At 55.0% G+C, this 115343-nt stretch carries 103 protein-coding genes, 2 tRNA genes, 1 pseudogene and 1 riboswitch (2 of these 107 only partly in view); of the genes and pseudogenes, 66 read left to right on the forward strand and 40 right to left on the reverse strand.

Annotated features, from left to right (window positions below; genetic code table 11):
* Positions 1 to 505 carry the beginning of a substrate-binding domain-containing protein gene (locus tag MTX78_RS11085; RefSeq protein ID WP_243802631.1) on the reverse strand. It extends 2222 nt beyond the left edge of the window, so the window shows 505 of its 2727 coding nt (coding positions 1-505); its start codon is at positions 503 to 505; its stop codon lies off the left edge, out of view.
* 531 nt (positions 506 to 1036) lie between these two features.
* Here MTX78_RS11085 and MTX78_RS11090 point away from each other — a divergent pair.
* From MTX78_RS11090 to MTX78_RS11100, 3 genes are all read left to right on the forward strand, one after another.
* Positions 1037 to 1690: a hypothetical protein gene (locus MTX78_RS11090; RefSeq protein ID WP_243802633.1), complete on the forward strand. Its 654-nt coding sequence runs from the start codon at positions 1037 to 1039 to the stop codon at positions 1688 to 1690.
* A 486-nt stretch (positions 1691 to 2176) separates the two neighbouring features.
* Positions 2177 to 3640 (forward strand): DUF6056 family protein, encoded by a 1464-nt coding sequence (locus tag MTX78_RS11095; protein WP_243802639.1) that lies wholly within the window; start codon positions 2177 to 2179, stop codon positions 3638 to 3640.
* A 157-nt stretch (positions 3641 to 3797) separates the two neighbouring features.
* On the forward strand, positions 3798 to 4241 hold the full coding sequence (locus tag MTX78_RS11100; RefSeq protein WP_243802641.1) for a recombinase family protein: 444 nt from the start codon (positions 3798 to 3800) through the stop codon (positions 4239 to 4241).
* Positions 4242 to 4315: 74 nt separating this feature from the next.
* Here the strand turns inward: MTX78_RS11100 and MTX78_RS11105 are convergent, their stop codons facing one another.
* From MTX78_RS11105 to MTX78_RS11120, 4 genes are all read right to left on the reverse strand, one after another.
* Entirely contained in the window at positions 4316 to 5416 is a 1101-nt protein-coding gene (locus MTX78_RS11105; protein WP_243802643.1) for an acyltransferase family protein, read from the reverse strand.
* 99 nt (positions 5417 to 5515) lie between these two features.
* The gene (locus MTX78_RS11110) at positions 5516 to 6094 is read right to left on the reverse strand and encodes a site-specific integrase (RefSeq protein ID WP_243802645.1); all 579 of its coding nucleotides are present in this window, start codon (positions 6092 to 6094) and stop codon (positions 5516 to 5518) included.
* A gap of 109 nt (positions 6095 to 6203) precedes the next feature.
* Entirely contained in the window at positions 6204 to 6647 is a 444-nt protein-coding gene (locus tag MTX78_RS11115) for a hypothetical protein (RefSeq protein ID WP_243802647.1), read from the reverse strand.
* 81 nt (positions 6648 to 6728) lie between these two features.
* Positions 6729 to 6802, reverse strand: a tRNA-Met gene (locus tag MTX78_RS11120).
* Positions 6803 to 6938: 136 nt separating this feature from the next.
* On the opposite strand from MTX78_RS11120, the gene MTX78_RS11125 reads away from it, so the two are divergent.
* The 9 genes from MTX78_RS11125 (at position 6939) to MTX78_RS11165 (ending at position 17755) form a co-directional block, all read left to right on the forward strand.
* Positions 6939 to 7352, forward strand: a complete 414-nt coding sequence (locus MTX78_RS11125; protein ID WP_243802649.1) for an START-like domain-containing protein — start codon at positions 6939 to 6941, stop codon at positions 7350 to 7352.
* Between the two features lie 107 nt (positions 7353 to 7459).
* Positions 7460 to 8893 (forward strand): LptF/LptG family permease, encoded by a 1434-nt coding sequence (locus tag MTX78_RS11130; protein WP_243802651.1) that lies wholly within the window; start codon positions 7460 to 7462, stop codon positions 8891 to 8893.
* 212 nt (positions 8894 to 9105) lie between these two features.
* Entirely contained in the window at positions 9106 to 9381 is a 276-nt protein-coding gene (gene rpsO / locus MTX78_RS11135) for a 30S ribosomal protein S15 (RefSeq protein WP_022823754.1), read from the forward strand.
* A gap of 187 nt (positions 9382 to 9568) precedes the next feature.
* A complete protein-coding gene (pnp, locus tag MTX78_RS11140; RefSeq protein WP_243802867.1) occupies positions 9569 to 11731 on the forward strand; it encodes a polyribonucleotide nucleotidyltransferase in 2163 nt (720 codons plus the stop codon).
* A 112-nt stretch (positions 11732 to 11843) separates the two neighbouring features.
* Positions 11844 to 12707 (forward strand): sigma-70 family RNA polymerase sigma factor, encoded by an 864-nt coding sequence (locus tag MTX78_RS11145; protein WP_022823752.1) that lies wholly within the window; start codon positions 11844 to 11846, stop codon positions 12705 to 12707.
* Positions 12708 to 12940: 233 nt separating this feature from the next.
* Positions 12941 to 13888 (forward strand): thioredoxin-disulfide reductase, encoded by a 948-nt coding sequence (gene trxB, locus MTX78_RS11150; RefSeq protein ID WP_243802653.1) that lies wholly within the window; start codon positions 12941 to 12943, stop codon positions 13886 to 13888.
* 141 nt (positions 13889 to 14029) lie between these two features.
* A complete protein-coding gene (locus MTX78_RS11155) occupies positions 14030 to 15157 on the forward strand; it encodes a peptidoglycan DD-metalloendopeptidase family protein (protein WP_243802655.1) in 1128 nt (375 codons plus the stop codon).
* A 100-nt stretch (positions 15158 to 15257) separates the two neighbouring features.
* On the forward strand, positions 15258 to 15977 hold the full coding sequence (gene bshB1, locus MTX78_RS11160) for a bacillithiol biosynthesis deacetylase BshB1 (RefSeq protein ID WP_243802657.1): 720 nt from the start codon (positions 15258 to 15260) through the stop codon (positions 15975 to 15977).
* Positions 15978 to 16096: 119 nt separating this feature from the next.
* Entirely contained in the window at positions 16097 to 17755 is a 1659-nt protein-coding gene (locus MTX78_RS11165; RefSeq protein WP_243802659.1) for a T9SS type A sorting domain-containing protein, read from the forward strand.
* Positions 17756 to 17822: 67 nt separating this feature from the next.
* Here MTX78_RS11165 and accC read toward each other — a convergent pair whose 3' ends face one another.
* On the reverse strand, positions 17823 to 19331 hold the full coding sequence (gene accC, locus MTX78_RS11170) for an acetyl-CoA carboxylase biotin carboxylase subunit (RefSeq protein ID WP_243802662.1): 1509 nt from the start codon (positions 19329 to 19331) through the stop codon (positions 17823 to 17825).
* A gap of 256 nt (positions 19332 to 19587) precedes the next feature.
* On the opposite strand from accC, the gene MTX78_RS11175 reads away from it, so the two are divergent.
* Both MTX78_RS11175 and MTX78_RS11180 read left to right on the forward strand, forming a co-directional pair.
* Positions 19588 to 20832: an aminotransferase class I/II-fold pyridoxal phosphate-dependent enzyme gene (locus tag MTX78_RS11175; protein ID WP_243802664.1), complete on the forward strand. Its 1245-nt coding sequence runs from the start codon at positions 19588 to 19590 to the stop codon at positions 20830 to 20832.
* 246 nt (positions 20833 to 21078) lie between these two features.
* Positions 21079 to 21249 (forward strand): annotated as a pseudogene (locus tag MTX78_RS11180) (histone H1); the annotation flags it as partial.
* Positions 21250 to 21441: 192 nt separating this feature from the next.
* Here MTX78_RS11180 and tyrS read toward each other — a convergent pair.
* Positions 21442 to 22740, reverse strand: a complete 1299-nt coding sequence (gene tyrS, locus MTX78_RS11185; RefSeq protein WP_243802667.1) for a tyrosine--tRNA ligase — start codon at positions 22738 to 22740, stop codon at positions 21442 to 21444.
* A gap of 180 nt (positions 22741 to 22920) precedes the next feature.
* Between tyrS and holA the strand changes: the two genes are divergently transcribed.
* A complete protein-coding gene (gene holA / locus MTX78_RS11190) occupies positions 22921 to 24000 on the forward strand; it encodes a DNA polymerase III subunit delta (RefSeq protein ID WP_243802670.1) in 1080 nt (359 codons plus the stop codon).
* A 530-nt stretch (positions 24001 to 24530) separates the two neighbouring features.
* Entirely contained in the window at positions 24531 to 24767 is a 237-nt protein-coding gene (locus MTX78_RS11195) for a hypothetical protein (RefSeq protein WP_243802672.1), read from the forward strand.
* Between the two features lie 30 nt (positions 24768 to 24797).
* On the opposite strand, the gene MTX78_RS11200 is transcribed toward MTX78_RS11195, so the two are convergent.
* Positions 24798 to 25262 (reverse strand): hypothetical protein, encoded by a 465-nt coding sequence (locus MTX78_RS11200; protein ID WP_243802675.1) that lies wholly within the window; start codon positions 25260 to 25262, stop codon positions 24798 to 24800.
* Positions 25263 to 25472: 210 nt separating this feature from the next.
* Between MTX78_RS11200 and MTX78_RS11205 the strand changes: the two genes are divergently transcribed.
* Positions 25473 to 25892, forward strand: coding sequence for a BLUF domain-containing protein (locus MTX78_RS11205; protein ID WP_243802677.1), 420 nt, complete (start codon positions 25473 to 25475; stop codon positions 25890 to 25892).
* 28 nt (positions 25893 to 25920) lie between these two features.
* Here the strand turns inward: MTX78_RS11205 and MTX78_RS11210 are convergent, their stop codons facing one another.
* The gene (locus MTX78_RS11210; protein WP_243802679.1) at positions 25921 to 26562 is read right to left on the reverse strand and encodes an NUDIX hydrolase; all 642 of its coding nucleotides are present in this window, start codon (positions 26560 to 26562) and stop codon (positions 25921 to 25923) included.
* 108 nt (positions 26563 to 26670) lie between these two features.
* On the opposite strand from MTX78_RS11210, the gene MTX78_RS11215 reads away from it, so the two are divergent.
* The 10 genes from MTX78_RS11215 to MTX78_RS11260 all read left to right on the forward strand — a co-directional run bounded on the left by MTX78_RS11215 (position 26671) and on the right by MTX78_RS11260 (position 38730).
* Positions 26671 to 26934 carry a hypothetical protein gene (locus MTX78_RS11215; protein WP_243802681.1) on the forward strand — a complete coding sequence of 88 codons (264 nt, stop codon included), beginning with the start codon at positions 26671 to 26673 and terminating at the stop codon, positions 26932 to 26934.
* A 159-nt stretch (positions 26935 to 27093) separates the two neighbouring features.
* Positions 27094 to 30306 carry a tetratricopeptide repeat protein gene (locus MTX78_RS11220; protein WP_243802683.1) on the forward strand — a complete coding sequence of 1071 codons (3213 nt, stop codon included), beginning with the start codon at positions 27094 to 27096 and terminating at the stop codon, positions 30304 to 30306.
* A gap of 101 nt (positions 30307 to 30407) precedes the next feature.
* Positions 30408 to 32111, forward strand: coding sequence for a TonB-dependent receptor (locus tag MTX78_RS11225; protein ID WP_243802685.1), 1704 nt, complete (start codon positions 30408 to 30410; stop codon positions 32109 to 32111).
* Positions 32112 to 32208: 97 nt separating this feature from the next.
* Positions 32209 to 33384: an HU domain-containing protein gene (locus MTX78_RS11230; protein WP_243802688.1), complete on the forward strand. Its 1176-nt coding sequence runs from the start codon at positions 32209 to 32211 to the stop codon at positions 33382 to 33384.
* A gap of 1 nt (position 33385) precedes the next feature.
* On the forward strand, positions 33386 to 34108 hold the full coding sequence (locus MTX78_RS11235; protein ID WP_243802690.1) for a MotA/TolQ/ExbB proton channel family protein: 723 nt from the start codon (positions 33386 to 33388) through the stop codon (positions 34106 to 34108).
* 97 nt (positions 34109 to 34205) lie between these two features.
* Complete coding sequence (locus MTX78_RS11240; protein ID WP_243802693.1) at positions 34206 to 34622, forward strand: ExbD/TolR family protein; 417 nt, start codon at positions 34206 to 34208, stop codon at positions 34620 to 34622.
* A gap of 121 nt (positions 34623 to 34743) precedes the next feature.
* Positions 34744 to 35625: a hypothetical protein gene (locus MTX78_RS11245; protein ID WP_243802695.1), complete on the forward strand. Its 882-nt coding sequence runs from the start codon at positions 34744 to 34746 to the stop codon at positions 35623 to 35625.
* A gap of 127 nt (positions 35626 to 35752) precedes the next feature.
* A complete protein-coding gene (locus MTX78_RS11250; RefSeq protein WP_243802697.1) occupies positions 35753 to 37051 on the forward strand; it encodes a bifunctional folylpolyglutamate synthase/dihydrofolate synthase in 1299 nt (432 codons plus the stop codon).
* Between the two features lie 75 nt (positions 37052 to 37126).
* A complete protein-coding gene (gene trmB / locus MTX78_RS11255) occupies positions 37127 to 37789 on the forward strand; it encodes a tRNA (guanosine(46)-N7)-methyltransferase TrmB (RefSeq protein ID WP_243802699.1) in 663 nt (220 codons plus the stop codon).
* Positions 37790 to 37890: 101 nt separating this feature from the next.
* Positions 37891 to 38730, forward strand: coding sequence for a maleylpyruvate isomerase N-terminal domain-containing protein (locus MTX78_RS11260; RefSeq protein ID WP_243802702.1), 840 nt, complete (start codon positions 37891 to 37893; stop codon positions 38728 to 38730).
* Between the two features lie 121 nt (positions 38731 to 38851).
* Here the strand turns inward: MTX78_RS11260 and MTX78_RS11265 are convergent, their stop codons facing one another.
* The gene (locus MTX78_RS11265) at positions 38852 to 39481 is read right to left on the reverse strand and encodes a beta/alpha barrel domain-containing protein (protein ID WP_243802704.1); all 630 of its coding nucleotides are present in this window, start codon (positions 39479 to 39481) and stop codon (positions 38852 to 38854) included.
* Positions 39482 to 39684: 203 nt separating this feature from the next.
* Here MTX78_RS11265 and mnmA point away from each other — a divergent pair, with 203 nt between their 5' ends.
* From mnmA to MTX78_RS11305, 8 genes are all read left to right on the forward strand, one after another.
* Positions 39685 to 40854 (forward strand): tRNA 2-thiouridine(34) synthase MnmA, encoded by a 1170-nt coding sequence (gene mnmA / locus MTX78_RS11270; RefSeq protein ID WP_243802706.1) that lies wholly within the window; start codon positions 39685 to 39687, stop codon positions 40852 to 40854.
* Positions 40855 to 40864: 10 nt separating this feature from the next.
* Positions 40865 to 41620, forward strand: coding sequence for a hypothetical protein (locus tag MTX78_RS11275; RefSeq protein ID WP_243802708.1), 756 nt, complete (start codon positions 40865 to 40867; stop codon positions 41618 to 41620).
* Between the two features lie 252 nt (positions 41621 to 41872).
* Complete coding sequence (locus MTX78_RS11280) at positions 41873 to 43570, forward strand: S8 family serine peptidase (RefSeq protein ID WP_243802711.1); 1698 nt, start codon at positions 41873 to 41875, stop codon at positions 43568 to 43570.
* Between the two features lie 163 nt (positions 43571 to 43733).
* Positions 43734 to 44054, forward strand: a complete 321-nt coding sequence (locus MTX78_RS11285; protein WP_243802713.1) for a hypothetical protein — start codon at positions 43734 to 43736, stop codon at positions 44052 to 44054.
* Between the two features lie 243 nt (positions 44055 to 44297).
* Positions 44298 to 45122 (forward strand): alpha/beta fold hydrolase, encoded by an 825-nt coding sequence (locus MTX78_RS11290; RefSeq protein WP_243802716.1) that lies wholly within the window; start codon positions 44298 to 44300, stop codon positions 45120 to 45122.
* A 284-nt stretch (positions 45123 to 45406) separates the two neighbouring features.
* Positions 45407 to 46114, forward strand: coding sequence for a ribulose-phosphate 3-epimerase (gene rpe, locus MTX78_RS11295; RefSeq protein ID WP_243802718.1), 708 nt, complete (start codon positions 45407 to 45409; stop codon positions 46112 to 46114).
* A complete protein-coding gene (locus MTX78_RS11300) occupies positions 46114 to 48684 on the forward strand; it encodes a TonB-dependent receptor (RefSeq protein WP_243802720.1) in 2571 nt (856 codons plus the stop codon). Before rpe ends, MTX78_RS11300 begins: the two co-directional genes overlap by 1 nt.
* A gap of 141 nt (positions 48685 to 48825) precedes the next feature.
* A complete protein-coding gene (locus tag MTX78_RS11305) occupies positions 48826 to 49398 on the forward strand; it encodes a GNAT family N-acetyltransferase (RefSeq protein WP_243802722.1) in 573 nt (190 codons plus the stop codon).
* Positions 49399 to 49417: 19 nt separating this feature from the next.
* Here MTX78_RS11305 and MTX78_RS11310 read toward each other — a convergent pair whose 3' ends face one another.
* The gene (locus MTX78_RS11310; protein WP_243802724.1) at positions 49418 to 49972 is read right to left on the reverse strand and encodes an NUDIX hydrolase; all 555 of its coding nucleotides are present in this window, start codon (positions 49970 to 49972) and stop codon (positions 49418 to 49420) included.
* Positions 49973 to 50227: 255 nt separating this feature from the next.
* Here MTX78_RS11310 and MTX78_RS11315 point away from each other — a divergent pair, with 255 nt between their 5' ends.
* Positions 50228 to 50797, forward strand: a complete 570-nt coding sequence (locus MTX78_RS11315) for an FKBP-type peptidyl-prolyl cis-trans isomerase (protein WP_243802726.1) — start codon at positions 50228 to 50230, stop codon at positions 50795 to 50797.
* 161 nt (positions 50798 to 50958) lie between these two features.
* Here the strand turns inward: MTX78_RS11315 and MTX78_RS11320 are convergent, their stop codons facing one another.
* A complete protein-coding gene (locus tag MTX78_RS11320; RefSeq protein WP_243802729.1) occupies positions 50959 to 52431 on the reverse strand; it encodes a phytoene desaturase family protein in 1473 nt (490 codons plus the stop codon).
* Positions 52432 to 52792: 361 nt separating this feature from the next.
* On the opposite strand from MTX78_RS11320, the gene MTX78_RS11325 reads away from it, so the two are divergent.
* Positions 52793 to 53779: an aldo/keto reductase gene (locus MTX78_RS11325; RefSeq protein ID WP_243802731.1), complete on the forward strand. Its 987-nt coding sequence runs from the start codon at positions 52793 to 52795 to the stop codon at positions 53777 to 53779.
* A gap of 81 nt (positions 53780 to 53860) precedes the next feature.
* Here the strand turns inward: MTX78_RS11325 and MTX78_RS11330 are convergent, their stop codons facing one another.
* Complete coding sequence (locus tag MTX78_RS11330; protein WP_243802733.1) at positions 53861 to 56428, reverse strand: ABC transporter permease; 2568 nt, start codon at positions 56426 to 56428, stop codon at positions 53861 to 53863.
* Positions 56425 to 57132, reverse strand: coding sequence for an ABC transporter ATP-binding protein (locus MTX78_RS11335; RefSeq protein ID WP_243802735.1), 708 nt, complete (start codon positions 57130 to 57132; stop codon positions 56425 to 56427). The genes MTX78_RS11330 and MTX78_RS11335 overlap by 4 nt, the downstream gene beginning before the upstream one ends.
* Positions 57133 to 57410: 278 nt before the next feature.
* Between MTX78_RS11335 and MTX78_RS11340 the strand changes: the two genes are divergently transcribed.
* Entirely contained in the window at positions 57411 to 58118 is a 708-nt protein-coding gene (locus MTX78_RS11340; RefSeq protein WP_243802738.1) for an arylesterase, read from the forward strand.
* 97 nt (positions 58119 to 58215) lie between these two features.
* On the opposite strand, the gene MTX78_RS11345 is transcribed toward MTX78_RS11340, so the two are convergent.
* Positions 58216 to 58683, reverse strand: coding sequence for a MaoC family dehydratase (locus MTX78_RS11345; protein WP_243802740.1), 468 nt, complete (start codon positions 58681 to 58683; stop codon positions 58216 to 58218).
* A gap of 351 nt (positions 58684 to 59034) precedes the next feature.
* Positions 59035 to 59946: a DUF2911 domain-containing protein gene (locus MTX78_RS11350; protein WP_243802742.1), complete on the reverse strand. Its 912-nt coding sequence runs from the start codon at positions 59944 to 59946 to the stop codon at positions 59035 to 59037.
* Between the two features lie 210 nt (positions 59947 to 60156).
* On the opposite strand from MTX78_RS11350, the gene MTX78_RS25265 reads away from it, so the two are divergent.
* The 11 genes from MTX78_RS25265 to hisIE all read left to right on the forward strand — a co-directional run bounded on the left by MTX78_RS25265 (position 60157) and on the right by hisIE (position 69492).
* The gene (locus MTX78_RS25265; protein WP_262924451.1) at positions 60157 to 60279 is read left to right on the forward strand and encodes a hypothetical protein; all 123 of its coding nucleotides are present in this window, start codon (positions 60157 to 60159) and stop codon (positions 60277 to 60279) included.
* A 186-nt stretch (positions 60280 to 60465) separates the two neighbouring features.
* Positions 60466 to 61317 carry an ATP phosphoribosyltransferase gene (gene hisG, locus MTX78_RS11355; RefSeq protein WP_243802745.1) on the forward strand — a complete coding sequence of 284 codons (852 nt, stop codon included), beginning with the start codon at positions 60466 to 60468 and terminating at the stop codon, positions 61315 to 61317.
* 114 nt (positions 61318 to 61431) lie between these two features.
* Complete coding sequence (gene hisD, locus MTX78_RS11360; RefSeq protein ID WP_243802747.1) at positions 61432 to 62757, forward strand: histidinol dehydrogenase; 1326 nt, start codon at positions 61432 to 61434, stop codon at positions 62755 to 62757.
* A 156-nt stretch (positions 62758 to 62913) separates the two neighbouring features.
* A complete protein-coding gene (gene hisC / locus MTX78_RS11365) occupies positions 62914 to 63924 on the forward strand; it encodes a histidinol-phosphate transaminase (RefSeq protein ID WP_317258944.1) in 1011 nt (336 codons plus the stop codon).
* 25 nt (positions 63925 to 63949) lie between these two features.
* Positions 63950 to 64402, forward strand: a complete 453-nt coding sequence (locus tag MTX78_RS11370) for an AAA family ATPase (RefSeq protein ID WP_243802752.1) — start codon at positions 63950 to 63952, stop codon at positions 64400 to 64402.
* Entirely contained in the window at positions 64389 to 65153 is a 765-nt protein-coding gene (locus tag MTX78_RS11375; RefSeq protein WP_243802754.1) for a tRNA(His) guanylyltransferase Thg1 family protein, read from the forward strand. Before MTX78_RS11370 ends, MTX78_RS11375 begins: the two co-directional genes overlap by 14 nt.
* 84 nt (positions 65154 to 65237) lie before the next feature.
* Positions 65238 to 66344: a bifunctional histidinol-phosphatase/imidazoleglycerol-phosphate dehydratase HisB gene (gene hisB / locus MTX78_RS11380; protein ID WP_243802756.1), complete on the forward strand. Its 1107-nt coding sequence runs from the start codon at positions 65238 to 65240 to the stop codon at positions 66342 to 66344.
* A 178-nt stretch (positions 66345 to 66522) separates the two neighbouring features.
* Positions 66523 to 67110, forward strand: a complete 588-nt coding sequence (hisH, locus tag MTX78_RS11385) for an imidazole glycerol phosphate synthase subunit HisH (RefSeq protein WP_243802869.1) — start codon at positions 66523 to 66525, stop codon at positions 67108 to 67110.
* Positions 67111 to 67203: 93 nt separating this feature from the next.
* The gene (gene hisA / locus MTX78_RS11390) at positions 67204 to 67920 is read left to right on the forward strand and encodes a 1-(5-phosphoribosyl)-5-[(5-phosphoribosylamino)methylideneamino]imidazole-4-carboxamide isomerase (protein ID WP_243802758.1); all 717 of its coding nucleotides are present in this window, start codon (positions 67204 to 67206) and stop codon (positions 67918 to 67920) included.
* Positions 67921 to 68031: 111 nt separating this feature from the next.
* The gene (gene hisF / locus MTX78_RS11395; protein ID WP_243802759.1) at positions 68032 to 68790 is read left to right on the forward strand and encodes an imidazole glycerol phosphate synthase subunit HisF; all 759 of its coding nucleotides are present in this window, start codon (positions 68032 to 68034) and stop codon (positions 68788 to 68790) included.
* Between the two features lie 54 nt (positions 68791 to 68844).
* The gene (gene hisIE, locus MTX78_RS11400; protein WP_243802761.1) at positions 68845 to 69492 is read left to right on the forward strand and encodes a bifunctional phosphoribosyl-AMP cyclohydrolase/phosphoribosyl-ATP diphosphatase HisIE; all 648 of its coding nucleotides are present in this window, start codon (positions 68845 to 68847) and stop codon (positions 69490 to 69492) included.
* Between the two features lie 78 nt (positions 69493 to 69570).
* Here the strand turns inward: hisIE and MTX78_RS11405 are convergent, their stop codons facing one another.
* The 4 genes from MTX78_RS11405 to MTX78_RS11420 form a co-directional block, all read right to left on the reverse strand.
* The gene (locus tag MTX78_RS11405) at positions 69571 to 70455 is read right to left on the reverse strand and encodes a hypothetical protein (protein WP_243802763.1); all 885 of its coding nucleotides are present in this window, start codon (positions 70453 to 70455) and stop codon (positions 69571 to 69573) included.
* Positions 70456 to 71692: 1237 nt separating this feature from the next.
* The gene (locus MTX78_RS11410; protein WP_243802765.1) at positions 71693 to 72835 is read right to left on the reverse strand and encodes a tetratricopeptide repeat protein; all 1143 of its coding nucleotides are present in this window, start codon (positions 72833 to 72835) and stop codon (positions 71693 to 71695) included.
* 170 nt (positions 72836 to 73005) lie between these two features.
* Complete coding sequence (gene gyrA, locus MTX78_RS11415; protein ID WP_243802767.1) at positions 73006 to 75591, reverse strand: DNA gyrase subunit A; 2586 nt, start codon at positions 75589 to 75591, stop codon at positions 73006 to 73008.
* 149 nt (positions 75592 to 75740) lie between these two features.
* Positions 75741 to 75983: a hypothetical protein gene (locus tag MTX78_RS11420; protein WP_243802769.1), complete on the reverse strand. Its 243-nt coding sequence runs from the start codon at positions 75981 to 75983 to the stop codon at positions 75741 to 75743.
* A 324-nt stretch (positions 75984 to 76307) separates the two neighbouring features.
* On the opposite strand from MTX78_RS11420, the gene MTX78_RS11425 reads away from it, so the two are divergent.
* A complete protein-coding gene (locus MTX78_RS11425; protein ID WP_243802771.1) occupies positions 76308 to 77864 on the forward strand; it encodes an OmpA family protein in 1557 nt (518 codons plus the stop codon).
* 2 nt (positions 77865 to 77866) lie between these two features.
* Here MTX78_RS11425 and MTX78_RS11430 read toward each other — a convergent pair whose 3' ends face one another.
* On the reverse strand, positions 77867 to 78520 hold the full coding sequence (locus MTX78_RS11430) for an HD domain-containing protein (protein WP_243802773.1): 654 nt from the start codon (positions 78518 to 78520) through the stop codon (positions 77867 to 77869).
* Positions 78521 to 78633: 113 nt separating this feature from the next.
* Positions 78634 to 79179 carry an RNA 2'-phosphotransferase gene (locus MTX78_RS11435; protein ID WP_243802775.1) on the reverse strand — a complete coding sequence of 182 codons (546 nt, stop codon included), beginning with the start codon at positions 79177 to 79179 and terminating at the stop codon, positions 78634 to 78636.
* Between the two features lie 146 nt (positions 79180 to 79325).
* Here MTX78_RS11435 and MTX78_RS11440 point away from each other — a divergent pair.
* Positions 79326 to 79398, forward strand: a tRNA-Thr gene (locus MTX78_RS11440).
* A gap of 88 nt (positions 79399 to 79486) precedes the next feature.
* On the opposite strand, the gene MTX78_RS11445 is transcribed toward MTX78_RS11440, so the two are convergent.
* The 7 genes from MTX78_RS11445 to MTX78_RS11470 all read right to left on the reverse strand — a co-directional run bounded on the left by MTX78_RS11445 (position 79487) and on the right by MTX78_RS11470 (position 87401).
* A complete protein-coding gene (locus MTX78_RS11445) occupies positions 79487 to 80086 on the reverse strand; it encodes a DUF1579 family protein (protein ID WP_243802776.1) in 600 nt (199 codons plus the stop codon).
* A 603-nt stretch (positions 80087 to 80689) separates the two neighbouring features.
* Positions 80690 to 81778: a DUF695 domain-containing protein gene (locus MTX78_RS11450; protein WP_243802778.1), complete on the reverse strand. Its 1089-nt coding sequence runs from the start codon at positions 81776 to 81778 to the stop codon at positions 80690 to 80692.
* 233 nt (positions 81779 to 82011) lie between these two features.
* A complete protein-coding gene (locus MTX78_RS25535) occupies positions 82012 to 82110 on the reverse strand; it encodes a barstar family protein (protein WP_449555803.1) in 99 nt (32 codons plus the stop codon).
* A gap of 490 nt (positions 82111 to 82600) precedes the next feature.
* Positions 82601 to 83530, reverse strand: coding sequence for a DUF6565 domain-containing protein (locus MTX78_RS11455; RefSeq protein WP_243793967.1), 930 nt, complete (start codon positions 83528 to 83530; stop codon positions 82601 to 82603).
* 119 nt (positions 83531 to 83649) lie between these two features.
* On the reverse strand, positions 83650 to 84054 hold the full coding sequence (locus MTX78_RS11460; protein ID WP_243793972.1) for a hypothetical protein: 405 nt from the start codon (positions 84052 to 84054) through the stop codon (positions 83650 to 83652).
* A gap of 239 nt (positions 84055 to 84293) precedes the next feature.
* Positions 84294 to 86759, reverse strand: coding sequence for a DUF349 domain-containing protein (locus MTX78_RS11465; protein WP_243793975.1), 2466 nt, complete (start codon positions 86757 to 86759; stop codon positions 84294 to 84296).
* 75 nt (positions 86760 to 86834) lie between these two features.
* Entirely contained in the window at positions 86835 to 87401 is a 567-nt protein-coding gene (locus MTX78_RS11470) for a YqgE/AlgH family protein (protein ID WP_243793977.1), read from the reverse strand.
* Between the two features lie 228 nt (positions 87402 to 87629).
* On the opposite strand from MTX78_RS11470, the gene pdxH reads away from it, so the two are divergent.
* The 5 genes from pdxH to MTX78_RS11495 all read left to right on the forward strand — a co-directional run bounded on the left by pdxH (position 87630) and on the right by MTX78_RS11495 (position 93910).
* Positions 87630 to 88280: a pyridoxamine 5'-phosphate oxidase gene (gene pdxH, locus MTX78_RS11475; protein ID WP_243793978.1), complete on the forward strand. Its 651-nt coding sequence runs from the start codon at positions 87630 to 87632 to the stop codon at positions 88278 to 88280.
* Positions 88281 to 88420: 140 nt separating this feature from the next.
* Positions 88421 to 89740, forward strand: coding sequence for a DUF1015 domain-containing protein (locus MTX78_RS11480; protein ID WP_243793980.1), 1320 nt, complete (start codon positions 88421 to 88423; stop codon positions 89738 to 89740).
* 70 nt (positions 89741 to 89810) lie between these two features.
* On the forward strand, positions 89811 to 90398 hold the full coding sequence (locus MTX78_RS11485; RefSeq protein WP_243793981.1) for a Maf family nucleotide pyrophosphatase: 588 nt from the start codon (positions 89811 to 89813) through the stop codon (positions 90396 to 90398).
* Positions 90395 to 92143 carry a hypothetical protein gene (locus tag MTX78_RS11490; RefSeq protein ID WP_243793982.1) on the forward strand — a complete coding sequence of 583 codons (1749 nt, stop codon included), beginning with the start codon at positions 90395 to 90397 and terminating at the stop codon, positions 92141 to 92143. Before MTX78_RS11485 ends, MTX78_RS11490 begins: the two co-directional genes overlap by 4 nt.
* A 57-nt stretch (positions 92144 to 92200) precedes the next feature.
* Positions 92201 to 93910: a hypothetical protein gene (locus MTX78_RS11495; RefSeq protein WP_243793983.1), complete on the forward strand. Its 1710-nt coding sequence runs from the start codon at positions 92201 to 92203 to the stop codon at positions 93908 to 93910.
* A 28-nt stretch (positions 93911 to 93938) separates the two neighbouring features.
* On the opposite strand, the gene MTX78_RS11500 is transcribed toward MTX78_RS11495, so the two are convergent.
* From MTX78_RS11500 to sdaAB, 7 genes are all read right to left on the reverse strand, one after another.
* Positions 93939 to 94373: an EamA family transporter gene (locus MTX78_RS11500; protein WP_243793984.1), complete on the reverse strand. Its 435-nt coding sequence runs from the start codon at positions 94371 to 94373 to the stop codon at positions 93939 to 93941.
* Complete coding sequence (locus tag MTX78_RS11505; RefSeq protein ID WP_243793985.1) at positions 94370 to 94777, reverse strand: DUF4259 domain-containing protein; 408 nt, start codon at positions 94775 to 94777, stop codon at positions 94370 to 94372. Before MTX78_RS11505 ends, MTX78_RS11500 begins: the two co-directional genes overlap by 4 nt.
* A 37-nt stretch (positions 94778 to 94814) precedes the next feature.
* Positions 94815 to 95267, reverse strand: a complete 453-nt coding sequence (locus MTX78_RS11510) for a hypothetical protein (protein WP_243793987.1) — start codon at positions 95265 to 95267, stop codon at positions 94815 to 94817.
* Positions 95268 to 95287: 20 nt separating this feature from the next.
* Positions 95288 to 96277 carry an NAD(P)H-dependent glycerol-3-phosphate dehydrogenase gene (locus MTX78_RS11515; RefSeq protein WP_243793988.1) on the reverse strand — a complete coding sequence of 330 codons (990 nt, stop codon included), beginning with the start codon at positions 96275 to 96277 and terminating at the stop codon, positions 95288 to 95290.
* A 202-nt stretch (positions 96278 to 96479) separates the two neighbouring features.
* A complete protein-coding gene (locus tag MTX78_RS11520; protein ID WP_243793989.1) occupies positions 96480 to 97886 on the reverse strand; it encodes an efflux RND transporter periplasmic adaptor subunit in 1407 nt (468 codons plus the stop codon).
* Between the two features lie 90 nt (positions 97887 to 97976).
* The gene (locus MTX78_RS11525; protein WP_243793991.1) at positions 97977 to 99512 is read right to left on the reverse strand and encodes a TolC family protein; all 1536 of its coding nucleotides are present in this window, start codon (positions 99510 to 99512) and stop codon (positions 97977 to 97979) included.
* Positions 99513 to 99590: 78 nt separating this feature from the next.
* On the reverse strand, positions 99591 to 100271 hold the full coding sequence (sdaAB, locus tag MTX78_RS11530; RefSeq protein WP_243793993.1) for an L-serine ammonia-lyase, iron-sulfur-dependent subunit beta: 681 nt from the start codon (positions 100269 to 100271) through the stop codon (positions 99591 to 99593).
* 200 nt (positions 100272 to 100471) lie between these two features.
* On the opposite strand from sdaAB, the gene MTX78_RS11535 reads away from it, so the two are divergent.
* Entirely contained in the window at positions 100472 to 101452 is a 981-nt protein-coding gene (locus MTX78_RS11535; RefSeq protein WP_243793995.1) for a tryptophan 2,3-dioxygenase family protein, read from the forward strand.
* A gap of 319 nt (positions 101453 to 101771) precedes the next feature.
* Here MTX78_RS11535 and MTX78_RS11540 read toward each other — a convergent pair whose 3' ends face one another.
* Positions 101772 to 102299: a DUF2911 domain-containing protein gene (locus MTX78_RS11540; RefSeq protein WP_243793996.1), complete on the reverse strand. Its 528-nt coding sequence runs from the start codon at positions 102297 to 102299 to the stop codon at positions 101772 to 101774.
* A gap of 258 nt (positions 102300 to 102557) precedes the next feature.
* Positions 102558 to 102750, forward strand: a riboswitch (cobalamin riboswitch).
* A gap of 171 nt (positions 102751 to 102921) precedes the next feature.
* Between MTX78_RS11540 and MTX78_RS11545 the strand changes: the two genes are divergently transcribed.
* The 5 genes from MTX78_RS11545 to MTX78_RS11565 all read left to right on the forward strand — a co-directional run bounded on the left by MTX78_RS11545 (position 102922) and on the right by MTX78_RS11565 (position 107294).
* Entirely contained in the window at positions 102922 to 103317 is a 396-nt protein-coding gene (locus MTX78_RS11545) for an acyl-CoA thioesterase (protein ID WP_243793997.1), read from the forward strand.
* A 171-nt stretch (positions 103318 to 103488) separates the two neighbouring features.
* The gene (locus tag MTX78_RS11550) at positions 103489 to 103806 is read left to right on the forward strand and encodes a hypothetical protein (protein WP_243793998.1); all 318 of its coding nucleotides are present in this window, start codon (positions 103489 to 103491) and stop codon (positions 103804 to 103806) included.
* 235 nt (positions 103807 to 104041) lie between these two features.
* Entirely contained in the window at positions 104042 to 105619 is a 1578-nt protein-coding gene (locus MTX78_RS11555) for an NAD(P)/FAD-dependent oxidoreductase (protein ID WP_243793999.1), read from the forward strand.
* Positions 105620 to 105691: 72 nt separating this feature from the next.
* A complete protein-coding gene (locus MTX78_RS11560) occupies positions 105692 to 106051 on the forward strand; it encodes a CoA-binding protein (protein WP_243794000.1) in 360 nt (119 codons plus the stop codon).
* Between the two features lie 610 nt (positions 106052 to 106661).
* A complete protein-coding gene (locus tag MTX78_RS11565) occupies positions 106662 to 107294 on the forward strand; it encodes an exopolysaccharide biosynthesis polyprenyl glycosylphosphotransferase (RefSeq protein WP_243794006.1) in 633 nt (210 codons plus the stop codon).
* Between the two features lie 27 nt (positions 107295 to 107321).
* On the opposite strand, the gene MTX78_RS11570 is transcribed toward MTX78_RS11565, so the two are convergent.
* Positions 107322 to 107513 (reverse strand): hypothetical protein, encoded by a 192-nt coding sequence (locus MTX78_RS11570; protein ID WP_243794008.1) that lies wholly within the window; start codon positions 107511 to 107513, stop codon positions 107322 to 107324.
* A gap of 466 nt (positions 107514 to 107979) precedes the next feature.
* Between MTX78_RS11570 and MTX78_RS11575 the strand changes: the two genes are divergently transcribed.
* From MTX78_RS11575 to MTX78_RS11585, 3 genes are read left to right on the forward strand one after another with little or no spacing between them, the layout of a single operon-like run.
* Positions 107980 to 108564, forward strand: a complete 585-nt coding sequence (locus MTX78_RS11575; RefSeq protein WP_243794010.1) for an RNA polymerase sigma factor — start codon at positions 107980 to 107982, stop codon at positions 108562 to 108564.
* A complete protein-coding gene (locus tag MTX78_RS11580) occupies positions 108545 to 109387 on the forward strand; it encodes a hypothetical protein (RefSeq protein ID WP_243794012.1) in 843 nt (280 codons plus the stop codon). Before MTX78_RS11575 ends, MTX78_RS11580 begins: the two co-directional genes overlap by 20 nt.
* 12 nt (positions 109388 to 109399) lie before the next feature.
* Positions 109400 to 110548, forward strand: a complete 1149-nt coding sequence (locus MTX78_RS11585; RefSeq protein ID WP_243794014.1) for an outer membrane beta-barrel protein — start codon at positions 109400 to 109402, stop codon at positions 110546 to 110548.
* A 104-nt stretch (positions 110549 to 110652) separates the two neighbouring features.
* Here the strand turns inward: MTX78_RS11585 and MTX78_RS11590 are convergent, their stop codons facing one another.
* Entirely contained in the window at positions 110653 to 111396 is a 744-nt protein-coding gene (locus tag MTX78_RS11590) for a TrmH family RNA methyltransferase (protein WP_243794016.1), read from the reverse strand.
* Between the two features lie 35 nt (positions 111397 to 111431).
* Here MTX78_RS11590 and tamL point away from each other — a divergent pair, with 35 nt between their 5' ends.
* Positions 111432 to 113912, forward strand: coding sequence for a translocation and assembly module lipoprotein TamL (gene tamL, locus MTX78_RS11595; RefSeq protein WP_243794018.1), 2481 nt, complete (start codon positions 111432 to 111434; stop codon positions 113910 to 113912).
* Between the two features lie 87 nt (positions 113913 to 113999).
* Here tamL and MTX78_RS11600 read toward each other — a convergent pair whose 3' ends face one another.
* Positions 114000 to 115343, reverse strand: partial view of an alpha-ketoacid dehydrogenase subunit alpha/beta gene (locus MTX78_RS11600; protein ID WP_243794019.1) — the 3' portion only. Its footprint extends 795 nt past the window's final position; only the last 1344 of its 2139 coding nucleotides appear in the window; the start codon falls outside the window, past its right edge; the stop codon is at positions 114000 to 114002.

Genomic DNA, 115343 nt, shown 5'->3' on the forward strand with positions numbered 1-115343 from the left:
CCTGCCAGTTGCCGGTCACTTGCCCAACCACTTGTAGCCCTGGGTATGCTCGTAGCCCCTCCGTGAATCCCTGATGTCGGTCGGATGTGGCAGACGACCCCGGGGTTCCCAGAATCTCGATGATGCGGCCTTGGTGGCCAAGTAAGCGGTCCGCGTAGCTGGCCGCCATTTCCCCCACGGCCTTGTTGCTGCCGCCAACATAAGCCGTGTACTCCGGGGAGCCGGTCCGGCGGTCAACCAACACGACCGGAATGCCTTGCCGCATCGCCTGCTCGACTGCCGGTGTTACGGGCTCCGACTCGTAGGGCGAGACAATCAACAAATCGACACCCTCCCGTAGCAACTCCCGAATCTGTTGTTGCTGGCGCTGGCTGTTATCGTGGGCATCCGTCACCCGCAGCTCCACTTCCGAGTGAAAGCTCAGTTCTCGTTGCATCCCGGCCAGCATGGCCTTGCGCCACGGGCCGTCCATGCTGCACTGCGAGAAGCCTATACGGTATGCCACGGGCTTTTTCTTCTCATTGCAGCCAGCTAGCAGCAGGAAGGAGAGTACTACTAGCAGAATCCGTCTACCACGGAAGGCGAGTATTCTATTCAAATGATTTTCAGTCTTTTAATGACTGTCTTAGTTGTTAAATTACACCCAAATATACCTGATTCCTGCGTTGCGTAGTCGGGCCGAGCATATAGGCATAGAGCCCTCTGATTCACCTACTACTCAGGCGCTATTTTAGCCTCGGTGCGGGTGCCAGGGGCTTTCAAATCTCAGGCAGTGGAAGCAGCTATGGTGCTTCCGTAGGCTCTTCAACACGGAAGCAAGCAGACAAAGCAACGACGGAACGGCTGTTGGCTGACTGCTGCCCGCAAACCATTTGGCAGCACCCTTTTTCCACCGCACTGCACCGCGTATGCATGTGAGTGGCATCATAAAGGGCTCTTATGGGCCGGGCCGGCCGGTTTTCTGCCAGTCTGCAAACGCATTGTATTGAATACAGCTTCGACAATATTTTTTCGAAACCTGTTCGTAGGTTTGTGAATGGTTAGTAAGCTGCATTTTCCTACGGTCGAGGAATACTCCAAGGAGTTGCAAATATTCTTGGTTCATGGATGGCAAGTTGACATCCAGAACAACTATGAGGAAGGCAGTTCCATGCTCTATGGCGAGCGGGAAGAGGTAGATGTAAAATTCACTTCCTTGATCCAGGAAGAGGCATTGCTTAGCCCATCTTTAATGCCGGAGGCAATCAATACTATTTGGCAGCAGGTGCAGCAGACAGTAAAACCAGCGCTGACATTGCCTGCCCTGATGGTTTGGCGGTATGAGTCTGATGGCACCAAAGCCAAAACGTGGGACCAACTAAAAACCCTAGTTGGGTACGCAGGTTCTTCTGTACGCCTCTCTGCGCAGGATATAGCAGACCCTGTTTGGCGCCATCAGCACCATGTTAGCCTGGTTGCTCCCACAAGGTGGAAAGGAGTAGACCTGTATGAAGGCGACGTTTTTATGTTCGAGGGGTATTTAGGCAAGCCAACTGAAGGGATGGTGGTAGTGGACGAGAGAGGATGGCAACTGCAGCTGCAAAACGGGCTGTTCATTCACCTCAGTACCATTGACCAAGGGCAGCGGGTTGGCAACATCCATCATGGCGAGAGCGGCAAAGCCATGTACTTGCGGCTCACAAGCAAATAGGAATTGCTGGCTATATAATATCTCCTAGTCTGCCGAATGACCTGTTTTGTGTGAGCTGAGCGAGTGGTTGCTACCGCATGATGCCTGCGTACGGAGCCAGTAGAAACAGCCTGTGTGTTGGCCCACAGCCCCTCATTTGCTGGACTTCGCATAGTAAGAAAGTAAAAAGACCTAGTTGATGCTTAATGGCTAGTTAATTCCACGATATGAGCGCTAGATCTAGCAAGTAAATGCAAACTACTAGAGGTCAGAACAGAGAGTGGCTATCTTGATAAATCAGTCTGATAAGTCGTTTTTATGTTTAGTAAAACAAGGTAAAAGGAGGTGTTCGGATTACCTATCAAAAAATGCCCCTGAAAAACCGCGTTTTCGGGGGCATTAGCGTGGGGTGCAAAAGTGTTCGAAATAGAACTCAAATCTGAACAGCTACTTCCCATACCTTTACTCTTGGCTTATTCTTCTTGCTACTTCACAATTTAGAATCGAATGCTGATTGATTCACCAGTAAAAGAATCGCAAAGGGGGGCCTTCGTGATACTGGTTTTCGCGGGGCTTTGCTTATTGCCCTTTCTATGTCTGACTCTCTATGCGCATTCCTTTCTGGACGATTTTTTGTTGCCGCAGTTAATGCGTGAGCGGGGATTGTGGACTCAGCTCCGCGATATCTATTTTAGTTATTCCGGTAAGTATTCCGCCCATTTGAGTATGGGGCTACATCCCCTCGCGTGGGGTGGCGTAGAGGCAGTGAAGCCTTTTGTCTTGGGCTTCCTGGTGTTTTTTGCCGGCTGTTTCCTGTTTGCCGGCCATGCGCTCCTGCAAGGGGGGGCGCTGCCATGGCCTACCCGCTTTGCTTCGGGCAGCCTCGTGCTAGCGTTGTTTTTATTGTTGTTAGGCAGCCCCAGTGAGGCCTTCTATTGGGTTACCAGTGCCTTGATGTACATGGGTGGGGCAGCCTGTAGTCTGCTCTTATTAGGAGTTGTAGCTCATTTGCAACGGCCTCATGCGCTCCTGAAGCAACGCATCTGGTGGAGTACGGCGTTCGTCTTGGCTTTCGTAATGCCCGGGTTTTCGGAAGTAATCAGTTGCTTCGTGCTGGCTCTAGGTATCGTTCTCTTGCCTGCAATCAGACGGCGGGAAGTGAATAGAAAGTGGCTGCTGCTGCTCGGGATAGCAGTAGTAGGCGCTGCCATTGCGACACTGGCCCCTGGTAATTTTCTCCGGCAACAAGAAAAGGGGGTGGAACATTTATCTCTGGTGCGGACCCTAGGAATGGCAAGTGTTGCTCTGGTCTATACAGTGTTGAATTGGGCAGGAAACGGGTTACTGTTGCTGCTCACGCTGTTGGTGTTGCCTGCCTTACAGCGCTTCGTACAGGTGCCCACACTGCCTCTAACGATGCTCGTAAAACGGCCCTGGCGTTGGCCTCTGTGGCTGTTGCTCGGCCTGTTCATCTGTTACATATTCGGCTTTTTAGCCATTGATTCGCCCATGCCGTCGCGAGCCCGAAACTTGATGCTGGTGTTCTTTGTAAGCAGCTGGTTTATGTCGGTGCTGGGGTACTTGGCCTACCGTCAACAGACTAGCCAGCCCCCCTTACCATCGGTGCCTGGGTATGCTCGCACGGTCCTCGTGGCCCTCGTGTTGCTGCTCAGTACCTCCGACCACAATACCAAGCTGCTACATGACCACATTGGTACGCCAACGAACAGCGTGTTGCAGGCCTATCGCGATTGGTTGAGCGGGGATGCCAGCCAATACGACCGAGAAGAAGAAGCCCGCTATACGCTGTTACGCCAAGGCGGCTCCAGTGTAGAGTTACCCCCATTAAGCGTCAAACCCAGTACGATCTTCTGGTGGGATATCTCCTCGAATCCAACGCTATGGGGGAACCAAGCCTATGCGACCTTTTTTAAAAAGAAGGCCGTTTGGGTGAAACAATCAGCGAATTAAAGGAACGCTTAGAAGAAGGTACTTCTGCTGGTCCACGCTTTGATCGAGTAGGAAGGAGGTGCACGTAAAACGCTGGTTTCACGCGCACCTTATAGTGTCCAATAAAGGGTGTGAAAAAAGGCCCCGAAAAACAGGGTTTTCGGGGCCTTCTGCGTGAGTGCTGAAACTGTCCAATAACCGACTCTTTCTGGATGCCCACCAGGGTCGCTTTGATGTAGTGATCTTATGGGCACTCGACCGCTTCAGTCGCGAGGGAGTAGCTAAAACACTTAATTACTTGCAAAAGCTTTCCGCTTCTGGCGTACAATTCCTGTCCTTCACTGAGCAGTACTTAGATAGCACTGGTATTTTCAAAGATGCCATCATTGGCATCTTGGCCGCTATTGCCAAGCAGGAACGGGTACGATTAGGAGAAAGAACCAAAGCGGGTTTAGCGAAAGCTAAACTGAAGGGATCAAAGATTGGTCGACCGACCGTCGATGCTGAGAAGGTAACTCACGTTAAGCGGTTGAAGGCAACCGGTATTTCAGATCGTGCCATTGCTACGGCGCTAAATATTTCACCGAGCACTGTGTCAAAGTATCTAATGACTATAAGCTAGTGCTGCCACCGGTGTGCCGGTTGGTATTGTGCACAAGTATCTGATGAGAGGTAGATCAACCTGTTTAATTGTAGCTAGGCTACTGAAATAGGTGCTTGCGCTTTCACATATTTGGTCCCAAAAGTAAGGAGCCACTTATGGCTGCGCTTTTCAACCATTTCATAAAAGAAGGTCGCAAGCAGAAGGTTCAGGAGCAACATGCCTGCTAGCACCACATAGCTTGTTGGCAGGCCAGTCAGTTGCTCCAGCGTAAACATCAGGCAGAACTGAGTAATGTAGAAACTGTAGCTGATGCGCCCCAAGTACACCAATACCGAACTTCCTAGCCACCGCCATATGCCAGCGGGTTCGGGCTGTGAAAGATTGGCTAGCAACAGCGCCAAGCCAGGAACTACCACGATGTTATGAATGACGGCTCCTTTTAAATAAGGTCCAAGCACAACCAGCCAGACTGCCAGCGCTGTAACTGCAGCTGCTCCCATCCAGGAAGGCACACTTACCTTGAACCGGAAAACAAGAATGGCGGTCAGCATACCCGCGACAAACTCAGCCAGGCGCAATGGTGGGAAGGCGTACTGCAGGTTCATGGGTGCCCAACTCGGTGAAATGTTGTGTGCCAAGCCAGGCAAGGCGCTGAGCAGGCACACACCAAGTAGTACTACCCATACTATTCGCGCGGAACGAATGCTCAGCAGCACCGGCAACAGCAGCGGAAAGAGCAGGTAGAAGAAAAACTCAGCGGAAACCGACCAGGCCATGGTACCATACCACCAGAAGGCAATCCACCAGGTGTAAGCCTCCAGCATCAAGGTATTTAGTAGAATGATGTAGGCTGGGGGACGCTGCCCGAAGAGCATGCTAACACCTAAGCTCAGGAGGAGGCCCGCAAAATAGACCGGATAAATCCGGCTGAAGCGCTTGAACAGAAACCAGCGGTAATAGCCCGCTTTCATCTTTCCTCCATCCGTAAAATCTTGCAAGTGGCTGTAAGCAAGTAAAAAACCAGACAGTACGAAGAAAAAATTCACCCCCAAAGAGCCTTGCTGAACAACCGTTCGTACCCAATCGGGCAGAAATGTAAGGGGAGTGTGTAGGTCTATGTGGAATATGAAGACATAGAAAGCGGCAATAAAGCGTACTCCGGTTAGAGCTTTTAATTCTGATTTTGCAGCCATTTATAGTATTGGTAAATAGGGATAAGGTGGCAAAAGTAGTGAAATCAGGTTTTCAGCTAAAACACCTCTTTGCCACAGGTTGATGAAGGGGCATTGTAGTTAGAAGTCGGGCATCTTGTCTAGTTGAGCCTCGTCATCAAATAGGCCCAGCTTGCGCAGATACGTGGCCGTAATGCCGGCGTGCGCGTGGCGGCAATGGCGACGCACTAGCTCAATATCCTTAGTAGCGAGGTACAAGTTAATGGCACCTGTGTGCTTGTAGCCGTACACCGTATGCTCGCCGTCGTTAAGGCCCACGGCTTCCAAAACCTTGCGGTGGCGCTTGGCAAACCAGTTCTTGCCTACAGGTACTGGTCCGAGTTGGCGCTCTTTAGTGAATACGTAGTAGTCCGGTGGGTAGCTGCACAACCGGTGTTGTTCAATCAAAGCCGCCAGCTGCTTAACGATGGCCACGTGCTCAGCCTTGCCATTTTTGGCTCGGGCAGCCGGCACCAGTACCGTACGCTCTTTTAATTCTTTGACGCGCAGTAGGCGTAGCTCCGAGCCGCTGCGGATAAAGCCGTAATAGATGAAACCGATGTAGAGCAGGAACTGCTCGTCGCCCCGCTCCAGGATTTCAGCGGTAATACGTTGGCGCTCGGCCTCGGTGTAAGGAACGTAAATAGGGGAGGCCGCCACCTTACGCAGCTCGGCGGGCTTGCAGGGATTCTTGGGCAGAATCTCCTGCTTGACCAGATAATTGAAGGAGGCGTTGAGGCTGTTGCGGTAGTTGTTGTAGGTTTTCGCCTCAATGCCGCGCTTGCTCTGCTCGTCCAGGAAAGCCGTGATGTGCGCCAGCGTAAGATATTTCAGCTGCAGGGTGGCAATTACCCCCGCGGATTCGGCGCAGGGCCACGTTGTAGAAGGCGACGCTCCCGCCGGCCGCGGCCTTGCGCTCCACTACGCACTCCACCGCCTCGCGCACGGTGGCCGTCCTAGCGTCTAAGCCTAGGTTGACCGCGGGGGTGACGCCAGCCGTGTAGCCTTCATCAAGCAGCTGCCGAATTTCGGTTAGTTTTTCCTTGCACACCCAGCGTCGCTCGCGCAGGGTGCTGTAATTATTGATGCCCGTGTACTGCTTGCGCACGAACGCCTGCTTATCCGTATCCCAGATCCGATAGTCGATGTACCAGCGCTTGGAGAGGTCACCGTCCGCATCGAAAAGCCGGGGCTCATACTCAGGCGAAAACATGGCGTTGTGACAAAACTGTGATAAAAAAATCACGGACAACAAAAAACGGCCTCTCCGCACTGGAAAGGCCGTTTTTACAAGTAGCGGGGACGAGAGTTGAACTCGTGACCTCAGGGTTATGAATCCTGTGCTCTAACCAACTGAGCTACCCCGCCGGGTTTTTGGTGCCGCAAAGGTAGAAACTATATTTGTTTCTGTGCAAGTATCTCCTTGAAAAAAAACACGTGTATATTGGCTCTTGTCCGACATTCTCTGAGTTGTCGGGAGAGTACATTCTTATTAGTTCCGCTTATGCCTCTTTCCGCTACTCGTCGCAAACACCGCTTCACAGTCGAGTTTCCAATCAATGCGTCACCCAAAATTCTGTACCCATACTTGGCGTCAGCTTCTGGCCTTTCGCAATGGTTTTGTCAAGACGTGAAAATCGACGAAGACCACCGTTTCAACTTTATCTGGGACAATCAGCCCCACTACGCCGAAATGAATTCTCACCGCACCAACCGGTCGGTTCGGTTTGTTTTTCTCGATGCCAATAAGCGTCTTACTCCCGATGCCAATTTTCTGGATTTTAGTTTGGAAGAATCGCAGTTAACGCAGGAAGTATATGTGCGCGTGATGGACTATTCCGAAGAAACTGATGAAGAAGAACTACAGGAAATGTGGGAGGGCCTAGCCCAAAAATTGCGGGAACAGGTAGGAGGGTAATTTTCGTTTCTGCCTACGAATGTAGAGCGCGCACGAAACGAACAGTACCTTCGTTACCGAAACGCTCTTTCATGGTAGTTCCGTTGGGAGCAGCCCGTAGCGCAAGCATGAAAAAACTCGATAAACTAATCTTACGGGCCTTTGCTGGTCCTTTTCTTCTCACGTTTGCGGTGGTGCAATTCATTTTGCTCACCCAATACATGCTCAAATACCTGGATGACTTGGTTGGAAAAGACCTTGGCATCGACATTATTGGGCAGTTGCTATTCTTTTTTAGTGTTTTGATGGTGCCCGTGTCGTTGCCACTGGCTGTGCTACTCTCGTCACTTATGACGTTTGGTACACTTGGCGAACACCACGAACTAACGGCCATCAAGACCTCCGGTATTTCGCTTACGCGTATCCTGCGGCCGGTGTTGATAACTAGCGCATTGCTGGCTGTGTTTGCTTTTTGGTTCAACAATACCATAGTGCCCAAGGCCAATCTAAAGGCATACAGCTTGCTTTGGGATTTGCGCCAACAGAAGCTAGCTCTTGATATTCGACCGGGTGTCTTTTACAACGGTATTCCCGGCTACACCATTAAGGTGGACGATAAACAGGGAGAAGACGGGGAAATCCTGATGGGCGTTATGATTTACGACCATACGCAGGGCTCCGGTAGTATGCGCGTAATTCTAGCCGATTCAGGCCGGATGTTTACGCGCTTTGGAGGGCAGTATCTAGGGCTGGAACTCTTTCGAGGCCAAAGCTACGTAGAGCAGCCCGATGCTAACAGCCGCACAGGGGCTACCTTCATTCGGCAGGCGTTTGCTCGAAACATGATTACGTTCTCCCTCGCTTCTTTTGACCTCGACCGGACCAAAGAGGAATTGTTTTCCGACAACAAGATGATGAAGAACGTGGGGCAGTTGGAGCACTTCATCGACTCCCTGCAAAACCGCCTCCGTACCGAGAAGCGACAGGTGCCGCGCATGGTGTCGCCCTACTACACGTACCTGCGCTTTGATACCACCGGGCGCGCGGCCAACCGTCGGGTGGCGGAGTGGCAGGTGCCAGCCACGCGGCTGCCCGTTGTGAATGCCAGCACGCTGGAGCAGGCGAGCAACCGAGCGCGCAATGTGCGAGCTTTCGCTGGAAGCACCGGTGAGCGGTTGGCAGGCTTGGTAAAAGAATCCAGCAATTACCGCATCGAGGTGTTCCGCAAATACGTGCAGTCAACGGCTATTTTGCTGATGTTTCTGATTGGTGCGCCCCTGGGTGCAATCATCAAAAAGGGGGGCTTGGGTGTGCCCATCCTGGTATCTATTCTGTTTTTTATAGTTTACTACATCTTCTCTATTATTGGGGAGAAGTACGGGCGGGAAGGGGTGATGCCCGTTGAATTCGGGATGTGGATGTCCACACTTATCTTGTTGCCCTTTGGCTTGTTCTTTCTGTATCAAGCACGTAACGACTCGGGGCTGCTTGATTGGAATCTGTGGGGAAAAGTGCCAGCCAAAATCCGGTGGCCTTTCCGCGGTTACAAACGCACAGTGTAGCAGGGGTGCGAGGAGTATAGCACTCATTCTGGCAGCGTTTCTACTACGCTAGCTAGTTGCTAGCCGGCGGCTTATTCCAGAGTAGATTGCCTAGTATCAGCGTGAAACAACCAAATCGAAGCTAATTTTTCGTACCTTTGCGGCCACCTCGAGGTGCGGGGTGACATTTTCTTTTCATTTTTATATCCAAGACGGGGAATACCTATCTGCCGATGAAACTCACAACCGAAGCAAAACAGGCCATTTTCGAGAAAAACAGCCTGCAGAAAGTAGCCACCGACACCGGTTCGGCTGAAGCACAAATTGCGTTGTTCACGCACCGCATCACGCACCTCACGGAGCACTTGAAAGTGAACAAGAAGGACTTCTCGACCCGTTTGGGTTTGTTGAAGCTTGTTGGTAAGCGCCGTCGGATGCTGGACTATCTCCAGCACCGCGAAATCAACCGCTACCGTGCCATCATCAAGGAGCTAGGTATTCGTAAGTAACCTAGCCCCGTGCAAGCAGGGAGCCTTTCGGCAACGAAAGGTTCCCTGCTCTTTTTTTGTCGGGTTTGGTACATTTCCGACCACTCCGCTGTTATCTTCCAAAGAGTAATACTCAGAGCAAAGTAGGGCCATTGCAGGCCCTGTTTTTTCGGCTGCTCGCCCGCTGTCGCTTCCAAGCAAATAGATGATGCCCAACTACAACGCGGTTACCAAACACATTACCCTGCCGGATGGCCGGCAGATTTCTATCGAAACCGGCAAACTGGCCAAATTTGCTGATGGCGCTGTCGTGGTGCGCCTCGGCGATGCTATGTTACTGGCTACGGTGGTGTCGCAACCAAGTGCCCGTGGCGACGTGGACTTCCTGCCGCTTTCCGTGGATTATCAGGAGAAATTTGGCGGTGCCGGTAAAATTCCAGGCTCCTTCCAGCGTCGTGAAGGTCGTCTTTCCGATCAGGAAATTCTGATATGCCGCATCGTGGACCGCATTTTGCGTCCCATGTTCCCGAAGGACTACCACTACGAAGTACAAGTTCTAATTTCGCTGATTTCAGCCGACAAAGAAGTGCAACCCGACGCGCTGGCCGCCTTGGCTGCTTCGGCTGCTATTACTATATCTGATATTCCGTTTGCTGGCCCAATCTCGGAAGTGCGGGTTGCTCGCATCGATGGAAAGCTGCAAATCAACCCGAAGACGGCCGACATTGCCCGCGCCGACATCGATCTGATTGTAGGCGCCACGGCCGATTCGGTGGCCATGGTAGAAGGGGAAATGGACGAAGTGAGTGAAGAGGAAATGGTGGAAGCCATTGCCTACGCGCACGAAGCTATCAAGGAGCAGTGCCGCGTGCAAAACGAGTTGGCCACTGCCGTGGAAAAGGCGCAAATCAAGCGCGAATACCCCAAGTACGAGGAAAACGAGGACCTCAAATCCCGCGTTACGCAGGGCATCTACGACTTAGCCTATAAAGTGGCCCAGTTGGGTGACACCAGCAAAGCTGGCCGCAAAAAAGGCTTCGGTGGCGTGAAAGAGCAGTTTTTGCAGCAGCTGATTGCCGAGCAGCCCGAACTGGATATGAAGCAGTTTGGCCGCTACTATTCATCGGCAGAGAAAAAAGCCATCCGCGACATGATGATCAAAGAGCGTACGCGCCTCGATGGTCGTAAGCTCACTGAAATTCGTCCGATTTGGAGCGAGGTAAACTACCTGCCCGGTGCGCACGGTTCGGCCTTGTTCACGCGCGGCGAAACCCAGTCGTTGACCACGGTGGCTTTGGGTACTAAACTCGACGAGCAAATCATTGATTCGGCTATGCAGTCGGGGTACAGCAAGTTCATGCTGCACTACAATTTCCCAGCTTTCTCGACCGGTGAAGTAAAGCCAAATCGTGGCCCCGGCCGCCGCGAAATTGGGCATGGCAACCTAGCTCAGCGTTCCTTGAAGCGGGTGCTTCCCGCCGACGAAGAAAACCCCTACACCATCCGTATTGTGTCGGACATTCTGGAGTCGAACGGCTCTAGCTCGATGGCCACGGTATGTGCTGGTTCGCTGGCGTTGATGGATGCCGGCGTGAAAGTGCGGGCAGCAGTGGCAGGTATTGCCATGGGCTTGGTACAAGACAAAGAAACCGGTGAATACGCCGTGTTGAGCGACATCCTCGGTGACGAAGACCACCTCGGCGACATGGACTTTAAAGTAACCGGCACCGAAAAGGGTATTGTGGCTTGCCAGATGGATATTAAAATCCAAGGCTTGAGCAACGAAATTCTGACGGCGGCATTGCACCAGGCACGTGAGGGCCGGCTGCATATCCTGCGCGAGATGGCCAAAACCATCAACGCTCCGGCTGCCGACCTTAAGCCGCATACGCCTCGTTCGCACAAGATGCTCATCGACAAAGAGTATATCGGTGCCGTTATCGGGCCAGGCGGCAAGGTGATTCAGCAGATCCAGAAGGATACCAACGCCACGGTTATCATCGAGGAGAAGGACGAGAAAGGCCACGTGAGCATCTACGCTTCCAACAAGGAAGATATGCAAGCCGCCATCAGCCGGATCCAGGCTATTGCCGCTACGCCGGAAGTGGGCGAAACCTACAAAGGCAAAGTGCGCAGCATTCAGCCCTACGGTGCGTTTGTGGAGATTATGCCAGGCAAAGATGGCCTGCTGCACATTTCGGAAGTGTCGCATGAGCGGCTTTCGGCACTGGAAGGCGTACTCGAGGTAGGGCAGGAAATTGATGTGAAACTGCTCGATATTGACAAGAAAACCGGCAAGTATCGTTTGTCTCGCAAGGTGCTTTTGCCGAAGCCAGAGCGGGCAGCCGAACAGAACGGTGCGGCTCAGTAGCAAACCGTAGAACTTTCGCGGGTACCACTGCGTTGCTAACAACTAATTGGTACCCGTAGGAAGGGTTTTAGATGCTCAACAATTTCAGAAATACATACTTCTCGCGCCCGCAATGAGACAGTTAAAAATCAGCAAGCAGATTACCAACCGCGAAAGCCAGTCGCTGGACAAATATCTCCAGGAGATTGGTAAGGTAGATCTGCTCACACCCGATGAGGAGGTGACGCTGGCGCAACGCATTAAGGAAGGTGACCAGCAAGCGCTGGAAAAGCTGACCAAAGCTAACCTGCGTTTCGTAGTGTCGGTAGCTAAGCAGTACCAAAATCAAGGCCTTTCGCTGGGTGATTTGATCAATGAGGGCAACCTTGGTTTGATTAAAGCAGCCAAGCGCTTCGATGAAACCCGCGGCTTCAAGTTCATTTCTTACGCCGTTTGGTGGATTCGCCAGTCTATCTTGCAAGCCTTAGCTGAGCAGTCGCGCATTGTGCGCTTGCCGCTGAACCGCGTGGGCTCGCTCAACAAAATCAGTAAATCCTTTTCTGAGCTAGAGCAAAAATTCGAGCGTGAACCGTCGCCCGAGGAAATTGCCGAAGTATTGGAACTGACCACTTCTGAAGTGGTTGATACCCTGAAAATTTCGGGTCGTCACGTATCGGTTGATGCTCCGTTTGTGCAGGGCGAAGAAAACCGTTTGCTTGACGTACTTGAAAACGAGGACGAAGAGTCTCCGGACACCGGCTTGATGAACGACTCGCTTCGCAAAGAAGTACAGCGCGCACTAAGCACGCTTACCAAGCGCGAAGCCGACGTTATTACGTTGTACTTCGGCTTAAACGGGGAGCATTCGCTGACACTGGAAGAAATCGGGGAGAAGTTCAACCTTACCCGTGAGCGTGTGCGTCAAATCAAAGAAAAGGCAATCCGTCGTTTACGTCATACTTCGCGCTCCAAAGCGTTGAAGCCGTATTTGGGGTAATTTTCTACCCCGCTAACAAAAGACCCCGGCCTTCCAGTTGGGGTTTTTTGTTGCGAAAAGTGAGGAAGTGGAGCTCTTTTCAGTGTACGAAATTTACTGTTGGCTTCGCGTGTTATAGAGCTAGAGGGTAGTTGCTCGACAGAGCAGCATGCCACTCCGTTCTACTCGCTTACCTTTGCCATCCAAACTCATCATTTCACGGCGCAAGCGCAAGCGTGCGCTACCTGACTCTAATGGAGAATAACACCCCAGAACACATAAAGTGTCTGATTATCGGCTCCGGCCCGGCTGGCTATACAGCTGCTATTTATGCTGCCCGCGCCAACCTAGCGCCCGTGATGTATCAGGGCTTGCAGCCCGGTGGCCAGCTTACCATTACCAACGATGTAGAGAATTTCCCGGGCTATCCTGATGGTGTAATGGGCCCGGAAATGATGGAGGACCTGAAAAAGCAGGCTACCCGTTTTGGCACCGATATCCGTTACGGCATTGCCACTGCCGTTGACTTTTCGGGTCATCCGCACAAAATTACTATCGACGAAAAGCTGGAACTAACCGCCGATACCGTCATTATTGCTACCGGCGCTTCGGCCAAATGGCTTGGGCTAGATTCCGAAATGCGTCTGAATGGTTCAGGCGTATCGGCCTGCGCCGTTTGTGATGGATTTTTCTACCGTGGCAAAGACGTAGCTATTGTAGGTGCCGGCGACACAGCGGCCGAAGAGGCTACCTATCTGGCCAACTTGTGCAGTAAGGTGTATATGATCGTGCGGAAAGGAGAGATGCGCGCTTCTAAAATCATGCAAAAGCGTGTGGTCGACAATCCAAAGATTGAGGTGTTGTGGAACACCGTAACCGAGGAAATTTTAGGTGAGCATGCCGTGGAAGGGGCCCGCGTTAAGAACGCACTAACCCACGAAACGCGTGACCTGAATGTGGACGGATTCTTCGTAGCTATCGGCCACGAGCCTAACTCCAAGATATTTCAGCCATATCTGCACCATGACGAGCAAGGTTATCTGAAAACGCTGCCTGGTACTGCCAAAACCAACGTAGACGGCGTTTTTGCCTGCGGCGACGTGCAAGACTACACCTATCGGCAAGCTATTACAGCGGCGGGTTCGGGCTGCATGGCAGCGCTGGATGCCGAGCGGTACCTGGCTGGTCTCGGCGACCATTAGTGAGCTGGTGAAATAGTGAGATGGTAAGTGACGTTCTAGGCCGTATCCCTGCGGGCTGCAACCAGGACGAACACTTGCCATCTTATTGTTTCTTCACCTCGCCATTTCAACTTTTCATCTTTCTTGCTCTTGCTGAATTTTTTGAAACACTGGCTGCTGCCATTGCTACTGATCGGGCTGTTTCTTGGCTTGCCCGGCCAGCTGCAAGCTCAGCGTCGTCCGGTGCCCGCTCCGAAGGCTAAAGCCGGTTCTGCCAACAAGCGCAGCGACTTTTTTCGCCTCAAGTCGCCTACTATTCGCTACGTACGCCCCGACACTACCATTCTAATTGAAACCGAGGAGCTGCCAGACGACGGTTCCGATGCAGCAAAATCCATCTTTTTCAATCCGGCAAAGAAGCTTTCCATCGTGAGCGAGGATACTTCTTCGTTGAATGAAGGCGGCCAGCACATTGTAGAGGTAAAGGAAGAAGTAAGGATCGATTCTTCCTGGATTCAAGTAGCAGGCTATTATGCTATTTGGGATACGCACAACATCAACCCATACCGGGTGGACGGTCGGCGCATTCGGGATACGCTGAACCTCAAACTCACCGAACCCGAGCGGCAGCGCTACGCCAAGATGCCCCTGGTAAAAACGCCCCTTACGTCGGACTTTGGGTTTCGTGGTTCCCGTTGGCACTATGGAGTCGACTTGGACCTGGAAACCGGCGACTCCGTGAAGGCCGCTTTCGACGGGGTAGTGCGCATCAGCAAATGGGACGGCTCTGGCTACGGCAACTATCTGCTGGTACGGCATTACAACGGCATTGAAACACTGTATGGCCACCTGCAGAAGGCGCTTGTAACGCCGGGTACCTTTGTAAAAGCTGGTCAACTGATTGGTTACGGCGGCAGTACAGGGCGTAGTACGGGTTCCCACCTGCACTACGAAGTGCGGTACGAAGGCAACCCGATTGATCCGGAAAGGATGTATGACTTTCCCGACTACAAGCTGATTAAAGACAATTTCCAGATTACCTCCGCACTGTTCAACTACTACAGTAGGTCCTTGAAATATAGAGGGGGGAGCGTACCAGGAGCTGCTACGCGCAGTAGCAGCAGCCGGGGCAAACCCTCCGCCGCCCGGCGAGTTGTGACGCACAAGGTCAGAAGCGGCGATACGCTGTCAGAAATTGCAGACAAATATGGGGTTTCGCAGGCGCAACTGCGGCGCCTGAATGGTGGAACAGCCGTTCTGCGGATTGGTCGTTCACTGAGAGTTAAATAGAGCGCTTCATGGTGGAAGTGGTAGCAGATTGGTGGTTCCCTAGCTCACGCAGTTGAACAACCAACCCGCTACCACTTCTGCTATTTATTAACCACACCACATGAAACTAGATATCCTGGCCTTTGGGGCGCATCCCGACGATGTTGAAATGTCGGCTTCCGGTACGTTGCTTGCAGCCGCGACGGCAGGTAAAACGATTGGTATCGTGGACCTGACGCGCGGAGAATTAGGCACCCGGGGCACGCCAGCTATTCGGGCGCAGGAAGCGGCGGCGGCCAGCCAGATACTAGGCCTGAGCACCCGCGAAAACCTTGGCTTGGCAGATGGCTTCTTCCGCAACGACCAAGAGCACCAACTGCCCGTTATTGCCGCAATCCGCCGCTACCAGCCCGAAGTAGTGCTCTGTAACGCCATCCACGACCGGCACCCCGACCATGGGCGCGGCTCACAGTTGGTATCGGAGGCCTGTTTTTTGGCGGGTTTGCGCATGATAGAAACACTAGACCACGATGGCCAGCCTCAGCAGCCCTGGCGCCCCAAGCACGTGTACCATTACATCCAGGACCGCCAGATTCCTGCTGACTTTGTGGTGGATATTACCGCGCATTGGTCTGGGAAATGGGAGTCGCTCAAGGCGTATCAAACGCAGTTCTTTGACCCGAATAGCAAAGAGCCGGCTACCTACCTGTCAAGTGAAGAGTTCAGTAAGTTCATGGAAGCCCGCGCCCGCGAATTTGGCCACCTGATAGGAGTGGAGTTCGGAGAAGGCTTCACGCGGGAGCGCACCTTGGGCGTGCGGCAGGTTACAGATTTAATTTGATGCAACGCAAAGCAGAATATACCCACCCGCGTTTTCGAAGAGTGCTCTAACCTAACGTAGAGAAAATAGCAACGTAGTGTTTAGCTTGTGACGTCTTTTTTGACTTCACTTTCGATCTTATGCTACAACCACTACGTTGGATTTACTCTTCATTGGTATCCTGTGTGCTATTGCCCGCTTACACAGCTTCTGCGCAAGCGCCTACTGTGCAGTGGGAACGTTCATTCGGCGGTAGTCAAGCCGATGTGCTAAATACTGCCCAACCTACCTTGGATGGTGGCTTTATACTGGGCGGAGCGTCGAGTTCGGGTGTTTCAGGGGATAGAAGCCAGCCGAACCAAGGTGTTGCCAGTGACTATTGGATAGTTAAACTTGGAGCCGCCGGTATAAAGGAGTGGGACCGTAGGTTTGGCGGCGCGCAAAACGACGAGCTATGGAGTGTGTTGCAAACAGCCGATGGTGGGTACCTTTTGGGAGGCACTTCCTTCTCAGGCATCGGGGGTGACAAAACCCAAGCTGGTCAAGGAAATTTTGATTACTGGGTCGTAAAGCTAGACGCGCAAGGTAATAAGCAATGGGACCGTGCTTACGGAGGAAGTGAAGGTGAAACACTTCGGAGCCTGAAACAAACCTCCGATGGTGGGTATATACTAGGTGGTTATTCGAGTTCTGGTATCACTGGTGATAAAACGCAGCCTAACCGAGCTGATCCAGTCTTTCCTAACAGCACTGACTATTGGATTATCAAAATTGATGTCCAAGGTAACAAGCAGTGGGACCGTACTTTTGGTGGTAATGCAACAGAGTTCTTTTCTGAGATACAGCAGACTACCGATGGGGGGTACATTTTAGGAGGATCGTCTCTGTCTGATGCTTCAGAAGACCGAACAGATGTACTAAGAGGAGTCCGAGACTATTGGATGGTAAAAATAGATGCGCAGGGAAACAAACAGTGGGATCGTGCCTTCGGGGGAAGTGGTACTAATGCTATGCGCAGAGTACAGCAAACTGCCGATGGCGGTTATATAGTATGCGGAGAGTCAACATCGGGAATCTCGGGCGACAAGACTGAACCTAGCAAGGGCGAGAGTGATATCTGGTTGGTGAAACTGGACGCTGCTGGAGCAAAGCAATGGGACCGTACCATCGGCGGAACATCTGGTGATGTAGGCTATGCCATTCAGCAGACGCGAGATGGTGGTTATGCTATTGGAGGATCTTCAGTATCCAATATATCAGGAGATAAAACTGAGTCACCCCGAGGAGGAGGAGATTATTGGGTCGTCAAGTTAAACGCACAAGGCGCCAAACTTTGGGACCGTACTCTGGGGGGCAGTCAGGCAGATCAAGTATATAGCTTACAACAGCTTGCCGACGGCAGTTATATAATTGGTGGTACTTCAGTCTCTGGCGCTACTGGAGACAAAAGCCAGCCCAGCCAAGGAAGCAGCGACTATTGGGTTATAAAGCTCGACAGCGAGTCCCTGCCAATGTCTGCTGCTGCTGTCAACGGTTCTGACTTCCATCAATTGGCCTTATATCCTAATCCTGCCCACGATGTAGTGCAGGTTCAATGGCCTTCTTCGGCAACAACACGGACTGGCTGGCATCTGCACTTGGTGGATGCGTTGGGCCGCACTGTGCTTCGGAAAGCAATAACTGGATTAGCCATTGAGCCGATAGAAATAGCAGTTAAGAATTATCCGTCGGGTCTATACATTCTGCGTATAGAGGGGCCTGAAGGTTCTGTATACAGCCAACGTCTGGCTATCAACTGATTCTCCTACTACTGAAAAAGCCCAGCCAAGTTGGCTGGGCTTTTCTTTTTTATCGTTGGTGCGTTTGCTACCGAACGCCCAATCGGTTTCTTTTCCACGCCGAGCCGGCGGCCGTCGGTGCATCCGAGGAAGCTACTACGGCAGGTTTCTTGTCGGTCATGAGCATTGCCCCTAGTACGGCGGCAAGTTTGGCGGTGCTTTCATCTAGCGGTGCGGGCTTGAGAGCATCGGCCGGGAAATGGTCACGAATGAAATTGGTGTCGAAATTGCCACTCACGAAAGCGGGGTGTTCGAGCACGTAGCGGCCGAAGGCCAGGGTGGTTTCGATGCCAGTAATCTGGTACTCAGCTATGGCGCGCAGCATGCGTGCTATGGCTTCCGTACGGTCTTTGCCAAAAGTCACCAGTTTGGCAATCATGGGGTCGTAGTAAATAGGAATTTCCATGCCTTGCTCGAAGCCGTCGTCGACACGCACGCCCGGGCCTTGGGGGCGCACGTAGGTGGTGAGGGTTCCGATATCAGGCAGGAAGTTGTTCTGCGGGTCCTCGGCGTACACGCGCAGTTCCAAGGCGTGGCCGGTGATAGTGAGGTCTTCCTGCGCAAAGCGCAATGGCACGCCCTGGGCTACTTGTATTTGCTCTTTTACCAGATCGAGGCCGGTAATCTGTTCGGTTACGGGGTGCTCCACCTGCAGACGCGTATTCATCTCCAGGAAGTAGAAGTTCTTGTTTTCGTCGAGCAGAAATTCCACGGTACCAGCTCCGGTATAAGCACAAGCGCGTGCTACATCCACGGCGCATTTACCCATAGCAGCACGCAGTTCAGGCGTGAGCACCGAAGAAGGCGCTTCCTCGATTACCTTCTGATGACGCCGTTGGATGCTACATTCCCGCTCAAATAAGTGCACAATGTTGCCATGCTCGTCGCCAAGAACTTGAATCTCGATGTGCCGGGGCGACCCAATGTACTTCTCTATGAACACCGAACCATCACCAAATGCCGAGGTGGCTTCAGACACAGCTAGCTGCATTTGTTCCTCGAACTCATCGACCGAGTTGACAATGCGCATGCCCTTGCCGCCGCCACCAGCCGAAGCCTTGATCAGAATAGGGAAGCCTACTTCCCGGGCTATGGATTTGGCTGCCTCCACGTTGGTGATGGCCTCTTCTGTGCCGGGCACCATTGGAATACCGTAGTGCGAGACAGCCGCTTTGGCTGCCAGTTTAGAGCCCATCAGCTCCATTGCTTCCGGCGAAGGCCCTACGAAAATCAATCCGGCCTCTTTTACCATACGAGCAAAGCCCGCGTTTTCGCTTAGAAAGCCGTAGCCCGGGTGAATAGCGTCAACCCCTAGTTGCTGGCAGACCTCTATAATCTTGTCGCCTCGTAGGTAGCTTTGGGCGGAGGCCGGTGGGCCTACACAGACGGCTTCATCCGCGTAGCGTACGTGCAACGCATTGCGGTCGGCCTCCGAATAGATAGCTACTGTTTGAATGCCCATTTCCTTGGCGGAGCGTAATACTCGCAGGGCAATTTCGCCGCGGTTGGCAACGAGCAGCTTGGTTATTCTTTTCATATAGGGGTGGGAGAGGACGAGAGAAAGTAAAGAGCGTGCGGCGTTAAGATGGTTATTTAACCAATCAGCAAGTAAAGAAACGCCTTTCCGGCGTCTCCGTAAAGCCCTTTACCTGATTCTGTGCGGAGGGATAGAGACTAGGAAGCCAGCTAGTAGGCTGTTACTTTTACAGATTGCCATAACTTTGTACATTATCGGAGGGTTAAGTGCAATCTTAACTACTCATTTTTCTTTTTCACATTTAACTTGTTCCCTCGTGGATCTTTTCGAAAAGATTGCCGCTAACCGCGGCCCGCTGGGTATTCACTCGCACTATGCGCACGGCTATTTTGCATTCCCTAAGCTGGAAGGCGAAATCAAGCCCCGTATGATTTTTCGCGGCAAAGAAGTACTTACCTGGAGCTTAAACAACTATTTGGGTTTGGCCAACCACCCGGAAGTGCGCAAAGCTGATGCCGATGGGGCAGCCGAATTCGGCATGGCCCTGCCGATGGGAGCGCGCATGATGTCGGGCAATTCCAACCTACACGAGCAACTGGAAAGTGAGCTAGCCGATTTCGTACAGAAGCCGGACTGCATGCTGCTCAACTTCGGCTATCAGGGCGTAGTAAGCATCATTGATGCGCTAGTGAACCGGCACGATGTTATTGTGTATGATGCCGAATCGCACGCTTGCATCATTGATGGGGTGCGCTTACACCAAGGCAAGCGGTTCGTGTATCCGCACAATGACATGACCAGCCTGGAAAAGCAGCTCCAACGGGCCAAGCGCATTACCGACGAAACAGGCGGCGGCATCCTCGTTATTACGGAGGGCGTTTTCGGTATGTCGGGCAACATGGGCGACCTCCGCGGGGTGCTGGCATTGAAAGAGAAATACGAGTTCCGTTTGTTTGTTGACGATGCCCACGGCTTCGGTACAATGGGCACTACAGGGGCTGGAACGGGCGAAGAACAAGGCGTGCAAGATGGCATAGACCTATATTTTTCAACGTTTGCGAAGTCTATGGCGAGCATCGGTGCCTTCGTTGCGGGCCCCGAAAACGTAATTGAATATTTGCGCTACAACATGCGGAGCCAGATTTTCGCCAAAAGCTTGCCAATGCCGCTCGTAGTGGGCGCCATCAAGCGGTTGGAGTTGCTGCGGACCAAGCCAGAGCTGAAAGACAACCTGTGGACCGTAGTACGGGCGCTGCAAAGTGGTTTGCGCGAAAAAGGCTTCAATATTGGTACCACGCAGTCGCCGGTAACGCCTGTGATGCTGCAGGGCCAGATTTCGGACGCAACTCAGATAACCTTCGATTTACGCGAGAATTACGGCATTTTCTGCTCTATTGTCGTATATCCGGTGGTGCCAAAAGGCGTGATTATGCTGCGTCTTATTCCTACGGCGTCTCATACGCTCGACGACGTGACGCAGACCATCAGGGCCTTCGAAATGGTAGCCGAGAAGCTCAACAAAGGGCTGTATTCCAAGGCAGAGGTGCCAGCAGGGCTTTAGGTAGCTTAATTGCTAAAATGAATGGAGGCCGGAAATCCGAGAGGGTTCCGGCCTCTGCTTTTTGTACTATGGCAACAAAACCAGATGGGGTTGCTACGGCGAAAGTGCATGAACAAAGGCCAAAATGTGCCTCTCGGGCTGACTAGGCGGCTTTGAAAAAAAATATGAGCTGTTGCTTGTATTTGAAATCCCTGTATATTAGGCCCCAACAAACCCATTGTTTCATTCCTCTCAACCCCATCAAACATGAGCAATTTTAGCGACCTCAAGGACCTCGTGCTAGGCCTGGAAAGCGACTTCGAGAAATTCTACGACAAGAAAAACTCGGCTGCCGGTACCCGCGTTCGTAAAGGCATGCAGGAACTGAAGAACATGGCACAGAGCATCCGTACGGAAGTACAGAACGCGAAAAACAGCGCTACTGCTGCTCCTGCTGCCGCTCCGGCTGCCAAGAAAGCCGCAGCTCCTGCTGCTGCCAAGAAGGCTGCTCCAGCAAAGAAGAAGTAAGTTAAAAGCAACAGAGCTGCGTTTCTCGCAGTTTTGATGTTACTGAAAAGGCCCTACCGAATAGCGGTAGGGCCTTTTTATGTTAGCGCACTTTTCGGTGTGCTATACTAACTTGATTAGAAAGTAATTCTTCCTGCCTTTTTGCGCTACAAAGTATTTATCCAGCAAGAGAGGAATGTCAAGGGCCATTTGGTCGCCGGTTACTTTAATACGGTTCAGGCTCACACCACCGCCCTTAATCATGTTCTTGGCCTCGCCTTTCGAAGAAAAGATAACGGCATTAGTAGAGTCGCTGAGCAATGTCACCACATTCACCTCGGAAAGCGAAGCGTGTGGTACTTCCACGTGCGGTACGCCGGCAAATACATCCAGCAGCGTACCCTCATCTAAACTGCTCAACTCACCACCTCCGAACAATACTTGCGAGGCCGCCAGCGCCGCTTCGTAGGCCGCTTCAGAGTGTACCCGAATGGTCACGTCCTTGGCCAAGGCCTTCTGCAACACGCGTAGGTGCGGGGCCTGGGCATGTTCAGCTTCTAGGGCTTCAATTTCAGGCTGGGGTAGCAGGGTGAACACACGGATAAGGCGTGGTACGTCGGCGTCGGCAGCGTTAAGGAAGAACTGGTAGAACTGGTACGGCGAGGTCATGGTCGGATCCAGCCACACAGTGCCGGTTTCGCTCTTGCCGTACTTGGTGCCGTCAGCTTTCGTGATAAGCTGGCCGGTAAGCGCGTACGCTTTGCCCTCGCCGCCGCTCATGCGCCGGATCAACTCCGTGCCGGTAGTGATGTTGCCCCATTGGTCGCTGGCGCCCATTTGCAGGGTGGTGCCCAACTCCTTATAAAGGTGGAAGAAGTCGTAGCCCTGGAGCAGCTGATAGCTGAATTCAGTGTAGCTCAGGCCTTCAGCACCTGACTCTTCGTTGCCACTGATGCGGCGTTTCACCGAATCTTTGGCCATCATATAGTTCACGGTAAGGTGCTTGCCTACTTCACGCAGGAATTGCAGGAAGCCAAACTCCTTGAACCAATCATAATTGTTGACTACCCGAGCGCCGGTTGGACTGTCGTTGAAGTCAAGAAACTTCTCTAGTTGAGTTTGAATACCGGCTTGGTTGCGCCGTAGGGCCTCCTCATCCAGCAGATTGCGCTCCGCCGACTTTCCCGACGGGTCACCAATCATGCCGGTGGCACCACCTACCAGCGCCAGCGGGCGGTGCCCAGCCCGTTGCAGATGCACCAGCAGCATGATGGTGGCCAGGTTGCCGATGTGCAGCGAAGAAGCCGTGGGGTCGAAGCCAATGTATCCGGTGATGGGTGCGTTCTGACGCAGATGCTCGTCGGTGCCAGGCATCATGTCGTGAAACATCCCACGCCAGCGCAGTTCTTCAATTAAATCCATCTAGTAGTTGTTGGTTAGTAAGTGTCAGGTGGTGGGTCCAGCGAGTTGCAGAACTGCAGGAAAACCGGGTAAGAGGCCGCAAAGGTAACGTGCCTGCGGTACCTTTGCCATGCACTTTCCACCTGTTACGCTACTTGCCGCCTAAACTCCGCAATTGGCTGCTTCCAACTGATCTTCCCCATGCCTGTTCTCTCCGCCGACGAACTACTCAAGCAACTCCAGCAGCGGCAGTATCAACCTGTTTATTTTCTGCAGGGTGAGGAACCGTACTATATCGACCACATAGCCGATATTCTAGAGAAAAACGTGCTGCAAGAGCATGAGAAGGGGTTCAACCAAGTGGTGCTCTACGGCAAGGATGCCGACGTAGCAACCATTCTCGGGCAAGCCAAGCGCTTCCCAATGATGGCGGAACGTTCGGTGGTAATTGTGAAGGAAGCACAAACTATTGCTGACTTGGAAGCCGAGAAGTCATGGCCCTTTCTGGAAGCCTACTTGAAGAACCCGTTGCAAAGCACCGTACTGGTTTTTTGCTACAAACACAAAACTCTAGATGCACGTAAGAAGCTAGGCAAGCTACTGACCGGCGACAAAAAGGAGCCTAGCCCGCCGGGTACCGTGCTTATGACCAGCAAAAAGCTCTATGACAACCAAGTGGCTGCTTGGCTGACGGGCTACGTGCGCAGCAAGCAACGCAACATCACGCCCCAAGCCACTGCCATGCTCTCCGAGTACATTGGGGCGGAGCTAGGACGCCTCACCAACGAGGTAGACAAAATGCTTCTCAACCTGGCACCTAGCCAGCCTATTGACGAGGATTTGGTGCAGCGGATGGTGGGCATCAGCAAAGAGTACAACATTTTCGAGTTGCAGAGCGCCCTGATTCGGCGCGACGTGCTGAAGGCCAACCGCATTCTGCTGTATTTCGAGGCCAACCCGAAAGCCAACCCGCTCATTCCAAACTTAACGCTGCTGTTCAACTACTTCTCCCGGCTGCTAGCGTTGCACCAGTTGCCCAACCCAACCGAGGCCGATTGGAACCGGCTTAATCTGCGGAGTACTTTCGCCCGCAAAGACTACCAAACCGGTTTAAAGGTGTTTCCTTTCGAGCGTACTCGCAGTATTGTGCACCTAATTAGGCGCGCCGATGCACAGAGCAAAGGCATAGAAAGTGGCTCGATGACGGATGGCGAGATACTGCGGGAGCTGGTATGGCTGGTGCTACATCCGGTGCCTTTACACGCCGTAACAGGGGGATAGAAGTCTTGGTAAAGACGAAAATACATACTATTCAAAATACGCAAGTATTAGATGCAAAGGCATTAAGGCTCTAGGTGGCTTGAAACAGGCAAGATAAGCTCTACCTGATAGCCTAAAAATTATGTGAATTGTACTAGTCACTGAGCCGTTGAACTTTTCCTTTTTCACGGAGGAGGTACGTGGTAGTTTTGTATCCACCTAGGATATTATTATGCTACCGATCCAACGCCTCGTACCTGCCGCAGTAGCCGCACCCCAGCCGGTATCATTGCCTCTCGTAGCCTTTGCTTTTTTAATCACTCAAGTCGGCGTTCCTTCCATTGTATCGTCGCCGCTACCGGAGTTGAGTGTTGCAGCCTAAGCGAAGTTGGCTGTAGAATAGCCTCTTACCTTAACAATTCGTTCTGGCAATACCAGGGCACGGAAGTGTAATTTGATGAAGTTGCACTATAAAAGGTAAATAGGGGAAAAGGGTGTTATTATTTGGCGGTTGGTATGTTTATTGCAAAAGTCATGGAAAAACACCTGCCATGACTGAGACAGAAGTTGCTTTCCGAGCTGCATTGCACGACGAGAATTTCAGTACCGCTGCCGTTCTGCTATCTCAGGTAGTGGAAGCGCGCAACGAGCCTATCCGCCACATTACCCCGGTGCAGTTGCTGCGCTTGCAAATTGGGTGTCAGCAGTTGTTGGTGCAGCGCCCCGATATCGGCGCCGCCGCCTTAATTCAGGCGGCTAATAGCTACTTGCCCTATAGCCAGTCGTAACGGGCTAGGAGTGTGGCGTAGCGTCAGAAGCTACTCTTTAGGCTCTGCTTTCGTAGAAAAGTGTCTTTTGCGCTTGGGCAACGGGTTGGTTTTTTCAGCATCAAGCAACCACGCAATGGCATCAGCCTCTTGCTCGAAGTATTGATACACTGGTAGTGGACTTCGCTTGCTGTAGTCGTTGCCGGCGGCTGTCGTATCCAGGCGGGTAACCATGTTGCGGGAAAGTACGAAGGCCCCATAGAGGTAACCCGCTCGGACCGCCCGCGGCAACCAATCCAGGGCAACCCACGCAGATACCGGAATGCTGAGCGTCCCACGATTGTGTTGGTGAAATAGAACCTTATGCCACTGCTCTTGCTGTAGCTTTAAAAGAACTTGTTCTAGCAACTCGTAAATACTGTCGTCGGGTAGTTGATTGTTCGACCAATCCACGTGCAGATAAAAGCTGGCCGCGTTCACGCGTATACGACCGGCTGCGTTTTCATAGAAAGTCATTAAGTAAGAATAAGCTTGGTGCTGGTCCCAACAACAAGCGTTTTCTCGCATGGTTGGTAGGGCTTGGCAAAAAGTTGAAATTTTGTTCTCCTCTCGAGGGGCTTAATCGTATCAGAAAGAATGTTATTCGTTGTCTTGCCAGCTTAGTTACCGTTGTGCGCTGTGAGCACAGGTCAACTACTGACAGCAACTGTCTGTCTTCTCCGATTTATGCACCTTCTTATTTACAGCAGCTCAGCCACGCATCCTTTCTCCGATGACGAGCTACAAGAGTTGCTCACCAAAGCGCGGCTGCGCAACGCAAGAGAAAATGTCACAGGCTTATTGCTATATCACGATGGGCAGTTTATGCAGCTGTTGGAAGGAGATGCCGATGTTGTACACCGCCTTTACAGCTACATCGAGCAGGACCCCCGTCATACCAGTGTTCTTAAGCTAGCCGACAAGCACGTGGAGGCCCGGAGCTTTCCTGATTGGGCCATGGCATTTCGTCCTGTGCAAGCTGCGGATTTCGAGCGGCTCGAGGGGTTTCGCTCTCCTAGTAGCCTCGACCCGGCTTTTGAAGGCTTGAGTGGTGCCGACTCACTGCTGCTGAACTTGCTGCGCCAGTACATGCTAGTTGGGGAATAGCCTTCTGGTCTGTACTTGCGGGTACGCGCTAATCACACAGGGTGGGTATTTGCGGCTGACGTGCAAACGCAAACAGTGTGGTGAGCTGCGAGGCTGTAACCCGGTCCGTAGACAACGACAAGGCGCTGATTTCTTCTTCTCGAAACCAGCGCGCCCCAGTGGTTTCGGGAGTATCGGAAAGCAACATACCGCCGGTGATTTCGCAGAGCACAAACGCCTTGTACACGTACCACGGCTGGGGTGGGTGGGGGTGGTTTTTCTTATCGAAGAGGGCAAGCAAACGGCGGGCTTCTACGTGGTAACCGGTTTCTTCATGAGCTTCTTTCACGGCTACTTCGAAGGGGGTATAGCCGACATCGGCCCAGCCACCGGGTAGCGTCCAGTTGTTGGCATCCATCTTTTCCTGCACCAGCAAGAGTTCCTCGGAGCCTCGAAATATAACGGCCCGTACATCTACCTTGGGGGTTTGGTAGCCGGTTTCAGAAGCAAATAGCCTAGTTATTTTGTCTAATGGCTCGTTGTTGGCACTCAATTCCTGTAGCAGCTGCACACTAATGGCACGAATTTCCTCGTAGCGTTCTACATCATAGTTGTTTTGCGTATAGGCCAAGCCAGCTTGTGCTAAGGCTTGTAGGCGCTGGGCATGATAAAGCAACGAGGCAGCAGTCATTGGAAAGCGGGTAATGATGAGGAGGCAAGTTAGATTCTATCTTGTAGCCTTGAAAAATTGAGCGTTACTGTAACGACCTTCGGCACGTATTTTTTGGCACTCTATCCCATGCAGATCTTAGATATCATCTCCATCTCACTCACGGAAACCTTCTTGGTAGGGCATCTGGAAGGCGTTGTGAAACCAGGGGCGTGGGAGCTGCGGCAAAACGGACAGGTAATAGCAACGCTAGACGTAACCGGAGAAGCCCAGATTGAAGCAGGCCGCAAGGGGAAGCTGGCGCCTCCGCGTGTGGTAGTTTGCCGCGGTCCGGTTGATAAAAGCGCCATTGATTTCACCCGCGACGAGGTGACGCTGGAGCGGCAGGCATGAGCGCTGCAAATGGCTAGGCCGTCTAGCTGAACAGCACACCAAACGGGCGTGGTATGGCGTTACGATAGTGGAAAAGTCGTTTTGGGGGCAACCCGCGCGAACTTTTCGCTACTTTTGGCTATCCCGGTCCTTTAGGGCCGCTTCCCGTAACGCCGAGCAATGAAGTTTATACCCCGGATTGCGCTGGCCGCCTCTCTCAGCGCTGCTTCCCCGCTAGTCGCCCAGGCACAGCAAACACAGGTGTTCGCCAACGACGAGCGCCACTTTCAAGAAGGCCTCGAACTCTTTGATCGGGGTAAATACGGTGCCGCTCAGCAAGCTTTCCAACGCTACCTGGAGCTAACTCAACGCCGAGCGGGCGAGCTGGCCGCCAACCGCATTATTGATGCTGACTACTACTACGCCGTGTCGGGGCTGTATCTGCAGCACCCCGACGCCGAGAACCGGATTTTAGCGTTTGCAACTCAAAACCCCGCTCATCCGAAAGCTGCGGTTGCCTTTTTCGAGCTAGGGAAGTTTTATTTCGACAAGAAAGACTACGCCAAAGCCACCGACTATCTGCAACGGGTTGGGGCCGACAACCTCTCGGGCGAGCAACGGGCGGAAGCCGAGTTCAAGCTAGGGTATAGCTATTTTGCCCAGAAAGACTTCGATAAGGCCAAGCTGCAATTTGACCGCAACAAGCAGGGACAGCACGAGTACCGGTATGCTAGTTCGTATTACGCGGGCTACCTAGCGTACCGCGCCGGCGATTTTGCAGGGGCTCGAAAAGACTTGGCCGTGGCCGAGCAGAACGATGCGTACCGCCCGGTGGTGCCGGCCGTGATGAGCCAGATATACTATAAGGAAGGAGACTTCGACGGCTTAATCGATTACGGTAGCAAAGCCCTAGCCCAGACGCCCCCGCCCCAAGGAGCCGATGAAATTCAACTCTTAGTGGGCGATGCATATTATCAAAAGAGTGATTTCAAGACGGCAGCCACGTATTTCAACAAGTATGCCGCGGGCCGTAAGAAGATAGAGCCAGCCGTACAGTACAAGATTGGCTACGCCAATTTCAAGCAAGGCGACTTCAAAGGGGCCATTGGGAGTTTGAAAAACGTAGCTGCGCGCCGCGATTCGCTGGGACAGAACGCCGCCTACCATCTGGGACTGAGCTACCTGCAAACCAACCAAAAACAACTTGCCCTCAATTCTTTCGACGCCGCCCGCAAACTCGGCTTCGACAAGAACATCAGTGAGAATGCGGCGCTTAAGTACGCGCAGATAAACTATGAGCTAGGAAACACCCCAGAGGCAATTGCGGCGCTGAAAGATTTCAACAAGCGCTTTCCCCGCTCGAAAAACCGCGCTGTTGCCGACGATTTGCTGAGTGAGGGTTTCCTAAACTCATCAGACTACGCGCAGGCTCTCAACTACCTCGACAACCTCGATGACCGGAGTACTAAGCTGAACGCCACCTACCAGCGCGTGGCGTACTTGCAAGCGGCTACGCTCTACAACAACGCCCGCTACTCTGATGCGCTGCCACTGCTGGATAAAAGCCTGAAGTACCCGCAGGATGATGCGTTGCGAGCGGCGGCACAGGTGCTTAAAGGTGAAATCTACAGCGTGGGGCAGCAATACCAGCCCGCCATCACGGCGTACACGGCGGCGGCTCGTACGGCCCGGCAAGGTGGCGTGGATGCCGATGAGAAAGACTTCGAACAAAAAGCCCGCTACGGGTTGGGCTATGCCTACTACAATACGCAGCAGTACGACCGGGCCAGGCCCCAGTTTCAGGCTTGGCTGCAAGATCCGGTAGCTAAGCCCGCCGACCCGAACTACTACGATGTAACGCTGCGCCTTGCCGATACCTACTACGTAGCCAAAAACTACCAACAGGCTCTGGACCTGTACAACAAGGTAATTACGGCCAACGCGACCGATAAGGATTACGCCTACTATCAAAAAAGCATAGTGCTGGGGTTGATGGGCCGCCGCGACGAAGCGGCCAGTACCTTGAGCACCTTGCTGCGTACCACACCCAACTCGCGCTACGCCGCCGACGCAGTATATCAGCAAGCCCAACTCGACTACGAGGCCGGTAGCTACCAGCAGGCTGTTGATGGCTTCACCAAGCTGATCAACAATCGTCCGAATTCCACTCTGATTCCGCAGGCACTACAAAAGCGGGGCGTAGCCTACGCCAACCTGCAGCAGCATGAGAAAGCAGTGGCCGACTTCAAGCAAGTGCTCACCGCTTATCCTCGTACCAAGTCAGCTAGCAGCGCCATCTATAGCCTGCAGGAAAGCTTGTCGGCACTAGGCCGTACCGAGGAATTCGATCAGTATCTGGCGCAGTTCAAGCAGCAAAACCCGGATAGTAAAGCATCCGAAAGCGTGGAATTTGAAGCTGCGAAAGCGCTGTATCTCGCTGAGAAATACGCGCAAGCTATTCCTCGCTTGGAGTCCTACTTGAAGCAGTACCCCGGCACAACGCTGGCAGCTGACGGCCGTTATTTTCTGGCGGACGCCCAGCTGAGAACCGACAAAAAAGTTGAGGCGTTAGCTGGTCTGAAAGCCGTGGTGGAGGAAGGGAAATCGGAGTACCTGAACCGGGCGGTAGGCCGGGTAGCAGAGCTGGAGTTTGAAAACAAGAACTACCCCGAGGCCATCAAATACTACACGCGGTTGCGTGAGGTTGCCCAAAACAAGCGCGAAGCCGCCAACGCTGGACTTGGGCTGATGAAAAGCTACTATGAAAGTGCCGATTACGAAGGCACCCGCCGGGTAGCTACCGAGCTAGGTACCCAAGCCGCCTCGCCAGCCGCTACCAATGCGGCCTTGCTCTACCTGGGCAAAGCCAGCATGAAGGCCGGCAACCTCGACCAAGCCCTACCCGAGTTGAATACGGCCGCCACCACGGCCGCGGCCGATGAGAACGGGGCCGAAGCGTCGTACTTGGTGGCTGACATTCTGTTTCAGCAGAAGAAGTACCCCGAAGCCTTGGATGCCGCCTACAAGACCAACTCCTCCAATTATGAGTTGTGGCAGGGCCGAGGCTTCTTACTGATTGCCGACATCTACGCTGCCCAGGGGGAAACGTTCCAGGCGCGCGCCACGCTCAACTCCATCATCGACAACAAATTTCCGGTGGCCGAAATCATCACCGGAGCCAAGCAACGCCTAGCCGCGTTGCCCGCCGATGCGCCGGCTGGTGGTGCTACCACCACACCACCCAAGCCCACGACCACCAAGCCGGGAACCACCAAAACCACTCCGGCGCCGAAAGGCAAAACCGCTGGGCGCAGTTCCTTGCTGCCCTCAACGGCACAGCCTACGGACACTACCACCAACCGGACCGATGGACCGATTGGGCAGGAGGAATAGATGGAGTGCTGTTAGCTGTTGCCGAAAATAAAAATCTGAATTCTAGTTACTTGCTGCAGACTATTTAAACCATAGCCTGCAAAGAATCTAACCCTCGAACTATGACGTTTCATCCGTCGAAATTGCTGGCGTTGGCCGGTCTACTAGCTGCAGCACCTGCGGCAGTTCAGGCACAAACCACGCGCCCTAACACCCGCGGTAAGATTGAGGAGGCCGAAATTGAGATTGTAAAGGAGCGAGTGAATCAACTGCCAGAGGCCGCTCGCAACTTCGAGAAAATCAAGATTGACCCGCCGGCCAAAACGGCATCCAAAGTCGGCTATACCTACCCGGATTTTCGCTTGCCGGCCGATCTGCTTAACCCCTCGGTGCGGGTGCTTACTATTCGGCAGGAAGAACCAGCTCCGCAGACCGGTAACTACCTGAAAGCAGGGGTCGGCAACTACGGCACTTTTTTAGGCCGGGCACACCTGCACAACACGCGCAGCAACTCCGCCTCTTATGGCCTCGATCTGAACCATCTTGCTTCGGCCCGTGGCCCCATCGACAAGAAAAACTCCGGTCAGAGCCGCACTAGCTTGGACCTGCATGGCGAAACCTACAGTGGCGCTACGGCGCTCGGAGCCAAAGTGGAACTAGGCCGGGAACGGTACAACTTCTACGGGTACAACCGCGACGTAGCTATGCTGCCCGAAGCCGATAATCTCAAACAAACTTTCACCCGAGCTGGCGTAAAAGTATATGCTCGTAATCAGGCTCCGGAAACCACTTTTCAGTATGATTTGGGAGTAGGTTTTCGCCACTGGAACGACCGTTTCGAGGCCAAGGAAAACAATCTATATGCTACGCTGCGCTCGGCGTATGTGCTTGGGGAGAAGGGCCGGGTGAGTATCAATGGCGACTTGTCGTTCATTTCATTCGAGGACTCGTTGAAATACAACCGGCCTTATTTCCAAATCACACCGGCCTATGAAGCGACGCTGAACAGGCTGGCGGTGACTGTGGGTGCCACTATTGGCTATACCGGCGACACCATCCGGCAGGCTCAGCAGTTCAACGTGTACCCGGCGGTGCGGGTGGGCTATACCGTAACAGAAGACAAGTTTGTGGTCTATGGAGGCCTTGGCGGTGGCGTGGAACGAGTTACGATGTACGACCTTACCACCGAGAATCCGTGGTTGGCACCCAACCAACGCGTTGCGGATACGCGTCGTGGGCCAACGGTATACTTTGGCTTCAACGCGGCACCAGCCCGCGCGCTGGAGGTGAATGCCCGCCTGACCCTAAGCAACGACCGGAACCTGTACTTCTATAACAACTCGCGCCGTGACTCCACCAAGTTCGACTTGGTGTATGACAAGAAGGCGACGCAATTAGTGAACATTCACGGTGAAATCATCTACAACGCGGCGGAAAAAACACGCATTGGGTTGAAAGCTGACTACAACGGCTACAATGTGAAAACTCTGGCCGAAGCGTTTCACCGGCCGGCATTTCAGTCGGTGTTGTTTGCCACGCACAACGTGTATGACAAGCTTTTGCTGGGCGCTGAACTCTACACCTACAGCTCTAGTTTTGGCTCTTCATTCCGGCGGCCGGTGGGTGGTCCGTTCCAGCCGCAGCGCGAAGTTGTCCGTCCCACTGACTCTGTGGTGGACCTGAACCTGCGCGGTGATTACCGCATTAAGGAAAATCTGTCCATCTTTGCCATGGGCAATAACCTCCTTGGTCGCAAGTACGAACGGTTTCTGAACTATCCGGTGAAAGGCATTAACGTGCTAGCCGGCGTGACCTACGACTTCTGAGAAGAACACCCGCTATTGGGATATCAGTGCTTTGATGATGCAGCTGTAATCATCAAGTACTGAGCACCAAGCACTACCCACTTAATCCGACTACGCCTTGCCGCTATCCACCCATATTCGCACCCTGCTTCGGGACCATGACTGCGTTATCATCCCTGATTTTGGCGGCCTGATTGCCGACTATGCGCCCGCTCGGGTTCACCCGGTGCGGCATACGCTGGCCCCTCCAGCCAAGCGCATTGCCTTCAATCAGTCGCTGACTCGCAACGATGGATTGTTGGTGGATGCGTTGAGTGTGCAACTGAATCTGAGCCCGGCCCAAGCCCGCCAGATGGTACGCGAAGCCGTAGCCCGGATGCAACAAGAGTTGGAAGCGAACCAACGGACCGAGCTTCCCGGTATTGGCATCTTCCGCCGGGCTGCTGGCCGCGGGCTGGAGTTTGAATACAGTGGGAGTGATAACCTGCTCAACGCCAGCTTTGGGTTGCCTGAGTTGGTAGCCCGCCCTGTGCGTGCCACCGATGCCTTGCTTTCGCGGGAACGGCAGCCTGCCGTGCCGCAGCTTGCTTCAGGACGTGCCACACGCGGCATAAAATTCCTGCGTGGAGCAGTGGCTGCGGTTTTAGTTGGGTTGGTGTTCTCAGCTAATTACATGTTTGCCGATCAGCAGGGCTATTTGCCTGATGCATTGCGAATAAAAGAGTCTTCGGTAGAGAAGCAAGCCCCCCACGTTCGGGTGGAGCCAGTAGCGCAAACTGCTCCAGCCGTCAGCCAGCAGGAAGCGGCTTTAGCTACTACCAACAACTTTAAGGCCACCCGCCCCGTGGAAACGCCGCCAGCTCCCAAGCCCGCGGTAGTTGCCAAAGCCACTCCAACGGCAGCAGCTAAGCCGGCTGCGGCATTGCCCGCACACGATGGCCAAGGCCAGAAAAGCAAGCCCGCCAAAGCTGTTGCCAAGCCTGCTACGAAAGCGCCCGGTTGGGAAAAAGCTGCCGCCACCAATGCAACCGCCGCTACCTCCGCCACGACAGTTAAAAGCCGCACCGGCCGTTACTACGTCATTGCGGGTTCGTATACCACGATGGTTAATGCCGAAAAAGGCCGCCAGGCGCTCGTGCGCTTAGGGCATCCGGCGCGCGTTATCACCCCGCCTGCTGGTAGCCGCCAGTACAAGCTTTCCGTGGCCGACTTCTCCGACCGCACTTCCGCTGACCGCCAAGCCACTATTCTGCGCAAGCGGATGGGCAATACTCTCTGGGTTCTCAACTACTAGCATGACGCTTTTGCTTTCCCTGCTGCTTCAAATGCAAGTTGGCAGTGCTCCCGCTGCTGCCGCTGATTCTTCTGCTACTGCCGCCAATGCCGCCGCCAACGCCGCGGCTGCCGACCTTTCCCTGATTGATTTGATAGTGAAAGGCGGCGGCATCATGATTCCGCTGTTTTTGCTGTCGTTCATCTCGCTCTACATCATCTTCGAGCGCTACATCACCATTCGCAAAGCCGCGGCAGTACCTGAGTCGTTCATGCCCGGCATTCGCAACCTGATGGTGAAAGGCGACTTGCAAGGTGCAAAAATGCTGTGCGCTCAAACGGCTACGCCGCTGGCCCGCATGATCGAGAAAGGCATCCGCCGTATCGGTTTGCCGCTCAAAGACATTGAAACCAGCGTAGAGAACGTTGGGAAAGTGGAAATTGCCCGCCTCGAAAAAAACATCAGCATCCTGGGCATCATTGCTGGTATTGCGCCGATGCTGGGCTTCGTGGGTACTATCATCGGGGTAATCAAGATTTTCTACGCCATCAGTGCCACCGGTGACTTTGGCATTGCCCAGATTTCGGGTGGTTTGTACACCAAAATGGTAACCTCCGCCACGGGCCTCATTGTGGGCATCATTGCGCACATCGGCTACCACTGGCTCAGCATCATGGTCGAGCGCCTTGTATTCCGGATGGAAAACTCGGCCATCGAGTTCATGGACATTCTTCAGGACAACTAATCAGTTGCTAGTTGCCAGTTATCTGTTGCTAGGTTATTCCCCAACCTCTTGCTGACTGATTTTACTGGCACTTGCTCACTGATAACTGGTAACTCACATGAATTTAAGCCGGCGCCGAAAACTCTCCTCGCACGTCGAGACCAGCTCGATGAACGACATCATGTTCTTTCTGATGCTGTTCTTCCTGATTGTGTCGACGATGGTGAACCCCAACGTTATCAAGCTGCTGCTACCCAATGCCAAGAGCAGCAAGCAAGTTATGAAGCAGCCTATTACCGTGTCAGTGGACGCAGCTGGGGCGGTTTTCGTTAATAAGAAGCCGACCACGGCGCAGGGCTTGGAGGCCGAGCTAACCAGCCTGATTCAAAACCAGCAGCTCGATTTGCCGACCGTTGTGTTGCGCGTAGATGCTTCGCAGAATGTGCAGAAGCTGGTAGATATTCTTGAAATTGGTAACCGTCTGAAGATAAAGATGGTGATGGCCACGCAGGCCCAGCAGGCCGCCGGAAAGTAAGTTTGGCTGGTTTTCGTTTGTAAATACTGGTTTCTCGTTTGCTAAGTAGAAAGGGAAGCCGAGGTGCTTCCGCCAAGCGAAGAGCAGGTTGAAAACGAAAAGCAAGCAACGAAAAACGCCCATGGAATATCGCGAAGAACACCAGAAAGAAGCCATTATCGGGACGGTGCTTATTCATGCGCTGTTGGCAGCGGTATTTTTCTTCACCGTCTTCAAAGGTCCTGATCCGCCGCTCGATGCCATGGGTGGTGACGGAGTGGAGCTGAATTACGGCATGGACGAGGCTGGTTCCGGCGACGTGCAGAGTATGGCCGTTGCCAACAATTCTCGCAATCGGGAAGACAGCCGGCCACCGGCTTCCAACCCAGCGCCGCAGCCTACACCCCAACAGCAAACTGCCCCGCCCGTGCCTCAGCAGGCCACGCAGGAACGCATCATCACCAGCGACGCCGAGGAAAGCCCCGTAACGGCTCCTCCCGTAGAAAAGCCCGCCCCGGTGAAAGAAGAGGTGCGTGAGGTTCCGAAGCCTGTGGAGCGCCCCCGCACTCTTTACACCCCCAAAGGCAGCGCCAATGGTGGTGGCAACGGAGTGAACGGCACCAGCAATGCACCTACTGGCAACAACAACGGCGACCGGCCCGGCTCTGTGGGCGACCAAGGCGACCCAAATGGCAGCCTCGATGCAAAGGCCCTGTACGGACAGCCAGGTAGTGGAGGCAGCGGCAGCAGTCCCGGCTCCGGCGGCCTCGAGATGAGCGGCTGGACGTTGGCCACCCGGGAGCGTCCGCCCATGGTAAGCAACGAAAGCGGCTATGTGCGCTTCAAGATTCAGATCGACGAAAACGGCGACATTGTCTCCGTAGATAAAGTAGGCGGCAATGTGCCCCCCAGCCAGGTGCAGGTCTGCCGGGATTTCCTATTGAAATCCGCTTCTTTTCGTCGGACGCAGGCCGGCAACAGTGGCGCAACCGGTTTTATCACTTATCGCTTCAAAGTAGATTAGCCTGCGAGATGCGGGACTAGCGTAAAGGCCGCCGGTCGGATTCTTCCGGTCGGCGGTTTTGTTTAAAGCGCATGGCCGAATAGTACCTCACTTCACACACCGTCGCACTCAATACCTGTAACCTACCATGACCTACGCTGAAACCCTTGAGTATCTCTACAGCCAACTGCCCGTTTTCCAGCGAGTAGGGGCGGCAGGCTACAAACCAGGGTTGGGAAACACCGAAAAGCTTGCCGCGGCTATGGGCAACCCGGAGCGGCGGCTACGGTGCGTGCACGTAGCCGGAACGAATGGCAAAGGCAGCAGCTCCAACTTGCTGGCGGCGGTGCTGCAAGCGGCCGGCTATAAGGTGGGGCTGTACACCTCGCCGCATCTGCGGGAGTTTACGGAGCGAATCAAAGTGAACGACCAAGATCTTACGCCCGAGTACCTGGTGGCGTGGGTGGCCCAATGGAAGCCTCTGTTTGAGTTGGTGCAGCCCTCATTTTTCGAGATGTGCGTGGCGCTGGCGTTTTCCTATTTCGCCGAACAGCAGATAGACGTAGCGGTGATTGAGGTAGGGCTAGGGGGGCGGCTTGATTCCACCAACATCATTACCCCGCTCGTTTCCCTGATTACAAACATCAGCTTCGACCACCAAAACCTGCTGGGTGAGACGCTGCCCCTGATTGCCGCCGAAAAAGCGGGCATCATCAAGCCGGGCATCCCTGCTATTATCAGCCAAACGCAGCCAGAAGTACAAACTGTGTTCGAGCAGAAAGCCGCTGCCGAGCACGCACCTCTGCTTTTCGCCGACCAGCACTATCGCACTATTCTGGAAGTCCAGCCCGCCCCTGATCAGGAAGTTCAGGTGCTATCCGTAACGTACGACGGAAACCCACTGCTTACGCATCTAGAGCTAGGGTTGGTGGGGGAATATCAGCAATTGAATCTGCCGGGCGTGTTGGCGGTGCTGGACGAACTGCGCCGCCAGGGATTTGAGGTGCCGGAGGCTGCCGTGCGTGAAGGTCTGCGGAACGTCCGCCAACTCACGGGTTTCCGGGGACGCTGGACTATTCTGGGCCGCCAGCCGCTCGTGGTCTGCGACACTGGGCACAATGAAGCAGGCCTGCAGCTGGTGATGAGCCAACTGGCCCGGCTGCCCCGCCGGCAACTACATTTTGTGTTAGGCGTGGTCAACGACAAAGACGTGTCGAAGATGCTGGCGTTGCTGCCAACAGAAGCAACGTACTATTTCTGTCAGGCTACTATCCCGCGCGCGTTGCCGGCTGCCACCCTCGCTGAGGCGGCGGCGGCAGTGGGCTTGCAGGGCCGGGCCTGCGGGCCGGTGTCAGTGGCCGTAGCCGCGGCTCAGGCTGCGGCCGGGCCCGATGATGTGGTCTTCATTGGGGGCAGTACCTTTGTGGTAGCGGAGCTTACATTCTGAATCAAGAACACTGAATTCAGGATGTGCAGTCGTTGAGTAACTTTATAAGTTGGCATTCATAATCCAGCATTTCAATTGAGCAGAATCAAGCTAAAGCGTTTCGCTGAAAACGCGGAGCGGGCCGATATTATAGAGCCCGGCAAACCTACCTACGAACAGCTGCGCGGCCGTTGGCACGAAGAGTTCTTCAAGAACCCGCACGGCATTACGCTGGAAGTAGGATGCGGAAAAGGAGAATACACCGTGGGCTTGGCCACCCGCTACCCCGAGCGTAATTTCCTGGGCCTTGATATTAAAGGTGACCGGATATGGCGAGGTAGCACCCGTGCCGAAGCACTGGGCCTGACCAACGTAGGCTTCATCCGCACCCGGGCCCTGGACTTGCCGAAGCACTTCGCACCTGGCGAACTGAGTGAAATCTGGATAACCTTTCCCGACCCCCGGCCGCGTGACCGGGATATCAAGCGCCGTCTTACCGCGCCGCGCTACCTCGACTTGTACCAGCAACTACTACAACCCGGTGGGTTGGTGCATCTGAAAACCGACAATGAAGCGTTGTTTGATTACTCACTGGAAACGCTCCAGCAACGGCCCGGTGTGACGCTGCTAGTCTTCACCAAAGACCTGTACGCCACGCCAGAGCTACTGCCACACGCCGAGGATATCGAAACCAACTTTGAAAGCAAGTACCGGACGCAGGGGGTTCCCATCAAGTACTTGCAGTTCCAGCTTTCCTGATGACAGATTCTATATTCAAGAGCACAAGTTAGTTTGCGGTGCCCTTGAACTCAGCCTACTGTGTGCTAGGTCACCGAGCTTGTTAACCTATTGACGCTCCCATGCAGCCACTACCTATTCTAGATATTGCACATTTGTTGCCGGTGCTGGATGCGCACTTGGTTTCCTTGTTGCGCGCACTGCCGGCTTCGGATTGGGAGAAAGCGACGGTGGTGCCTACATGGCGCGTGCGGGATGTGGCGTTGCACTTGCTCGATGGCTCTCTTCGCACCTTGTCGATGCTGCGAGACGGGCACTTCGGTGGGCCTGGGCCAACCAGTGGCGCACACGCCGACGTAGTACGCTACCTCAACCAGCTCAACGCAGAATGGGTAGCAGTTGGTCAGCGGCTGAGCCCGCAGGTAATCACATGGTTGCTAGAGGTCAGTGGCCCTGCCTACAATGCCTATATGGCGTCATTGCCACTGCATGAGCCTGCGGTGTTTGCCGTAGGCTGGGCCGGGGAAGAACAATCGTGGAACTGGTTTCACGTGGCCCGCGACTACACTGAAAAATGGCACCACCAGCAGCAAATCCGGCAAGCAGTAGGACAGGAAAAGCCCCTGTTGACGCCCGAGTTCTACCAGCCGTTTCTGGCTACTTGCATACGGGCGCTGCCGCACCATTACCGGACCGTAGATGCCGCCCCCGACACAGTGGTGCAGTTCACCGTAACCGGTGCAGCTGGCGACACGTGGTACTTGCAGCGCCACGTTGCGGGGTGGGAGCTAGGTACTTACTACAGCGGACCAATAGCGGCTACTATTACGCTGGACGGCGCTGTGGCGTGGCGGCTGTTCACGAAGAGCCTCCCCAGGCCCTTAGCTGAGGCGCACGTCGTGGTCGAGGGGGAGCCGCATCTGACGCAGCCAGTGTATAGCCTGCTCACGGTTATGGCCTGATGGGTAAGCCTTGATGTGCTAGCCCTCCTTGCTCAAGATGCCTCTCCGCTACAACAGCGAGGCCAGCTACCCGTTAGGGCGCTGGCCTCGCTGTTGTAGCGGCAATACAGCCACGAGAAACTTAGTCTTCCAACTCCTCGAACACCGCTTCCATTTCCGAGAAGTCACGCAGGCCGGGCTTGAGTTCGTCGCCGCCTTCGAGGACGATACCCGTAGGGCGGATGGTCTCGACAAGCTGGCGGACGGAGCCTTTGGTACTGGCAGCGAAGTTGGCGCCTAGCCAGATAGGGAAGGAGCCAGCTTGCTGCATGAGATGGGAAAGCTGTTTGGGAGTGAGCGGCTGGTCGGGCGCCTGCGCCAGCACGAAGCCTGCCACGTGTGCTTGCTGGTCGCGAAAGCGAGTATCTACGTCTTCGGGTAGCATATCGGGTATCCAGCTCACGAGCTTAAGCACGGGTAGGGCCAGCTTAGCCAGCTCCTCGGGAGTGCGGCGGCGGTGCAGCAGAATGCCCTGCAGATTGCAGCGCTGGGCGAGGTCGTTGATTTCGGCCGCGGGCAACGTATCAAATTCGCCAATCAACTCCACGCCGGCTATCCAGCCGCTGATTTCTTTAACGGCTTCTGGGGTAAGGTGCCCGGGCAAGGAAGGATCCAACTGAAACGTGAGCCGGTCGGCTCCCATGCCGGCGCAATAGCGAGCATCAGAGAGGTTGTTGATGCCGCGCACCAGCACGGACGTAAGCAAGGACATAGCAGATAAATTAGGTGGTCCACAACGAATGCGGCCTTTGTGCGAAGCGCAAAAGTAAACATTCCGGGGGAGCCGCTGCGCGTTAGTGGCTGCCGTTGTGCAAGTCAGCAGAAACCATCGGAAACCAAAGGAAACCACGACCGGCCGGCATGTGTTATCTTTGCCACGTGGCCGCGGACCTTGACTCCACGGGCATTTCACTTATGACGCAATTTACAGCTTCCGCGCCGCCAGTTACCAAGGGGCGCGTCCTCGTCGCTATGAGCGGCGGTATTGATTCATCCGTAGCGGCCTTGCTGCTGCACGAGCAGGGTTACGAAGTGGTTGGAATGACCATGAAAACCTGGGACTACGCCTCGGCCGGCGGCTCGAAAAAAGAAACCGGCTGCTGTTCGCTTGACAGCATCAACGATGCCCGGCAGATAGCAGTAGACCTAGGCTTCCCGCACTACATCATTGATATTCGCGACGAGTTCGGTGATTTCGTTATCTCCAACTTCACCGACGAGTACTTGGCTGGCCGCACGCCTAACCCGTGCGTGCTGTGCAACACCCACATCAAATGGGATGCTTTGCTGCGCCGTGCCGATCAGCTGGGCTGCGAGTTCATTGCCACCGGACATTACGCCAACGTACGTTTCGAAGACGGCCGCTACATCGTTAGCAAAGGCCTCGACGAAAACAAAGACCAAAGCTATGCCCTCTGGGGCGTGAGCCAGGAGAGCCTAAGCCGCACGTTGTTTCCGTTGGGCCACATGCGCAAAACAGAAATTTATGACGAGGCTCGTCGGCGGGGCTTTACGGAACTTGTAAACAAGCCGGAGAGCTACGAAATCTGCTTTATTCCTGACAACGACTACCGTGGCTTCTTGCGGCGCCGGGTGCCGGGCTTGGAAGAGCGGGTAGCGGGTGGCCGGTTTGTCTTGCGCGACGGTACGTTTGTTGGCAACCACGAAGGGTATCCTTTTTACACCATTGGGCAGCGCAAAGGCCTGGGGGTGGCGTTAGGGTTCCCGGTATACGTGACGGAAATCCGGCCCGATACCAATGAAGTGGTGCTTGGCAATTTCGATGACTTAGCCAGCAGCCGCACGGTAGTAAGCAAGCTCAACATGGGCAAGTTCGCTTCGTTGGAAGGACGTGGGTTGGTGCCCAGCACCACCAAAATCCGCTACAACCACGATGGAGCCCCGGCTTTTCTAGAGCAAATCGGCGACAAAATTCACGTGTATTTCGAGGAGCCTGTACACGCCGTGACGCCTGGCCAAGCCGCTGTGTTCTATGATGGGCAAGATGTGCTCGGCGGCGGCTGGATTGAACGCCATACTATTGGCGAAAGTCCCGTATCTTCGGCTGCTACTGCCACGTTATAATTCAACTTTTATGTCTTGCTATTCGTCGCTACTCACCTATTTTTCATCTCATCGGTGGGCGGCTGCCGGGCTGTTGGCGCTGGCCGTGGCGAGTTGCAAGAACGAATCCGAGAAGGTCGTCCCGATCGACACCAATTATTACCCGTTGGCCGTGGGCGACTTTCGGATCTATAACGTAGTTGATACCACCTGGACCCGCAACGTGAAATCATACAGCCGGTTTCAGTTTCGGGAGCGGGTGGCCGAGCAGTACGTAGACGACACCGGTCGGCAGAATTTTCGCGTGATACGGTCTCGGCGCGCAACTGCCGCTGATTCTTGGGTGGATGACAGTGTGCTGGTAGTGAGCCCGGCCGCGGGCAACGTGTTGGTTACGCGCAACAACGAACGTCGGGTAGAGTTGATATTTCCGGTGCGCGAGGGCTATTGGAATGCCAATGCTTTCAACAACCAGAACGATATCAAAGAGCAAAACCTGCGCTATATCCGCGTAGGTGAGCCTTTCACTACCACATCTGGCACCACTACCGTCACCTATCCTCAAACTTTGACCACCACCACGCCGGATGAGAAGGAGGAAACGACCTACATCAACCGTTTCTATTATTTCCGGGTGCAGCAAGTGTATGCGTTAGGAGAAGGGATAGTGTATCGAAACCGGCGCCGGTTCATTTACACCGAGCCCGGTACCAGCGACATTCCTTCCCCAAACGTTATTTTTAGAGGCACGTCGCGTACGGAGGTGCTAATCGAAAAAGGCCGTTAATACCCAAGACAACTGCTACAAAAACCGCCGCCCTGCCTACTGGGTGGCGGTTTCTTTTTGCCCAAAGGGCATGTGTCAGGTAGTTGTGGTAGGCGGCTAGGAGTTGATTACCTGCGTAGCAAAAGGATCGTAGAGAACCGAAAGCAAAGGAGTGTGTTGCCATAAGGGAAGGGCCGGAGATAGGTGAGTGGCACAAACCCGGCTTTAGTGCTAAAATCGTATCTTTCAGCAAGTGTTAACTGATCTTTGCTTATGCGTGTTTTTTCCTTTGCATTGCTCACCGGGCTAACTGTTGCTACGGCCCTCTCACCAGGGGTGGCGCAGAGCAACGCCGGTACTGCTGCGGCCACCGTACGGAAGCATCTGGTGTATTTCCGAGACAAAGCAGGTACGCCTTTTACCGTGAGCCAGCCCCAGGCGTTTCTCTCGGCGCGGGCTATTACGCGCCGGACGCGCCAGAATATTGCCGTACAGCCCCGCGACCTGCCCGTGACCCCCGACTACGTAGCGCAGGTGCGTGCAGTGCCCGGCGCAACCGTGTGGTACAGTTCGCGCTGGTTCAACGCGGTTGTGGTCAACTGTGACTCAGCCACGCTGGCTACAGTGCAGGCGCTGCCCTTCGTGCGCAGCACCCAGACGTTGAATCGAAACGCCACTGCTGCTACGCCCCGTAAGCAGGAGGCTGCTCCCGTAGATAACAATCAGCAGCGGGTGCAAGCCAACCCTATTTATGGTACGGCATACCAGCAGGCGTTTATGATTGGGGCCGTGGCCATGCATACTGCTGGCTTCCGGGGCGAGGGCATGCAGATTGCTGTGTTTGATGATGGCTTTCCGGGCGTGAATCAATCGGCGCCGTTTGCTTCGTTGCGCACTGAAAACCGCATTGCGGATGCCTACAACTTCGTGGAGCGCAGCGCCGATGTGTACCGGCTAGATAGCCATGGTACTAATACCCTTTCCACACTGGCCGCCAACCAAACGGGCGTATTCGTGGGCACAGCTCCCAAGGCGACGTACCGGCTGTACGTGACCGAGGACTATTACGCAGAAAACCCCATCGAGGAAGTGAACTGGCTGGTGGCAGCCGAGCGAGCCGATTCTGCGGGCGTCGATATCATCAGTTCCTCGTTGGGCTATCGGGATTTTGATGTGCCCTATATCAACTACTCCTATGCCGACCTAAACGGACGCACCGCTATTTCAACCCGCGCCGCAACGGTAGCCGCTCGGGTAGGCATGCTGGTGGTAAATTCGGCGGGCAACGAAGGCAACCGGTCGTGGCAGAAGATTTTGGCGCCGGCCGATGCCGATTCCATCCTGACAGTGGGAGCAGTCGATTCGTTGCGTAATTACGCACCGTTCAGTTCTCAGGGGCCAAGCGCCGACAACCGCGTTAAGCCCAACCTAGCTGCTCAGGGGGCCCTGGCAGCAGTGGTCAACGTGGCGGGGCAGCCAACGCGCAGCAATGGCACGTCGTTTTCTTGTCCGGTGCTGGCGGGTATGGTCGCTGGTTTTTGGCAAGCTAACCCTACGCTAACTGCCCAGCAAGTCATTGGCTTTTTGCAGCGTTCCGGCTCGCAGTACGCCAGTCCCAACAATTTATTGGGGTACGGTATTCCCAATTTTGTGCTGGCCTACAATCTTGCTAATCCTGGCATGCCCCTGGCCGCTGCTAATCCGGCTTCAGCTAATAACCAATTGGTGGTGTATCCCAACCCGGTGAAAGACGGGGAGCTATATGTGCAGCTGACGCCTGCTTTTCGGTCGTTGCCTTTGCAGGTCCGGGTTTATGATGCCCGTGGTACTATGGTAGTTGAACGCCTACTGCCGGCCACCACTGCTGCTGAGGTTCGGTTACCTACTTCTTCGCTAGCGAGTGGAGTATATAGCTGTGCTGTACAAGCTGGCGGTAAAGTGCAACGCAGTGTGCGGTTTGTGAAGCAGTAGGCGGATTGAGGCTTCACATAAGAATGAATTTAACAGATGTTGAAGCGTATATTTTTAGTATTAAGCAAAAAATATTAGTATCTTGTCGGGGGATTCAACGAGGTGAATTCCACTTTCTTTTAACTCGGGTCTTCAAACCCAAAACACCAGTAGCATGCTACAAATGATGATTTCGAAGCGCCTGGGGCGTCGCCAGTTTCACTTCACCGTTCAGGGCGCCAACCTCCACGAGGTAGTGACCGAGTACGAGCGGCTGAGCTTCCCTGATGTAGCCAAGTGCGGCATCTGTGGTTCCGATAACCTCGACCTGACTGCCCGCGTGGCGCAGGATAAATTCAAATACACGTCGCTCCGTTGTTTGGACTGCCGTGCTGACGTGACGTTCGGCAAGCGCCAGGAAGATGATCAGACCTATTTTCTGCGCAAAACCGAAGACGGCAAACTAGACTGGAAAGCCTGGACCAAAGAAGAAGTAAGCAAATAAGGCGGCCGTTCGGTCCCAACAAGTAAGAGGCAGGTGCTAGCGGAAACGTCTGGTGCCTGCTTTTTTCTTTACTGACAGATGCACAGTGCACTACACCTAAACATTAGGTGATTGAAGGCAAACAGCAGAGGCTGCTCACTGCCACTCGGCTACTAGCACTAATCACCAGCGGGGCTAGATTTGATGGGTTTGGTAAGAGCACCGGTAGTCTAAATAATCAACTTTATGTAGCTTGCTGTGGTCATGGATATCTATCGTCGCCACAATATTTCCACGTATGGATCAGGGCCACAGACCCTGGTATTTGCTCATGGGTTTGGTACCGACCAACAGGCGTGGCGCTACGTTGCACCCGCTTTTGCAGCACAGTACCGTGTCGTACTCTTCGACTTAGTAGGGGCGGGCAATTCCGATCCAGCGGCGTATGATTACACCCGCTACCAGACCCTGGATGGCTACGTAACCGACCTGCTCAACCTGCTGCGGGAACTGCAACTGTCTAAGGTGCTATATGTCGGGCACTCGGTCAGTGGCATGATTGGCGTGTTGGCCGCTATTCAGGAACCAGCGTTGTTCGAGAGGCTTGTCTTGCTGGCTGCTTCTCCGTGTTATGTTAATGACGAAAGCTACGCAGGTGGTTTCGACCCTGTTGATTTAGAGGAGATGCTTCGCTTCCTCGGGCAAGACTACCTTAGCTGGTCGCACATGATGGTGCCGGCGTTAGTTGGTGGGGATATGCGCCCTGAACTATTAGATGACCTGTTGACTAGCTTTTTGCGGGTGGAGCCAGCCATTGCCCGCCAATTTGCTCGGGCCACTTTCCTCTCCGACTATCGGAACGAGCTACACAAGCTGCGTATTCCAACCTTAGTTGTGCAGTGTGCCGATGACTCGGTTGCGCCCCTGCCGGTAGGGCACTACCTACACGCGCATCTACCTGATAGTACCCTGGCCATTGTGGACGCTGAGGGGCATTACCCGCACCTAAACGCGCCCGTGGCAACTATCGATGTACTAAAGCGCTATCTGGGGCCAGCTCCCCTAGCCCCCGAAAGCTCGGTTCGCTGACGTCTCTGCCTGGTTCGCTTTAAAGGTGCTACGGTAGCTAAGCAGTAGAGCAGAGTCCTCGCTAGCCTTGGGCGAAGTGGCGGGCACGCGAAGTCTTCGATGACCAGGACTAAGCCGCGCCAAGACCGCCGTCATTATAGGGGTGGATTTTCATTTAGAGCAAACAATAAATATTCCGGCGTCAACCGTTAAGGCTGAGCCGTTCCTTACGGGTTGCTGACAGTGGCTGCTGATAGTTCTGTTGGCACCTACTCAGTTACTCACTTACTCTGTACCTTCGCGGTATGACACTTACTCGCCGCCGGGCGCCGATGCTGGCGCCTTCTCTGCTTGCTGCCGACTTTGGTAATCTTCAATCCGAAACCGAGCGCCTGGCCGGTAGTGCGGCCGATTGGCTGCACTGCGACATCATGGATGGGCGTTTTGTGCCCAACATCTCTTTTGGTATTCCGGTGCTCCAAGCCATTCACCGCCACGCGCAACAGCCGCTGGATGTGCACTTGATGATTGAGGAGCCGCAGAATTATCTCTCGGCCGTACGCGACGCCGGGGCCCGCAACATATCAGTGCATTACGAGGCCTGTACGCATTTGCACCGCGTAATAGAGCAAATCAAGGCGCTGGGTTGCGGCGCGGGAGTTGCTCTCAATCCCCACACCCCCGTGTGGGTGCTCGAAGACATTGCGGCCGACCTCGACCTCGTAGTGGTAATGTCGGTTAATCCGGGCTTTGGAGGACAGTCGTTTATTCCAAACACGCTACGCAAAGTAACTGCCTTGAAAGAGCTGCTCGTAGATAGTGGCTCGTCGGCGCTTATCGAGATTGATGGCGGGGTCAACCAGGACAATGCTTTGGCGTTGGTGGAAGCCGGGGCTGATGTATTGGTGGCAGGGTCGTTCGTGTTCAACTCACCCGACCCGGTGGCCACGCTGGCCGCGTTACGGGCGCAGCTCGCAGCAGGAATGGACTTAGAAGAACAGGAGCTGAGCTAATGCCCCACTTTTCCTCTGTTGTTGGCTGGTTGGTGCGGCCGTTGCATGTATTGAGCGTGGTGCCGTTGGCAGTTGGGGGGGCCTTAACGCTCCCTCTGCTGCTGCCGGCTACGGCCGTGGCGCAGCAAACTACCCGCATCACTATCAGTGGAACGGTGCGCGATGCCGACGGGCAGCCGGTGGAACTGGTAGGAGTGGGCGTGGAAGGGCAAGCCGGGGGCACGTCTACGGACAGCGACGGACGGTTCACGCTGAACGCAACCCGTACCACTCAACCGGCAGTGTTGGTTGTGCGGGCGTTGCGCTTTAAAGTGCTCCGGGTGCCCCTGACCTTAACCGAGGATCGGCGCGGTTTGGCGTTGACGCTGCAAAGTGACTCGCGCGCTTTGGGCAACGTAACCGTACGGGGCCGCAACAACGACGACGCCAACACCCGCGAGCAGGTCAGCATGATCAAGCTCGACCCCCGCACTGCCAAAGTGCTGCCTTCGCCCTTCGGCGACTTTAACGCCATTCTGAAAACGCTGCCCGGCGTATCGTCGACCAACGAGCTAACCAGCACCTATTCGGTGCGCGGCGGCAACTACGACGAAAACCTGGTGTACGTCAACGGTATTGAAATATACCGGCCATTTCTGGTGACGGCTGCCCAGCAAGAGGGATTGAGCTTCATCAACCCTGATTTGGTGAATAGAGTGGAGTTTTCCACTGGGGGCTGGCAGCCGCAGTTCGGCGACAAGCTTTCGTCGGTGTTGAACATTCAGTACAAGCAGCCCACCACGTTTGCAGCTTCCGGTACGGCTAGCCTGGTGGGCGGCGCGGCCCACGTGGAAGCTACTTCGCCCAACAAACGCGTAAGCTATTTGGCGGGCGTGCGCTACAAGAATGCCACGTATGTGCTTCGCTCCCTCCAGCAGCAGCAGGGCGGCTACAACCCCACGTTCTACGACGGCCAACTGTACCTCAACGCCAACCTGGGCCCCAAAGACTATCCAGAACGCACGTCGTTGGGGTTGCTGACCACTTTCGCCCACAACGACTATCGGTTCACGCCCGAAACCGGACAGAGTACCTTCAGCACGGCCACCAACCAGTTTACGCGGCTCTTTATCGTGTACAACGGGCGGGAACGGATGCAGTACGACATGTACCAGGGGGGGCTCAACCTGAAGCACAATTTCAGCGACAAGTTTCAAACCGAATTGCTAGGCGGCTTGGTGTACTCACGCGAACTGGAATACCGCGACGTGGAAGCCAGCTACAGCCTAGCTGACATCAACCGCGACCCGAACTCGCCGGATTTCAACCGGGCCGTCCGGCAGCGCGACGTGGGCTCCCGGTTCGACCACTCGCGCAATACGCTCACCGCGCGCATCGCAACAGCGGAGGCGCGCGCCCGCTGGACGCCGGGCAACGGCCACACGGTGCGCTTTGGGGTGAAGTCGGGGCAGGAGCGGATTGAGGATGTGCTTAACGAGTACAGCTTCGCCGATTCGGCCGATTATGTGCCCGATGGCCGCCGCACCCGGCAGGTTTCCAACTTAGACTTGAGCAGTACCCGGACACAAGGCTATGCCCAGCACACCATCGAACTGGATTCGTTGCGCACGCTCACGTACGGGGTGCGAGCCCATTATTGGTCGGTGAATCAGCAGGTGGTGGTAAGCCCACGGGTGCAGTTTGCTTTCGTGCCCCGCAAGCACGCCAACCATTCCTACAAAGTAGCGGCCGGCCTGTACTACCAGCCTCCTTTCTATCGGGAACTGCGCGACCAGCAAGGCACCCGGGCCACGCCGGGTAGTCCGCTCATCATTCAGGCCAACCTGAACCCGGAGCTGCGTGCGCAACGGTCGATGCACTTTATTGTGGGCAACGAAATCCGGTTCGAGCAATGGGGCCGGCCGTTTCGCTTCACGGGAGAAGCCTACGTGAAATACCTCACCGATGTGGTGCCCTACGACATAGACAATGTTCGGCTGCGCTACTTCGCCAAAAACAACGCCACCGCCTACGTGGCCGGCTTCGATGCCCGGGTGGGCGGTGAGTTCGTTAACGGGGCCGAGTCGTGGTTCAGTTTGGGTGTCCTGACCACCCGCGAAAACATCGAAGGCGACTTTGTGACGCGCTATGACACGCTCAACAATGTAATTGGGCGGGATGCGAAAGGGTACATTCGGCGGCCCCAAGACCAGCGGGTCAACCTGGGGGTTTTCTTTCAGGACCATTTGCCTGATAATCCTTCGGTGCGCGGCTACGTGAACATTGTATTTGGTACGGGGCTGCCGTTTAGTCCACCCGGCTTGCCTGAGCTACGCGGCACTAGCGCCCAGACACGTTCCTACAAGCGCGTTGACCTGGGTTTCTCGAAGGTGGTGGCGCTAAATAATCAGCCAGACCGGCCTGCGGGCAAGCTGGAAAGCCTTTGGATAGGGTTAGAAGTGCTGAACGTGCTGGGCGCTAACAATGTGGGAGGCTATAGCTACATTCAAGACCTGAACGGCCGCACGTACTCCGTGCCCAACTACCTTTCGCAGCGCGTTGTGAACCTGCGCGTGGTGGCGCGGTTTTAACGGGTCCCTAGCCAGTTTTTCTTGCACCACGCACCGCCCGCCAGCGGCATGTTGCGCGCAGTTCTTACTTACGGACGCTAGCTAGAGAGCTTTTTAAGGCAAGGAGGAACGGCATTCGCTTCTCTTTTCTATCTTCAATCCATGTCTATCGTCCTGCCTTTTATTGCCTCCCAACTGTCTGAAATACCAGTTCTGGAAACCGAGCGTTTGCTTTTACGTGGCTACCGGCCCGATGATTTAGTGGAATCGGCGGCCATGTCTGCTAGTCCTGAGTTCTACCGCTACTTAGGCGGTGAGCCGATATCGAAGGAGGAAGCGTGGCGGCGCATACTCATCCAACAAGGGCATTGGTCGCTGATGGGCTATGGATTTTGGGCGGTGGAAGAAAAAAGCACGGGCTTGTATAGTGGGTCCATCGGCTTCGGCGACTTCAACCGCGACATCACACCTTCCATCAGCGGAATGCCCGAAATGGGCTGGGTGCTGGCGCCGCGCGTACACGGCCGCGGCTACGCCACCGAGGCTGTTCGGGCGGCGCTGGCCTGGGGCGAACAGCACTTTCACACCCCGCAGACGGTTTGCATCATCGACCCAGACAATGTGGCCTCGTTGCGGGTTGCGCACAAATTTGGGTATCAGCAAACAGCCCACACCACTTATAAGCAACATCCCATCCTAATCCTGACCCGGCCGCAAGGCATAAGTGTCACCTAACCAAGGAACTGCTGGCCGGCTAGGGCAAAAGTTTGCGCAGGGCCAGCAGGCACAGCGCTACCGAACCCGCTACTTGGATGTGGCCGTTGAGGATTAGACTTTCAATTTCCGTGATAGGCGTGGTCAGGACTTCGATATTCTCGGTTTCATCGAGGTCCTGCGTGGCTACTCGGCGCGCATTGCGGGCCAGAAAGTAATAGATGCGGTTGGTGTCTTTGGTTGGGTTGTCGCAGACGGCGAGCAACTGCTCCATGTCGTCGGAAACATAGCCGGTTTCTTCCAGCAACTCGCGCTTGGCAGCGGCTAACGGGCTGGTTTCGTCTTCATCCACTACCCCGCCAGGCAACTCAATCAGGATTTCGCCGATGCCGTGCTTGTACTGGCGCACAAGTACTACGTGCTGGTCTTCCGTAACGGCGAACACCAAGGCTACGTCGGCTCGTACGCTTACAAAATAATCGTCGAGTTCCTGGCCGGTGGGGAGTTGCACATGGTCGCGGCGAAGCTTATACCAGTGGTGGTCGAAGACCAGTTCCGACTTCAGCGTGGTCCAGGGCTTTATTTCTTTGGACATGGGGAGTTTAAAAGGAAGAGGCAGCAAAATAGGGAGAGAATCTGCTTTCCTTGCCTTGAATGAGGTAGGACAAGGAAACTGCCAGGACTTAAGCTGGAAATAAATTGACTGCTCCTGCTCCGCTACAGGTGCCGCAGTGTGCTGCAATCAATTCAGGTGCTTACTTTTATACCTGCTGGGCTCCGGCCGAGCAACCCAGACCAAACCCGCTCTGCTGGCCTACTAAGCTGGCTGAGCATTTTCCTTCTTGCTTGTATGCACTACCCGCAACTTTCCTTTTCCCGTCTCCACCGGCTTCTGGCCAGCGGCGTAGCGCTGCTGTTGGCGCCCATGCTCCTTGTTTCCTGCGGCGGAGACGATTTAGATATTGATGCTTTAAACGCAGAAGCCCTGGCCCGCCAAAAGGCCGTGCGCGCAGCCGATTCCGTAACCATCACCAAGTACATTGCCGATAGCAGCTTCACCAACGTGCAGCGGCGGCCTTCCGGCTTGTACGTAGTGACCAAGGTGGCGGGCACGGGCGCTACGCCACAACCCGGCCAGAACGTGTCGGTTCTCTACAAAGGCTTGTTCCTTACGCAGCCCACCCGCATATTCGATCAGTCGAAGCCAGGGCCAGATGGTAAGCTAGATCCCATCAAGTTTTCGTTGGGTAGAGGCCAAGTCATTCCGGGTTGGGACGAAGGCATTGGCTTGCTGCGCAAAGGCGAAAAAGCAATTCTGCTGATTCCCTCGGGGCAAGCATATGGGCCAAGCGGAGCCGGCAACGTCATTCCTGGCAACACGCCTCTGCGCTTCGATGTGGAATTAACGGATTTCAACTAGGCTTGAAAGAACACTGAGAACCTAGTTGGTGTATGCAGCCGGAGCCTGCGTCCGGTCAAACGAGTTTTCGTTTGACCGGACGCAGGCTCCGGCTTTTCTTATGGTTTCAGCCAGTAAGCAGCAGTGGTAGTGATAGTGGCAAACTCACTGCAAGGACAGCGTTAGCGCAGCGCCGATGCGGAGGCTTCGCGGTAGAGAGAAGAAGGCGACAAGTGAAATATGTCGCGCAGGGCGCGGCTGGCGGCGTGGTAGCCACACATACCGTGCACGCCGCCGCCGGGCGGGGTGGCTGAGGAGCAGAGGTACATGCCGGACCGGGAAGTACGATACGGTGATACGCGCAGGGCCGGGCGGGTAAAGAGCTGCGTGACATCCAGCAAGCCGCCGTTGATGTCGCCCCCTACATAGTTGGGGTTGTAAGCTTCCATTTGAGCGGTGTCGAAGGTATGCCGCCCGATAATTCGGTCCCGGAAGCCGGGGGCAAAGCGCTCCACTTGTTGCTCGATGGCCGTCGTCATATCCACGCGGGAGCCGTTGGGCACGTGGCAGTAGGCCCAGGCCGTGTGCTTGCCAGCCGGGGCGCGGGTGGCATCAAAAAGGCTTTGCTGTGCCAGCAGCACAAATGGCCGTTCGGGATGGTGGCCGCGAGTGGCAGCCTTTTCGGTGGCGGCAATTTCCTCTAGCGTGCCGCCGAGGTGCACGGTGCCGGCCTGCGCGCAGCCCTCGGCCGTGAACGGAATAGGAGCATCAAGCGCCCAATCTATTTTGAACACGCCCATGCCGTATTGGTAGCGCCGCAACTGCCACTGGTAGATGCTGGAAAGGCTGTGCCCGGCAATCTGGAGGAGTTGCGCGGGCGTTATGTCGAAAAGAACGGCTTTGGCCAGCGGTATGTCGGCCAAGTGCCGCACATACGTGCCGGTCTGGATGGACCCGCCCAGCGCAACGAAGTGGGCGGCCAGCGCATCGGCAATGGCCTGGGAACCCCCTTTGGGCAGGGGCCAGCCTTGGCGGTGCGCCGCAATGAGGAGCACCAAGCCAATAGCCGAGGTGGTGAGGTTGGAAAGGGGCTGAATGGCGTGGGCTGCCATACCGGCGAACAGGCCTCGGGCCTGCTTGGTTTGGAAGCGGCTGGTTAGCGCGGTAGCCGGTAGCAGTGCGGGTAGCCCGAACTGCGCCATAGCCAACGGGTCGGAAGGGAAGTGCAGGGGCGCTAGCACATCCTGGGCAATGTGGGGCCAACTGGCAACCAGCGGCTCCAGCAAGGTGCGGTAGGCACGTTCATCGGCACCCAATGCGCGGGCCGTATCAGCTAAGGAAGTAACTACCGTGGCCGCCGTACCATCGTCGAAGGGGTGCGCAGCAGATACAGGGGGCGTGATGTACTCTAGGCCGTACTGGGCCAGGGGCAGGGTTTGAAAGAAGGGCGAGGCCGCCGCCAGAGGATGAATAGCCGAGCAGATGTCGTGTTGGAAGCCAGGTAGCGTTAGTTCGGCGGTGCGCAAGCCGCCCCCAATCTGGTCTTTGCCTTCGAGCAGCAGCACCGACAAGCCCGCCTGTTGCAGCTCGATGGCCGCGGCCAACCCATTTGGGCCGGAGCCTACTACCACCGCGTCGTAATCTGTAGTGTTCATGCGAAAAGAAAAAAAGCGCTTCGTGCGTTTGTGCGCGGAAGAGGTTACGTGAAGAAACGAGGTTGCTGGGGCAGTGACTTAAGGCCGCAACGTGGTCTGTAACCCTGCGGGCCAAGCCCTAACCTACTGCCAGTACCCTAGCATTACGTACGGCCCCGACTAGGAAGTGCCATGCGCAGCAAGATGTTTTTTTCGCGGCTCCAATGCAAAGAGCAGCACATGTTCGGGCCGGAGGCTGGACGCCTGGCTTTTTCAGGCCGCTGGGCATAGCTTAATTTCGGTTGGCCCGTATACATTCGCTCCGCCGAAAGGGCCCGCTAGGGCGCTGCGGCTTTCGTTGTTCATCTACTTCTTCTTTTTCATGCAGTATCGTAAACTTGGCAAAACCGGCTTTTCGGTTTCTGAAATTAGCTTGGGCACCTGGCAGGTCGGCGGCAAATGGGGCGACCCATTCAGCCACTCCAACGCCGACAATATCCTGAATGCGGCCGTTGATGGGGGTATCAATTTCATTGATACGGCCGACGTATACGGCGACGGTGAAAGCGAAAAAGCTGTCGGCCGGCTCGTGCGCAGCCGTTCCGAGCAAATTTATGTGGCCACCAAGTGCGGCCGCCAGCTCCAGCCCCACGTCAACGACGCTTACACGCCGGAGGCCATGCGCATGTTTGTGGAAGCCAGCTTGCGCAATATGCAGCTGGAAACGCTGGATTTGATTCAGTTGCATTGCCCACCCACCGAGGTGTACTACCGGCCCGAGATTTTCGAAGTGTTTGACCGTCTCAAAGAAGAAGGTAAAATTCAGAATCTGGGCGTGAGCGTGGAGAAGGTGGAAGAAGGCCTCAAGGCCATCGAGTATGCCAACGTCACCACGTTGCAGCTTATCTTCAACATGTTTCGGCAGCGCCCCACGGAACTGCTGTTCAAAGAAGCCCAGCGCCGCGACGTGGGCCTGATTGTGCGGGTGCCGCTGGCGAGCGGGCTGCTCACGGGCAAGTTTTCGGCTGATACCAGCTTCGCGCCCGAAGACCACCGCAATTTCAACCGGCAGGGCGAAGCCTTCGATAAAGGAGAAACCTTTTCTGGTGTCGACTACAACACCGGGCTGGAAGCCGTGGAAGAAATCAAGCAGCTTTTCCCCGGTCAGCCCAACCTGGCACCCATTGCCCTACGTTGGGTGTTGATGTTCAACGAAGTAAGCTGCGTAATCCCTGGCGCGTCCAAGCCGGAGCAGCTTAACTCCAACCTGCAAGCGGCAGACCTACCTGCGCTTTCTAGCGAGCAACTACAGCAAGTGCAAGCCATTTACGACCGTAAAATCAAGCCCCAAGTTCACCAGATTTGGTAGACAAACAGTAGGCCCAGACAACCAGAAGCCCCGCACGGACCGGTCCGTGCGGGGCTTCTGGTTGTCTGGGCCTACCATACGCTACGCTTCGCCGCGTAGCACTTCCAGTGGCGGGCGCGTCAGCACATCACGGCTATTGAAAAGGCCGATTAAGGCAGTGAGGGTAGTGGTGACGGCGGCCAGGACGAGGAGCGGACCTATAGCTGGCAAGAACGGTACTTCAAATAGGAAATACGCCAAGGCCCAGGCCGCGCCCACGGCCAGCACCAAACCAGCCACGGCCGCCAGCAGGCCCAGCAGGGCGTATTCCACCAAGGTGATACGCAGAATCTGCCGGCGGCTTGCGCCCAACGTGCGGAGCAGTACGCTCTCCTGCACCCGCTGGTAGCGGCTCACCACCACCGAGCTGACCACCACTACCAGCCCCGTGGCAATGCTGAAGAAGGCCATAAACTGGATAACGAAGGAGATTTTGCCGAGAATATCGTCCAGGGTTTGCAGTACCAGCCCCAAGTCGATGGCCGAGACGTTGGGGAAACCCTGCACCAGTTCCCGCTGCACGTCGGCCAGCACGTTGTTGTCGGGCACGCGTGTCATCAAGACCAGGAACTGCGGGGCCGGTTCCAGCACGCCAGCCGGAAACACTATCTGGAAGTTGGTTTGCACGCGGGTCCAGTCCACGGTGCGGGTGCCGCCGATAATGGTGGCAAGTGGGGCACCCTGCACGTTAAAGGTAAGCGTGTCGCCGAGCTTGACTTGCAGACGGCGCAGGAAATCGGAATCAACGGAAATGCGGGGCGTACCGTCGGGGGGTAGGTAGGGCGCCAGGCCCTGGTCCAGGGTTTCCGAGCTGATCAGCTTGTTGCGGTACGTCACGCGGTATTCGCGGGTGAGGCCACCCCGGCTGCGGCCGTTAAGGGTGTCCTTTTTGAGTTCGATGGTGGATTGACCGTTGATGGCGGCCAGCCGCATGGTCACGACAGGAACTTGCTGCAAAAGGGGGAGGCGGCGGCTGGTAAGCAGCTGCGTAACGCCGGCTCGTTGCCCAGGCTGAATATCGAAGAGCACCATGTTGGGTTGCCCATCGGCGGCCGACACTTGCACCCGGCTCAGCAGCAAGCCTTGCAGCAAGGAGAGCGTAGCCATTAGAAACACCCCCAGCCCAATGGAGACGGTAAGCAGCAGGGTTTGGTTGTTGGGCCGATAGAGGTTGGCTAGTCCTTGGCGCCACACGTAGCTCCAGGACGTAGGGTAGAAGCGCCGTACCGCTTGGCGCAGACCCTGACCCAGCCCGGCCAGCACGAAAAACGTAACCAACAGCCCGCCCGCAAAGCCAAGGGCCTGCTTCCAGTCGCGGGTTTGGAGGTACGCAAACCCCGTTATGAAGACGACCACCAAGCCATATACCAGCACCCGGAGCGGATCAGGCTGCTTGGTGTCTTCTTCGTACGCGGCCCGCAATGTCCGCAACGGCGATACGCGTCGGATACCAAGCAGCGGCAGCAACGCAAACAGCACCGATACCAGCACACCCGTCAGAATACCTTGGGCCACCGCCGACCACGACACGGCCACATGCACCGTGACCGGCAAAAAGCCTTCAAACAGCCGCGGCAGCAAGAGTTGCACGGCGGTACCCAGTGCAGCGCCCACCGTAGCGCCCACTAAGCCCATTGCCGCAATTTGCAGCAGATAGATGAGCATGGCTTGGCTGCCACTGGCCCCCAAGCACCGCAGCACTGCCACCGACGCCACTTTCTCGCGCACATACAAGCTCACGGCGCTGGCTACTCCTACGCAACCCAACAGGAGCGCCACAAAGGCCACTAGGTTCAGGAACCGGGTAAGGTCGGTGAACGAGCGGCCGGTCTGCCGCTTACGTTCCGTCACGGTGTCGGAGCTGATGTTCACTTTATCGAGGCGGGCTTCCAGCGTCTTAACGATGGCATCAACATCGGTGCCTGGCGCAAACTGGTAGTAGGTGCGGTACTGCACCCGGCTGCCGCGCTGCATCAACCCGGTTTCAGGCAGATATTGGCTGGGAATAAACACAGTAGGGGCCACGGCTGCACTAAACCCCGACTGGCCCGGCGTTTTGCGTACCCGCCCCGCAATACGAAAGGTGAGCTTACCCACCCGAATAGAGTCGCCGGGCTTGGCGGCAAACTGCACCAGCAGGGCGTCATCTACCAAGGCCACCCGTTCGCGCGAAGTCATGGATTGCCGAAACGCTGCCACGGCCGCTACAGGCTCCGTGAGCCATTCACCGTAATACGGAAACGCGCCGCTCAGGGCCTTTATTTGCGCCAGACGTACGCCTTGGCCCTTCGGAAACTGAACCAGGGAGGCAAAGGCCACCTCCTCGCTCCGGTCGCGGCCGAGCTTGCGCAGTGTTGGGGCCAGCGTCGAGTCAAAGGGCTGACTGCCCGAAAGCACCAGATCGGCGCCCACCAGTTCGCGCGCCTGCTCGTCGATGCTACGGGCCAGGTTGTCGCCAAAGCCCCGAATACCCACTAGCGCGGCAATACCAAGTACAATGGCCGACACGAACAGCAAGAGCCGGGAGCGGCTGCGGCGGCTGTCGCGCCAGGCCATGCGCCACAGCCAGGAGAGTGCAGGCTTGGTGGCAGGAAGCGGGCTGGTACTCATACAGTGGTAGAAGCAACAGTAGCGGGAGCGGTGCGCGTGTCAGAGAGCATGGCGCCCCCCTTGATGCGCACAATGCGTTGGGTACGAGCGGCCAACTCCAGGTCGTGCGTGACGAGGACAAGCGTAGTACCGGCTTCCCGGTTGAGTTCAAACAACAGCTCGACCACCCGGGCGCTGGTGTCGGCATCGAGGTTGCCGGTGGGCTCATCGGCGAACAGAATCTTAGGGCGGTTCACAAACGCTCTAGCCAAGGATATACGCTGCTGCTCACCCCCCGACAACTGCGTGGGGTAGTGGTGCCCGCGCCCGGCCAGGCCAACCCGCTCCAGGAGTTCCTGCGCCGTTTTGGTACCGTTGCGGACGCCGCGCAGCTCGAGCGGTACCAGCACGTTTTCAAGGGCCGTAAGGGTGGGCAGCAGCTGGAAGTTCTGGAAGATGAAGCCCACGTGCTCGTTGCGCACCGCGGCCCGCTGGTCTTCGTTTAGGTGGTCGAGCTGAATGCCATTGAGCCACACACTGCCTGAGCTGGCCCGGTCCAGGCCGGCACACAAGCCTAACAAGGTGGTTTTGCCGCTGCCCGAAGGCCCTACGATGGCAAAAGTGTCCTGGGCCTGCAACTCGAAACTGACGGATTCCAACACCGTTAACGACCGGCCGCCGCTGGAATAAGATTTGGTGAGATTTTCTACTTTAAGCACAAACAAGCTGGTTGCGTCCGCTACGGTAGCGGAAATGAAGAATCAGGAAATAAATATCAACTCTAAGGCCTCTGCTGCATAAAACATCACGCCGCGCAGCCAGGGTGTGTTAACGGCTACGTTGGGCCTGGTACTACCACATTATGTTTCAAGCAGCGGAAGTCAGGGTGGAGTACGTTGCAGTAGCCGGCTGGTGAGCTTATTGTTTGGAATAAGCAGACGAAATAACCCATGCAATACTTTGGGCTGTTACGTAAACACCAAACAAAGTAGCTTCGTCCCTCATGAAACCTGTCCTGTCCCTGTTTAGTTGCTGCCTGCTGATGCTGGCTAGTTGCAACTCCGAGCCGAAAACCGCCGAAGCTCCCGCCACCGGGGCTACGCCGCCAACTACCACTGCTGCGCCCACACCCGCCGGTAAGCAAACCATCTTGTTCTTCGGCAACAGCCTTACCGCCGGCTACGGCGTGGAGCCTGAAGAAGCTTTTCCGGCTTTAATTGGCCAGAAAATAGATTCTGCCGGCTTAGGCTACACCGTTGTCAACGCCGGCCTGAGCGGCGAAACCACCGCTGGGGGCCGTAGCCGGGTGGGCTGGGTGCTGCGCCAACCCGTATCTATCTTCGTGCTGGAATTAGGCGGCAATGATGGCCTGCGGGGCTTACCCCTCACCGATACTCGCAAGAACCTGCAAGCTATTATTGATACGGTGCGCCGCCGCAGTCCTCAAACCCGGATTGTGCTGGCGGGCATGCAAATCCCACCCAACCTCGGAGTGGACTATGCCACCCAGTTCAAGGCGCTCTACGGAGAGCTGGCCCGCCAGAATCAGCTGGTTTTGATTCCGTTTCTGTTGGAGGGAGTAGGAGGTGTTACCAAACTCAACCAGCAGGATGGCATTCATCCCACACCCGCGGGCCACCGCCTCGTAGCCCGCACCATCTGGCCGATTCTGCAACCGTTGTTGCAGCAGCCCGCGCCAGCCAGCAAGTAGCGCTACGTGCCAACGCCGAGGCCGCCGGAGGTCAAGTGAGCTATGAAACGCTTTACTTTACCTCCGGCGGCCTCTATGCTTGTATAGGTTCTGCTAGTTACCCCTCAAAATGATAGAGGAAGGTGATGATACCGGTGTAGGCAGGTTTCAACTGGTCCTTGATTTCCAGCGTTACTTCCAGACGAGCCTTGGCAATGCCCCGAAGATTTTTCACCGACAACAACGTGGCCCGCAGCCGCACTGAACTATCCACCGTTACGGCCTGGTTGAAGCGTAAGCTTTCAATTTCATAATTCACCTGCATTTTCAGGTTCTCGATGGAAAGAATCTGGTGCCACAAGTAGGGCAGCAACGAAACCGTGAGGTAACCGTGCGCGATGGTGGATTTGAATGGTGATTCGGTAGCGGCTCGTTCCGCATCCACATGGATCCACTGGTAATCGAGAGTGGCCGCGGCAAAGCTGTTGATTTGCTGCTGGGTGATGGTGTGGTAATCGGACACGCCCAGTTCCTGCCCAACATAGTGTTCAAGTTCGGGCAGGCTGCGAATCGTTAGTTTGTTCATGCAAGTGTGGTTGGGTGAATGGGGCGGTATACCTAAGGCGCAACGGCAGGTTCGAGAAAACGTCCGCCAAAAGGCAATTGAAGACAAGGTGCCTGGCGTAAAGGCACTGAAAAATAGCGGTAAAATCGTGAAGTAAGGGCCGCTTACGTCTCGCGGCGAAATGTATACGTGCTGGTAGCAAAGGGTAGGTACAAGCCGGCACTGGTCGTGACTCGTAATTCTGCGCTTTCTCAGCCCAATACGTGCGCGTACTAGGTTGCTTCCTGGTTTTGTAGAAAGGTAGTAGTGGCGTGCAAATAAAAAGCCCTCCAGTTGCTTCCAGAGGGCTTTATTCAGTTAAATCGACCGTTTTTAGTACGCTTTAGACTGCCATTCTATTAAGGCCACGCGCATGGTAGGCAACTGGGTGCGAAAAGAAGCATCGTCTTTGTCGCCCATCTTAATGGCCTTGCGGCCATACACGATGGCCGTGTCATAATCAAGTTTGGAAGCCAACAACCGAGCTTTGATCCAATTGTTGGTATATACATCACGCAGGCGAATGGACTCATTGATGTAAGAAAGAGCTTTTTCGCCGCTGAGGTTATTGCGCACTAGATATTCGGCGGCTTGTGCCAGCAGCTGCCAATCGTTGGGACGAGCGGCTACGGCCTGTTCGATGCCCGCTAGCACGCGCGCCTGCGCGTTGGTGTTGAGGTAGAGGCTAACGGTTTTCTTTTCCCAGCTTAGGTTGAGATGGGCGCTAGTGGTGGTAAGGTCGGAAAACCAGTAAAGCAGCGTTTCGTGATGAGTAGAGGTTTCCGGAACTACGGGAAGACGCAGCACATCGTCCTGCTCGTTGTAGCCTTCCGCGCCCCAGTGCGTGGTTACCTTATTGAAAATAAGCTCCCAGTCTTGGTCGGAGCGGGGCATCACATAGAACGAGTACTTGCCAGCGGGCAGCAGTTTGCCATTGACCCGCACCGAGTCGGAGAAGGTGATGATGGTGTTTTCATTGGCTCCTGCCCGCCACACTTGGTTGTAGGGAACCAGGCCTTCCCAAATAACACGGTTTTTAACACTTGGAGCGTGGTAATCAACTGTTACATCCGTAAGTCCGATGGCGTGCTGCAGCACCACATGGGGGCTGGGCTGGGGCAGCGGAAACAAGGATTCGGTTGGAGCCGAGGGGGGCGAAGTGGTTTGGGCCACGGCGGCGGGCAGTGGGAGCAGCCCCAGCAACAAGCCTGCAACAGGTAGGATTCGGCAAAGAGAACAACGCATACTAGCTATTCAGTAGCAACAGGTGAGTAGGAGAGCGGAGCAAACGATGCCCTGGCTGGAGACAGAGCGAAACCAACCCCAGAAACAATAGTGCCAGAAGTAGGTTGCAACGGAGTACTTCGATAAAAGTCCAGCTTCTTACGAAGATTTTCTGAAAAAAATTTCGTTTCGTCAGCTGAGCTTGTACTTTTGCGCCATTCCTTGTTGTATATGCCTGCTTTTGCCGCGCCTACTTTCTGCTTTATCAGCCCCGTGGCTGCTTCCGCCCTTGGCGAAGCAGCGGGGTTGCGCGCGGCACTCCATCATGAGCACGGCCACCATTCCTCTTTTTAGAGGAATAACGCACCATATTGCCCCGTTGGGTTCACCAGATCTGGTGGCCCGGTCACCCCAAAAAGGTGGCCCCACTCGTCGTTGCTTGTCTTGCCGCGGCCACTTCCCCTCTTTTTCTCGCCTGGAAGCACGTGTGCGGTTATCAACCTCTCACCAACCACTTCCCCACCTGTCACCCCAACCTTTATGATTCGTCTTGCCATCCAGAAGTCAGGCCGCCTGAGCGAAGACTCGCTGAACCTGATTCGGGAGTGCGGTATCAGCTTTATTGCTAGCTCGTACAAGCTCAAAACCGAAGCCACTAACTTCCCGCTCGAAATCCTGTACCTGCGCGACGATGATATTCCGGGCTACGTACAGGATGGGGTGGCCGACCTGGGCATTGTGGGTCAGAACGTGTTGGTGGAAGCGGGGTACCCGGAGTTGGAGTTGGAGCCGCTGGGTTTCAGTAAGTGCCGCCTAAGTCTGGCCGTAGCGCGGGCCGCCCACTACGATTCCGTAGCTGACCTGCAAAACAAGAACATTGCCACCTCGTACCCGGCCATCCTCGGCAAATACCTGGCCGAGCACGGCGTACAGGCCAACCTGCATACCATCAGCGGGTCAGTGGAAATTGCGCCCAGCATCGGGTTGGCCGAGGCCATCTGCGACATTGTCAGCAGCGGCTCTACGTTGCTTGGCAACGGCCTGCGGGAGGTGGAAACCGTATTTCGTTCGGAAGCAGTATTAATTGCCAATCAACACCTGAACGAGGAAAAGCGGGAGCTACTCGAGCAACTACAGTTCCGGATGCAGGCTGTCCGCCGGGCTCGCCGCAACAAGTATATTCTGCTGAATGCGCCCACGGCTTCTTTGGCCGCGGTGAAAGCATTGCTGCCCGGTATCAAATCCCCCACGGTCACGGCGTTGGCTGAGGAAGGCTGGGTGTCGGTGCAGTCGGTGGTGAATGAGGATGATTTCTGGCACATCACGGGCCAGCTGAAAGCAGTTGGGGCCGAGGGCATCCTGGTGCTGCCTATCGAGAAAATGATTAGTTGATTGCTGGTTGTTGGGCTGTTGATTGTTACTCCCTTATAGTGAGTGAGTATGCAACTTTCATCAATCAGCACCTTAGCAAGCACCAATCAACCTTCACCAATCAACAACTACCTCATGCAAATCTTTCAATACCCGGCCCAACAGGAGTGGGCAGCCCTGCAAGAGCGAGCTGCCGCCCAACAAGCCCAGGATATCGAGTTGCGGGTGCAGCAAATTTTCGAGGACGTACGCCAGCGGGGCGACGCGGCTTTGGTGGACTACACTCAGCGCTTCGACGGGGCCGACGTACGTGCGGGGTTGCGCGTAACGGCCGAGGAAATTCAGGCGGCCGTGGCGCAGGTGCCGTCAGAGCTACAAACCGCTATTCGGCAGGCCCACGCCAACATCTGGAAATTTCACGCCACCCAACGCGAGGAAGAAAAGCGGGTGGAAACCATGCCGGGCGTAACATGCTGGCGGCGGGCAGTGCCCGTACAGCGGGTGGGCCTCTACATTCCGGGCGGTACGGCGCCGTTGTTCAGTACCTTATTAATGCTAGGTGTGCCGGCGCGGTTGGCGGCCTGTCCGGAGGTAGTGCTGTGCACTCCGCCGCAGAAAGATGGTACGGTGAATCCGGTGATACTCTTCACGGCGCAGTTGCTCAACATCAGCACCATCATCAAGGCGGGCGGCGCCCAAGCTATAGCCGCGCTGAGTGGGGGCACGGAAAGCGTACCGGGCGTAGATAAGATCTTCGGTCCCGGCAACCGCTACGTAACGGCCGCCAAGCAGTTGGCTACGCGCTATGGCCTCGCCATTGACATGCCTGCCGGTCCTTCGGAAGTGCTCGTTATTGCCGATGAAACTGCTAATCCGGCCTTTGTGGCCGCTGACCTGCTGAGCCAAGCCGAGCACGGCCCTGATTCGCAGGTGATACTTTTGTCGGACTCGATGACGATTATCGAGCAAACGCAAGTGGAAGTTGCCCGCCAGTTGGCTGATCTGCCGCGGGCCGCGGTAGCCGCGCAGGCTTTAGAGGAAAGCCGTGCTATCCTGCTGCGTACTCCCGAGGAAATGCTGTTCTTCTCCAACCAGTACGCGCCCGAACACTTGATTTTGGCCGTACGCAACCCCGAGCAATTGGGGGAGGGCGTTACCAGCGCCGGGTCGGTGTTCCTCGGCCACCTAACGCCTGAGGCGGCCGGCGACTACGCGTCGGGTACCAACCACACGCTGCCGACCAACGGCTATGCCCGCAACTACAGCGGCGTCTCGCTGGATTCGTTCCTGAAGAAAATCACCTTCCAGCGTATCAACACCGAAGGTCTGCTGCACGTGGGCCCGGTAGTGGAAACAATGGCTGAAGCCGAAGGCTTGCAGGCCCACGCCCGCGCCGTCACGTTGCGCCTAGATTCCATCCACGCCGAGCAAACAGCAATTAGCAACCCGGTGCACAGCTAGGACAAACCAGCCCGAATCCGCTTGCCGCCCCTGTAGCTGCGTTCTTGTTTTCGGGCTGGTTTGTCCACCGCTGCGTTGCCTTACTTCTTCGTTGTTGCTTGACAGTTGAAAACCATGTTTGATTTAGATAGCCTTGTGCGCCCCAACATTCGGGTAATGAAACCATATTCTTCGGCCCGCGACGAGTTTCAGGGCGAAGCCCGGGTGATGCTCGATGCCAACGAAAACAGCCTCGGTAGCACGGGTCCCGCCCAGTTCAACCGCTACCCTGATCCGCAGCAGCACGCCGTGAAACGCGTGTTGGCGGAATTAAAAGGAGTGGAGCCCACCCACATCTTCCTCGGCAATGGTTCCGACGAAGCCATTGACTTGTTGGTACGGCTCACTTGTACACCCGGCCAAGACAGCATTCTGCTCTTGCCCCCGACCTACGGCATGTACGAAGTTGCCGCCAACCTCAACGACGTTGGCATTGAGCGGGTGCCACTCACGGCTGACTTCCAACTCTCGCCGGATATTGTAGCCCAGGTGCTGGCCTCGAAAGCGAAGCTCGTGTTCCTCTGCTCGCCGAACAACCCGACCGGCAACTTGCTGCACGCCGCGGCCATCGAGGAAATTCTGGTAGGTTTCTCCGGGCTAGTAGTGGTAGATGAAGCCTACGCCGATTTTGCCGCCGCGCCTAGCTGGACCACCCGCCTAGCTGAATTCCCCAACCTAGTGGTGTTGCAGACCTTCTCGAAAGCGTGGGGGTTGGCGGGCTTGCGTCTAGGCATGGCTTTCGCCGCACCCGATATTGTGCGCTACCTCAACAAGATCAAGCCTCCTTATAATATATCGGAAGCCACCCAGCAGCACGCCCTCACGGCGTTGCACAATGCCCCGCACTTCGAGCAGCTCCGCGAGCAACTCCTCCAGGGCCGCCACTGGCTGGCTGCGCGGTTGCCGTCGCTGGCTATTGTGGAAGAAGTGTTCCCGTCGGATGCCAACTTTCTGCTGGTACGGTTCCGCCCCGATGCCACGGCCGTCTATGACTATCTGCTTGGACAAGGCATTGTTGTTCGCAACCGCACCACCCAGCCGGGCTGCGTGGGTACGCTGCGCCTGACCGTGGGCACGCCCGCCGAGAACGAACACCTGCTGGCTGCGCTGGCCGCATACCAAGATTAGCCGTCGGCCTCCTAAAACCAGCAACATGCAGCTTGTTCTGTTCTGCGGGATTCAAGCCACGGGTAAGTCCACTTTCTACCAGCAGCAGTTTTTCCATTCGCACGTGCGCATCAGCCTGGACCTGCTGCGCACGCGCAACCGGGAGTGGCGTCTGTTGCAGTTGTGCCTGGAAACCCAGATGCGCTGCGTGATTGACAACACCAATCCTACCCGGGCCGAACGAGCCATCTACATAGAGCCTGCCCGCGCCGCGGGGTTCACGATAGTCGGCTACTTTTTTCAGTCTGCTACTGCCGAGGCCTTGGTTCGCAATCAGCAACGTCCGTTGGAGCGCCAGGTTCCTGAGCGTGGTATCCGGGGCACCCGCAACCGGCTGGAGTTGCCTAACCGCGCCGAAGGCTTCGATCAACTCTATTACATACAGCCGCTCGGCAACCAGAAATTCGCAATCAACGATTGGCAGGATGAAGTTCACTGACCTTAACGCGCGGCTGCGCGTATTCGAAACTGCCCACGACCACTGTGCTTTGCCAGGCCTCTACCTAGTGGCCCGGCTTGACGGCCGCGGCTTCACGCGCCTCACCAAAGAAACCCATCCGTTTGAAGCTCCCTTTGACAACCAGATGCGGGACTACATGGTGGAAACCACGCGTCAGTTGCTGGACTGCGGCTTTCGCATGGTGTACGGCTATACGCAGAGCGACGAAATTTCCTTGCTGCTGCACCCGCAGGAAGATTCCTTTGGTCGGAAGCTGCGTAAGTACACCTCTATACTAGCGGGGGAAGCCTCCGCTCGTTTTTCCTTGCTCTTAGGATCAGTGGGCGTGTTCGACTGTCGGATTTCCCAACTACCCCGCCAACAGGATGTGGTTGACTATTTCCGATGGCGGCAGGAAGATGCGGGCCGTAACTCGCTTAGCGCGCACTGTTACTGGCTGCTGCGCAAGCAAGGCTGCTCGGTAGCGGAGGCCACGGCTCAGGTGAAAGGACGTAGTGTAGCCGCCAAGCACGATTTACTTTTCGGGCAGGGAATCAACTACAACGAGTTGCCGGCTTGGCAGAAGAGGGGAGTGGGCCTCCACTGGGAAGCATACGCCAAGTCTGGAGTGAATCCGTTCAGCCAGGAGGTGGTGGAAAGCACCCGCCGCCGATTGGCCATCAATCACGAGTTGCCCGTGGGTGATGCCTACACCGACTACGTTTGTTCCTTGCTGCCCGCACTCCAGTAAAGCCTTGCCTTCAGTTTTATACCTTTCTCGTTCATCAACTCACCTGCGGGGCTTGCTATGCAGCCCAGCGGTATCTTGCACTCCATGAAAAAAGTTCTCTTCATCGACCGCGACGGCACCATTCTGATTGAGCCCCCCATCGACTTTCAGATTGACGCCCTGACCCGGGAGAAGTTTCAGTTTGTACCAGGCGCCATTACCGGCCTCGCGCGCATTGCCCGGGAACTCGACTACGAACTAGTACTGGTTAGCAACCAAGATGGGCTGGGTACGGAAAGCTTTCCGGAAGATACCTTCTGGCCAGCCCATACCATGATGCTCGATATTCTGCGCTCGGAAGGGGTGGAGTTCGTGCATGAGCACATTGACCGTAGTTTCCCCCACGAAAACTTGGCTACGCGTAAGCCCGGTGTTGGCATGTTACAACATTATATGGGAGAGGCTAGCGGTTACGATTTGGCTAATTCTTTTGTCATTGGGGATCGGCTCACAGATGTAGAGTTGGCACAAAACATAGGATGCCAGTCTATTCTTATTAGGAATGACCCTGACGAACGGGCTAGTTTGACGACAACCAGCTGGGAAACTATATACCAATTCCTGCGGCTGCCTGTTCGCACCGCTGTAGTACAACGCGACACCAACGAAACCAAGATTCACATCGAGTTGAATCTGGACGGTAATGGCCGGCCGCAGATGCACACGGGACTAGGCTTTTTTGATCATATGCTTGATCAGCTTAGCAAGCATTCGGGGGTCGACATGAAGATTCAAGTGCAGGGCGACCTTCACATTGACGAGCACCATACAATAGAGGACACAGCCATTGCCTTGGGGGAAGCCTTCACCCAGGCGCTCGGCGACAAGCGAGGGTTGGCTCGTTATGGATTTCTACTACCCATGGATGATGTGCTGGCCCAAGCAGCAATCGATTTCTCGGGCCGGCCGTGGCTGATGTGGGAAGCAGATTTCAAGCGGGAGAGAATAGGGGATATGCCCACCGAAATGTTTTACCATTTCTTTAAAAGCTTCTCTGATGCGGCGCGTTGCAATCTGAACATCAAAGCCGAGGGCACCAATGAGCACCATAAGATTGAAGCCATTTTTAAAGCGGTAGCTAAAGCCATGAAGATGGCACTGGTGCGGGATGCCGGGAAGATGGAAATTCCCAGCACCAAAGGCATTTTGTAGACGTTACCCAAATGTATATACAAATGAGTAATCCATTGTGCCGCTCGTTTGTGTATTCAATACAAGGTTCCAACCCGAAGACACGAAAGGAGAAACGGGCAGGAAAAGAAGTTTTTTCGAGTTTACCCATATACTTATACATATGGGTAAACTTCGATCTGATTCATTTACGTACAGTATGGAAATAGCAGTAATTGATTACAAAGGCGGTAATGTGCAGTCAGTACTTTTCGCCCTCGACCGGTTAGGGGTGCAGGCTACTCTAACGGCCAACCACGACGCCATTCGGCGCGCCGATAAGATCTTGTTCCCAGGTGAAGGGGAAGCGGCTTCCGCAATGGAAGAACTGCGGGCCCAAGGCCTCGATCAGTTACTACCTACGCTCACGCAGCCCTTCTTGGGTATCTGTTTAGGTATGCAGCTACTGGGGCAGCACAGCGAGGAGAATAACGCCGATCTGCTTGGGATCTTACCTTTCGATGTGGTGCGCTTTCCTGCTAGCCCAGACCACAAGGTTCCGCACATGGGGTGGAACACGTTGCAACAGCTACGGTCGCCGCTCTTTGCTGGCTTGCAGGAACAAGATTACGTGTACTTCGTGCACAGCTATTATGCGCCCGTTGGAAACTACACGATTGCGGAAGCCACATATCCCGCGCCCTTCAGTGCTGCCGTTCAGCACAAGAATTTCTACGCCGTGCAGTTCCATACTGAAAAGAGCGGCCCAGTGGGTACCCGTATCCTAGAAAACTTTTTGAAGATGTGAGGGGGTGCTGGCTGATAGGGCCAAGCGCAGAAGTAGCAAGGCAGCATCAGCAGGTAAGTACCCCTTCAACAACCAACAATCGATTAGCATCACATGGAAATAATTCCCGCCATCGACCTCATCAACGGGCAGTGCGTCCGTCTGACGGAAGGCGACTTCGCCCAGCAAACCACTTACGATTCCGATCCGGTTACGGTGGCCCAGCGTTTCGAGCAGCAGGGAGTGAAGCGGCTGCATCTGGTGGATCTAGATGGGGCCCGGGCCAAGCAGCCGGTGAATCTGCCGGTTCTGGAGCGTATTGCCCGTAGTACGTCGCTGGTTATTGACTACGGCGGGGGCCTACAGAGCGAAGAGGCTATTCGACTAGCGTTTGATGCCGGCGCCGCGCAGGTAACGGCTGGCAGCATTGCCGTGCGGGAGCCCGAACTAGTAGGAGGGTGGCTCCAGTCGTTTGGAGCCGATAAGATCATTGTCGGGGCAGACTTCCGCGACAATCATATTTCCATTAATGCGTGGGCCGAGCAAAGCGAACGGACGCTACAGGAGTTTCTGGAAGGGTACCTGGGTGCGGGTGCTACCACTTTCATCTGTACCGATGTGAGCAAGGATGGTAAGCTGCAAGGCCCGGCCCTGGCTACCTACCGTACGCTGCGCGAGGTGCTGCCAGCTGCCCAACTCATTGCTAGTGGCGGTGTCACGACCATTGCGGATGTGGCCGCGCTAGCAGAAATCGGGATGCACGGTGCCATTATTGGTAAGGCTATCTACGAAGGAACTATCACGCTGGCCGAACTGCAGCCGTGGCTGTAAAAAACAAGTTTTTCGGGGCTGATGAGTGGGGTGTCCCATAGGGGAGTTTCCTCATCGGATACTGCGCTAGGCAAACCGAAAGCAATCAATCAACAACGACAACCAAGCAACATGCTGACCAAACGTATTATTCCCTGCCTCGACGTCAAAGATGGCCGCACCGTGAAAGGGGTCCGCTTTGAAGGCTTGCGTGACGCCGGCGACCCGGTGGCCCTGGCTTCCCGCTATGCCCGCGAAGGAGCCGATGAACTGGTATTTCTCGACATTACGGCCACCAATCAGAAGCGGGCTACGCTGGTGGCGCTGGTGCGGGATGTGGCCCGGGAACTGGATATTCCTTTCACGGTGGGTGGGGGTATCGGGACGGTGAAAGACGTGGAGGCCTTGCTGCTGAACGGGGCCGATAAGGTCAGCATCAATTCGGCCGCTATAGCCCGGCCCGAGCTTATTGATGAGCTGGCGCGCCGGTTCGGGTCCCAATGCATTGTGGTAGCCGCTGATGCCCGGTACCATGAGCCCGAAGGCTGGCAGATTTATACCCGGGCTGGCACCCACAATACGGGCCTCGATGCGGTGCAATGGTGCCGGGAAGCCGCTGACCGCGGCGCGGGGGAAATTTTGCTGACCAGCATGAGCAACGACGGCTGCAAAGAAGGCTTCGCGCTTGATATTACGGGGGCCGTCAGCCGGGCTGTTTCTGTACCCGTAGTGGCGTCGGGAGGAGCGGGGTCCAAGCAGGACTTCACCAATGTGTTTCAGCAAGCCCACGCCGATGCGGGGTTGGCGGCCAGTATCTTTCACTTCGGCGAAATCGGTATCCGCGAACTAAAAGAGCACCTTCGCCAGGACGGTATCCCTGTCCGTCTTTAGGGGCTTTCTTGTTGCTGCTTGGATGCAGGCGTTGATTTCAGACAATTACGACTAATGAATATGGATTTCGCCAAAATGCCCGACGGTCTCGTGCCGGTTATTGTTCAGGATGCGCAAACCGGACAAGTGCTGATGCTAGGTTATCAGAATGAGGAAGCACTTAACAAAACCAAGCAGGAGGGGCGGGTCACGTTCTTTTCTCGCTCCAAGCAACGGCTCTGGACCAAAGGCGAAACCAGCGGCAACTACCTCACAGTAGTCAGCATGCACCCCGACTGCGACCAGGATGCCCTGCTGATCTTGGCCACCCCCGACGGCCCTACCTGCCACCGGGGCACGACTAGCTGCTTCGAGCAGCCCAAGCAGTCGGCATATCCGGCGCCGGCCGTGAGCTTCGTGGCGGAGCTGGAGCGGCTGGTGCAACGGCGGTATCACTTCCCTGATGAAGAACCGAAGTCGTATACGGCCTCCTTGTTTCGGAAGGGCATGCCCAAAATGGCCCAAAAAGTAGGAGAGGAGGCGGTGGAAACTGTTATTGACGCGGTAGCTGGCAATCGAGAAGGCCTTAAGGGCGAAGCAGCAGATTTATTGTACCATTTGTTGGTGTTGCTCACCGCGTCGGGTTTGTCTCTGGAAGATATTGTCGAGGTGTTGCGTCAGCGACACAGCACCATTTCGCAAGGCGTGCGCCGCGAAGAGTAGCTTTTTGGCATACAATAACATAGAAAGGTCCGTCTATAACTACAGACGGACCTTTCTATGTTATTGTATGCCAACTAATTAACTAAGCTGCTTACGGATTTTGTCTAACAGGATACGGACAATATCGAGGTCGTCGGTGTCCTGGATGTGCAATTGAGTGTCCAGCCCCGGGCCGCTGATATGAATCATGAAGCTGGGAGGGCCCGCCGAAGTGGGGGGAGTAATCGGCACAGGTGCAGCCGCCTTGCGAGGAGCCGGGGTAGCTGGAGCAGCTCCGGTTGGTGTCGGGGAGGGTTCTGGCGCGGGAGTATTAGATGCTGTTTTATTATATACTTCAGGGGAGGGCGTTATGGGCTGGTGGCGGGTTTGGTTGGATGTGGTACCAGACGAAGAGCTATGAAGTCCAAATAACGCCGATATAGGGTCTGTGTCGGAATCTTCGGGGGGAGTAGACCTCCCAACAGGGGCTGAAGGCACAAACTGCCTAGTTAGCGGTGTACTAGATGCTGGGGTGTCATCTAAGTCAGAGTCCAAATCCGCTAAATTGGGCTGTGCTGCTATCGAGGGTTCGGAGCCCGAGTCTGAATTAGTAGCTGCCTTGGATGCGGCCGAACCTTTAAACAGGTTGAGGGGCATCTCACCACTAGCTAGCTCACGGCGCGGACCTTGTTGGGCAGCCAGCTGGTCTATGTCCGCAATGACATTCCGCTCATCGATAACGCCCGTCATGCGGGCGCCTTCCACGAATGACTTGGCCACGTTTTGAGCATTTATCTCTTCTACACCAAACTCTCTGATGAGCATGATGTCGAACATGTGCACGGGAAGCTCGCGGTTGCGAAACTTGCGGCATATCTGCGTAAACAGCGGTGGGTGGAGAAATGCTTCCCGATGGTACAGCGTTTCTTCCTGTTTGTCATACGCATGCTTGATACGCCGAAACAAGTTGGTTGTAGTAAGCAACTCACGTTTGCTAGTAAGCAGACCAAACTTAACTGCAGAGCCAAGGATGGCTTTGAAAGAGCCACTCACTTTACGATTGAGCTTACGAGCACAAGTCTCTAAAGAACATTTGCCTCCCGTATCATCGACAACTTCTGAAACCTCCCAAGCGCTTTGATAACTCGTCCGGGGGTAGTCTATGGTTTTAGGCATAAAAGGATATAGTTACAAGTGGAGGGCAAGTATAAGAATAATAAGTATGTGAAAGTAGTATGAAGTATAAAAAAGTCAATAAAAGTTATACTTTAATATACTTTTTGTGCTTTTTTGTGCTTAAATAGGCAATCTATAATATTTTTTTCTACACCTTAGATGTCATCAGTCCATATATCAATTATATACCACACTAATTAAGGCCCGGGACCGGGCGGGAGGGACGATTATCAGGCTCACACGTTCCCATATCTAATTCAAGTAACAAGTTCTCATCTATGACAAGTGATTAACACTTTACACTCAGCATCAGCCTACGGCCTTAAAACCATGCTTCCTTAGGAGCTTCAAGCAAGCTGAAAAGTAGGAGAGAGGCGCAGCTCAATTATGGGCCCTGTCCAATAGCCAGAGAAAGGCCAATGTTGAGGCAAGCTTGTCTTACACAAAGCAACGCGTTAAGGCTAGCTAGGTCTATCCACGGGTATTGAACGTTACAGCATACTACTGGGGCAAATGGAGTATGAACAGCTTAACATAATTATCCTTTAATATGAACGGTCTTTAAGTGGGTACAGCTTATAGAGTTGTTTTTTTTAACCAAGAACTACATGCTTTAGCTAAACCAGTATCCATGCAAGTCCAGCTTTCATGTAGCCATCAAAGGCATTCTGAAGCTCGGAATTATCGAACTGCTTCAGCGAGAAATTACGTGAGCACCTGCAAAAGCTAAATAGCTCTTCGCGGCGCGGATATTCAGTATACCGCTGAGCCCGTTAAGCTATTCAACTCAGTAGATACCGCATGCACCTTAGGTAAGGCAACCATGCAAGTCCATATCTACCTTCAGATCTTATTGGAGTCTCTATTTGAGTATATGTATGGTAGACCATATCATAGCCATATAACAAGCGCACTTAGGCTCCCAAGTTTCAACTTACTTTTTGTCTTATAATTTATATTATGTTAAGTAGACCTTTTAAAAACTAACCCGAAGCTATTAGACTGCTTCGGGTTAGTTGCTCTATCCCCTCCTAATGAGGAGAACTTACTTCTTCAAACCGTCGAGCTTAGCATTCATCTTCTCGGCATCTGATGTGCGACCGAGTTTGGCGTATACTTTGCCAAGTGACGAAATGGTTGCGCGGTCATCAGGCTGAATAGTCAGTGCTTTCTCGAAGTATGGCACAGAATCAGTGAAGAACTTTTTCCCCTCCGTTTCAAACTTCTTACCGCTCTTCTGATACGTTGCCAAATCCATCTTACTGGCTCTAGTATACAGTTCAGCCGCCTTGTTGTAATTGTATACACCAAGGTTGAAGTTGGCGTCGAAATTGTTCGGGTCGTTTTCTACGGCCTTGCGGTATGCTGCCAATGCTTTTTCGGGCTGCTTGTCTTGGTCGTAGATCGAACCGAGCACAGCATACAGGTTGGAGTTCTTGGGGTCAGCAGCAATAGCATTTTCAATCTTGGCAATAGCTTCTTTACCACGGCCAGCGCTCAGATACATATTCAACTCCTCCAGCATAAAGCTTTTGTTGTTGGGATATGCTTTCAATGCTTGCTCGACCACTTTCATGGCTTCCTGCTCGTTTTTCTCTTGGCGCGCTATCTGCAACATCCGCCCGTACATCTGGGGCGACTTGTAGTTCATGCCCTGCAACTGAGCATACGTCTGCTTGGCAGCAGCAAAATCCTCTTTGGCTTCCGCCGCATATGCCGCGTACAGGTAGGCCGTCGTATCTTGCGGACGGATTTGCTGCGCCATTTTGTAAGCATTCAGCGCTTCGTCGTACTTTTTGCCGTTGTAGTTTTCTACACCTGCATTAAGGGCCAACCCATACAAGTTGTCGAGCTTGGCAGTGGCTTGCTTACCGAACTCACCATCTTTCCCGTCAAGCTCGATGGCTTTCTTATAGGAATCGTACGCTACCTTGGTGCCTTCCCCGGGCTGCAATGACTTGCCATAAATCGGGTTGCTAGTCATGGCATCGTAGATTTCGCCCCGCGTATACCAAGTTTTGGCTTTCGTGGAGGTCTTCTCGTTGGTAATGGCTTTGTCAATCTCGGTGCGAGCTTTGTCGAGCAAGCCTTGCTTTTGGTTCAAAATGGCGTTGGTGACCGCCGAATTCTGAGCTGAAGCGGAAGTTAAAGCTGCTGCTGCAACAAGGGTCAGGATAATCTTCTTCATGGGGGTTTTGCGTGAAGAATGAGGTGGAAAGGAAATGCTGAACAAACAGGAAGTGCCGGCGCGAAGTTCAGCTTGCCGGCGGTGTAGCTTTTGGTACTGGCAGGAGCAACGCTGTGCTCCGTGAGAAGAGGTGCAACGCCTCGCTCCTGCCGTTACCTTAAAAACAACGCTTAATTGTCGCTAAGCGTGTCCGGATCAGTGAGAGAATCTAAGTCCGCAGCGTCTGGCAACGCCTCGACAGCGGAGCTACCTTCGCCGTTAGCAACGATAGTGCCATCCACGGCTAGCTCGTCCGCTAGTTCTTTTTCGTCTTCGGCAGCTACCTTGGCTACCGACGAAATAGCATCACCATTACTCAAGCGAATCAAGCGGACACCTTGGGTGGCCCGACCAATGGAACGCAGCTCTTTCGCCACGCTCATCCGCAGCGTAATGCCCGACTTGTTGATAATCATCAAATCATCGGTGTCAGAAACTGCCTTGATGGTCACCAAGGCGCCGGTTTTGTCGGTGATCTTCATAGCCCGAACACCTTTACCCCCGCGGTTGGTAATGCGGTATTCTTCGAGCGGACTACGCTTACCATAACCGTTCTCGGAAACCACTAGCAGTTCTTCCTGGCTATCGTTGGCAATGCAAACCATCCCTACTACCCGGTCGTTTTCATCGGAGAGCGTGATGCCCCGTACCCCGGCGGCCGTGCGGCCCATGGAGCGCACTTTCTCTTCGGGGAAACGAACAGCCCGACCGGAGCGGAGCGCTACCACTACCTCCGACTTACCGCTGGTCAACTGCACGTCAAGCAGACGGTCGCCTTCGTTGATGGTAATAGCGTTGATACCGGCCGTCCGGGGACGCGAATACGCTTCAAGCGGCGTTTTCTTGACGGTGCCCTGCTCGGTGCAGAACATCAGGTAGGTGTTCTCCAGGTAATCTGGGTCGCGCAGGCCCCGCACGTTGAGCACGGAACGCACACTGTCTTCACGTGGAATCTCGATGAGGTTTTGAATCGGACGGCCTTTAGCGGCTTTCCCGGCTTCCGGTACTTCGTACACTTTCAACCAAAACACCCGCCCAAGTTCGGTGAAGAACAACAAGTACTCGTGGGTGGTGGCTACAAACAGGTGCTCCGTAAAGTCGTCCTGCTTGGAACCGGCGCCCCGGGCCCCTACTCCTCCCCGACCCTGCGTGCGGTATTCCGCCAGCGCCGTACGCTTGATATAGCCGTCATTGGAGATGGTTATCACCATGCTCTCGTCGGCTATCATGTCTTCCATGGAGAAGTCGCCACCGGCGTACTCAATCATGGTCCGACGCTTGTCGCCATACCGCTCCCGGATGTCGAGCATCTCGTCGCGGATGATCTTGCGCTGCAACTCATCCGAGGCCAATACCGACTTCAGATAATCAACAAGCTTCATAAGCTCGTCGTACTCCTGCACAATCTTGTCGCGCTCCAGGCCCGTGAGGCGCTGCAGACGCATATCCAGGATAGCACGGGCCTGTATCTCACTTAGCGAGAACCGCTCGATGAGTTGGGCACGGGCTACTTCGCCGTCGCGGGACCCGCGGATCAGCGCAATTACCTCGTCTAGGTGGTCAAGCGCGATAAGCAGACCCTCCAAGATGTGGGCCCGCTTCTGGGCTTCGGCCAGTTCGTAACGGGTACGGCGTACTACTACGTCGGCACGGTGCTCAACGAAGTAATGGATCAGCTCCTTGAGGTTAAGCGTCATCGGACGCCCTTTCACCAAACACACGTTGTTTACCCCGAACGAGGATTGCAACTGCGTGTAGCGATAGAGCTGGTTGAGCACCACGTTAGGCATAGCGTCGCGCTTAAGCACGTACACAATGCGCATCCCGTCTCGGTCCGACTCGTCGCGCAGGTCAGCAATGCCTTCGATGCGCTTCTCGTTGATCAGGGCGGCCGTCTTCTCGATCATCGACGCCTTATTCACCATGTAGGGAATTTCGGTGACTACAATCTGCTCTTTGCCGCTGTCCATGGTTTCTACGTGCGCTTTTGCTCGCACTACCACCCGGCCGCGGCCGGTTTCAAAGGCTTGCTTTACGCCTTCGTAGCCGTAGATGGTGCCACCTGTCGGGAAGTCCGGCGCGGTGATATGCTCCATCAGCTCGGCCACGGTAACCTCGGAATTGTCGAGGTAGGCTACAATGCCATTCACGACTTCCGTCATGTTGTGGGGTGGCATGTTGGTAGCCATACCCACGGCAATACCCGTCGTACCGTTGACCAGCAGGTTAGGAAACTTCGAGGGCATTACGCTGGGCTCTTCCAGCGAGTCATCGAAGTTGGGTTGAAAATCAACCGTCTCCTTGTCTAAGTCACCGAGCATTTCGTCGGCCAGGCGCTTGAGGCGGGCCTCGGTGTAACGCATAGCTGCCGGCGAATCGCCGTCGACGGAGCCGAAGTTACCCTGGCCGTCCACGAGCGGGTAGCGCAGGCTCCAATCTTGGGCCATGCGCACCATGGTGTCGTACACGGAGGAGTCACCGTGGGGGTGATACTTACCGAGTACCTCGCCCACGATACGGGCGCTTTTCTTATAGGATTTGTTGTAGGATACGCCCAGCTCGCTCATACCATAGAGCACACGCCGGTGCACTGGTTTGAGGCCGTCGCGTACGTCGGGCAATGCCCGGGAGATGATAACCGACATCGAGTAATCGATGTAGGCGCCGCGCATCTCGTCTTCGATGTTGATCGGAATGATCTTTTCGCCTTCCGCCATAGGGAGAACTTAGTCGGCCGGAGGGCTGCTTGTGAGGGAGTTCCGGCACCGTGAAATGATGGTTGCGTTAAGCCTGCAAGATAGGTAAAAAACCCTGTTTTTCCTAGATTCTACCCGGATTTAGATAGCCTGAAAGCTCCGCTACTACCTCAGCGGATGGACCTGCTTTTATCGGCCTTATGCTTGCCTGCTTTGGGGTTGTAAGTCTTGATTTTTTCGCCGATGGCAGGGTTCTGCTTCTTGAAAATAGGCTGCCCTCGGTACTTCACCCCATCATGGAAATGCACCTTACGCGTGTGACAGGATACAATGGGACAAGATCGGCAGGAGGCTACGGCGAGGAGCACAAGCAGTGGCCACCACCGCTGCAGGAAGAGGAAACGGAATTTCATGGGGTAAAGATATTCAGTTACCGGTTGCCAGCCAGACCAGCCGCTTAATCTGCACTCCAGCTCTTCACGACCTCAACCCAACCTATTCAGAAGGCAACACCTACCCGACGCTAGACAAACACTCTACCTGTTATTACGTATTGTCCTACGTTAACCCTTTTCCTACTACTACCATTGAAGTCATGGGTTCAACACAACGTATAACGCCCGTTATAAGTAGCACGGGAATGGGCTCAAGCTAGCTGGTATGGTTTATGGTATTCGTGCTAGTGCTTATGCGCAAGATGCTATAAAAACTACATTTAATTGAAAACAGGCACTGCCATGAAGCCGGATAAGACAGTAGTTGAAGCGGTCAATGACTGCCTGAAACCAGAGCATATCAGCCAATTGGCCACCCTGGTAAGCAAAGACCGCACGCTAGTGGAGAAGGGAATGGCTACCCTAGTTCCCTTGGTGGTGCGTGCCCTCGCTGACCGAGCCGCCCGGCACAACGGCCTGGAAGCCGTATGGAACCTGGTGCAACAAGCGCAAACTACAAAGCCCCTAACGCAGCTTGACACCCTGGCTAGCACTGAGTGGAACGGACGCGGGGTACTGCTCTTGCAGAACCTACTCCACGACGCGTACGAATCAACCACCTTTCGCCTGGCCGTGCAGTCTGGGGTCCCTACAGCCTCGTATGCCCAGTTGATAGAAGTGGCAGTGGCCGCTGTATTGGGGACTCTCGGCCACTATGCAACCACTCACACGCTTGACGCTGCCTCTCTCAGTGGTTGGTTGCAAACCCACAATCAGCCGACCCCACCCGTAGCAACACCCGCGCAGCCCAGCCCGGTACCCCCTCCCCCTTCTTCACGCCGGTCTCTCCCACCACCCGTTATGGCAAACGCCCCCAAGTTTGAAGCGGGCGCCGGCAACTGGGACACAGTAGGAGGCGGCAGCATCTTTGTACCCCAGCAGCGCACTAAAGCAGGCCTGGCCCGACTAGGCAGGTGGAAATGGGCATTGCTGGTTTTACCTGTGCTGCTTCTGGCCTATGGCTTCTTCACCTGGGGCGTACCCAATTACTCCACTCCCTCTCTGGCAGAAGACACTCCGGTGACCTACACTGCTAACGCCGCTGCGAGCCAGCCAAACGGCGCCACCGACACGGGCGCTCCAGTTCCTTCCGGTCATTATGATGCGGCTACAGATACGTACATCTATCACACGGGCCAGCCGCTCATCATCACGCTGGCGGACGGTAGCACCCAGCGCGTAGGCATGAATTCCACCGAATACCAACTCTACCGATTTCTGGCTGATGCCCGGCAGCAAGTTGATTCGCTGGACCCGGCCGTTGGTTGGATCAATGTGGACCGGGTGTACTTTAAATCAGGGGAAGCCACGCTTACCCCTGAGTCTGAGCAACAGCTGCGCAACCTAGCCGCTATTCTGAAAACATTCCCACGGGCGCACATTCTATTCGGCGGCTACAGCGACAGTAGTGGCGACAGGTTGAAAAACCTCCACTTAAGTGACGCCCGTGCCCAAGCGGCCATGCGCGCATTGGCGGCACAGGGCATTTCCTTGGGTCGTCTGCAAGCCATCGGATACGGTGAAGCCTACGCGGTGGCTTCCAACGCTGCTCCCGTTGGCCGGGCGCTCAATCGTCGGCTAAGCATCAAGGTCATGACCAAATCCGCCGCGCCGCTTCCAGAACCCCCGAAGGCGGTTTCGCCAAAGCCAACAGCAACGGGTTTGGCGGCTCAATCGTCTAGTGCCAGGCGAGCTAGTAGTGCCCGCCAAGGGCGTAAACCACGGCAGCGTACCAAAGTAGGTCGTTGGATCAACAATCTACGCCAGAACTTGCGCGCCAAAAATAAAAGAAACCAATAAGGCTATTTCACGTCTTGGCCTTCCCACTCCCGTAGAAACTGAGCGAGGAACACTTCCATAAACGCATGACGCTCCTCCGCTACCCGGCGGGCAGCAGGCGTATGTAGCCGTTCGCGCAGGTGCAGCAGTTTCTCGTAGAAATGATTGATGGTTGGCGCTGTATTTTTCTTGTAGCTCTCAAACGACTCATGCACCATCGGCGGAATAGATGCATCGTGGAGGGGCCGGCCTTTGTGGCCACCGTACGCAAAAGCCCGCGCCACCCCAATAGCGCCAATAGCGTCGAGCCGGTCGGCATCCTGCACCAGTTCGCCTTCCACTGTACTCATGGGCGTAGCTACACCAAGCCCTTTAAAACTGATTTCACGAATAATAGCTTCCACAGATTGGATAACGCTTTCCTCGGCGTGCTGGCTCTCCAACCAAGTACGGGACGCCCGAGGACCTGCCTCCTCGTCTCCATCGTGAAATTTCCAATCGGCAACATCGTGGAGCAGGGCACCAAGTTCGGTGATAAGCGGGTCGGCGTGGGGCGTATCGCGGGCAAGAGCGCGTGCTACCTGCCACACCCGACGGATGTGTTCCCAATCGTGGCCAGAGCCCTCATGCAAGAATTTTTCACGAACAAAATCAGCAGTACGGGTAACTAGATCCACAGTATTTGATAGCAAGATGAACGAAAACTCGGCTTAACCAGAAGCCAGCCGCACAAAGCAACAACTTCCGAACGAGAAACTGGCGCCTTCTCTCCTTTTCCTGCCTGCAAACCTTACAACTCACGCAAGTATTCTGGCGGAACATGATCGGTGAGCCACACCCCGTTGCCTGATACATAAAACACAAACCCAGCCTCTGCCAATGCGGCCGCATCTACCACCAGTACCACAGCTGGCCCGCGTCTGTTTCCTACTCGGCGCGCCGTATCTACGTTCGGCGATAAGTGCACGTGGTGGCGTTTCATGCTGCGAAGACCTTCGCGCCAGATAGCAGTCAAGGCGGTGGGCACGGTGCCATGGTAGAGTTCAGCGGGTGGCAAAGCAGGCATTAAGCCCAAATCGACGGGTACACTGTGGCCTTGTTGCGCCCGGATACGAGTACCCGCGGCATCAAAAGCAAACCGCTGCTTGTCGCTCGTAGCAACTAGTTCTTCTAACTCAGCACGCGTAAGTGGCTGCCCATGGCGTGTTAATGCGGTTAACAACTCCTCTACTCCTACCCATCCGCCTTCGGCTAACGATAAGCCCAACGCCTCGGGCTTGTGGCGTAGGTGCAAGCTGAGAAATTTACTGAGGCGGGTAGCAGACGCGGCGTCCATAAGACAAGAGTAGTAAGTAGAAAGAAAAGAGAAGGCAACTGCTTTTTCAAGTCCTGAATTATAGGCACTTGCCTCTTTTTAGCGAGAAAAGTTTGAAAATAGGTTTGAAAAACTGGTTTACTGACTTAGTTTTGCACCACCAGAACGCCTCCTTAGCTCAGCTGGTAGAGCAACTGACTTGTAATCAGTAGGTCGCTGGTTCGATCCCGGCAGGAGGCTCTCTATAGCTAAAACCCCTTGTAAATCAGCGATTTGCAAGGGGTTTTCGTTTTGGTGCCTCAATGGGTCGGCCACTGGATAAGCATGGTTAGTTGCTGCGCGTATACTCAAGTGTTCGAACCGGCGTAGCCTTGCCATTCTGAACATCGTAGTACACTTCCGTATAGCGGTTGCTGTCTATCATTTTTAGCACTCGACGGTTATGCTTTGGCTGACCTTGAATTAATTCACTGTCCCACTCGTACGTCAAGGCTTTCGCTGCTACATCGTACGTGCCCGTCTGCAGTTCAGTATTGCTACCGATGTGGTTGTTGATGGCGGTCGTCACAAATTTGAGTTGTGCATTATCATAGCCTTCAAGTTGTAGTCCCTGGTAGCTTTCGTCTTGCATCCTTCCCCCACCAACAGGAACCTGTAAACGACCGCCTATAATCTCAACCATGTAAAAGCGCCCATTATAGATCGGTTTTCGGCTAAGTGTACCTTGCACGAAAGCGAGCTTCATATCTTGAAAGTGCCAAGTGCCAGCTAAAGTACCAAGCAACGCATGGTTTGGGCCGGGATGGGACAAGTCTAGCATTTGCTGCATGGGGGACGTCTGGTTGGCTTTTGCAGCTGGCACAGCAGGTTTGACTTGCGCCAAGCCAACGGCAGGAGCCAACGCCCATATGGCCACCAGCAATACCATACCGCCCCTGATTAGCGTGCTAGTAAAGCCAGGAATTCTATAAAAGCTCTTAGCATGTGTGTTTACTAGCATATCGATGTATCATGACTTTCCCCAACACAGTTTGGAGATAAGCTACTAAGATAAGAGGCTTGTTACCAACCCTATAGCATTAGGATACTTAATTACTATATTTCTGTGTTAAGCCAAGAATAAGTTGAACGAAAATAACTCGGCTTTAAGGTTACCTAGAATGCATTATCTATATTGCTGTAAGACACCCTTATATCACCTTGTCAAGCAAGCCCCTCGCTATGAAGGTTAACCCAGCTCCTATAACCGTAGATTACAGCATGTTAAGCACTTTACGACGAGACAGATGGCTGCGCTCTATATGGTCGAAAGGGCCGGGTAAGTTACTGAAGGCCGTCGTCATTGCAGGCGTATTTGGGACGGTAGTAGCATGGCTGATTCTGGGTAAATGAGCCGTAGTACGTTGTGCTTATGTGTCCTAGAAAAAATAGCCTGAAGTAGGATGCCTCTGACAAGCTCAAGTTTAAGGTGATCCTATCTCCCTTGTAGACCTACGATTTACAAGGGGTTTTCCTGCTAGATCCGTCAATATTAGTAGCTGTTAAAGCGCCTAAACGACTGCCAATATTTGTCTTTGTAAATCTCATACGTTACCTCCAGAATTTGAGCATAGTGAGTTTGGACTTGATAAAGCACCTGTGACGGCTTTCGAAAGTCTTGACAGGCAAAATAGATTTCTCGCCGGCTATCGGCGGTCTGTCTGCCAAGATTCAAGTAGCCCTCACCCTCTGGCAACTCCGAGACGATGGCATCTTCCAGCTCATCCAGTGTGGCATACGTCTCGTCGTCAGGCATGCCATTACTGTATTCTCCATCGTAAGGAATACCCACAACCATCACCCAGGGGTGCGACGCTTTGGCATCCCAGGCCAACAAGTCTGTGTTCATGATGGCCACTAGCCGATTGCCACTCTCTAGTTCAGCATCGAAGGTAGCGTAGGTATCTTCCTCGGTTTGGTGGCGTAGCCCTTCATACTTTTCAACAAATTCTTTCTGCCGCCAGATCAGGAAGTCGTGTAGCTTTTCAAGCGGAATAAGCTCCTGTTCAGCTTCTTGTGGCCCAATAACAGTTATTCGATCAATCGTCGTGGCAAATGCGAGTTCACCTAGGTAGTTATCTAAAAAATTAAGGGTCCCGTTCCAAATCGTTGATTCGTTCTCCTCAGTATAGTCTTGATGCACAACCACGAGATTAATTTCGTCGGGGTACTCTGGCTCATCATTAGTGTAGAACGTGAGGGTACTTGTGTTAAACTCAAACCCACTCATCTTAATACTTATGTGCTTGCTCTGGGTCGCCGTCTTGAAGGCGGTAAACTTCCAGCCTGGCAAGCTGGGAGCAGCTTGGATGAGTTCCTCTACAAACGTGATATTCTCAATAGCACCCTCCACAGAAATCTCCAGCTCTGCGGTATCATCATCCATCATTCCCGTCTGGAAATAAAACCCGTCTTTGATGCGGTCAAGCGCCAGAGATAGTGGGTTAAAGAAGTCTTCCTTAATACGGTGGCGTTCTTTTACCGTGTGAAAGAAGGCGTGGGCATGTTGGGAAAACCAGTCCCAAAATTCAACATAGCGAAAAGCGAGTGGAGTGGAAGAAGAGTTGTCAAGTAACTTCATGGATATACGGGAATCAGTAATTTCGTTTGTTGATGCACAGACAGTAAGCTGTGGTCAGGCATAGTGGCTCAGGCTGCTGCGCAAGCGGAAACAAGCACTGCTTATCAGTCTTGACTACCCAAAACGATGCGCTTACTCGGCATCTCCTGCGCATAGTCTTGGATCACTTGACGCAGAATACCCATATCCTTCGGACAAGTTTGAGCAAATTCCTGCCACTTGTCTAACGTCAGTTATTCTGGCATTTCTACAATGGCGATGATGCAGTCCCAAAAAGCATCCCAACTGGCACCACACCAATCAGGGAAACCCGAGCAGAACCTTGAATAGATCGTGTAGAGCTTGTTTACTGGTAATACCTCTTAGATCGAGAATCATAAGTAAGTCGTCAGAGAAAAAACTGTAAAAGTGATGCACAACACTATATTGAACTATTCAATGTGTGTTTGTACATTTGTCGGATGGAAAAAGACTTTACCCCCTACAGTTTAAGAGATGAATTATACTTATCCGCACTCTTTTGTGTGGTATTTGCCTTGGCCTTGCTAGCCGAGTTGGCAGTGAAGTGAAAAAGACACCCGCCCAAATTCGCCACGATCTACGGTTGGCGCAGGCCTTCCTCTTTTGTCTAGTATTAGCCGGCTGTATAGTGGTTGAATGGTGGCTCGACAAGTAGCCTCAGAAAGAAACGAGGCGGTGAGCTAACGGCCTACTTATAGCGTATTCATTTAGCGCAAAAGGCACGAGACACTTTATCTAAAGACAACAAAAAGCCGGCTTCCTTTGCAGGAAACCGGCTTTTTAATTTACAATAAGATCCGGCTACTCAGCTGGCTTGTTATCCTTGCCATCGAAGACATCTTTCACCGCGCCTCCGACTTTCTTACCAGCTTTTACGGCACCTTGACCGACGTCTTTGCCAACTTCGGCAGCGCCTTTACCAACTTTCACGGCTCCTTGGCCTATTTCTTTACCGGCGTTTTTCACGTCGCTACCCGTGTTTTTGGCGGCGCGCTCCACTTGCACGCCTTCGCCTTTCGCTTTGGCTTCGGCTTTATCACCAGTGGCTAGGTCACCGACCTGCGATGCGCGCGACTCGGTTTTGTCGAAAGATTTGAAAGCGGCGTACTTCAGCTTCTCCTTGGCAATTTCGGCTTTGTCGCTGCCGCTTACGTCGCCTTTGATCTGGTCGTATTTCTGATCAAGAGCCCGCCATTCGGCATTGATGACGCGCCAGTCACCTATTTCATACTTGTCCTCGTTGGCTTTTACGCGTTGCACAAAGGCCTCGTAGGTGGCACGTGCGTTGGTCGCCGTCAAGGCCGCCGCCGGGCTGGTCGGCTTATATAGTTTGGCAGGCGCTTCGCCTGCAGGGGCGGGCGCGACAGGCGCACTTGCAGCGGCGGTGGCCATCATGCTACCCGTGGTATCCACGCTGGCTGTTGCGGTAGCACCGCTCTGCGCTTGGTTATACCGCTCCTGCAAACGCTGAATTTCTGCCTGCCGTGCTGTATCAAACTCGGCGGCGTAGCGCTGCACAGTAGCTAAACGAGCGGCAAAGGTATCAGGCACTGTGGTGGCGGGCGTAGTTTCGGCTTCCGTCACGTACGCCTGTAAGTTGTCGTAGGCGCGTTGGCCTTCTTGCGACACTTCTTTCTTGTCGTTGGAAGAGCAGCTAGACAAAGCCAGTGTGCTCCCCCCGGCTAACAGAGAGGTGGCAAGCAATAGGGTGTTGATGCGGAATTGGATCATGATGCAAGAGGAAATAGCGCTAATAAAACCTTTACAGGAAAATACTGTCTGCCGTTTAAACGCAGTAGTGAGTCCCAGGGTTGGAAATAGAGCCATTCACGAGCATACGGAATGTGTTCCTACGGTTTTTTGGTTGCGGTACTTAGCAGCCAGGAGTAAGCTGATTCTGTTTCGCTGAAGGTGTCAACCAGTGGACGAGTGGTATAGAGCAGCACCCGTTCAATATCGGTGCGAGCGGGCCAGTCTTTGGCTGTTACCCACGCAATAGCCACTACTCCACTGTCGGCTAGGGCATGGAAAAACTCCAGTGCAATCCAGCGCACTATCTCACTCCAGCCATCCAGTACCTGGCTACTATCGTTCAAAATTGCGGTGCAGTGCGTGAGGCGTACTTTATTCAGAATCATAGCACACCCTGCCATCGACGAAGTTTCGTCGTGTTCCCCACGCCACGTAGCAAACAGCCATTTGTTGGCAGGGTCGTGTATGATAGTTAGCCCTGGAGTATCGAACAGAGTGCGCATAGGTAGATTAAAAATTCTTACTGAGAAGAGGCAGCAGGTGAAAGCAACACGTTCCTACCGTGGGTACCGCCTTTCTAAATACTGCACCACTTCGTTTGTTGGATTTAAATATGTATTAATTTATATTTTTTAATTGATCTATTGATAACAGGTTAGCGCCCACTTACGTGTATAAAAGCAATGACGCATCTAGCCATCGGCTAAATGCGTCATTGCTTATACGTTGTGGCTCTGTAAAGCTAGCTGCGAATTACGCGCAATTGCTTTTTCAGGGCTGCAATACGGTTGTTGGCTTCATCGATACGGCCTTGGTACTCCTGCCGAAGCTGCGCTGCATTCTTCGAGCGGGCGAAAAACTCCAGATTGGTTTGCAAGGTGGAAATATCGTTTTCCAACTCGTTGATTTCCCGACGCAAGGCTTGCTCTTTCTTGTAAAGTTGCTGTTGCGAATCGGGGCTGGACTTCAGGCGTTCCACTTGCAGGTTGAACAGCAGTTCGGACCGGTCTTCGTACGATAGGTTCGGCACCGTATCAAGGTACTTGCCCATCAAAGACTGGAACCGCTCGTCGGCTCGCTCGTTGTTGCCGCGTGGGTTGCTTTCGGCGCTGCCGAAATCGCGCCACTCCTGCACGTGCTGGCGGAAACCTTCCAAACTACCGGGCTCGTCAACGGATAAGCCGGCAACGCTGGCGGCCAGTTGGTCGAGGTAGCCAGTCTGGGCTTGGCTGGCTTGCTGTACTTTCTCCTGGCGCTGCTTTACCTCCTGGTTTTTACGGTCGAAAAAGGCGTCGCAGGCAGTCCGGAAACGGTTCCACACTTTGTCGGACTGCTTCTCGGGCACCCGGCCAATCGTTTTCCAGTCTTTCTGTAAACGGATAACTACTTCGCGCCCTTGCTCCCAATCTGGGTTGGCCAAGGCGGCCTCCGCCTGGTCAATCAGTTCCAGCTTGCGTTTGAGGTTGGTGTTCTTCTCTTCGTCGAGGGCCTTGAAAAACTGGTTTTTGTGCTGGAAGAAGCCTTTGTAGGCGCCCCAGAACTGCTTGTTCATAGTGTCGGCTTTGTCGCGCGGCACTAGGCCGGCGGCATCCCACTCCTCTTTCAGCTTCTGCAGCTCATCAGTTTTGGCGCGCCACTCGTTCACGCGCTCCGTGTGGAAGTCGCCGAAAGGTAGCAGTTGCTCCAGCAAAGCCGTTTTACGGGTTAGGTTGGCGTTTTCCTGGGTGGAACGCACATCCAAGAATTCCTTTTTGCGGTTGTGTACTTGCTCAGACGCCTGCAAGAACCGCTGCCATAGTGCCTCCCGTTGCTCGTTCGGCACGGGTCCAATGTGCTTCCATTCTTCGTGCAACTGGCGCAGATCGTTAAGCGCCTTGTTGATGCTTGACTGCTGGGCCAACCCTTCCGCCCGGGTAATCAGCGCCTCTTTGGCTTCCAGGTTGCGGCGGCGGTCCAGTTCTTTCATCTCAAAGAACAGTCCACGGTTGTTGTAGAAAATATCAAGCAGGGCATGATAGCTGTTCCACAGTTCCTGGGTGTCTTTCTGCGGCACGGGGCCAGTGGCCTTCCAATCGTTTTGCAGTGCCTTGATGCGAGCCGAACTGTCCTTGGTTTCCGCAGATTCCACGAGTCCGCGTAACTGCGAAAGCAAATGCTGCTTGTGCAGGAGGTTGCGGGCCCGCTGATCGTCTTCGGCTTTGGCATCCCGCACGCGGCTTTCGCGGAACTCCTGCATCAACTTGCTTACTTCCGCGTGCCCTTCAGGGCCGGCATACGTAAAGTCTTCCCCTTCGCTACCGCCTTCAGTGAAACGCTGGCGAGCCGTAGCACGGTCCGCATTGATGCCCGTTTCATACTGGCGGTAGAGGTCCGTGATTTGCTTCCGATTCTGGCGGGCATCAGGACGCTGGAGCAGCGTGAGCAAGTGAGTGGCCTGGGCCGGCAGGTCGAGGCTAGGAAAGTCAACCGTTGGCGTTTCGGACACAAACTCTTCTTCCTCCGCTCCTGCTTCTGTTTCCGAGGCACTATTTTCGGGGGTAGCTGGCGTAGGGGTGGAAGTGGTCAAGTGCGCAATACCTTCGGGGAAATCATCGATTTCCAGCGCATCGTGCAGCTCTTCCACCGGCAGCTCGGTGTCGGGTGTGTCAGCGGTGGCGAATTCTTCGCTCTTCGCTGCCACTTCGCTGTTGTCACCACCCGTTTGATCGGGCGCAGCGGTCAGGGCGTCGGCCTCAGCAGCCACACCTGATGGTGATGTTTGCGCAGGCTCTACACCACTGTTCGAGGTAGAGGCGGCAGGCACTTCGGTTTCAGCGGCTACTATTGAATCAGGCCCACTTTCTGGCGTGGGGGCAACTTGGTGTGCACTAGCTACACCAGGGTTGTCGGGGCCATAGTGGTCTTCGGCCCGCGCTTGCGGGTTGGAAACCGATGGGTCATGCGGTGGCACCTGCGTTTCGGCAGTGCTTGGCGTTACATCGGGCGGCGTCTCGGCGGTACCCGCACCGCTGGGCTCTCCTGCTGGCGGGTGCACTTCCGTTCCGGGACGCTCCGTGATGTCGGTGGTAGGCAGCGACGCTGGGGGGGTAGCAGCGGCGGGATCCTGCTGGGAACGGATTTCAGCCAGACGACGCTCTAAGATGCTCATCGGCGTTTCCGAGTTATCGTTAGAGTTGGCGGGGGTGGCGTTGTCGTTTTCAGGTAGCATGGGTTCAGCGGAAATGGCCCGGCGCAACCCCGGGTGGGGGGCGGTCGGCGGGCGACAGAGGGAGGAAGGAAGAAACTAGTTCAGGCGCGGATCAACGGGATAATTGGACAGGGCGCGGTAACGGCCCCCTTTTTCTCGCAAAATAGCTTGCCAGAAAGCATCATTGTCCAAAGTAAAGACTTTCCCGGCAGCATCCGGATGCACTATCCAAACATTCTCCCCGATTTCATCGGCTAGTTGTCCGGCAGTCCATCCCGAGTATCCGGCGTAAAAGCGGACCGATTCGGGAGCCAGGTCGCCACTAAGCAGCAAGCCGAGCAACACGGCGAAGTCGCCACCCCAATATACGTCCTGGCCGAGGGCAATAGCCTCGGGCACGTCCGGACGCTGATGCAGGTAGTGCAGGGTATCGGGCTGCACGGGGCCGCCAAGAAACAAGGGCATTTGGGCCACTGCCGAATCGACGGGGATAGGAAGTTGTAGCACGTCGGCTAGCTGTAGGTTGGAAGCGCGATTGAGCACGAGCCCAAAGGAGCCGTCTTCTTCGTCGTGGCGGCATAGCAACACCACCGAACGCTCAAAGTTAGGATCACCAAGGAAAGGCTGCGAAATCAGCAGACTGCTAGAACGGAGGCGAGGCATAGCATTGAAGTTAGTCGTAAGCAATGAGTGACGGCCGGCAAGCAACTTGCGTTTGTCTTGGGCAGGCCATCACGCGTATTCAGTACGTGAGACGGGCGGCCGGGGGTTCCCAGCCTGCCCGCATTGTGCTACCTTGCGGCCAGTTGCTAGGGCAGCTGGCCGCCAGATACAGTACCAAACGGCCTGGTGGCAAGTTCCGTGTAACAACCAACCTTACGTAATTGATTCATGCTCGACCCGCACTTGGCCGACTTGCGCAAAACTTACGCGCAACGTACCCTTTCCGAAGCCGACGTACTACCCACCGCTATTCCCCAGTTTCGGGTGTGGCTGGAAGAAGCTATTCAGGCCCAGCTCGATGAACCCACGGCCATGACGGTTTCCACCGTGGATGCCACCGGGCAGCCGTCGGCACGCGTGGTACTGCTGAAGGGGTTGCCCGACGACGCGGCTTTTCTGTTCTACACCAACTACGATTCCCGCAAGGGCCGCGACCTGGCGGAGCGGCCCCTGGCGGCACTTACTTTTTTCTGGCCGGGGCTGGAACGGCAGGTGCGGGTGGAAGGCCGGGTGGAAAAAGCGCCCGATGCGTTGTCAACAGAGTATTTCCAAAGCCGCCCGCGGGGCAGCCAAATTGGGGCCTGGGCCTCCCCCCAGAGCCAGATAATCGGCAACCGGGACGAACTGGAGGCACGGGAGCATGCCGTAGCGGCCGACTTTGCCGACCAAAATCCACTGCCACGCCCACCGCATTGGGGCGGCTACCTCGTACGCCCCCACCGCCTGGAACTGTGGCAAGGCCGCCCCAGCCGGTTGCACGACCGAATCGTGTACGAGCTGGAAGGCGACGTTTGGCGGCTGAGCCGTCTGGCTCCTTAATATATATCCAAGCTTGGTGTGCTTGTTGGTGGCCTCCGCTAACTGGTGGGGCAAGCCTAGCTGTGCTGGCTGATTAGGAACGGGGCACCACCGAGCACTACGTCAACTGAAAAGCAACAACCCGAAACCTTTCTTACGATTTGGCTGAAATTCAACCCTTGCGTGGCTGGCGGTACAATCCGGTTCTGAGCCAGCACATCGACGAGTACGTTTCGCCCCTGTTCGACGTGGTGTCGCAGAAGCAGCGCGAGGCGCTGTACCGCAATCCACTCAACAGCATCCACCTCTCCGTACCACGCGGCGACGACCCCGCCGGTGAGGCTTTGCGGCGCTTGCAGGAATGGCAAGAAACCGGCATTCTGCGCCAAGACGAGTTGCCGGGCATCTACGTGTATTACCAGTATTTCCGGCTGCCCGGCAGCAGCCGCGAGTTTTGCCGCAAGGGCTTCATGTGCCACATTCGGGCCTACGCCTGGACCGATAACGTGGTGTTGCGCCATGAAAACACGTTGCCCTCTTCCGTCAATGACCGGGCAGAACTGCTGGCGCGCACCGAGTTTCAAAGCAGTGCCACCCACGGCCTCTACCGCGACGATGCCTTCGAGTTGGAGCGGTGGATGGACGAGGCCATGCTCGACCCGCTCTACGAAACGGCCGAAGACTACCAGGGAGCCCGTGATGTGCTGGCCGTAATTCAGGATAGCCGCATTATCGAGCAGTTCCAAGCGGCGCTGGCCCAGCGGCAGGTGATTCTGGCGGATGGGCACCACCGCTACGAAGGCTCTTTGGCCTACCGCCAAGCCCAGCTGGCTGCCAACCCAAACTCCACCGGCCAGGAAGGGTGGAACTACCACCTGATGTACCTCACCAACTCGGCCGCCGACGACCTGCGCATCCTCCCAACCCACCGTCTCCTGCTCGAGTTGCCCGGCGACCTGACCGATGCGGAATTGCTGGCCCGCCTGGAAGCGTACTTTCTGATTCTACCCAAAGAAGACGCCTACGACCTGCCGGAGCTAATTGCTGGCAAGCAATGGGCGTTCGGGTTGTATTTGCGCAGTGGACAGGCTTACAAGATTCGGCTCCGGCCCGAGGTGCACACGCAACTCAGCTGGGACACCACCACCGAAGTGAAAGCGCTGGACCTCACGGTGCTGCATTTTTTCGTTCTTGAAAAGGTGCTGGGTATTGTGGGGCCGGATGCCCAACGGCAGTGGCCGGGCGTGGCGTACGTGCGCAGCTTCTCGGAGTGTTTGAAGCGCGTAGACGACGGCGAAGCCCGGGCCGCCCTCATCACCAATGAGGTAACGATGGACGAGGTGGAGCGGGTCTGCCACTCTGGCGCCGTGATGCCGCCCAAATCCACGTTCTTCTACCCCAAAACCATTGGCGGCTTCCTGTTCAGCAGCATCCGCGCCGAAGAAACGGCGCATCCGTTTTTAGCGGGCGCTGGCAAGTGAGGTACCCTACCAGTTTTCGGGAGTGCTTTGTAACGAACACGGGCAGTCGACACCAAAACAATTCGTAGCAATGAAGTTAATTCTGGCCTCTAATTCGCCACGGCGGCGCCAACTCCTCACTGATTTAGGAGTGCCCTACACCGTGCGCTTGCAGGAAGTGGACGAATCATTTCCGGCGCATTTGCAACGAGCCGAAGTAGCCGAATACCTGGCGGCCCACAAAGCCAGCGCCTACCGCGCCGACTTGGCCCCTGAGGAAGTGGTGCTCACAGCCGATACCATTGTTTGTCTCGACAACGATGTCCTCAACAAGCCAGCCGATGCAACTGAGGCCATCCAGATGCTCACTCGCCTGCAAGGCCGGGCCCACGACGTATTCACGGGCGTTTGCCTGCTTCGCGGCGACGGCCAGCAAGTAGTTTTCTCCGACCAAACCCGGGTTTATTTCCGTTCTTTATCCCGCTCAGAAATAGAACACTACGTACACAAATATACACCACTGGATAAAGCAGGAGCCTACGGCGCGCAAGACTGGATTGGCATGGTAGCCGTGACCCGCCTGGAGGGGTCGTACTTCAACGTCATGGGCTTGCCCGTGCACCGCGTTTGGGACGAATTGGTGAAGCTGGGCGGCAACGAGTGGCTACCCGTAGCATGAACTTAAGCTCCGCAGGTGCTTCCGTGTCCTACCGCTTTTTTGTGGCAGTAGGCGTGGTGCTGCTCCTGCTACTTACGCTAGGGCTAGGCCTAGTTTTCGGTTTCAGCAGCTACGCCGATATTGAGCACCTGCGCCACGCTCGTTACCACGACAGTACGTTCCGATACCTCGTTATTCCGCTTGAACCTGCTGGCTACGCCCTAGCCAAAAACCTGTTGCTGGCATTGCTCGGGGGCCTGGTTGGTATAGTGGCGTGGCAGTTACAAACGAAAGGCACGCTCTATCAAGAACTAGCTGCCTTGCGCCAGGAATGGCGGACCGGACCATCGGTGCTAGCGCCGTGGCACGCGTTGACACTTGCAGAGCGCCGAACGGGGCTGCTTCTATTGGCCGTGCTATTCGTAGTGCGCGGCTATTACGTGCTGCGTTTCCCACTCTACGGCGACGAGCTAGTGACGTATTTCTCTTTCGTTCGGGAAGGGGCAGTGGCTGCTACCAGCTTCTACCCTATTCCCAACAATCATATTCTGTACAGTGCTGTTTGCTGGGTGTTTAGCTTGCTTAGCACCAATTTTTACTGGGTGATGCGCGGGCCCGCCTTCCTCATCAGTATGGTCGGCACCATGGTGGTGGGCTTGCTGCTGCTCCGGCGTTGGCCGTTTCAGGTGGTGGCGTTGAGCATGGGGCTGTTTGCTTTTTTTCCGTATGCGCTGTTTCAGGCAGTGGTTGGGCGGGGCTACTTTCTGCTGGCTGTATGCAGTCAGCTAGCTTTCTTGGCCGGACTAGCTTTGGTGTATGGCTCTGCGCGCCCCCGGTTGGCCTGGGCTAGCCTAGTAGGAGCCAGTGTAGTAGGCTTTTACACTATCCCTACGTTTCTACTGGTTTTTGTGGGTTTGGGCGTGGGTTTGGCAGCCAGTATGTGGCGCCAGCCGCACCAACTGGTGCGGCTAGGTATGGCGGGGCTGCTGGTGGCGCTGGCTACTTTGCTCCTCTACACCCCGGTGTTGCTGGTATCGGGGCCCGCCGCTTTGCTTGGCAACGCATATGTAGCGCCCGGAGCCGGGCACACTGCCGAGTTGAATGCGCTACCCTACCCAGCACTCATTGACGGCCAACTGACCGGCCTCGGTAGTATCGGGCTGCCGGTTGTACTAGCGGTTAGCCTCGCAGGCTATGGAGCAACCCGCTCGAAATACACCAACCACTTCAGCCTGCCGCTGATTAAACTGCTGCTTGGCTTGCTTTGGCTGCCTTATGTGGTGCTGGCTTTCCGGGGGGTGTACCCGCCGGCCCGGGTGCTTTCGTTCCGTATGTTTTTCGTGTTCTTGCTCGGAGCCTTGCTACTTGATGCGTTGCTTTCTTTGCCGGCGCTCCAACGATGGCGGCAGCAACCGGCCCTGACCGTTGTGCTACCCGTGCTGCTGTGGGCTGCCGTGGTACTTGTGCCGTTTCAGCACCGCGCCACCCTCGAAGCTGGCCGTAATGCCCGCGTAACTCAAGTCTATAGCTGGCTACGCCTGCAACGGGCCCACGCGGTGCTTACCACCCACACCCACTACCAACTGTACCTGCTGTTCTACAGCCAAGCCGACCATTGGCCTCTGGCTATTGATGCCGCGCCCCAACCAGAGAGTTACTATGACTTCCAGCTTCTCGACAAGGAGGCCGGGGAAGTAGCTGATAGCGCACTCCCCGTTCTATTTGAAAACATCGACGTCCGCATTCATCGAGTGCCAGGCTCCTGAGGTATGACTTTACGCGGGTTTCTAGTTCTGCTTTTTTGGTGTCTGTTGCTTGGCAGTTTGTTTCTGCTTTTGATTTTGGGGCCATCTTCCTACCAGCAAGTACTGGCTCTGGGCCGCCAAACCTACCACGAAGGGGGCTACAAGCACTTACCCCTGGCGATTACACCCGCCGCTTACCAACTCCTAAAGGGCGGACTTCTCGCAACGGCCGCGGCCTGCGGCGTGCTATTGGCTCTACTGTACATCCGGATAGCGGCGGTGCGCCAAGACACTCACCTGCTTGGGCAGGAACTACACCGAGCGGTAAAAACGCTGCTTGGCACGGCGCGGCACTTGTCGAGGCTGCAGCAGTTGGTGGGCGGGGGCTTGCTAGTTGTGCTCCTGTCGGTGCGAGTTTGGTACCTGACGGATTACGTGCTCAACACCGATGAAGTAGCCTCCTACGATTATTTTGTGCGGCCCGGCCTTTTGACTATCAGCAGCTTCTATCCTATTCCCAACAACCACCTGCTGTTCAACTTCCTCTGCTGGCCCCTCTCCTTGTTCTCCCACGACGTGCGACTGGTGATGCGCCTACCCACGTTTGTAGCCTCAGCGGTAGGCACTCTGCTAGGCTACTTGCTACTGATTCGCTGGAGTGGTTTTCGGGTGGCTACTTTAGCCACGGGGCTGTTCAGTTTTCTGCCGTTGGGACTATACTACGCCGTAGCGGGCCGTGGGTACTTTCTTCAGCTTGCCCTGCTAATACTGGCTTTTTTTGCTGTGCTAGCAGTATGGCAGGTTGCTTCCTACCGCCGGCTGGGCTGGGTGCTATTCGTGACCAGTAGCATCCTGGGGTTCTACACTATTCCCACATTTCTTTATCCCTTCTTAGCCTTGAGTAGTGGGCTATTAGTGGGGTTGGTGTGGCAGCGGCGTTGGTTGGAAATTGGGCATTTAGTGCTAGCAGGCAGCATTGTTGGCCTGACTACGCTCCTGTTATATCTGCCGGTGCTGTGCGTGTCGGGGGTGCAGCAACTGGTAGGCAACCATTATGTTGCCACGATGGCAGATACCGTATTTTGGAACCAATACCTGCGGTATTTACGCTCTCTGGCCGATATGCTAGCCGGCAACGGACGCATTGGCATGGTGGCGGGTGGCGCCCTGATGGCTCTGGGCCCCGCACTGGTATGGTTGCTACCACGGCCGAACAAAGCTCTGGCAATAGTAGCCTGGCTGCTTGTACTGCTGCCCATCCCCCTAATGGCCGTGCAGCAAGTACTTGTTCCGCCGCGGGCCCTGCTTTGTATGAGCTATTTCGGCTGCGTACTGGGCAGCTTGGTGGCCATTGCGCTTTTGACTCGCCTTCGTGTTGCTGCCAAGTACCAACTAGCACTCAGCTTGCTGTTAGTGGGAGCCTATGGGGCGTACCAGTTTCGGCGGCAACTGGCCCCGCATCAAGACGAAGTGCGCGAAGAACAGCAGATGCAAGCCGCCTATGCGTGGCTCACTAACCAAGGCAAAACACGCGTTTTACTGGCTGCCCCTACGTATGAGCTGTTTTTCAGGCATTATGCTCAGCAGGAAAACCGCTCCCTGCTTCTGCATTCCTCTCCTGCTCCTGGTCAGCAGTATGATTACACCGTTCAGGGCCGCGACGGCGACTCTTTACCCACTTGGGCGCAGCCTCCTTTCTACACCCCAGTATATGAAAACAAGTTTGTTGTAATTTATAGCCGCAAGGAGCAAGAAAGCAGCGAAATAATGCTTCCACCGAAGCGGTAGCGCCTCCTAGCTTCACTGCCGCCCTAATTCAATGCCCACGCGACAATAACGCAATACCGCCCACAACCAGCAGCAGCCCCAACGCCTGCGGCCAAGCCAACGCCTCGCGCAGTACCAATACGCCTAATAGAGCTGTCAGCAGCACCGAGCCGCCTACAATAAGTGGCGTACCAACAGCAGCTGGCGCTCCTTTCGCGTACACGGCAAACGTCAGAATTTCGGCCACGCCGATGCTCACACCCGCCAAGGCTGCCAGCGTGATGCCTCGGGAAGTAACTAAAGTAGCAGGTAGTGTCCCACGCAGGTAGAGCAGCAGCAAGAGTCCCACACCGATCAGGGCAGCTACCACTTGCAGCACCACTGCTCCCACCATTTGGTGGATTTGACCGGATGCCGCTTTGATAAACAGGTTGTAGAGCGCCATACCCAGCGCGGCGCAGGCAGCTAGCTGGAGCCAGTTCATTCTTCGTCGGCGTCTTGGAGGCGGGTTAGCAGGTTTTGTTGCAGGCCTTGCCAGTTGCTATACTCGTCGCCGGCTGCGCGCTGTTCCTGTAGCACCGACTTCTCCAGCACTACTTTCACTGCCTGCTCGGCCAGTTCGCGCAAATCCTCGCCATCGGCATCAAGGTGCACAATGGCCGGAATCAGGCCGGGTGGCAAGTCTTGGGCCGGCTTGCCTAGGATAGCAGCCACTATTTCGGCGGCGGCCAAGGCCACGCTAGCGTCATCTGCTTCTAGTTGGCCTTCTTCTTCGGCGGCCGTAGCCAGCGCCTCATATAGCACGGCCTCGTTGGGATTTTCCAGGAAGCTCTCGGCGAAATCAGCCGCCGCGTCGTTGTCGAAAGTGTAATAGCTCCAAGTGCTCATAGGGCGTGGTGAGATTGTTTCAAGCGGATATACGCCTTTACAAGTCGGCAGGCTGAAAAAGTATTGTGTCAGAACCTAAAGCAGCTTCTAGAATGCGCCAGTGGCATAGCTTAGCAGCAATCCACCGGTAATCGTTTTTATTAGATGAATCTATTTGCCACTCCATATTTTCAGCCCAATACAGTGTATCATTCTCCCAAAGGCAGACTGCTTCGAAAATCAGGCTAGCTGTGACATCAGAACTCTTTTCATCCTGCACCCAATTAAAATCTACTACATCTTCAAATAGCATTTCTAGAACAGAATTCTCCTTAAACTGACTCTGAAACAATACTTTGACAAAGGTTTTATTGTCAAAATGCATAGCTAGATGCTCGTCCACAAATTCACGGTTTTGTATCGCTAGCTCCTTGATACAGCTATCGTGAAAGCCCCTGAATGTCTGCATCAAGAAATCGGCATCTCCTTGATTTTTTATCGAAATCCACATAGCATGTAAAGCTGAGCACTTTACCTGAACTTCTCTTTCAGCAGTTCCAACTCTACGGCTGGCGAAATCTTCTCGTACAGAATATGATAGGCTGCCGACGTGATGGGCATGGGCACCATCAGCTTGCGGTTCAACTCGTAAATGCTTTTCACGGCATAGTATCCTTCGGCAATCATGTTCATTTCCAACTGTGCCGACTTCACCGAGTAGCCACGGCCCACCATATTGCCGAAAGCTCGGTTACGCGAAAACTGCGAATAGGCCGTTACAAGCAAGTCGCCGAGGTAGGCGGAGCCGGATAGGTCGCGGGGTTGGGGGTTGAGGGCGTGCACGAAACGGCGCATTTCCTGGATGGCATTGCTCACCAGCACCGCCTGAAAATTGTCGCCGTAGCCAAGGCCGTGCGCTATGCCAGCAGTCAACGCTATAATGTTCTTCATCACCGAGAAATACTCGATGCCGTCGAGGTCCTGGGCGGGATTGGCTTTCACGTAGCGGTTGCGCAGCAGGCGGCAGAAATCCTCGGCCAGCACCGAATCAGGCGAGCCGATAGTGAGGTAGCTCTGCTTTTCAAAAGCCACTTCCTCGGCATGGCACGGCCCTGCTACCACCCCAATCTGCGTGTGCGGCACCCGAAACCGCTCAGCGACGTAGTCGGTTACCAGCACGTTTTTGCCTGGTATCATGCCCTTGATGGCCGAAATAATCCGCTTGTTGCGCAGCGCGTCGCGGTCCAGCTTGTCAAGTACGGCTTGCACAAAAGCCGCCGGCACGGCTAGCACCAGCCAATCAGCTTCGCGCACAACCTCTTCCAAGTCGGTGGAAGGAAAGACGCGGGTTAAGTCGTGGGCTACCGACGAGAGGTAGCGCGGATTGTGCCGGGTGCTGCGCAGGTGTTGCACGTCGTCTTTCGAGCGCAGCCACCAGCCTACCCGGGCTCCGTTTTCCGACAAAATCTTGGTGAGAGCAGTGGCCCAGGAGCCGCCGCCGAGCATGGCTATTTTTTCCAACTAGGTAACAGGTAACAGGTGGCAAGGAATAGGGCCGCCGCGCGGCCGGAGCCGGTCCAGACGCCCTACTCCTCAAATGTGCGAAGTTTCCTTAATAGACAAGCCCTTGACGCATATCAATCGTCAAGGGCTTGTTTTTCTTTCAAGTTGGGTTCAGCAAACAATACGCTGCTGTACTCAAGCGAACTGCCTAGGCAGCAGTCTAGTTGTTGTCTTCCGGCCCTTCTTTCAAGGCCTCTTTGTTGAGGCTTTTGGCGTCCTTTATTACAACAGGCATATCATCTTTCAGGGTCTTAGCAACCGCCCGGAAGGGGCCGCTTACCACCTGAGCACCCGCTTGCAAGCCACTTAGAATCTCGATGTTCTGGAAGTCGCTGATACCGGTTTTGACGGGCGTCATCACCGCTTTGCCGTTTTTAATCACGAACACCACTTCCTGCACGGCCGCCGCCTTGGGAGTTGGAGTTGCTTCGTTGGCCGCGCCCCCCCGGCTCACCCGTACACCCGGCGCCTTATTAGAGTCTTTACTCTCGGTCATGGCGCTATCCGAACGGGTGGTGACGGCCGCGAGAGGTACACTCAACACGCCCGTTTTGCGGTTGGTAATAACGTCTACGGAGGCCGTCATACCGGGCCGGAACGGCACCACGGTGCGCCCGTTGGTGGTGCGCAGCAAGTGCCGATACGAGTCCGGCAGCAACCGGATGCGCACTTCGAATTCGGTAACTGCTTCAGCCGTCAGGGCGTCTTTGGCGGTATTGGCAATGCTGGTTACGAGGCCGCGAAACTTCTCGTCCTTGCTGGCATATGAATCCACTTCCACGATGGCTGAGTCGCCGAGCTGCACGTTGATGATGTCGTTTTCATTCACGTTGACCCGCACTTCCATGGAGTTCAGGTTGGCGATGCGCATGATTTCGGTACCCGCCATCTGCGACGTACCTACTACCCGCTCGCCTTTCTCCACGTTGAGCTTGCTTACAGTGCCACTTACGGGCGCGTAAATGGTGGTTTTGTCGAGGTTGCGGCGGGCTTCTTCCAACCCGGCCTGGGCGCTCTGTACGTTGCTTTGCGCGGCCCGGATACTCTGCCGCGCACTGTTTAGCTCTTCCTGCGACGCTTCGTAGGCTGCTTTCGCCGCCTCATAATCTGCCTGCGAAATCACCTTCTGCTTGTAGAGCGACGCATTGCGGCGGTACGTTAGCTCGGTTTGTTTGGCATTGGCAATCAGCTGTTGTAGCCGGGCCTGGGTCTGGCCTACGTTGGCCCGCTGCGAGTTCACCGCCGCCGACTGCTGGTTGACCATGGCCTGGTAGTTATCGGGACGAATGCGGAGCAGCAGTTGGCCCTTCTTCACCGAATCTCCTTCCTGCACATACAACTGAATAATCTCCCCCGATACGTCGGGCGAGATTTTCACTTCTGTTTCGGGCTGCACCTTGCCTGAGGCACTAACCTGCTCCACAATGTTGACCGTGGTGGCCTTGGCGGCCGTTACCTCCGTACCGGCTGGCTTACCTATCCAGCCCTGCTTTTTGCCCACCATAAAGCCGACAACAAGCACCAAGACAAGGCCCAGCAGAATATAGAGTAAGCGGTTGTTCTTCATGAAAGCAAAACTGAGTGACTAAAGAGAGAGTGGAGAATAACAAAGCAGCGTTCAAGCAAAAGTACTCAGCGGCTCAGTTAATCAGCTATCCTAAAGTGCAAGTGGGCGGCCCTGATAGAAATCCAGCACCTTACGGCGGAAAATAAACTGGTATTTATTCTGAATCATCGTCGATTCGGCACCCGCCAGGTTGTTTTTGGCGATGTTGAACTCCGTGCCGTTCAGCAAGCCGTTGTTGAAGCGGATTTCCGCGTTGCGGTAGGCGGCCGTCAGGGCTTCCACCTGCCGCTTCGAGGAAGTGAACTGGCGTTGAGCCGCAAGGGCATCGGCGGCCGCTTGCTGAATGTTCTGCCGCAACGTCAGGCGGGTTTGCTCGGCTTGCAGTTCGGCTTGTTGGGCGGTTACCTGGGCCCGCTGCACATTGGTACGCGCCTGGAAACCGTTCAGAATAGGAATGTTAAGATTGAATTGCAACTGCCGGCCAATGTTGTCCTGCAATTGATTAGAGAACTTCGCTGGCAAAAACTCCACCCGAGGCTGCCGAGGCTGCAGCACCCCAAAGCCCGTGAACTGGCCGTTGTCGAGGCGTACGACCGGAATAGGAACCGCCTCGGTGGAGTCGCCGCTGAATACGCGAGCCAGCCGCGACGACGAGAAACCCGTGAACACACCAGCGGCAAAGGTGAGCCGCGGCAGGTACGCGCCCTTCGCTACATCCACGCCCATTTGCGCGGAACGCACGCGCAGGTCGGCCGCTTTTACGTCGGGCTGTAGCCCCAAAGCTGTTTCGTAGATAGCACTCGGCTCGGCATCGTAAGCGGCTTGGTCGTCGGGGTCAGCCAGAGCTGGCATGTCAATGCGAAAAGCCGCCGCGCCGGCAGCATCTAGGTTAAGCAACTGAATCAGAGTGAGACGAGCCAAGTCGCGCTGATTCTGAGCCGTAATAACCGTTAGCTCATCGGAAGCCAATTGGGCCTGGCTGTCGAGCAGGTTGCTTTCCGGCACCGAGCCAGCTTTGAGCAGCTTGCGGGTACGCTCCACCTGCTGCTGGGTGCTGTTAAGCCGAGTTTGGTTGGTACGAATCAACTCCTCCGACAACAGTAGCTGCAAGTAGGCAGAGGCCACATTCAACGACAAATCGTTGCGCGCCTTCTCTACATCGCCTTGGCTAGCCTGCAAGTCCAGGGCGTTCCGCTTCACAGTGTTGCGCAGCTGGAACCCCGAAAAGAGCGTAACCTGCGAGAAGGCCGAGAAGTTGTTGGAGCGAATAGTTTGACTAACGAAGTCGTTGGTCAGAGGATCCAGACCAGTACCGTAGTTCCAGGTTTGGCTACCGCTTAGGTTGAAAGTAGGTAGCAAGGCCCCCCGCCCCGCCCGCTGCGTCACTTTGCTGGCCTCTGCATTCAACTGCGACTGCCGAACCGTCAAGTTGTGCTCCAGGGCATAATTGACAGCACTTTGCAGCGTGAATGGTGCGCCAGCAACCGCAGTTGGCTGGGCTAACGTGCCGGCGGGCGGCTGGGCCGGCGGGGTAGTTTGGGCCAACACGGGCTGAACTACGTGCGTTAGCAGCGTAGTGGTCCCTACCAGAGCCAGCAAACGGGTCAGCGTAGCAGTTGATTTCATCTTGACAGCTTGAAGTAATAAGGTCTTGGAAGGCAGAGGTGAAGGCAGGTCTACATCCGAGGCCATGCCATGCAGCAGCTAATCTATGGTTGGAATATAGGTCACGCGGTGCACCCAGCTCAACTGGCGCAGGTAGGCCAGCGTCACATCTTTGATGCTGGAATCCATCTCAATGAACTGCCGAGCTACGTCGTTTTTTCCCTTGCGTGATACCAGCATCGTGGCAATGTTGCAGTCGTCGTGCGCAATGACGGAGGCAATGAAGGCAATAGAGCCCTTGGCATCGTCGGCATCAAGAATGAGCGTGTGCAGGCTGCCAGAGAAGTCGGACGGGAAGCCGTCTACCTCCACAATGCGGATGACGCCGCCCCCGCGGCTTTGGCCTACTACCTCCACGACGTGGCCAGTACGCTCATCGCGCAACTGCACTTTAATGGTGTTGGGGTGCATCGTAGACGCGTTGCCTACGCCCTGAAACGTGTACTGCAAGCCGGCTTCCCGCGCATGATCGAAGGCTTCGCGGATGCGCACGTCGTCGGTGGTCATGCCCAGCAGGCCCGCCACAATGGCGCGGTCGGAGCCGTGCCCTTCGTAGGTGCGGGCAAAGGAATTGTAGAACGTGATGGTAGCGTGGGTCGGTACGCTACCCAGAATACGGATTGCGGCGCGGGCAATGCGCACCACGCCCGCCGTGTGCGAGGAACTGGGCCCGATCATGACCGGTCCAATCATGTCGAAAATACTGCTTTTCTCAGCCATAAGACAGGGTAAAGGTATCAGATTCGACGGGGATACCAAGGGACAAACAACCGGTGCATTTTCCAGCGGCAGCACCCGGGAACATGCTGTCTGTAGGATAGATGCTGCGTAGCCTGCTGGGGTTGCCCGGGCCTCGCCGATTCGTTGGCTTTTTCGTTCTTTGTGCCGTAATCACCCACGCCGCCCACGTATTTTTTCTCATGCCTACCCCCCAAGACGAGTTTCCGGAAGCCGTATGGAGCCAGCTACGCCGGCTGCAGGAAAAGTATAGTGCCGACGGCCAAGACCTGGCCGCCTATCTGGAAGGGCTGTACTTCGCTGACTACATCAACTACTGGGACTACATCAACCTCGATACCCTACTTAGCCTGCAACGCCCACTCACCAAGATTCCCGACGAGCGAATCTTTATCATGTACCACCAGATTACGGAGCTTTATTTCAAGCTCTGCCTTTGCGAGTACGAGCAGATAGGCGAATTGCAGCACCCCACCCTACAAGAGGTGGTGCTACGAGTAGGCCGCATCAACCGCTACTTCGAGAACCTGATCGACTCGTTTGATGTGATGGTGGATGGCATGGACAAGCAGCAGTTTCTGCAGTTTCGAATGTCCCTGATGCCTGCTTCGGGCTTTCAATCGGTGCAGTATCGCATGATTGAAATTGCTAGCACCTCGCTCGACAACCTGCTGGACAAAGAAAAACGGCGGCTGCTCGGGGAGGCCGCCGCTCATGATGAGTTGCTTGGCTGCATCTATTGGAAGGCTGGAGCAACGATTGAAGAGAGTGGTGTCAAAGCTTTAACGCTCATTCAGTTCGAAGAAAAATACACCCAGCAGCTCGCTACCCACGCCGCTCATTACCGCGACCGGAATGTGTGGAGCGTGGTGCAGCGCTTACCTGAAGAAGACCGGCAGCATCCGCGCTTGCTGCGCCAACTCAAGCAACTGGATGTGAACGTGAATGTGAATTGGCCCCTAATGCACTTCAAGTCGGCCGTGCGCTACCTGGAGCGGGACCCTACTGCATTAGCAGCCACCGGCGGCACCAACTGGAAGAAGTACCTGCCTCCCAAGTTCCAGCGCCGCATCTTCTACCCCCAGCTCTGGAGTGCTCAGGAATTGGAAGACTGGGGAAAAGGCTGGGTGGAAAGCGTACTAGGCGACGAGCCACGGGCGTAGCGTGTCACGTGCGCTTTGGGCGGGACAGTAGTACAGCACAACCAGACTAGCAAACAGGTTAGGAAGAGACTAGTGGCTGTAGCGGCAACACGGGGTGGAATCCAAGTCTGCATCTGCATTTTAGAGTAGAGGCCTCTAGTGAACCTGAGAGAGCTTCCATTCCGGTTACGGTCGGTATTGCCAATTAACTCATCCACGGCTTGCTGAAAGGCAACACGTATAAACGGTAGCCTAGTATGCGTTGATCAGTATATAAAACAACAGGGCCACCGTTTCCTAGAAACGGTGGCCCTGTTGTTTAGCCTATTTTCGGCGGTTGTTACTTTACAGTGAAAGCAGCCTGCGTGTTTTCCCAGGCCATCGTTACGGTGCCGGCTTTGTCGGCGGCTATGGTGAACTGCTCAACGGGTTGCGCCGTTTTAGTTGGCTTCACTTTCACGCGTAGCGCGTCTTGCTTCTCATCGTATTTAAAGGCGCCCCACTGCTTGGCCGTCTTATTGAAGATGATGGTCCACTCCTGCTCGCCGGGGATGGTGAACAATGCATAGGTGCCGGCTGGTAGCGCCTGACCATTGATTTTGACGGCTTGCTTGGCTTCGAACGTGGTGGCCTCGTTGGCACCGGTGCGCCACACCTTACCGTAGGGCTCTAGCTCACCGAATATCTTGCGGCCCTTCATCGAAGGACGGCTGTACTCGATAGTGAAACCAGGACCCGCCACGGTAGCCATTGGGCTTGGACGCTTGGACTTGTCTTCCGGCATTTTTGTTTGGGCGAAGGCACTGTTACTACCGAGTAACAGCAGCCAAACAAAAACAAGCAGAAATTTAGAAGTGTGGTTACGCATGACGGTAATGTGGAAGGGTTGGGAAAAAGTGAACGAGAGCATGATAGTATAGGCACAGACGCTATTTTCAAAACAAAGACGTATGCCCGACAAGCGCAAGGCAAATAACCTGCCACGCAGCGGTGGGGCCCTGCTTGAAACGCCGTGTTAATGATGCAGCCCCCTGTTCGAGAGGCCACCGGACGGACGCAAACACCTATACCAGGTGGAAGTTGAGCTTACAACCTACCTTTGCCCCTTGTTGTTCTTTGTTCGATTTGAATTCAGACGGCGAAAGGTTTTCGGGTAATACCGAAATGAAAAGGGAACCGGGTGTAAATCCCGGACAGTCGCGCTACTGTAAGTAACGAAGAGTTTTCATCCTAGCAAACCCATTGGCTGGCACCAGCTGGCTGAGAAGGGAGGTGAAAACGTTACAAGTCAGGAGACCTGCCTTCCGCTGAGTTGATAAGGTTGCCTTCGCGAAAAAGGTCCTTGTTGGGTGCTGAAAAGCTGTGTGAGCAGCCACCGTAGAGTGGCACAGGCTACCGCATGTCTTGTTCTCACCTACCTAGACTTAAGGTGCAGGCTACCGCCAAATTGAGCGAAGGGTTAGTCAGTTCCTTGTCAACCCCCTTCTTTTATGTCCTTGTCTTTGACCGACAAAATTGCCCGCGCCGAAACGCGCATCTTCAAAGCCGTTTTTCCGAACACCACCAACCACTACGATACCCTCTTTGGGGGCGCCACTCTACATATGATGGACGAAGTGGCTTTTATTACGGCCACCCGTTTTAGCCGCCTCAAAATGGTTACGGTTTCGTCAGACAAAGTGGACTTCACGCATCCTATTCCCGGAGGCAGCCTTGTGGAGTTGATTGGTACCGTTGTACGGGTAGGCAATACCAGCCTGCAAGTGCAAGTCGAGCTGTTTGTGGAACAGATGTACTCCGAAGAGCGTCACCGAGCCGTTTCCGGGCTATTTACCTTCGTTGCTATTGATCAGGACAAGCGGCCTGTGCGCATTCTGGCAGAATAAGAAATTGTGAACGGCCGCATTTCTTGACAGTCAAATACTTTATATTCAAATAGTACTGCGCAGCACATTTTTGGATGCTCCCCGATAGCGCTATATACTGAACCTTTTTTGCTTCCTCTTTAGTTAGAAAGGCCGTACAGAAGTAACTCCGCTGCATTTGCCTGTTGAAAGATGGACCATCAGTATCACCCTGACTTAAGCGCCCGTTTGGAAAAATCATTTGAAGAGGCCGACAAAGCCCGTGAGCAGCTCACTGAATCGATGTCTAACGCCGTTGCAACCAACTGCGACCTGCTCCACCACGGACTTGTAAGCGCCAAAGGGCTCGAAGTTACTACGGAGATGTACCGGCATATGCTGGGCCAATTGCTGCGCAACAGCTCCGGGGAAGTTAGGGCTCAGGTGCTGAGCACCTTCAACCAATCCATGGAGAAATTCTGGCCGCGCAAAAAATCCAACGATACCGATACCCTGGCGTTCAGCGAATAGCTCCTAGGCAGTTGTTGCAATCACCACCTAGCTCGTTGTTGCTTCTAGGAGTGCTACCTCACTGAATACTCCCTCCTACCTGGGCCCCGTTGGCTGCTGCAAAGTGCCTGGCGGGGCTCGTCGTTTGCGGCGCACTTTCACCCGTTGAAAGGTGTTACGATGGCAGCAGGTCTTACCTTTGCTGTGTACTCCCTGATTCTACTGGTTCAAAGGATAACCACCTTTCACCGTCTTTATGTCTGATTTCAAGCAAGAAGTGGAAGTGCTAGTGCCGCCGGCAGTAGCCTATGATGAGTTTAAACGGTATCGGGCCCTGTTAGCAGCGGCCAGCCTCACGCCCGGCCAAGCCGATTTTGTGCACCTGCGCAAACGATCTATTGATGCCCGCGGCCGGCAACCTCAGGTACGGTTGCGCGCCGATATCTACCAAACCCCGCCGCCAGTCGGCCTGTTCGGACCCTGGTTTCAGTATCCGGATGTGCGCCACGCTCAGCGCACCGTCTTGATTGTGGGAGCTGGCCCGGCCGGCTTGTTTGCGGCACTACGGGCCATTGAACTAGGAGTGCGGCCGATAGTACTGGAACGAGGCAAGGATGTGCGCACCCGCCGCCGCGACTTGGCGGCCCTCAACAAAGAACACCTCGTAAATCCCGACTCCAACTACTGCTTCGGGGAAGGCGGCGCCGGCACCTACTCCGACGGCAAGCTCTATACGCGCGCTACCAAACGCGGCGACGTTGGCCGGATTCTGCGCTTACTGGTGCAACACGGGGCCACTCCCGACATTCTGGTTGATGCTCACCCTCATATTGGCACCAACAAGCTGCCCTCTGTGGTGGCGGCTCTACGGGAAAGCATCCGTCAGGCCGGAGGGGAAGTGCGCTTCGATACCCGCGTAACGGATCTGCTGCTGGAAACCCACCGCTTGCGTGGAGTGGTTACGGCCGCTGGCGAAGCACTGGAAGCCTATGCCGTTATCCTGGCTACCGGTCATTCTGCCCGCGACATCTATGAGTTGCTGCACCGTCGTGGGGTCCTCATCGAGGCCAAACCCTTTGCTTTAGGCGTGCGAGTAGAGCATCAGCAGCAACTTATCGACCAGGCCCAGTACCGGCTACCTGACCGCGGCCAGTTGCCAGCAGCTTCCTATTCATTGGTGCACCAGACGCAGTGGCAGGGCAAACAACGCGGCGTGTTTTCGTTTTGCATGTGTCCGGGGGGCTTCATTGTCCCCGCCGCTACTGCGCCCGGTGAAGTGGTGGTGAATGGCATGAGTCCCAGCCGCCGCGATTCTCGTTTCGCCAACTCGGGTATCGTTACGGCCATCGAGCTAGAGGATATGGATCTGCGCCAGTACGGGCCGCTAGCCGGGCTGCGGCTACAGGAGCAGATAGAGCAACGGGCTTGTCTGATAGCCGGCAACACGCAAGTAGCCCCCGCCCAGCGCCTAGGCGACTTCCTTAAGAATAAAGTTTCCTCGGACTTACTGGAAACCAGCTACCAGCCTGGGCTCGTGGCAGTATCCATGGATGAGGTCCTGGGGGCAGGACTGGCGGAGCGCTTGCGTCAAGGGTTTCGCAATTTCGGGCAGAAAATCCCTGGTTATGCCACCAACGCCGCTCAAATTGTTGGGGTGGAGAGTCGCACTTCTTCTCCGGTTCGTATTCCGCGCGACCGAGACACCTTGGAACACCCCGAAATCCACGGCTTATTTCCCTGCGGCGAAGGCGCCGGCTACGCAGGGGGCATCGTTTCGGCCGCTATGGATGGCGAACGGTGTGCGGAGGCTGTTGCAAAAATCTTTGCCTCCTGATCTGTTTGGTGGCTACCTGCGTAGGTATAGCCCTAAAAAGTCACCCACTGCTTCTCCTAATTTCCTTTTGCTATGAAAAAGACCCTTGTTCTAGGTGCCAGTGATAATCCGGCCCGCTATTCTTACCGAGCAGTCCACCAACTCCAAAAGCACGGCCACGAAGTGGTACCAGTAGGTATCCGGAAAGGCCAGGTTGCGGGTCTTGATATTCACACTGACCGGCCGGCCGCTCCGGCCGTTGATACAGTAACCTTATATGTAGGACCGCAGAATCAACCCACCTGGTATGACTACATTCTGGATCTACAGCCCAAACGCATCATCTTCAATCCCGGCACCGAAAATCCGGAGTTGGAACGTATGGCGCAGGAGCGTGGAATTCAAACGGAAGAGGCCTGCACCTTGGTGATGCTTTCAGTGGGCCAATACTAATTTCAGGCTCTTACAGCAGCAAGGCGGTTGATTTACACAGTTAAATCAACCTAATGAATAGTAGTTAAAACTGGATTATTGGATTCCTCTTTGTGGCTCAGTTGGCTGCAGGGAGGAATTTATCTTGTACTTATACAGTAAAATTCGGCTAGAACTAAACATCCTTCTATTTCATAGCAACCGATTGCATAAAGCGGTTACAACGATTTCCCCCGGTGAATCCCTATAGGATACAACCCTTGACATCCTAAAGTACAGGTGCAGTTGCCGCGCACCGTAATGAAAACAGGGCCATAAACTAACAAACGTTCGTTTAAAAATTTAACTAAAAAGAGATTAATTATTTTGAAACCTTTATTTCAGGGTGGCGTTTAGGTCCCTGGATTAAGTTTCGAGAACAACCGGCTACTTAATATAATAATAATCTTCACTTTCCTAACAATGGCTCGGGAATATTGTAACAAAACAAAGAATAATACATATCGACTTTTATAATAGGGTCTACCTATGTACCTTTACAATAATTACTAGAATGTTACAATCAACTCGCCGCTCCCTCTCTAAACCCGCCCCACTGTCCTGCAAGTATGTACACAAAAGGCGTCAAGGTATGTCACACCACACCACTTCCACTCAAGCAAAAAGTAGCGTAAATGCCGTTGTAAAACGGGCTTTCGACTTATTCTTTGCCTCCCTTGTTGTTGTACTGCTCCTCAGTTGGCTGGTGCCGCTGATAGCATTGCTAATCAAAGCTGATTCTCGAGGACCTGTTTTCTTCAAGCAACTCCGTACAGGTAAAGGAGGCAAGCCCTTCTATTGCCTGAAGTTCCGGAGCATGCGCATCAACGCGGACGCTGACCACAAGCAAGCCAGCCGCAATGATAGCCGCATCACCAAGCTTGGCGCCTTCATGCGCAAAACCAGCATTGATGAGCTACCACAGTTTATCAACGTGCTGCGCGGCGAGATGTCGGTAGTTGGGCCACGGCCGCACATGCTGCGCCACACCGAAGACTACTCCCGTGTTATTGCCAACTTCATGGAGCGTCATCAGGTAACACCCGGTATCACGGGCTGGGCGCAGGTAGAAGGCCACCGCGGAGAAACCAAAGAAACCGCAGCAATGGAAAAACGCGTTAACGCCGACATCCATTATATCCGGAACTGGTCGTTCTTGTTAGACCTGAAAATCGTAGCCCTCACAGTTCGGCAAGCGGTTAGAGGTAACGAAAACGCTTTCTAAAGAAAATAGCTCCTGCAAATGCAGGAGCTATTTTCTTTCGTACTGTTGCTTCAGGGCCTTTATTTCGGCCGCCAGGGTGTCGAGCTTCAATAAGAGAGCCGCAGCCGCTTGGCCATACGGCGTACCCGTATTGGTCCAGGTAAGAAACTGTTGGATTTCCTGCCTGGCGTAGTGTGCCATTGTAAAGGCGTTGTCGAGAAATTCTTCTTCAGGTTCCATAGCGAATGGTACGTGATGATAACTGAGATTACCAACTCGTAGCGGGAGTACACTAGGGCAACACGCTCCAACTTTAACAAGTTCTCAGCTCACAGGACGGTGCCCAATAGCCGCAAATTCATACATAGGGCTGTTTTTATTGATTTCAGCGGATAACCTCCATCTTTTCTACTTTTAGTACAGAACTATACCCTTCTGTTTCAGAAAAGAGGCGGTTTGTTGCCGAATCACTCAGCAAAAGCGCCTTTAGATTTTTTTAAATTATTTTATTTGAAGAGCAGCTTTACCGGCCATTGTCGGATAAAGCTGCTCTTTTGCTTTCGGTTTATGCCTGTATTATCGGCTGTCTGGCAAACAAGCTCCATTAATGAACACCTTTTTTACTTTCCAGGCAACCCTTGTTTGCCTATTGCCATCTACCCTGCCAAATGCGTTGCTATCGTTCTGAACTCTAGGCCAACCAACCGTGACTGATGCTGACCTCATTGCCGCCTGCTGCCAAGGCAGTGGCCGCGCCCAGAAGCTGCTCTACGAGCGGTTTGCGGGTATGATGCTGGGGGTATGCCTGCGCTACCTACGCCGCCGAGAAGATGCCGAAGAGGCATTACTCAGCGGATTCACCAAGATGTTCCGAGCCTTAAGCCAATATCGGCACGAAGGCAGCTTCGAAGGCTGGATTCGCCGTATCATGGTAAACGAGGCGCTAGGCATGCTTCGCCGCAAAGAGCCTCTGCACATGGCCATCGATGATCTAACCTACGACGTACCGGCTACTGCTGCCGAAGCGGAAAGCCAACTCAACGCCGCCGACATGATGGCGCTGCTAGCTGAACTGCCCGCCGGCTATCGTACCGTTTTCAACCTCTACGCGCTGGAGGGCTTCACCCACCCCGAAATTGGCGAGCTGCTTGGTATTTCGGAAGGTACCAGCAAGTCGCAGCTCAGTAAGGCGCGGGCCATGCTCCAGCGCCGCCTATTGGCCGCCAACCAGACGGCCACCCCTTCTTCTAACGCTTCACCGAAAGAACTCTATGCAACCGGAAGATATTGATAAGCTGTTCCGGGACCGGCTCGAAGGGCACGCTCCCACCCCGCCGGCCTACCTGTGGAACCAACTTGAGGAAGAATTGCAGCCCGCCAAAAAGCGGCCTGTACTCTGGATGTGGGCCGCGGCAGCGGCCGTGGCCCTGCTGCTAGTAAGTGGCATGCTATGGCTGCAACTCACGCCTGGCGCAGGCACGGCATCAGCCCCGCTAGCTACCAGCACCACCCGGCCCGCACGCACTACTGGTGCAGCGGCTGCAGCCGCAATGCAGCCCGAAAAAAAATCGGTGGTAGCTGCCACACCGCAGGCAACTGTCCCCGCGGCCCTTGCATCTACCCCCTCGAAAGCAGCCGCTACTGAAGCACCGTCTGCTTCGCTTCGCCAGCCTGAAGGTGCGCGCCCCAAGGCCCAACAGCGACTTGCCGCTTCACCTGTCCGCTCTACTCCTACCGCTCCATCTCTTAACGCCATGACGGCCCCCGAAGCACTAGCTACTACCCCTCCGAAAGCGCAACCGGAGCGTTCTTCGCCCAAGGTAGAGGTGCTGGCTCCTTCTCAGCCGCCAACAACCCTAGCCCTAGCAGCTACCCCATCGGTTCCGACTGGCCCCATTGAAGTGGAAGTGCACCGCAGCGCGGAAACCGTGGCCGTAGCTTCAGCAGATACGGAAGGCAATTCCCGCCCCAGGTTAGGAGGTATCCTGCTGCGCCAGGCCCGCAATGCGGTCCGTGGGGAGCGGGTGAGCCTAGCCGAAACGGGGCTCCCCGAAACTGTAACGGTGCAGGCCCGCGTGGGCAACCGGACGCTAACCAAAGTGATTCAACTTTAATTTTCCCTTGTCATGAAACGCCTCTCCGCTCTGCTGGCTGCCTTCGTGCTGCTAGCCCTGGCTTCGCCTTGCTTTGCTCGCCCTGCCTTCCCTACCCACCTCGATGATACGATAGTGGTAAAGTTGCCTAACCAAGCTACCATGACGCTTTTCGTGAAAAACAAACAGCAACTACGCGAACTACGGGCCTACAAGCTCGACTCTTTGCTACTGCTGCTCGACACCTACATCAGCCAGGCAGAAGCCGCCGGTAAAAACTCTAAGTCCGAGCAGGTGACTATGGAGTTTTACCCTGCCAAAGACCGGCCCGGCAAACAAGTGCCCGAGCAAATCCGCATCACGATGCGGAACGACAGCAACAAGAGCACCCGTAGCGGCGATAAAGTGGAAGTGAACATGGGCCGCGTGTTCGGGGTGAAGGTGGAAGAAAATGCGGATGGCAAGGGCGGCGACCGGGTAGACATTCATGTGGGTAGCAGCGCTAAAGATGACTCTATAGCCACGGCTAAGCGTAAAGCCAAACAGGAGGAAAGACGCAACCGCGCCGTACACAGCGACTTCGATATCGACTTGGGACTAAACACCCTAGTAAACGTTAGCGCCCCCCTCAACGAATCAGAGCCCGATCTTAAGCCCATTGGCTCCCGCTACATCAGCTTGAACTGGCACTATGATATCCGGGTAGGGCAGAAAGGCTCGCCCTTCCACCTACTGACTGGCCCGGAACTGGCCTTCAACAACTACATGCTCGACGACAACGCCCGCTTTGTCAACATCAATGATGTAACCACAGTGCGCTCCGAACCAGAATTGAGTTTAGACAAAAGCAAGCTGGCTGTTACTACTATCAACCTGCCACTGATGTTGGCCCTCGATTTTCAAGACAAGAAAGGACGGGATGCCTTCCGAATCGGAGCTGGTGGTTTTGTAGGGTACCGTTTAGGTTCGCACACCAAAATCAAGTACAGCGAAGAAGGCCGTACCCGCAAAGACAAAGACCGGGGCAGCTATAACCTTGAAGACTTCCAGTATGGTTTGCAAGGCACTATTGGTATCCGCAAACTAGACCTATTTGCGAAGTACAACCTCAATGACCTGTTTCAGAACAACCGGGGCATTCAGGCCCAAACCTTCAGCTTCGGAATCTCATTGCTGAACTAAGTGCGGCTGATGTGCCCAGGCAAAGAGGAGGTTGCTGTACTGACTGCGCATTCACTGCCAGCAGCACAGCAACCTCCTCTTTTTGCATGTTAGCCCTGCTGTTCTTATGCGTGTCGGTAAAAGTTATCCAGCAGAATGGCCGCAGATATAGCCACGTTCAAACTCTCAGCCTGGCCCCGACCAGGAATGTGCAAACGCTGCGTAAGGCGCGCTTCCACTTCCGGTGTAAGCCCATGCGACTCGCTGCCCATGACCAGCACGCCGGCTGGTGCGAGCGTAAGGTGGTGCACGTTGTCGCCGTGCAAGTCGGCCCCGAAGACGGGCAAGTGAGCGGGCAGGGTAGCCAGCCACGCTGGTAAGTCGCGCTGCCAGACGGGTACCCGCGTAAACGACCCCATGGTGGCCGCTACGGTTTTAGGAGCCCAGGGGTCGGCGCAGGTTTCACTGAGCACTACGCCTGGCAGCCCGTACCAATCGGCGAGGCGGATGAGGGTGCCCAGGTTGCCCGGGTCGCGCACTTGGTCGAGGGCGAGTAGCAGACCGGGAGTGGCCGACTGCAGCGGCGTTTCGGCGGGCAGACGGGCAATGGCTAGGGCCGTATTGTTGGTAGTCAGGGTGCCAAGACCCGTTAATTCCTCTTCCGTGACGACATCAACCGGAATAGTAGGTAGCCCAACAGGTAATTTTGGCGCAAATTCTGCCGTTACCAGCACGCGTTCCGTTTGAAGTCCGGACCTTAGCAATTCCAACACGCTCTTTCCTCCCTCTACCAGGAAGGCGCCGTGCCGGAGCCGGTACTTTTTCAGGTGCAGCGCGTGTACGTATTTTGCTACTGCTTTTGAGACCATACGCTTCACTAAACAGACGCCCAACCGGGCCTCAGATGACAGATAAGAAAAGTGGCCGGGCCGCTACCGTTTGCCTCGGGCTACTGCTATTGGCGGTGCTGGCGGTGGGTTGTTCGCCCCTGCGCCTGCTCGGCCCCAACCAGTTGTTGCTAAGCAAGATTGAGTTGGAAGGCGTCAAGCAAGCCGATGCCGAACGGCTACAAGCGCTGTATCGGCAGAAGCCTAATAGCCGCTTTCCACTGCCAAAACTAACAATCTATCAGGTAGGGCGCCGCTTCTATAACCCGGGGCGCATTGAACGCAAGCTGGATTCCACCCGGGCCGAGTACAACCGGCGCATTCTGGCGGCCCGTCCCGACTCCGCCAAGGTAGGTAAGCTGCTCACCCGGCGCGAACGGCGGACGCGCCGCCTGCAGCTGGTGCTCGACAAAGGCAACGCCATTATGCGCCTGGGTGAGCCCCCCGTAATCTACGACACGGCCCTGACCCGGCAGACCAGCGAGCAGCTCGCCACGTTTTTAAAGTCCAAGGGCTTTTTCCGCAGCCACGTCAGCTATTCCGATACGCTGTCGGATGGCCGTTTCTGGCTGGGCCGCCTGTTTGGGGGCTCCGACAGTTTGCAACGGCGGCGCGTAATCGTCACGTACCGCATCACCGAAAACGCCCCCTTCCGCTATTCCCAGCTCGACTATGACATGGCCGATTCGGCGGTGGCAAAGCGGGTGCTGGCTTCGCAGCCCGCTTCGTTGTTGCACGTCGGCGACCAGTACGACGAAGAGCTAATTGGGCAGGAGCGCGGCCGCATTGAAATGCTGCTTAAAAACGACGGGTATTTCGATTTCCGCCAGCAGTACATCACCCTGGAAGCAGATACCAGCTTTGCCCCAACCACCGTTCGGCTCCGAACGATAGTAGCCAGCCCAGGTCCGGGCCTCCTGCATCCACGCTACACCATCCGGCGAGTGCGCTTCATTACCGATGCGGGCACAGTCCGTTTCGGGCAAAAGCGTGACACGCTGGTGCAGGATTCCACCATCTTTCTCGCTTTCCGGCACCGCATCAGCCCGCGGCTGCTCAACCGCAAAGTAGCTATCAACGCCGGCGACTACTACAGCCTGACTGCCACCCAAACCACCCAGCGCCAACTCAGCCAGCTCGATGTGTTTCGCTTTGCCAGCGTGAACTACGTGAAGGTGCGCCCGCAGCAGCTTAAAGACAGCCTAAACCGCCAGCTAGATGCCAACATTGCGGCCTCGCCCGCCAAGCGCTACCAGGAGACGGTGGAATTTGGTGGCACGTACGTGGCCGAGCGGCCGGGCCCGTTTGGCAACTTACGCCTGAAAGCGCGCAATCCTTTCGGGGGAGCCGAGGTGCTGGAACTGGGCTTGCGCGCTGGTTTTGAAGGCCAGTTCCGCCCCGAAGGCCAAGTTACGGATGGTGGTTCCCGCAGCGTACTCACCACTCAGCTTGGAGCCAACCTGAATTTGATACTGCCCCAGTTTATGGTGCCGTGGCGGACCAACCAGTTTCTAGTTCAGTACAACCCGCGCACCCGCTTCACGATAGGCTACAACTTTGTGAGCCGGCCCGAATATTCTCGCACCAACCTAGAGGGCACTTTCGACTATCTGTGGCAGCGTTCCGCTTACCACCAGTTCATCTTCACGCCGGTTGACTTGAGCTTGGTGAATACCCCATTTCTAGACAGTGCTTTCTTCCAACGGTTAGTAAGCCAATTTCCAAACCGTGAAGCGGCGGCATTCACCTTTGCTCGCCAATTCGTACCGGGCTTTGGCTTTACGTCGCTCTACAATTCCAATGATTTCAACGAAACCTTGGATGCGCGCTATCTGCGTCTCTTTGTAGAGATAGGGGGCGTTACACGGCCACTCTACCAAAAGGTGCTGGAAAAACAGAATATCCAGGTCACCGACTTTTACCGCCTGAATGCCGACTACCGCCGTTACCATAAGCTAGGCCCGAAGTCCTTTCTGGTGTACCGTTTCAATGGCGGTGTTGTGCAGCCGCTTCGGGCCAGTAGCAGCCAATTGCCCTACGATAAGTATTTCTTCGCGGGAGGCAGCACTAGCGTACGGGCCTGGCGACCCCGCCGATTAGGACCGGGCTCTTTCACATCATATGACAACCAGGGGATTCGCACGTTCAATACCGAACAGCCCGGTGAACTGTTGTTGGAAGGCAACGTGGAATACCGCTTCCCGCTATTCGGCTTCATCAATGGCGCACTATTCACTGATTTTGGTAACGTCTGGACACTTCGTCCTGATAACCGGGATGGTGCCCGCTTCAACGTAAACAGCTTCTATCGGGAATTCGCGATGGGTTCGGGCTTTGGTTTGCGCTTCGACTTTTCCTTCCTGATCCTGCGCCTCGATGTTGCCACGAAGGTGTATGATCCTACTGCTCCTGGTAGTAAGTGGGTTGTTCGCAACTTCAGCCTTTTCAATGGTCAGAACCAAACTGCTTTGAACCTGGGTATCGGGTACCCCTTCTAGTGAAGGAGTACGCGTATGCGTGTAAGGTTCCGCTCGCAAAAAAGGTGCGGTCAGAACCTTGCACGCATACGCGCACCATCGAAGCAGTTACCAGCCTAGCAGTTCGTCAAGCGCCGCGGCTACTTTGTCGGCATTGGGGAGCATCTGGCGCTCCAGATCCACGTTCAGGGCAATAGCGGGCAGGTTAGCGGCGCCTAGCGTGAAAACAGGAGCATCGAGCTGCTGAAAGCAGGTCCGCTGGATACGGCCGGCCAAGCTTTCGGCGAAGGAGTTCATGAGCGGCTCTTCAGTTAGCACTAGCACTTTGCCGTGGCGGCGGACAGCAGCTTCCACTGCTTCGTAATCGAGGGGGTTGAGGGTGCGCAGGTCCAGCACTTCCACTTGACCAGTAAACTGACGGCTGGCGGTTTTTGCCCAGTACACGCCCATGCCGTAGGTAACCACCACGCAGGTTTCGCCACTGGCCAGCTTCTGCGGATCGGCGGCTTGGGCTATGGCCGCTTTGCCAAGCGGAATAACATAGCCGGCAGCTGGCTCCACGGTTTTCGCGTCTTCAGTGCCTGGCACTTTGCTCCAATACAAGCCCTTGTGTTCCAGCATCACCACGGGATTGGGGTCGAGGAAGGCGGCCCGCATCAACCCTTTCATGTCGGCGGCATTACTAGGATATACCACCTTGATGCCCCGAATGGTGAGCAAAGTGCTTTCGATGGAGCCGGAATGATAGGGCCCGCCACCTCCGTACGCGCCGATAGGCACCCGAATCAGGCTTTGCACCGGAAACTGCCCATTGGACAAGTAGCATGACTTGCTGAGTTCCTCTACCAGTTGGTTGAGGCCCGGCCAGATGTAGTCGGCAAACTGGATTTCCACAATGGCTTTCGCTCCTACTGCGCTCATCCCGGCCGTGCTGCCCACAATGTAGGCTTCCTGAATGGGCGTGTTGAACACCCGCGCGTCGCCGTACTTTTTGGCCAGCAACGCCGCCTCCCGAAACACACCGCCTAATTCTCCCCCTACGTCTTGGCCGTAGAACAGCGCCTCCGGAAATTCGCGCAAAATATCGTCGATGGTATGCAAGGCCGCATCCACCATCAGGGCCTTTTCGGCACCGGCGGGAGTACGCTCCCCCGTTTCTTGCGTAACGGCGGGCGGCGCAAATTCGTGGTTGGCGAAGGTGGCTGGGTCGGGTGCGGGCGCGGCTAGGGCCCGCTGGTAATCGGCTTCCACAGTGGCGCGGGCTTCGGCGGCCAACTGAGCTAGTGCCGTTTCGGTGAAGCCCAGCGTCAGCATCTGCTGATGCAGGCGCGGCAGCGGGTCTTGCAGGTTGTGCTCCGCTAAGTTGTCGCCCCGGTACCATTCGCGCCGCACGCCGCTGGTATGGTGGCCCATCAGGGGGCACTTGGCGTGCACGAGCACCGGGCCGCGCCG

Origin of the sequence: Hymenobacter tibetensis (assembly GCF_022827545.1) — a bacterium.
Lineage (GTDB): Bacteria > Bacteroidota > Bacteroidia > Cytophagales > Hymenobacteraceae > Hymenobacter > Hymenobacter tibetensis.

Coding starts and splice junctions, on each gene's coding strand:
- MTX78_RS11090 (WP_243802633.1), top strand. CDS start 1,037: ATGGTTAGTAAGCTGCATTTTCCTACGGTCGAGGAATACTCCAAGGAG.
- MTX78_RS11095 (WP_243802639.1), top strand. CDS start 2,177: ATGCTGATTGATTCACCAGTAAAAGAATCGCAAAGGGGGGCCTTCGTG.
- MTX78_RS11105 (WP_243802643.1), bottom strand. CDS start 5,416: ATGGCTGCAAAATCAGAATTAAAAGCTCTAACCGGAGTACGCTTTATT.
- MTX78_RS11115 (WP_243802647.1), bottom strand. CDS start 6,647: ATGTTTTCGCCTGAGTATGAGCCCCGGCTTTTCGATGCGGACGGTGAC.
- MTX78_RS11125 (WP_243802649.1), top strand. CDS start 6,939: ATGCCTCTTTCCGCTACTCGTCGCAAACACCGCTTCACAGTCGAGTTT.
- MTX78_RS11130 (WP_243802651.1), top strand. CDS start 7,460: ATGAAAAAACTCGATAAACTAATCTTACGGGCCTTTGCTGGTCCTTTT.
- rpsO (WP_022823754.1), top strand. CDS start 9,106: ATGAAACTCACAACCGAAGCAAAACAGGCCATTTTCGAGAAAAACAGC.
- pnp (WP_243802867.1), top strand. CDS start 9,569: ATGCCCAACTACAACGCGGTTACCAAACACATTACCCTGCCGGATGGC.
- MTX78_RS11145 (WP_022823752.1), top strand. CDS start 11,844: ATGAGACAGTTAAAAATCAGCAAGCAGATTACCAACCGCGAAAGCCAG.
- trxB (WP_243802653.1), top strand. CDS start 12,941: ATGGAGAATAACACCCCAGAACACATAAAGTGTCTGATTATCGGCTCC.
- bshB1 (WP_243802657.1), top strand. CDS start 15,258: ATGAAACTAGATATCCTGGCCTTTGGGGCGCATCCCGACGATGTTGAA.
- MTX78_RS11165 (WP_243802659.1), top strand. CDS start 16,097: ATGCTACAACCACTACGTTGGATTTACTCTTCATTGGTATCCTGTGTG.
- accC (WP_243802662.1), bottom strand. CDS start 19,331: ATGAAAAGAATAACCAAGCTGCTCGTTGCCAACCGCGGCGAAATTGCC.
- tyrS (WP_243802667.1), bottom strand. CDS start 22,740: ATGGATTTAATTGAAGAACTGCGCTGGCGTGGGATGTTTCACGACATG.
- holA (WP_243802670.1), top strand. CDS start 22,921: ATGCCTGTTCTCTCCGCCGACGAACTACTCAAGCAACTCCAGCAGCGG.
- MTX78_RS11195 (WP_243802672.1), top strand. CDS start 24,531: ATGACTGAGACAGAAGTTGCTTTCCGAGCTGCATTGCACGACGAGAAT.
- MTX78_RS11200 (WP_243802675.1), bottom strand. CDS start 25,262: ATGACTTTCTATGAAAACGCAGCCGGTCGTATACGCGTGAACGCGGCC.
- MTX78_RS11205 (WP_243802677.1), top strand. CDS start 25,473: ATGCACCTTCTTATTTACAGCAGCTCAGCCACGCATCCTTTCTCCGAT.
- MTX78_RS11210 (WP_243802679.1), bottom strand. CDS start 26,562: ATGACTGCTGCCTCGTTGCTTTATCATGCCCAGCGCCTACAAGCCTTA.
- MTX78_RS11215 (WP_243802681.1), top strand. CDS start 26,671: ATGCAGATCTTAGATATCATCTCCATCTCACTCACGGAAACCTTCTTG.
- MTX78_RS11220 (WP_243802683.1), top strand. CDS start 27,094: ATGAAGTTTATACCCCGGATTGCGCTGGCCGCCTCTCTCAGCGCTGCT.
- MTX78_RS11225 (WP_243802685.1), top strand. CDS start 30,408: ATGACGTTTCATCCGTCGAAATTGCTGGCGTTGGCCGGTCTACTAGCT.
- MTX78_RS11235 (WP_243802690.1), top strand. CDS start 33,386: ATGACGCTTTTGCTTTCCCTGCTGCTTCAAATGCAAGTTGGCAGTGCT.
- MTX78_RS11240 (WP_243802693.1), top strand. CDS start 34,206: ATGAATTTAAGCCGGCGCCGAAAACTCTCCTCGCACGTCGAGACCAGC.
- MTX78_RS11245 (WP_243802695.1), top strand. CDS start 34,744: ATGGAATATCGCGAAGAACACCAGAAAGAAGCCATTATCGGGACGGTG.
- MTX78_RS11250 (WP_243802697.1), top strand. CDS start 35,753: ATGACCTACGCTGAAACCCTTGAGTATCTCTACAGCCAACTGCCCGTT.
- MTX78_RS11260 (WP_243802702.1), top strand. CDS start 37,891: ATGCAGCCACTACCTATTCTAGATATTGCACATTTGTTGCCGGTGCTG.
- MTX78_RS11265 (WP_243802704.1), bottom strand. CDS start 39,481: ATGTCCTTGCTTACGTCCGTGCTGGTGCGCGGCATCAACAACCTCTCT.
- mnmA (WP_243802706.1), top strand. CDS start 39,685: ATGACGCAATTTACAGCTTCCGCGCCGCCAGTTACCAAGGGGCGCGTC.
- MTX78_RS11275 (WP_243802708.1), top strand. CDS start 40,865: ATGTCTTGCTATTCGTCGCTACTCACCTATTTTTCATCTCATCGGTGG.
- MTX78_RS11280 (WP_243802711.1), top strand. CDS start 41,873: ATGCGTGTTTTTTCCTTTGCATTGCTCACCGGGCTAACTGTTGCTACG.
- MTX78_RS11285 (WP_243802713.1), top strand. CDS start 43,734: ATGATGATTTCGAAGCGCCTGGGGCGTCGCCAGTTTCACTTCACCGTT.
- MTX78_RS11290 (WP_243802716.1), top strand. CDS start 44,298: ATGGATATCTATCGTCGCCACAATATTTCCACGTATGGATCAGGGCCA.
- rpe (WP_243802718.1), top strand. CDS start 45,407: ATGACACTTACTCGCCGCCGGGCGCCGATGCTGGCGCCTTCTCTGCTT.
- MTX78_RS11300 (WP_243802720.1), top strand. CDS start 46,114: ATGCCCCACTTTTCCTCTGTTGTTGGCTGGTTGGTGCGGCCGTTGCAT.
- MTX78_RS11305 (WP_243802722.1), top strand. CDS start 48,826: ATGTCTATCGTCCTGCCTTTTATTGCCTCCCAACTGTCTGAAATACCA.
- MTX78_RS11310 (WP_243802724.1), bottom strand. CDS start 49,972: ATGTCCAAAGAAATAAAGCCCTGGACCACGCTGAAGTCGGAACTGGTC.
- MTX78_RS11315 (WP_243802726.1), top strand. CDS start 50,228: ATGCACTACCCGCAACTTTCCTTTTCCCGTCTCCACCGGCTTCTGGCC.
- MTX78_RS11320 (WP_243802729.1), bottom strand. CDS start 52,431: ATGAACACTACAGATTACGACGCGGTGGTAGTAGGCTCCGGCCCAAAT.
- MTX78_RS11325 (WP_243802731.1), top strand. CDS start 52,793: ATGCAGTATCGTAAACTTGGCAAAACCGGCTTTTCGGTTTCTGAAATT.
- MTX78_RS11330 (WP_243802733.1), bottom strand. CDS start 56,428: ATGAGTACCAGCCCGCTTCCTGCCACCAAGCCTGCACTCTCCTGGCTG.
- MTX78_RS11340 (WP_243802738.1), top strand. CDS start 57,411: ATGAAACCTGTCCTGTCCCTGTTTAGTTGCTGCCTGCTGATGCTGGCT.
- MTX78_RS11345 (WP_243802740.1), bottom strand. CDS start 58,683: ATGAACAAACTAACGATTCGCAGCCTGCCCGAACTTGAACACTATGTT.
- MTX78_RS11350 (WP_243802742.1), bottom strand. CDS start 59,946: ATGCGTTGTTCTCTTTGCCGAATCCTACCTGTTGCAGGCTTGTTGCTG.
- MTX78_RS25265 (WP_262924451.1), top strand. CDS start 60,157: ATGCCTGCTTTTGCCGCGCCTACTTTCTGCTTTATCAGCCCCGTGGCT.
- hisG (WP_243802745.1), top strand. CDS start 60,466: ATGATTCGTCTTGCCATCCAGAAGTCAGGCCGCCTGAGCGAAGACTCG.
- hisD (WP_243802747.1), top strand. CDS start 61,432: ATGCAAATCTTTCAATACCCGGCCCAACAGGAGTGGGCAGCCCTGCAA.
- hisC (WP_317258944.1), top strand. CDS start 62,914: ATGAAACCATATTCTTCGGCCCGCGACGAGTTTCAGGGCGAAGCCCGG.
- MTX78_RS11370 (WP_243802752.1), top strand. CDS start 63,950: ATGCAGCTTGTTCTGTTCTGCGGGATTCAAGCCACGGGTAAGTCCACT.
- MTX78_RS11375 (WP_243802754.1), top strand. CDS start 64,389: ATGAAGTTCACTGACCTTAACGCGCGGCTGCGCGTATTCGAAACTGCC.
- hisB (WP_243802756.1), top strand. CDS start 65,238: ATGAAAAAAGTTCTCTTCATCGACCGCGACGGCACCATTCTGATTGAG.
- hisH (WP_243802869.1), top strand. CDS start 66,523: ATGGAAATAGCAGTAATTGATTACAAAGGCGGTAATGTGCAGTCAGTA.
- hisA (WP_243802758.1), top strand. CDS start 67,204: ATGGAAATAATTCCCGCCATCGACCTCATCAACGGGCAGTGCGTCCGT.
- hisF (WP_243802759.1), top strand. CDS start 68,032: ATGCTGACCAAACGTATTATTCCCTGCCTCGACGTCAAAGATGGCCGC.
- hisIE (WP_243802761.1), top strand. CDS start 68,845: ATGAATATGGATTTCGCCAAAATGCCCGACGGTCTCGTGCCGGTTATT.
- MTX78_RS11410 (WP_243802765.1), bottom strand. CDS start 72,835: ATGAAGAAGATTATCCTGACCCTTGTTGCAGCAGCAGCTTTAACTTCC.
- gyrA (WP_243802767.1), bottom strand. CDS start 75,591: ATGGCGGAAGGCGAAAAGATCATTCCGATCAACATCGAAGACGAGATG.
- MTX78_RS11420 (WP_243802769.1), bottom strand. CDS start 75,983: ATGAAATTCCGTTTCCTCTTCCTGCAGCGGTGGTGGCCACTGCTTGTG.
- MTX78_RS11425 (WP_243802771.1), top strand. CDS start 76,308: ATGAAGCCGGATAAGACAGTAGTTGAAGCGGTCAATGACTGCCTGAAA.
- MTX78_RS11435 (WP_243802775.1), bottom strand. CDS start 79,179: ATGGACGCCGCGTCTGCTACCCGCCTCAGTAAATTTCTCAGCTTGCAC.
- MTX78_RS11445 (WP_243802776.1), bottom strand. CDS start 80,086: ATGGTATTGCTGGTGGCCATATGGGCGTTGGCTCCTGCCGTTGGCTTG.
- MTX78_RS11450 (WP_243802778.1), bottom strand. CDS start 81,778: ATGAAGTTACTTGACAACTCTTCTTCCACTCCACTCGCTTTTCGCTAT.
- MTX78_RS11455 (WP_243793967.1), bottom strand. CDS start 83,530: ATGATCCAATTCCGCATCAACACCCTATTGCTTGCCACCTCTCTGTTA.
- MTX78_RS11460 (WP_243793972.1), bottom strand. CDS start 84,054: ATGCGCACTCTGTTCGATACTCCAGGGCTAACTATCATACACGACCCT.
- MTX78_RS11465 (WP_243793975.1), bottom strand. CDS start 86,759: ATGCTACCTGAAAACGACAACGCCACCCCCGCCAACTCTAACGATAAC.
- MTX78_RS11470 (WP_243793977.1), bottom strand. CDS start 87,401: ATGCCTCGCCTCCGTTCTAGCAGTCTGCTGATTTCGCAGCCTTTCCTT.
- pdxH (WP_243793978.1), top strand. CDS start 87,630: ATGCTCGACCCGCACTTGGCCGACTTGCGCAAAACTTACGCGCAACGT.
- MTX78_RS11485 (WP_243793981.1), top strand. CDS start 89,811: ATGAAGTTAATTCTGGCCTCTAATTCGCCACGGCGGCGCCAACTCCTC.
- MTX78_RS11490 (WP_243793982.1), top strand. CDS start 90,395: ATGAACTTAAGCTCCGCAGGTGCTTCCGTGTCCTACCGCTTTTTTGTG.
- MTX78_RS11500 (WP_243793984.1), bottom strand. CDS start 94,373: ATGAACTGGCTCCAGCTAGCTGCCTGCGCCGCGCTGGGTATGGCGCTC.
- MTX78_RS11505 (WP_243793985.1), bottom strand. CDS start 94,777: ATGAGCACTTGGAGCTATTACACTTTCGACAACGACGCGGCGGCTGAT.
- MTX78_RS11510 (WP_243793987.1), bottom strand. CDS start 95,267: ATGTGGATTTCGATAAAAAATCAAGGAGATGCCGATTTCTTGATGCAG.
- MTX78_RS11520 (WP_243793989.1), bottom strand. CDS start 97,886: ATGAAGAACAACCGCTTACTCTATATTCTGCTGGGCCTTGTCTTGGTG.
- MTX78_RS11525 (WP_243793991.1), bottom strand. CDS start 99,512: ATGAAATCAACTGCTACGCTGACCCGTTTGCTGGCTCTGGTAGGGACC.
- sdaAB (WP_243793993.1), bottom strand. CDS start 100,271: ATGGCTGAGAAAAGCAGTATTTTCGACATGATTGGACCGGTCATGATC.
- MTX78_RS11535 (WP_243793995.1), top strand. CDS start 100,472: ATGCCTACCCCCCAAGACGAGTTTCCGGAAGCCGTATGGAGCCAGCTA.
- MTX78_RS11540 (WP_243793996.1), bottom strand. CDS start 102,299: ATGCGTAACCACACTTCTAAATTTCTGCTTGTTTTTGTTTGGCTGCTG.
- MTX78_RS11545 (WP_243793997.1), top strand. CDS start 102,922: ATGTCCTTGTCTTTGACCGACAAAATTGCCCGCGCCGAAACGCGCATC.
- MTX78_RS11550 (WP_243793998.1), top strand. CDS start 103,489: ATGGACCATCAGTATCACCCTGACTTAAGCGCCCGTTTGGAAAAATCA.
- MTX78_RS11555 (WP_243793999.1), top strand. CDS start 104,042: ATGTCTGATTTCAAGCAAGAAGTGGAAGTGCTAGTGCCGCCGGCAGTA.
- MTX78_RS11560 (WP_243794000.1), top strand. CDS start 105,692: ATGAAAAAGACCCTTGTTCTAGGTGCCAGTGATAATCCGGCCCGCTAT.
- MTX78_RS11565 (WP_243794006.1), top strand. CDS start 106,662: ATGTCACACCACACCACTTCCACTCAAGCAAAAAGTAGCGTAAATGCC.
- MTX78_RS11570 (WP_243794008.1), bottom strand. CDS start 107,513: ATGGAACCTGAAGAAGAATTTCTCGACAACGCCTTTACAATGGCACAC.
- MTX78_RS11580 (WP_243794012.1), top strand. CDS start 108,545: ATGCAACCGGAAGATATTGATAAGCTGTTCCGGGACCGGCTCGAAGGG.
- MTX78_RS11585 (WP_243794014.1), top strand. CDS start 109,400: ATGAAACGCCTCTCCGCTCTGCTGGCTGCCTTCGTGCTGCTAGCCCTG.
- MTX78_RS11590 (WP_243794016.1), bottom strand. CDS start 111,396: ATGGTCTCAAAAGCAGTAGCAAAATACGTACACGCGCTGCACCTGAAA.
- tamL (WP_243794018.1), top strand. CDS start 111,432: ATGACAGATAAGAAAAGTGGCCGGGCCGCTACCGTTTGCCTCGGGCTA.